Raw genomic sequence first — 114,627 nt, forward strand, 5'->3', positions numbered from 1 at the left:
CGTCGGTCGCGACCGCGGCTGCCTGCTCGTACTGGAGGACCTGCAGGGCTCCGACCCGGAGACGCTGGCGGTGATCGAGTATCTGCTGGACAACCTCGAAGACCAGCCCATCGCCCTGATCGCGACCGTCCGCTCGGAACGCTGCCCCGCCGCCGAGCTGGCGCAGTTGGCCGACCAGCGCGGTACAGCCGTGGTGATCGAACTCCAGCCGCTCGACCGCGACGACGTACGCCGGCTGGCCGCCGATCGGCTGGCCGTCAGCCCGGATGCCGTTCCCGACCAGCTCGCCGAGCGACTGTGGACCGACAGCGCCGGAATCCCCTTCATCGTCGAGGAACTCCTGCAGGAAGCAAGTAGGTCAGGGCAACTGCTGTCCGGGACGGACGGCAAGGTGCAGGTCGCCGACGAGCTGCGGATGACCGTCCCGGCCGCGATCGTGCGCAGTATCAGCAGTCGCACCGAACAGCTGGGACCCGAGTCGAGGGAACTACTCGTCCTGGCGGCCGTTATCGGTCATCGCTTCCCGCTGAGCGTGGTCCGGCAGGCCAGCAATATCGACGAGCGCCAGCTCCTCGCGACCCTGCGCGCCGGATTGGCGGCTCAACTGGTCGGGCCGGACGAGCCGGTGCCCGATTGGTACGCGTTCCGGCATCCGCTGACCGCCGAGGCACTCCTGGCAGGGCTCAACCCGACCGAGCGGGCAGCACTCGCCCGGCGATGCGCGGATGCTGTCGAGGTCCTGCACCCCGGTCTGCCCGGCGAGTGGTCCCCGATGGTCGCAGAGTTGGCGGAGACAGGTGGCGACCCGATCCGCGCCGGTCGGCTCTTCGCCGAGACCGGGCGCCGGTCGTTCGACGAGGGCTCGATGAGAAGTGCCGCGAATCTGCTGGATCGGGCGTACACCCTGCTGGTCGACGATCCCGACGTCGGTTACCGGGCGGACGTGCTCGGCTCGCTGATTCTCGCGCTCGGCGAGACCGGCCAGTTCGAGCATCCGGTGGCGCGTTCGGAGGTCATCGATCTGCTGGCCGACCGCGGTCTGGACAGCCGTCGAGTGGCGGCTCTGCACGTCCGGCTCGCCGAGCTCGAGCACTCGGCCGGCCGCTGGTCCTCGGCGATGACTCATGTGGCGACGGCCCGGTCCCTCCTCGGCCCGGAAGCCGGCGACGCCGACCTTGCTCCGCTGGACGCGATCGCGGCCGCGCTGGAGATGACCCGGACCAGCCCCGGCCGGCTCAAGTCGGCGGCGGAGCTGGGCACCCGAGCGGCCGAGGCCGCGAAGCGCGCGAACCTGCCGACGGTCGAGGCCGACGCCTGGCAGCTCCTCGGCATCCTCGCCCGCGAACACGATCTGGAACAGTCGATCAACTACTTCCAGCGAGCCCGGCAGGTCGCGACCGACAACAGCCTGGGCCTGCAGCGCGTGATCGCACACATCTTCCAAGCGGGCTCGATCTGCCTGGCCGACGGCAGTGTGGCCGAGCTCGAGACGGCCAGGCAGCAAGCCCTGCGGATCGGTGCCATTCCGAGCGCCTACGAGGTCGAGGGCGTGCTTGCCCAGCAGGCGGTACTACGGGCGGAGTACGAGCTGGCCGCCGTGATGATCGAGGAGTGCCTGGAGGTGACCCGGCGGCTCAAGCTCAGCCGGGGAGCGCCGTACGTGCTGGTGACGAAGGCGATGCTGGCTGGGCATCAGGCCAGGCGGGCGGAGATGGAGGAGACGCTCGGCGAGCTCGCGGTGTACGGGGAGCGGGCTTCGCACGAGTTGCCCTTGTCGTACGGGCTGGCGCGGACGTTCTGCGCGTTGCTGGAGGAGAAACGGGACCTAGCCGAGTCCGAGATGGCGCAGGCGCTGGCGTACGACGCGCAGAACCCGACCAAGTTCCACATGGCCGGGAAGTACGGGCTCGGTCTGCTGCTCGGGGTGCTCGCCGGGCGGAACGGGTGGGCGCACTTCGAGGCTGTAACCGAGCGGGCGGCCAGTGGGATGCGGTGGAACAGGCAGTTTGTGCAATGGGCGCAGGCAGTCTTGCTCGGCCGTGATGGGCGAGGTGCGGAGGCAAGCGCGATGGTGGAGTTGGCGTTGGAGAGTTCGGAGCTCTATCCGATGGCGCGGCATCTGGGGTTGCGGCTGGTGGCGGAGCCGGCCGCCGCGGACGGATGGGGCGAGCCGATAACGTGGTTGCGGCAGGCCGAGGACCACTTTCACACCGCGGATGTGCCGGCGGTCTCGAGTGCCTGCCGGAGTCTGTTGCGGCAGCTCGGGGCGACGGTGTCGCAGCGGCGAATGGGGTCGGACCAAGTGCCCGCGCATCTGCGGCAACTGGGGATCACCTCCCGGGAGTACGAGGTCTGCCTGCTGCTGGTGGATCGAATCGGGAACAAGTCGATCGCGTCGCGGTTGCACATCTCGCCGCGCACGGTGGAGAAACATGTCGCGAGCCTGATGACCAAGACGCGGCAGCCGGACCGGGAGGCGCTGAGTAGCTTTGCTCGGACGGTGTTGCAGGACTGAGCCCTCCGACCGCGCGTGTACAGGGCGCGGGGATGGCCGGACAGTGATAGTTGTCGATTCACGGACTTCCGGGACGACCGCCCGTCCCGGTGAGGCGAACCCGTGAGGCTGGTTAACTTATGAACACTCGCTTTCTATATAGGATGGGCGAGTGGCAGGCAAGGGGTCGGACATGAGCAAGGGAACGGTCGGCGGCGGCGGTACGACGATGCTGCGGCGGATCAACGTCGCTGCGGTGCTGGACGCTGTCCGGCGATCAGCCCCGGCACCGCTGCGGGTAGCCGAACTGGTCGAGCGGACCGGTCTCGCCCGGCCGACCGTCGCGCAGGCCGTCGACGAGCTGCTCGACGCGGGCTGGCTGCAGCAGCACGGGCCGGATTCGGCCGACCGCTCGCTCGGACGGCCGGCCATCCGGGTCTCGCTGCGGGGTCGCGCCGCGCCCGTGCTCGGCCTGGATGTCGGCCCGCACCGAGTCACCGTCGGTGTCTCCGACCTGGCCGGCCGCAAGCTCGCGCTGGTACGCCGGTCGGGGCCGGGGTGGACCGCCCAGGAACTCCTCGGGGTGATCAGCGAGGTGATCACCGAGGCCCTCGCGGAAGCGGACGTGCCGGCCGAGGACGTCGCCGCCGCGGTCGCCGCCAGCCCGGGCATCGTGGACGAGCACACCGGCCGGGTCCAGCTGGTCCCGAGCGTGCCGGGCTGGTCCTCGATCGACCTGGTCAAGCACGTTCGCAGCCTGCTCGACTGCCCGGTCATGCTCGACAACGACGCCAACCTGGCCGCCCTCGCGATCGCCGCGGCCCGGGGTGGGACGGGCACGTTGCTGGCCGTGCAGTGGGGTGAGCGACTCGGCGCCGGCATCGTGATCGACGGCCGGCTACACCGCGGGACGGGTGCCGCCGGCGAGATCGGCTTCATCGCGACCGCCCCGGACGACGTGATCAACCCCGAGGACAGCCGGGGACCGCTGGAGCGCGCGGTCGGTTCCGAGGCGATCGCCGCCCTTGGTCGCCAGGCAGTGCTCGACCACCCCGATTCCCGGCTCGCCGAGCTCGGGCGGGACCAGCTCGACACCGCCGACGTGTTCGCCGCGGCGGCCGAGCGGGATCCGGTCGCCCAGGCGGTCGTTCAGCAGGTTGCGCGTGACTTCGCCCGCGCACTGGCCCCCGCAGTACTGGTCCTCGACCCGACGGCCGTGGTGATCGGCGGCGGTGTCGCCCGGGCCGGCGCGGTCCTGCTCGACGCGATCTCCGACCAGCTCCGCCTGCTCACCCTGAACCACCCCAAGCTCGAACTCTCCGCCCTCGCCGAAGACGCCGTCGTTACCGGCGCCATGCGAATGGCCCTGGACGAAGTCTGGCAACGCAAACTCCCCACCCCCGCCATGACCACCACCGCCTGACGCTCACCGCGGCCAGCGCCCTGGTCCGGTGCGTGCGACTCACATCGGAGGGCCGTAGTAGTCCCGGTAGTAGTTGCCGAGGCGGTCCCGGTAGTCGCGGTCGTCCGTTTGGTCCGGGTCGAACTCGGGGGCGTTCTTGATCTCCTCCTTGGTGCGGTCGACGTAGACCTTCTCCTCATCCATGTCGATGCGTTGCACCACGCCGGCGGGGAGCAGCACCTTGCGGCCGAGGATCCACGGGCCGGTGTCGACGACGATCGACGTAGGGTCGAAGTCATCGGCCTTGTCGACCTTGCCGATGTCGCCGTCCGTCGCGACGATCTTGAACCCGACGATGTCCATGCCACTGGTGTAGCCGGCGTCCTGGCGGTAGTTCCACGGGTCGAACATGCTCGTCATCGTTCCTGCCTTCCTGTCCTCCGGGCCCGGACCCGACCTCGTTGTCGAGTTCGTCGACACCCAGGCTGATGAGGTACCCGGCAGTGAAACTCCTTGCTCTGCGTGCTCCGACGACTGCTGTCCGCTCTGCGTCTGCGCTGTCGCCGGCCGCGGCTACCGGCAGGACACCAACTGCTCGGCGCGGACGACCGCCGAGGCGATCGCGTCGGGGCGATCGAGGTGGACGAGGTGGGCCGAGTCGGGGAGGAGCTGGACGTCGGCGGAGAGTCGTTCGGCCAAGCGGCGCTGGGCCCGCGACCATCTGCCGGCGGTGAATCGTGAGGATCCCCCGGTGGCGACCAGCACGACGGTCGGCGGCGCCTCGATCGGGCGGGTGAGCAGCTCCCCTACCTCACGGGCGAGAGCCCAGCTTGTGGTCAGCTCCTGCCAGAACAGCAACCACGAGTACGTCGTACCGTAGCGGGCCCGCACGGTTGCCTTGGGCAAGCGGTCGCGTCCTGCGGTGCTTCCGATCGGGATCAGGAGACGGCGTGCGGCCGGTCCCAGGAGGGCAGGTAGGCCCAGTCTGCCGAGGAGGGTGAGGAACGCGCGGACGGCTCGATCGCCGCGAGTGCCGGGGTAGAACCAGCGCAGGCCGGTCTCCGAGGTGAGGCTGGTGTCGACCAGGACGAGGGCCACGACCTGGTCGGGGTGTTGAAGTGTCCACCGAAGCGCCGCGAGACCGCCGATCGAGTGGCCGACGAGGCCGACCGGAGTATTGGCGGTCAACTCGGCGGGCGGTGTGGTGACCGGGGTGCGCCAGGGGTCGACGATCCGGATGTCGGAGTCCGCCGGGAGCAGGTCGACGACTGGGCCGAACTCCTCGGGAGTCTCGGCCAGGCCGGGCAGCACGATCCAGCTCAACCGGGCGGCGGTCATGCCGGAAGGGTCGCACAAAGGCCCAAACCTGAGCACGGGAATAAGTGGGCGGGGGCGGCGGGTGGGTTCGGGTGGGAGTGGGATGATCACCGGGTGTCGTCGGAGAAGGTCATCCCGAAGTGGCAGCAGCAGGCTGCTGGGTGGGTGGGGCTCGCTGTGGTGTTCGCGGCGGTCTGGTCGTTCGTCGCGGTGCCGGTGCACCTGTTCGCGCCGAACTTGGTCAAACGGGTCGAGGGCGCGATCGACTTCTTCGGCATCCCGGCCGGGCACACCTTCCTGTCCGCGGTCTATCTCGCCGTCGTCGGCAGTGCGCTGCTGCGCGGCAAGCGGGCGGCGCTGCTGTGGGTCATGTTCGTCTTCGAGGGTTTCTGGCTGCTCACCCAGATCGCGAGTCTCGGCTTCATCAGCGTCCAGCTCGCGAACCCGAACGACCCCGACCTGATCGCCGAGTTCGGCCGCGCGTCGTACGAGGATCTCGAGCTCGGCATCGTCCGGGTGATCGTGCCGATCCTGATGATCGCGCTGCTGTGGAAGATCCGCGACAGCTTCCCGGCCCGGCTGGCTCCCGGAACGCGCCGCCTCGCGATCGTCTCGCTGGTCACCGGTCTGCTGATCTCGGCCGCGGTGAGCATCTCGCTGACCCAGGTGTTCCCGCACACCCTGCAAGGCCAACGGGAGAAGATCGGCTGGGCCGTCGTGGCCGCACTCGGCCAGACCCGAAGGCGGATGGGCTCGGGCCACGAAGGACACGGCTGGGTCGGCCTGACCGTCGGCTTCATCTCTGCCACCTCGCTGGTGATCGCGTTCTGGATCTTCCTCCGCTCGGTCCGCCGGGTTCGGTACCTGAGCCAGATCGAGGAACTCCAGCTCCGCCGCCTGCTCCTCCAGTACGGCGAACGCGACAGCCTCGGGTACTTCGCCACCAGGCGCGACAAGGCCGTCGTCTTCTCCCCCGACAACAACGCCGCGATCGCGTATCGCGTGGTCAACGGGGTCAGCCTGGCCAGCGGCGACCCACTCGGCGATCCCGCGGCCTGGCCCGGCGCGATCAAACGCTGGCTTGCGGAATCACGGACCTATGGATGGTCGCCCGCCGTGCTGTCCGCCAGCGAGGAGGCCGCCCACGCGTACGTCGACGCCGGGTTGCGCGCGCTCTCGATGGGCGACGAGGCGATCATCGACGTCGCGGACTTCACCCTCGAGGGCCGGACGATGCGCCCGGTTCGCCAGGCGGTCACGCGGGTCCAGCGAGCCGGGTACAGCGCCGAGGTCGTGCGGCACGGGGATCTCGCGCCGGCCACCCTCGCGCAGTACGTGGAGCTCGCGGAGACGTGGCGTGCCGGGCAGACCGAGCGCGGATTCTCGATGGCGCTCGGGCGGCTCGGCGATCCGTCCGACGCCCGCTGCGTGATGGTGATCGCGCGGGACGAGGACGGCGTCGTACGGGGGCTGTTGTCCTTTGTGCCGTGGGGCGTCCGGGGTGTGTCGCTCGACCTGATGCGGCGTGATCCGGAGTCGGTGAACGGGCTGATGGAGTTCATGGTCACCGCGCTGGTCGACGCGTGCGGCGATCTCGGCCTGCACCGGATCTCGCTGAACTTCGCGATGTTCCGGGAGATCTTCAGCGATGCCGAACGCGTCGGCGCCGGCCCGGTACTCCGGCTCACGAACGCGCTGCTGACGGCGGCATCCCGCTTCTGGCAACTGGAGAGCCTCTACCAGTCGAACGAGAAGTACCTGCCGCGATGGTCGCCCCGGCTGATCTGCTACTCGCGCGGCGCCTCTTTGGCCCAGGTACTGCTCGCGGCCGGTACGGCGGAAGGGTTCCTGCCAGCACCGCGACCGTGGACCCGGGTCGACAGCGGCGCGTCCGCCGATCGGCACGCGATCATGGTCGGCGACGGCGCCCAGTTCGCGGCCGCGGTGCATGAGCAGGAGGACGAACTCCTCCGCCCCGCGCTGCCGGATCGCAAGTTCACCGAACAGGAACGCATTCGTCGCGCCAAGCTCGACGGGTTGGTTGCCGCAGGCATCGACCCGTACCCGGTCGGCGTACCCCGGACCGAAACCCTGGAACGCATCCGCGCCCTGCACCAGAACCTCCCACCCGACCACCACACCGGGCAGGAGGTCTCCGCCACCGGACGGGTCATGCGGCTGCGCAGCCACGGCGGGCTCACCTTCGCCTTGTTGCAGGACGGTCTCACCCAGCTCCAGGTCATGCTCACCGCGGACGCAGTCGGCGAGGAAGACCTGGGCAACTGGCACCGGTACGTCGATATCGGCGACCACGTCAGCGTCACGGGGGAGGTGGTCACGAGCCGACGAGGTGAGCTGTCGATCGCGGCGACCGGCTGGACGATGGCCGCGAAGTGCCTGCATCCCTTGCCGGACAAGCGGAAGGGGTTCACCGATCCGGAGTCGCGGGTTCGCCGCCGGCACTTGGATCTGGTGATGAACCCGGAGTCGTTGCGGATGATGCGGCACCGGAGTACCGCAGTACGGGCCCTGCGCAACGGTTTCGAGAGCCGCGGCTTCATCGAGGTGGAGACGCCGATGCTGCAGGCCGTGCACGGCGGGGCGAACGCGCGGCCGTTCGCCACCCACATCAACGCGTACGATACCGAGCTGTTCCTGCGGATCGCGCCGGAGTTGTTCCTCAAGCGGTTGAGCGTCGGCGGGCTCGGCAAGGTGTTCGAGCTGAACCGGAACTTCCGCAACGAGGGGGCCGACGCGACGCACAACCCGGAGTTCACCTCGGTCGAGGCGTACCAGCCGTACGCCGACTACAACGTGATGCGCGAGCTGACCCGCGAACTGCTGATCGAGACGGCGACCGCGGTGTTCGGCAAACCGGTGGTGCAGCGGGCGGACGGAGAGCTCGACATCTCCGGCGAATGGCCAGTGGTCACCGTGCACGACGCGGTCAGCCGGGCGACCGGCGTACAGGTCGACTCTGGTACGCCGGCTTCGCGGTTGCAGGAGATCTGTTCGGAGCACGGGGTGCATGTGGGGTTCGAGGTGTCCGCGGGCGAGTTGGTGCTGGAGCTGTACGACGAGTTGGTCGAACCGCGGACCACGACGCCGACGTTCTACATCGACTTTCCGTTGGAGACGTCACCGCTTACGCGGGCCCATCGGACCGACCCGCGATTGGCCGAGCGATGGGATCTCGTTGCCTTCGGCGCGGAAATCGGTACGGCGTACTCGGAGCTGGTGGATCCGGTCGAGCAACGCCGCCGGCTGACCGAGCAGTCGCTCAAGGCGGCCGCGGGTGATCCCGAGGCGATGTCTCTGGACGAGGACTTCCTCGGTGCGCTCGAGTACGCGATGCCGCCGACCGGTGGACTCGGGCTCGGGGTCGACCGGGTGATGATGATGCTCACCGGTCAGAACATCAGGGCCACATTGGCTTTCCCCTTCGTCCGGCGGCGGTGATTCGCGCTGCTGCCGGCTGAAGGACGTACCGATCGACAGGAGGTGGTCGCCTGTCAGGCTGCCTTGCTCGCGTCACGCAGGCGTAACCACCGTCCCGCGGCCCGGACACTACCTGTCGATCGGTACGCGTTCCTCCTCAAGCCGGGCCGCGATGTCCGTCCGCAGCGCCGACTTGTCGATCTTGCCGACCTTGGTGGTCGGCAGCTCGGCACAGATCACCAGTCGTTCGGGCAACTTGTACGCGGCCACGCCCTTGTTCTCCATCGACTGGCGGACGTCGGCCAGTGTGACGTCGGCGCCGGGCCGCGGTACGACATACAGGCAGACGCGTTCGCCCAGGCCCGGATCCGGCATCGCGATCGCGGCGACCTGCTGGACGCCGTCGAGCATGTAGGTGAGGTTCTCGACCTCCTCGGCGGAGATCTTCTCGCCGCCGCGGTTGATCATGTCCTTGTCCCGGCCCTCGACGATCAGGTTGCCACCAGCAACCAATCGGCAGATGTCACCGCTGCGGTACCAGCCGTCCGCGGTGAACGCCCGGGCGTTCTGCTGCTCGGCTTTGTAGTAGCCGCGCGGGGTGTACGGCCCGCGGGTGAGCAGTGATCCGGGTTCGCCGGGCGGCACCGGGCGACCGAGCGGGTCGACCACCACGACCTCGTCGTCCGGGCACATCGGGCGGCCCTGGGTGGTGACGATGATCTCGTCCGGGTCGTCCAGCCGGGTGTAGTTGAGCAGCCCCTCGGCCATCCCGAACACCTGTTGCAACGTGCAACCGAGTACCGGCTTGATCTTCCGCGCGACCTCGTCCGCGAGCCTGGCACCGCCGACCTGCAGCACTCGCAGCGACGACAGGTCCCATCGGCCTTCGTCGTATGAGTCGAGCCAGCGTTGTGCGACGGCGGGGACGACTGCGGTGTGCGTGACGCCTTCCTCGGCGATCGTCCGGAACGCCCGCTCGGGTTCGGGACTGGGCAGCATCACGACGCGGCCGCCCACGAGGAGTGCGCCGAGCAGCCCGGGACATGCGAGCGGGAAGTTGTGCCCGGCAGGCAGCGTCACCAGGTAGACGGTGTCCTCGTCCATACCGGACGCCTCGCCGCTGCGCTTGGCGTTGTACGTGTAGTCGTCATGCGTCCGCGCGATCAGCTTCGGCAACCCCGTCGTCCCACCGGACAACAAGAACACCGCCACACTCCGACTGTCCGGCTCAACCGCATCCCACCGCCCCCGGTCACTCCCACCCGAACCACCCGAGCAAAGTGCCCGTAGGTCGACGCTTGCTTTTTGCAAGTTTGGTCCGGAAACAAGAGCGTGCTGCAGCGTGGGGACCTCGCCGACCAGCCGGTGGGCGAGTTCCTGATGGTCGAAGCCGCGCAGTTCGTCCGGTACGGCGATGGCGGCCGCCTCGGCGTGTTCGGTCAGGTAGGAGAGCTCGTGATGCCGATGCCCCGGCAGCGCCATCACCGGCACGATCCCGGCGCGGAGACACGCCAGCGTGAGGACGACGAACTCCCACCCGTTCGGCAGTTGCACGACGATCCGGTCGTCCGCCCGCAGGCCGAGCTCGACCAGCCGGGTCGCGGCCGTGTCCGCGCGCGCCACGAGTTCGGCGTAGGTGAGCCGGAGGTCGCCATCGACCAGCGCGACCTTGTCGGGGGTCCGGTCGGCCTGCTGCCAGATGTGGTGCGGCAGACTCCGGCCCTCCCAGTAGCCGGCCGCGACGTAGCGCTCGGCGTACTCGGCGGGCCAGGGCACGACGCCATCGGCGATCGGGGTGACCATCACATCTCCTCCCGACCGGAGGCCCGGTCGTGGGCATCGTTGGCGGTGATCACGGCGTCCAGGGCGACGAGTCCGTCGCGGGTCAGCCGCAGGGGGTTGATCTCGATCTCGTCAACGTTCGGGGTATCGATCAGCACCTGACCGAGCGCACGTACCATGCGGGCAAGCTCGGAGCGGTCGAGCACGGGACCGTTGCGCCAGCCGTCGAGCAGCGCCCGCCCGAGCAGTTCGTCCGGCATCGACTCCGCTTCGGCCATCGACAGTGGTACGGCGCGAACCGCGACGTCGGCCAGCGCCTCGGCCGCCGCACCACCCAGTCCGACGAGCACCACCGGCCCGAAGACCGGATCGCGCCGCGCGCCGACGATGAGGTCGACGCCGGGTGCCGCCATCGCCTCCATCAGGAACCGTTGGGCGCCCGCTCGCTCGAGCTGCTCCAACGCGTCGGCCAGTTCGTCCCGGCTCTGGATCCCCAGGTGAACTCCACCGATCTCCGTCTTGTGCAGCACGCTTGCATCCAGCAACTTCACTGCAACCGGACCACCAAACTCCACCAACGCGTCGAACGCCGCATCAATGGACTCGCACCGCACCCGAGCAGGAGTACGAATCCCGAGCCCGTCGAGCACACCCTTCGCCTCATCCTCATCCCACGGCCCACCCACCAGACCCCGCGCGGGGTCCTGCGGCACCGCCGGCTGCGGGTCGTTGGGGGCTTGGGGAAGGCGGTGCGCGGTGCGGGCGTCTTCCAACCCCGCCCGGGCCTCCGCCCCCGCCGCCTCCGGCTCGCCGGGCACATAGGTACGCCGGTGAGCGGTGCGGGCGTCTTCCGCCAGGGCGTGGACGTCGCCTTGGGTACGGCGGTGCGCGGTGCGGGCGTCATCCGCCAGGGCGTGGACGTCGCCTTGGGTACCGCGGTGCGCGGTGCGGGCGTCGTCTACGAGGGCGCGGACGGCGTTGGCTACCGCGGCCGGGCTGGTGCCGACCGCGTAGCCGCGGTCGCGAAGTCCGGCCCGGACCACGGCGACGTCCTCGCTGGAACCGCCCACGCCGACCACAGTAGGACCCGTGTCGCCGACTCGGGAGAGTTCGCTCACCAGATCGAGGTTGTCGGGCTCGGTCAACGCATAGACGGCAACCAACTCCACCGACTCGTCCGCAGCCACCGCCCCGACCACGTCGCCGAACTCGGGCCCCGGACGCCCCGTGTCGACCGGATTCTCCTGGTACGTCATCGGCGGAAGCAGTTCACCCAAGCGCTCCCGCGTCGACCCGGCCAGCATGGGAATCCGGATCTCGCCATCGCGCAACCGATCCAGAAGCAGCAGACCAGGTCCTGCCTGAGCGGTCACGATCCCCACGCCAGGATCCGCGGACGGAGGCAGCCGTACGGTCGACAGCGCCCCGACGGCGTCGACCAGTTGACGCTCGTCATCGACCAGTACGGCACCCGCCTGCCGCAGCACCCCACGGGTCGTTCGCCAGGAGGTCGCGAGCGAACCGGTGTGGGAGCGGGCGAAGTCGCCCACATCGTTGCGGCCGACAACCAGTGCGACCACCGGGATTCGTACGGACAACCGCGCTACCGAATCAGCCAGCCGCGAACCATCGGCGACCGACTCGACGTGCAGCGCGACCGCCGTCGTGTCCGCGTGATCCAGCAGGTGATCCAAGATCTCCGCGGTACCGAGGTCGACGCTGTTGCCGAGGCCGACCGCGATACTCACGCCGTACCCGGCTTCGGCGAGCAGGAACGACACCGCATGGTTGACGCCCCCACTGGCCGCGACGACCGCGACCCCACCGGCAGGCACCTGGGCAGCACTCGGTACGAAACTTGCAGTCAGCTTGCTTTTTGGAACCAGGAAGCCAGACGTGTTCGGTCCGAGCAGCCGGATGCCGTACCGCTCGACCACATCGGCCAATGCCTGTTGGTGATCCTCATGACCGGACTCGGCGAATCCACCCGCGCAAACCAACGCTGCAGTCGCCCCGGCCTTGGCTGCCTCGGCGACCGCATCCGCACAGGCCGGCGCCGGCACGCACACCACGGCAAGGTCGATCGGCGCACCAAGTACGTCGACCGCCTCCGCCACGGACCCATGCATCCCGGGATCGCGCGAGTTCACCAGCGCGAGCGGCCCGCCGTACGACGAGAGCGAGCGGGCCATCACCGACCCGAGCTTCACCGGATTCCGCGACGCCCCGATCACCGCAATCCCCCGCGGCGCAAACAACCCACCGAGACCCGTCATCCGCTCCACCCCACCAAATCCGCGCTGCGCCTCGAGACCCGTCATCCGCTCCGCCCATCCAGGTCGGCGCCACCGGACAGACCGCCGGTCCGCCCCACCAGATCGGCGCGGCCGGACAGGACCAGGGTTTCGGCCTGGTCGAGGTCGAGATCGTCGTCGATCACCAGCGCCGACGTACCGGTCGCGAGCCGCGCCTCCTCCGCCAGCAACGTGCGCGTCAGCCGCGACCCACCATGGACGCCAACCAGAGCGGGACCAGCCGTCACACCCGCGTTCAGCGACGCCAACGCACCAGGCAACTCCGCTTCGGTCTGAGGTGCCTCCAACCACAGACCCCACGACCGCGCGCCCATCCCCTCCCGCGGCTCGGCAACCAGCGGAACCCCGCCAACTACCGCACCGTCGTCAGTCAGCGACACCTGCACCAGCCGCCCCGGCACCGCAACCCCACCGAACCGGAACGGCGTGCGCAACGGCCCACTCCCCTCCGCGGCAACCCACGCGGCACGAGTCCGCTCGACAAACCCGGGATCGCGCCGCGCCAGCTTCCCGCCGCTGATACTCCGGGTCAGGAAGTGAAACGCGAACTGCCAAGGCTCCAACGTGTCGTGGTACCGACCGAAGTGCTCCCACCAGGACAGACTCGGCCGCGCCGACCCCTGGATCTTCTCCACCGAAGGCCGCGCCGATTCCTCGTACGCCGTGAGCGCGGCACCGAGATCGTCCGGATGAGCAACCAATGCGGCGGCCAACGCGACCGCATCCTCCATCGCCATCTTCGTCCCCGAGCCGACCGAGAAGTGCGCGGTGTGGGCGGCATCCCCGAGCAGGACGACGTTGCCGGCGGACCAACTCCCGGTCCGTCTGGTCCGGAAGTTTCCCCAGCGCGAGTTGTTCACCAGCAGGGGATGCCCGTCGATCTGCTCGGCGAACAGCTTCTCCAGGTACTCCTTCGACTTCAGGTCGCTCGGCCCCGGCGGCTGGGCCACATCGAATTCGTCCAGCCGGGCCGCCCGCCATGAGTTCTGGTCCGTCTCCACGATGAACGTGCTCACGTCAGGGCTGATCGGATACCCGTGCACCGCGAACACCCCGTCCGGCCCGCGCTCGTGGACGAAGGTGAGCCCGTCGAACGCGTACGTCGTACCGAACCAGATGAACTTCGCCGTGGCGGTCTCCGCACTCGGTCCGAGCGCGCCCGCCAGCCGCTCCCGGATCCGCGAGTTCGCGCCGTCTGCGGCGACCACCAGGTCGTAGTCCCGCAGATCGTCGAGCTCGACCTCGCTTTCGAATCGCAAGTCCACTCCGACTTGTGAAGCGCGCTCCTGCAACACCCCAAGCAACGTCTTGCGGGCTATCGCCGCCATCCCGTTGCCGCCGCAGCGATACCGCTCACCCTTGAGCCGGACCTCGATCGCGTCCCAGTGCATGCCGTGCTCGCTCAGCGCGTCCCGGACCACGGGGTCCGCCGCGTGGATGGCGGCCAGCGTGGCGTCCGAGAAGACCACGCCGAAGCCGAAAGTGTCGTCCGCACGATTCCGTTCGAACACGGTCACCTCGGCCGACGGGTTCCCCGCCTTCACCAGAGTGGCGAGGAACAGGCCGCCGGGTCCGCCACCTACACAGGCGATCCTCATCGTCATGTCGATCCTTCGTCAGGCTTGGGTGATCTGGAGGCTCAGGCTTGGGTCGTCTGGGGAGTGGTACCCAGAACGGGCTCGGGGCGTGGTTCACGGTTGGTCCGGGGCACCGCTGCGATCACCAGGGCACCGAGGACGGCGGGGACTGCGAAGCCGTAGAAGTTCCAGTCGAGACTGAGTTCGGAGTCGAGCACCCAGCCACCGAACAGCGGACCGACGATCGCGCCGAGCCGGCCGACCCCCAGCGACCAGCCGAGGGCGGTGGCACGACTGCTCGCCGGGTAGTGCGTCGCGACATATCCGTTGACCAGGATCTGCGTTCCGACTGTACCGAGACCGGCGACCGCGATCAGCAGATACAGAGCGAACGCAGCCGGGCTGGCGCTGAGCAGGTAGATCGACACCGCGGCCAACGCGAAGGCCGTGGTGGTGACGACCTTGGAGCCGATCCGGTCGGCCACCGTCGACGCCACCAGGGCACCGACGATCGCGCCGACGTTCAGCACCAGGAGGAACCTCAGCGACGACCCCAACGGATAGCCGGCCTGACGCATGATCTGCGGCAGCCAGGTGTTCAGGCCATAGACGAGCAACAGGCCGAAGAAGCTCGCCACCCCGAACAGAATCGTCGCGGCCAGGTGGTTCTTGCCGAAAAGCAGGGCCAACGCACTCCATTTGCTGCTCTTCTCCAGCGCGACCGGTTCAGGCCGTACGCCGTACTTCGCGGCCAGTGTCGCGGCTTCGTCATGCCGGCCACGAGCCTGCAGGAAGCTCACCGACTCGGGCAGGAACTTCAGGGCGAGCGGCAGTACGAGGACGAGCGGCGCCATCCCGATCCAGAACATGATCCGGAAGCCGTTGGTCGGGACCAGGTTGATCGCCAGCACCGCGGCCAGCACGCCGCCGAGCGAGAACCCGGAGAACATCAGCGCGTTGTTGAAGTTCCGGCGGTGTGGCGGCGCGTACTCGACGGTGAGGGCGATCGCCGTCGGGACCACACCGCCGAGGCCGAGACCGGTGACGAACCGGAGGATGCCGAACACCTCGGCACTCGGCGCCATCGCGGTCGCTCCCATCGCGAGTGAGAACCAGATGATGCTGGCAACCATGATCTTGCGCCGCCCGACGATGTCGGTGAGCGCGCCGACGCACAACGTCCCGATCACCATCCCGGTCAGCGCATAACTGCCGATCGCACCGGCCTGACCGGGAGTGAGGTCCCATTCAGGGTACTGCAGCAACGACGGCACCACTGCGCCGTACACGATCAGGTCGTAACCGTCGAAGACGATCGTGACAAAACAGATGGCCACCACCCACAGGCCGGTACGGGCGCCGGTGGTGGCATTGGACGGACTGGACATCTGGGCCCTCGATTCCTGCCGGGCGAAACGTGGATGTCACAGAAGCTAGGACTAAACCGCGACGACCGTCAAGAGTTTGACACATGTAAGCTGTTATCAGAGGCCGGGAAAACCCCTACCGTGGAGGAGGCCGACGTTGTCAGCCAGGGACCAGCGTCACCCACATGACGTCCGCGAGGCCGGTGTGATGCGAAAATGAGCACGCCGACCCGCTGGGACCGAATCCGAGGAGACGCCATGAAGCCACGGTCGATCGTCTTCGACCTCTTCGGCGACTACATCCGCTACCGCGGCGGCGAGGTGCGGTTGCGCACCCTCACCGCACTGCTGGACTGCTTCGACATCGGCGAGAGCACCGTCCGCGTGGTGATGGCCCGGTTGCGCCGGGAGGGCTGGTTCGACACCCGACGGGACGGGCGGGAGACGGTCTACGCGCTGAACGATCGCAGCTGGCGACTCCTCGACGAAGGCCGGACCAGGATCTTCGAACGCTCCCGCGACCCGTGGAACCGGCAGTGGTCGATGGTGATCTACTCCGTTCCGGAGAGCGAACGCGCGCTTCGCGAGGAACTCCGCAAGGAGCTCGCCTGGCTGGGTTTCGGCCCGCTGGCATCGTCGACCTGGGTGAGCCCGCACGACCGGCTGACCGAGGTGCAGGAGCATTTCGCGGACCAGCCCGCAATCCAGCTGGACCTGTTGCAGTGTTCGTCATCCGGCCTGTCCCGCGACCGCGAGATGGCCGCGCGCTGCTGGGATCTCGGCTCGCTCGACGCCGACTACGCCGAGCTGCTCCGCTCGTACCGGCCGCGGATGAAGGCCTATCGGGCCGGGAGTGTGCCGGCCCAGCAGGCGCTCGTCGAGCGGATGCAACTCGTGCACGACTACCGGATGTTCCCGTTCCGCGATCCCGATCTGCCTGAGGAACTGCTGCCGGCGGGCTGGCACGGCCGCGAGGCGCACGAGCTGTTCCTGCAGGCCCACGAGGCATTGAAGGAACCCGCCGACCGGTTCTTCAGCGAGGTCACCGCGAGCGCCGAGCGGGTTGCCTGACCACTCAGCCAAACCGACTCGCCGCGCTTTAATGTGTCAGATTCTTGACGAGCGGCGTACAAATGGCGTTCAATCCAGAGGCTCGTAACGCTCGTGCGCTCGCCGGCCCCGGTCGCACGTGCGGCTGACTCGACCACGTGCTCTCTGGAGGCACAGCCGATGAGACCTGTCCATTCGACCCTTGCCCTGCTGGCGGCCGGCGGCCTACTCGCCTGGCTCGCCCAACCCGCCTCAGGCGGTATTGGATTCCTTCCCCACCCCACCGCCCCGGTCGATCCCGCCGTCGCGGCCGTCCCGGTTGCCGCCGGACCCGCCGTACTGAACGCACCGGCGCCGGACGCACCCCAGTTGCAGAACACCGGCATCTGGCAGGCGAAACCCACGATGATCTGCCACACCAGCGCCTACCGCGCCGGCGAGTACGTGCACCAGGGATGTGTGTACGACGACCAGGGCGCGCAACTGATCAAGACCAACTGGCCGGAACACTCGCTGACGTTCGCGTACACGTATCCGACCAACCCGGTGTACCGCGCGAACGCGGCGGACCTGGTCGAAGTACGGGTCAAGCCGCTCGCCGACGCGACGGCGTTCCGGATCACCTACAACACGATGATCGACCCGGAACTGGTCGGCACGACCATTGCCCTGGGCAACTCCCTGCTGCCACGCGAGGCGCCACACGGCGCGAACACCAAGCTGCGCGGCGAGAAGTTCGTCACCGTGCACGGAAGCACCGCCGACGTGATCGACGGGGCGACCGGCGCGACCCTCCCCGCGACCCCCGCGGTGACGGTCGACGTCGAACGCCGTCAGGTCGAGGTCCGCGTCCCGCACAGCGCCTTCGACCCCGGCACCCGAAGCGTCCGGGTGGCAGCGGCGACGGGGCTCTGGAACCGCGCGACCAACAAGTTCCTGTTGCCCCAGGCAATCGCAGATGCCGATACCCCGGGCGGCGCCCTGACCGCGGGACTACGGCCGTCGGCGTACTTCGATGTCGCCTTCCGGCACGAGGAACCGTTCAACTCGCCGTGGCGGAACGACCTGCAGAAGACCACGCTGGCGAGCGGCGACATCAGCCGGTTCGCGGCGACCGTCGACTTCGCCAAGCTCCAGCAGAAGACCAACGACGAGCTGACCGGCAACCCCGAGGGCGTGCCCACCTCCGGTTACATGAACCGGCTCTACGCGTCGCACAGCGAAGTGCGGCAAGGCCGTCGGCTGCCGACCGACCCGGGCCAGCCGCCGCTCGGATCCTTCACCCAGCAGAACGGCGCCACGACCATCGGCGAGGGCACACCGAGCGTCCAGTTCGGCTGGATCTGCCGGGACGACTGTGTTTCGGACCTGCCCGGCCGGCTGCAGCGGTACGTCGCCTACGTCCCGGCCCTGCCCAAACCGGCGAACGGTTACGCCAGCATGATCTGGACGCCCGGTTACGCGCAGAGCGCCAACGACCAGGTCGGCGACCCCGGCACACTCGAGCTGCTCCCTGCTGGTGACAGGGACCTCTTCCACCAGGTCGCGAACCGCACGTCGGCTCCGACCGTGGTGATCTCCGTCGACGGTCGCGGCAACGACAACTGGTACTACGGCCGTTCCGGCACATCGGTGTTCGAGGTGATCGCCGATGCGCGGCGTTCCATCGGACTGGATTCGGCGCGCACCGTGATGAGTGGTTTCTCCAGTGGCGCGTACGGCGCGAACAAGTTGTCGCTGCAGTTCCCGGACGTGTTCAGCAAGGCGTTCATCTGCGACGGGCTGAACATGGCGCCGTCGTTCCCAGGCATCAACGGCATCGCCGACACGTTGCCGGTGGACACAGCGACCCAGCACGAACCGGGATCCCGGCTGACCCCGTTGCTCCCGTCCCGGCGGAACCAGCCGGTGCTGGAGTGGGCCGGTCTGCCCGACAACTACATCCCCTACAACATCCCGCGCGAACGGGCCACGGCGTACATCGCGGGTGGGCAGTACGACTTCAAGTTCGACAGCTGGCTCGGCGCTTCGTCGGATCACGTGGTGATGTGTGCCAACGCGACCTGGAAGGTGCTGACCGACTGGCTTGGCGACATGCGTGGGGTGCGCGATCTGTTCCACGTGACCTACGTACGGAACCCCGCGATGGACGATCCTGAGTCCGGGCTGGTCGGGGATCACGCGTACTGGCTCAGCGACATCCAGAACCGGACGGGTGAGCTCGGCACCATCGACGTGAAGTCGCACGGGTTCGGGCTGAAGGACGCGGCAGCCGCACCGGTCGTCACCGGGGTCGGGACAGCGACCGGGTCGACGGTTCCGATCAACCTCTTCACGACCGAACACCGGACCAAGCCCGCGCCCGTCAGCGCACCGGTGCAGAACCGGCTCGACATCACCGCGCAGAACATCCGCACGGTGACGATCGCCCCGCAGCAGGCCAAGGTCGACTGCGACGCCGAGCTGAATGTCACCACCGACGGACCCGTGACCGTCAAGGTGATCGGCTGCCCGGCCCGCACCTTCGGCTGAGAAGCCGTCCTTCGGCTGAGAAACCGCTGCTGAGGCTGAGGAAGCGTTGCGCTTTCGACGCTGACGACAGGCGGAGGATGAGTCGCTGAGGATCCCCTTGCCGCATAGGCTTGCGGCAAGGGGATTCTCATGACCTGGGGGGTTACTTTGCGCAAGATCCTGTCTTTCACCGTCAGCCTGGCCGTGATCGGTCTTGCGACCGGTTGCGGCGGTTCGGGCGACGACGCCGCACCATCGACCACGCAGTCGTCGACCACGCCGACTCAGACCACGCCGACTGCGTCAACCACCACCACGTCGGCTTCACCTCCGCCCACGACGACCGGCCCGCTGACCGGAGCGCAGTACCAGGCTGTCCTGAGCGATCTGGATCGCAAGATCGCCGCCGACGTCGCGCTGCTGACCTCGGCGAAGAGCGGCGAGAACCTGAACCAGGCGGTGGGAGCCCTCACCAGCACCCTGAGCGAGGAGTCGTTCGCGGTCGGCCAGCTCCGGCTGCAGGCCAATGTGATCCCGGCAAACAAGACTCTGCAAGCCCGCTTGCGGGCTGCGTCGGCCGCGCTGTCCGCCACCGACGGCATCGAAGGCGACGCGAAGTGCGGTGGGGTCGTCTACACGTCCCAGGCTGTGCAGCGGAAGCTCAAAGCCGACCTGGCCGCCGCGATCACGGCACTGCGCAGGTTCGGCCTGCGATTCGGTACGACGCTGCCGGACGTCGGCCCCGAACCGGCCGACCAGCGCCCGTCGAACGGCGACATCCTGGTCCGTTCCGGCTCCCGCGGCCTCGGTCGCCTGCAGGTGAAGAACGGCACCGACAAGGACGTCGCAGTCTCGATCGTCACCGACGGCAAGCCGCCCAGGACACCGCACGTGATGATGTACGTGCAGGCGAAGAAGACCGCCACCGTGAACCGGATCGGCGGCAAGTACCACATCTACTTCAAGGGCGGCACCGACTGGAACCCGAAGCGCCGCCAGTTCTCCTCCGACTGCTCCTTCCAGAAGTTCGACCAGGGCTTCAACCGCAACGAAGGCTGGCAGATCGACCTCCAGCCCACCTTCCTGGGCAACGCCTCGACCAGCGAGGTAGACGCCTACTGACGGGAAGTCACGGCTTGGCTTGCGGGAGCGGACCTTCAAGCCGCCGCGCCGCTCCACGCGTTGTCCCGATGCGGATCATCAATCGGTCCGGGTGCGGAGGCTCCGCGCCAGGGTGGGGATCATCACCGTCGCAGCGACGAGGTGTAGCCCGAGGAGGGCGGTGGTGGTGGCGGTGTTTGCCCCGGAGAGGAGGGGCGGGACCAACGAGATCGCGGTCAGCGACACTGCCGTCCACACGAATCGCTTGGCGGGGCGAGCGCTCCAACGACGAAGAGCGACGGCAATGACGATGCCCACGACCGAGAAGAAGCCGGTCACCACGGCGAACCCGGACAACGGGATCGTCTCGCCACCATCGGGGACCTCGAAGTCGACGCCAACGGCCTGGGCAAGCGCAGCGGCGAGGGTGGTGGCCACCATCGCTGCGAGCGTGGCAACGAGGCCGGTGCCGGCGAGCCCCCGGAGTCGGTGGGTGTGGCTGGTCTGGCCCGATGCCGGGCCCGCGACGACCCCGGTGTCATTCATGCTGCTCATGTGCCGTCCGCCGGCAGGCGCTCCGGCAGCCCGAATCGCGGGAACTGGTCGGCGTGGAACGTGATGATCTCGGTGATCGCCCCGCCGGTGACGCGCAGGACGTCGATCGTCAGCGGCAGGTACGCGCCCTCCCGCTGCTGCCAGAGGTAGAAGGCGACGGCCGGCTGCCGGTTGGCGGAGGTGAGGACGCCGCGCAGGCCCGTCATGCCCTCGAACCCGTCCTCGACCCAGCTGTTCACCACCGCGTCGCGCCCGACGTACAGACCTGGCGTGGGCGGCATCGAGCAGCGGACGTCGTCCCGCAGCATGGCGGCGAGCCTGCCGATGTCCGTGGCCACACTGGCGTCGGTGAAGCGGCGCACCAGGTCGCGCGTCGCGGCGTCATCCTCGCCGCCGGTCCAGTCCTGCCGCTCGGCCGGCAGGTGCTCCCGCATGCCAGCGCGGGCCCGCTGCAGCGCGCTGTTCACGGAGTTGACGGAGTCCCCGAGGAGCTCGGCGACGTCCTTCGCCGGCCAGCCGAGCACGTCCCGCAGGATCAGCACGGCTCGCGGGCGCGGCGCGAGATGCTGGACGGCGACCACGTACGCGAGCTCGATCGTCTCCCGCGCGACGGCGACGGTCTCCGGCTCGTCCGCGTCGCCCGCGGGCAGCTCGTCGAGCAGCCGGTCCGGGTAGGGCTGCAGCCACAGCACCTCGCCGCCGGTCGCGGGCTCCGGGCGGCACTTGGCGAGCAGGTCCAGGCAGGCGTTGGTGGCGATCCGGTACAGCCAGGCCCGGAACGTCGACCGCCCCTCGAAGGTCTCCCGCCGCCGCCAGGCACGGAGGAAGGTCTCCTGCACGGTGTCCTCGGCGTCCTCGAACGACCCGAGCATCCGGTAGCAGTGCACGTGCAACTCCCGCCGGTGCCGCTCCGCCAGCCCCGAGAACGCCGGCTCGTCGACCTCGCCCAGACCGCTCACGCCCAGCTCCTCCAGCCACGTGTCCGCACTCATCACGTCATCCTTCCGCCTCGTCGTGTCCCGTCGTAGGTATGACGGGTGCGGGCGCGACAACTCATCACCAGGGTCGGTGGTCATCGCCTGGTGCAGGCGGGTGAGGGTGTCGCCGTTGCGCAGGTGGGCCAGGGCGAGCAGGGCCTGCCGGCCTGGGGTCGAGTTGGCCCCTGACTCGGCTACTGACCTTCACCACGCCACTGACCTGCACCATCAGGTTGGAAATGGCTCAATGGTGATACATGTGCGAGCTACGGGGTCAGGCCGCCCAGTAGTGCGCGGAGGACGTCGCCGAGGGTTGGGTCCTGGTGATCGGGGTCGCCCGTTGGCTGGGTGGGGGTGGGTGATGGCGTCCACGGGGTGGTGGGCGGCTGGGTGGTGGTCGTGGTCGTCGGCCTGGTGGGCTGCGTTGTGCTCGGCGGGGTTCTGGTCGGCTGAGCAGTCGGCGGAACGGTTCGCTCGTCGGCCGGCACAGGGGTCGAACTGACGACCGTACGGCGGTCGTCGGCTCGCGTCGGGCGATCGGCGGAGCCGACCGTGACCGGGCCCGACGGGTCGCCGGTCGGTTGGCCGGTCGGCTCGTCGGTCGGCGTGGAGGTCGGGAGCGTCGTCGACGGGAGCGGGGTCTCGGCCGGGATGGGCGGGTAGACCCGGTCGGTGGAGCGGGACGGCGGCGGTCCGGCGACCGGGCTGATCACCTCGGCGCCACCCCGATCGGGCAGCGGGATCAGCGGCAGCGTCGGTCCGCCGAGCAAGCCGACAACGGCCAGCACGGCATAGGCACCCAACGGCACGGCGATGAACACCGCGATCCGGCGGCCCTTCTCGCTCCTCAGCCAGGGCCGGCGGTGTTCTGCCTGTTTTTCCTCGGAGAACAGCCTCACAAGTCGTGGACAGTAGCGCGAACCGAGCTGTTTCAAACAGTCCTTGGAACGATATTCACCAATTCGCCCCACAGGCCGTCAGCAGGGTGCGACGCCGCCGATGCGATGAGTGATGAGCGGCTCGCCAGCCGAGCGAGCGACCGGGGTCGGGCTGTGCCAATCTGCTGCGATGACGACCTTGTTGCTGCATGGCCTCGGAGCGACCAACCGGGTGTGGGACGGCTGGCAGCGCGAGGACGTGATCGCCCCCGACCTCCCCGGCCACGGCACCGCCGAACCACTCCCCGCCTACTCCTTCGAGTCGATCGCCGCCGCCCTGGCCAAAACCCTGGCCGGAACCCTGCCCGACCGGCTCACGATCGTCGGCCACTCACTCGGCGGGGTCATCGCACTCGAACTCGCCGGCGGCCGGTACGGCGTACAGGTGGATCGGGTGATCGCGTTGGGCGTGAAGGTGACCTGGTCCGACGACGACCTGGCGAAGGCCGCCGCGTTGGCCGCCAAACCGGTCACGTACTTCGACACCCGCGACGACGCGGCCGCGCGGTACCTGCGCATCTCCGGGCTGCAGGACCTCATCGACCCGCAAAGCGATACCGTCGACCACGGACTCAAACAAGAGGACGGTCGCTGGCGGCTGGCCCTCGACCCAAGAGCGTTCGGAGTTGGCGCGCCGAACATGTCCCGCCTGATCCGCGACGCCAAGGCGGACGTAGTACTCGCGCGAGGCGAACTCGACCCGATGAACACCGACGCCGAGCTCGCCGAACTGCACGATCGGGTGATCACGCTGCCCGGGCTCGGGCACAACGCGCACGTCGAGGATCCGTCAGCACTCGATCACGTTGACGGCCAGGCCACCGCGTGACGTCTCCTTGTACTTGACCTTCATGTCCGCGCCGGTCTCGCGCATCGTCTTGATCACCTTGTCCAGCGTGACCACGTGGACGCCGTCGCCGTGCATCGCCATCCGGGCCGCGTTGATCGCCTTCACCGACGCCATCGCGTTCCGCTCGATACACGGGATCTGGACCAGCCCGCGGACCGGGTCGCAGGTCAGCCCGAGGTTGTGCTCCATCGCGATCTCGGCCGCGTTCTCCACCTGTTCCGGGGTCCCGCCGAGCACCTCGCACAGCCCGGCCGCCGCCATCGAGCAGGCCGACCCGACCTCGCCCTGGCAACCGACCTCGGCGCCGGAGATGGACGCGTTCTCCTTGTAGAGAACGCCGATCGCGCCGGCCGCCAGCAGGAACCGGACAGAGCCGTCATCCGTTGCCCCGGGCACGAATCGCCGGTAGTAGTGCAGCACCGCAGGAATGATGCCGGCGGCACCGTTCGTCGGCGCGGTGACGATCCGGCCGCCGGACGCGTTCTGCTCGTTCACCGCGAGCGCGAACAGGTTGACCCAGTCCATCACCTTGAGCGGATCCGTCGACCACGGATCGCGGATGAGCTTCTGGTGCAACGAGTACGCCCGGCGCGGCACCTTCAACCCACCCGGCAGCACGCCCTCGGTTTCGCACCCCTCCTGCACGCAGTCCTGCATCACCTGCCAGATGTGCAGCAGACCTTCGTGGATCTCGGACTCGGTCCGCCAGGCCAGCTCGTTCGCCAGCATCACCTCGCTGATCGGCAACTGCGCCTCACGGCATCGGTCGAGCAGCTCGGCACCGGACAGGAACGGGTACTTCAACGGAGTCCGGTCCGGCACGATCCGGTCCCCGGCCGCGGCCTTCTCGTCGACCACGAACCCACCGCCGACCGAGTAGTACGTCCGCTCGCGCAGCACCTCGCCGGCCGCATCCAGGGCCCGGAAGGTCATCCCGTTCGGGTGGTACGGCAACGTCTTGCGCCGATGCATCACCAGCTGGGTGTTCTCGTCGAACGCGATCTCGTGCTCGCCGGCGAGCTGGAGCCGGCCGGCGGACCGAATCCCTTCCACCCGGGCGTCGACCGCGCGGGTGTCGACGGTCTCCGGGTCCTCGCCTTCGAGACCGAGCAGGACCGCCTTGTTGCTGCCGTGACCGTGCCCGGTCGCGCCGAGTGAACCGAACAACTGGGACTCGACGGCCGTAGTACTGGTGATCAGACCGTCGCCGGCGAGGCCGAGGGCGAAGGTGCGGGCGGCTCGCATCGGGCCCACGGTGTGGGAGCTCGACGGGCCGATCCCGATGCTGAACAGATCGAAAACGCTGATCGCCATGTGGAGGGAACCCTTCCGGTCGTCGTTGACCGATTGGTGCCTCCCCGCTCTGTCAGGCGTGCGGCCTTCCAGAGGTGCCTCGCCCGTACGGTGAAGGTGCCTGAGAGATTCTTGGGGAGAGTTGCTCCTACGGCGCCCGGGTCAGGCCCGGGTCTCTCCCGCACGGGTTCATGCGGCTGCTGTGCTGTTGTGTCGGACGCCGCGACCGTACGGCGGACCGGGCGCGCGCGTCAATCCGGCGATGGAGGCCGTTCCCTCCCGCGAGTGATCCGCCGGACCTGCCTTGCGGACAAGGCTGTCCACATGACAACGATCGTGCGGACGGCGAACGTCGGACAGGTTGCCCCACGGTGGATGGAGTGGGCGCCCCGTCTCGCCGTCGGCTGGGCCGCGGCGTACGGCGGGGTGCGTCTGTGGTTCGCCGCGGGGCATGCGCCGGACTGGAAGCTTCCAGGTCGTGACCTGCTGATTCCCGATTGGATCTCGGTGGCCGGTTGCGTCTTGAGCGTGGCCGGAGTCGTCGCGCTGGCGCGGTGGCCGCGTTCGCGGGTGCTGATCGGATTGTTGTGGGCGTTGGCCGCGGGCTGGGTCGCCGTGTCGGGGTTCGCGTTGCTGGACGTGGTCGGTGGGGTGCTGCCCGGTCTGGGGATCCCCTTCGATCTGTTCGGCATGCTCAGCCGCTTCGGTGCGCTCGCCGGTGCCGCGTTGCTGGCCGGGACCGCATTGGCTCGACAACGCCGACTCGATCCGAGCTGCCTGCGCTGCACCGGACGGGCTCGCGTCAACTCAACGCCAGGTTGGGCAATGGCGGGCGCTTTGCTGGCTGTCGCGGGATGCCTCGCCCGACTTGCCGCGCAGGCCGTGGTCGGCTTCGACGCCATGCCGTACGACGCTGGGTTGGCCGTGGTCCTGTTCGAGGTCGGCTTCCTGCTCGCTGGTATCGCGCTGCCGCTTCTCCTGGTCCTCCGTCTCGGCAACGTCTTCCCGCGCTGGATGCTGCTGCTCCCAGGGGCCGGACTAGGCGCCGGGATCACGGCGTACTTCGGGGTCGGCCTGATCCAGATGATCGTGGCGGCCGTGCAGGGCAAGGCGGTCTACGGCGACATGGGACTGCCCGACAGCTTCTTCTGGGTGGCGGTCCCGTCGTACTTCGTCTGGGGTCTCGGGCTCGCGGCCGCGGCGTACGGGTACTACCTGCGGACCCGCAAGCCCTGCAAGGGATGCGGCCGTTAGCCGAGCCGGTTGGTGCGGTTCGCCCAGAGCTCGAAGAACCAGGTGAACAGGGGCGGGATGCTCGCGGCCAGGGCCAGCAACGTGGTCGGCCAGGTCCAGCGCAGCGGCTTGCGGACCACGGCCACGGTGAGCACGTAGGCGATGAAGATGCCGCCGTGGATCGGGCCGAAGATCTGCACCCCGATCTCGTTGTCGGACAGCACGTACTTGAACAGCATGCCGATCAGCAGGCCGGTCCAGGACACGGCTTCGGCGATGGCGACGATGCGGAACCAGGTCGCATGCCTGGATCCGGCCGGGGCTTCGACTACTGCGGCGGTCTCGGTCATCAGAAATGGTCGCGGGGGAACCCCGTCCTTGAGAGGAGGACCGCGACTGTCTCCCTTCGGGGATCGGGGACTGTCGGTCCCGGCTGATTGGATTCGTGGCATGTCCCGATACCGGCTGTACCCGACTCCCACGCAGCAGGCCGCGTTGCTGGAACAGTGCAGGCAGGCCCGGTACGTGTACAACCTGGCTCTCGAGCAATGGTCCATGTGGACCCCCGACAAGGGCGCGACACCCGGGTACGTGGAGCAGGCCCGGCAACTGACCGAGGCCAGGGCCGCGTCCGACTGGCTGCGGGCCGGATCGCAGACCGTGCAACAACAGGCGCTGCGCGACTTCCACCAGGCCGTCACGAACTTCTACGCAGGCACCCACCAGCGGCCGACCTGGCGCAAGGCCGGGCGGCACGAGGGATTCCGGATCGTCGGCCAGCAGGCGTCCCGGATCGTCAGGCGGAACCGGAAGTGGGCCGTGGTGAACGTGCCGAAGGTCGGCCGAGTCCGGTTCCGGCTCTCCCGACCCGTTCCCGACGCGAAGTCGTACCGCGTCACCCGCGACCGAATCGGTCGCTGGCACATCGCCTTCGCCGCCATCCCGGAGCCGATCCCCGCACCCGGCACTGGGGAGGTCGTCGGGGTGGACCGCGGCGTCACCGTCTCGGCGGCCCTGTCCACCGGGGAACTCCTGACCTGCCCCGGGCTGACGGACCGCGAGCAGGCACGGCTCAAGCAGCTGCAACGTCGCCTGGCCCGCTGCCGGCGCGGCTCCAAGCGTCGTCGGCGGGTGAAGGCCGCGATCGCCAAGCTCCACGCCCGGGCCGCCGACCGGCGCAAGGACTGGGTGGAGAAGACCAGCACCGACCTCGCCCGACGGTTCGACGTGATCCGCGTCGAGGACCTGCGGATCCCCCAGATGACCCGGCGACCCAAGCCCAAACCCGACCCCGGACGACCAGGGAGGTACCTGCCGAACCGTCGCCGGGCCAAAGCCGGACTCAACCGCGGCATCCTCGCCAACGGGTGGGGACTGCTCGTCCAGCGCCTGGAGCACAAGGCCGCCGGACGGGTCAAGAGAGTGAAACCTGCGTACACGTCGCAGACCTGTAGCGTTTGTGGGCACTGCGCACCGGAGAATCGCGAGAGCCAAGCGGTGTTCCGGTGCGCAGCCTGCGGACACCGGGCGAATGCGGATCTGAACGCGGCAGTGAACATCGCGGCCGGACGGGCCGTCAGCGCACGCCGAGAGACACCACCACGGGTCTCGCCGAAGCGTGAACCTCAACCCGCTACCTCCGCGTAGTGGCTGGAATCCCCGTCCTTCAAGGGCGGGGAGGACGTCAACAGGACTGTGACCCTAACAAGTCCCCCAAAGCGATCGGGGGTTCGGGCCCGGGTCACACCTGATGCCCGTCGGACAGCGGTTGCCGAAGGATCGGGGGCATTGCCTCTCAGACAGGAGATCCTTCGCGTGAGCACCCGAGTACGACGCCTGCGGACCACCACGTGGGGAGTGGTCCTGGGCGTCACCCTGGCCGGCGTCGCAGTACCGGCGACCGCCGCCCCGGGCCCGACCACCACCGCCACCACCTGGAGCGCACCGGCCGTGGCGTGGTCCCCCTGTGTTGCCGTGGGCAAGGAGAAGCCGGAGATCGTCGCGGGCTCGGAGTGCGCGACGCTGCAGGTGCCCGTCGACTGGAAGAACCCGGCCGGTCCCACCTTCGGTCTCGCCATCGCGCGCCGCCAGGCCAAGATGCCGGGCGAACGCATCGGGGTCCTCGTCTTCGGCCCCGGCGGACCGGGCGACTCCGGTGTCTCCCGGATCAAGACCGGGATGAGCCGGTTCAGCGCGAACCTGCAGGACAAGTTCGACATCGTCAGCCTCGACCCGCGCGGTATCGGTGCCAGCAATCCGGTGAAGTGCTCGGCCGCCCTGCTCGCGAAACAGCCGTCGCCGTTGGTCACCAGCCAGGCCGAGTTCGACCGGACCCTGCGCTACAACCGCGAACTGTCCGACGACTGCCGCGCCAACACCGGACCCGTGTACGACCACATCGACACCGGGCAGACCGTGCACGACGTCGATGCGATCCGGCAGGCGCTCGGCGAACAGCAGCTCACCTTCCACGGCAGCTCGTACGGCACGCTGCTGGGCGAGCAGTACGCCGAGGTGTTCCCGCGCAAGGTCCGCGCGATCGTGTTGGAGAGCGTCGTCGACCACAGCCTCGGTCCGAGGACCTTCATCGACACCCAGGCCGAGTCGGCCCAGGACTCGTTCGACGAGTTCGTGAAGTGGTGCGACGGCAGCACCGAGTGCGTCCTGCACGGCCGGGACATCCGCGGACTCTGGGCCGACCTGCTCGACCGGGCGGGCCGCGGCGAACTCCCCGATCCACAGAACCCGCAGGCGGCGCTGACACCGTTCACCCTGACCTACTCGGCGTTCCGCGGCTTCTACAACCCCGACTGGCGCATGCTGGCCACGAACCTGCAAAAGCTCGAGCAGAGCGAGCCGCCGATCGTCACCAAGCCGCCGACGCCGACCGGGCTGCGGTCCAACCCGTTCGCGGTCTTCTGCCAGGACTGGAAGCTCCCGATCCGCAACTATCAGCAGTACGCCGCCGAGCTGGACCGGCTGGCCTGGAAGTACCCGGAGATGAAGTACCCCGGTGCGTTGCTGGCCGTCAGCACCTGCCTTGGTTCGCCGACGAAAGTGGACAACCCGCAGGACCGACTGAAGGTCCGCGGCCTCGACCGGCCGCTCCTGCTGGTCAACAGCGTCCACGACCCCGCGGCGGGCTACAACTGGGCCACCAACGTGGCCCGGCAGCTCGGCCGGTCCGGCGTACTGGTCACCTATCAGGGCTGGGGCCACGGCAACTACACGACCAGCCCGTGCATGCAGGCCGCGGTCGACGCCTACCTGGTGTCGCTGACCGTCCCCCGGCGAGGCACCTCCTGTCCCGCGATCGCGCCGGTCGGCTGAAACGAATGATCACCCTCGGTCGAGTGCTCGCCGACCGAGGGTGATCGCCTGCGTCTCGAATGCTTTCCCTTGACGGGAGCGGTCGCACCCAACCATCACCCTCCGTTCACTTGTGGTCATCGTCCGTAGCGCGAACGCTTCTCCCACCGTGGCCTTTGAGGCAGGCCACCAGAAGAGACCGGATGTGACTGTGTCCTATCTACGCCCACCCCACCGCCCCGGACAGGGGTCTTACCGCCCCAGTAGATCCATCGCAGGTGCCGCTCTCGTACTCGGACTCGGCGCCGCCGCCCTGGCGCCGATGCCGACCGCGACCGGCGCTCCCGTCCCCACCCCCGGGGTGTACGACGTCCTCGGCAAGAGCTGGGGTGTCTCCCCGGCCGAGGCCAAGGTCCGCCTGGACGCCGAACACAGCAAGGCGGACGCACTCGAGACCGCCAAGGCCGGCACCGCCAACCTGGACGGCGCGTTCTTCGACGCGTCCCGCCGGCTGGTCGTCAACGTGCACTCCGCCAAGGCCGCCGAGGTCGCCCGCGAACACGGCCTGACCCCGCGGACCGTGGCCCGCGGCGAGAAGGCGCTCGCGAAACTGCAGGCCCAGGTGCAGGCGCTGGCCGACAGGTCCGGTTCGGCCCAGGTCCAGAGCATCGGCGCGGACCTGCCGACCGACCGTCTGCAGGTCGTCCTGCAGCCCGGCAAACAGTCCGCCAAGACCGTTGCCCTGGTCAACCAACTGAAGGCGATCCCCGGGGTCGGCGTGTCCACCAACTCGGCCACCCTGGCGATGACCGCGGACGTCATCGGCGGCCAGATCATGGACGTCGTGCCCGGCACCTGGTGCTCGCTCGGCTACCCGGGCACCACCAGCGACGGCAACAATGTGCTGCTCACCGCCGGCCACTGCGTCGAGGGCCTCCCGGACGTCCTGAATGCGGCCGGAACCCATATCGGCAAGGGCATCGCGACCCGGTTCCAGACCGGCCGGCGCAGTGTCGACATGGGCCTGATGGACATCGACGCCGAGGACGTCGGCCGCGGCTACATCGACAACCGCAACGGCAGCACCACGACGATCACCGGTTCCTCCAAGGCGCCGGTCGGCTCGACCATCTGCAAGGCGGGGAACACCACCGGCTGGACCTGCGGCACGATCACGCAGTACAACCTGACCGTCAACTACGGCGGCGCCGGCGGCAGCATCACCCGGACCAGCGGGCTGGCCCGGTCGACCGTCTGCACCGAGGGCGGCGACTCCGGCGGCGCCTACATCTCCGGCACGATCGCCCAGGGCATGACGTCCGGCGGCCCGAACGACGGGCACGACTGCGGCTTCAACCAGGGCGGTAACGCCACCGGCTCGTACTCCTTCTACCAGCCGGTCGTCGACGCCGCGAACTACTACGGCGTCACCCTGACCCGCGGCTGACCGACACGTAGTACCGAGGAGGGCCCCATCGCCTGATGGCGGTGGGGCCCCACCTTCGCCCACCCCGCGCCGGACCGCGCGGGAGTGCTCGCCCGGTCAGACGGACTCGAGCACCCTGGGCAGATAGTCCCCTCGGTAGACCTTGCTGGACAGGACCAGCAGTTCGCCACAGGCGACTTCGAGCGCCCTGGCCTGGGATTCGCAACCGTCGACGTACCAGAACGGGTCGTCCGGCTGCGGATCGTCCACGTCGTCGATATCGGCGTACCAGTGCCGACCGCCGGCGCACCCGCAATGCACGATTCGCACCTTCAGATTCATGGAACTTCCCCCGTGCAACTCAAACCACTGGGTTTCCCCAGACCCAAGTGACCCACTCGGCCGGCGCGTGGTACGCGGCCCCCCACTACCACGCGCCGGCCCGAGTTGGACCCTCCCCGCTCGATACATCGTGTGACGACCGGCGAGTGTTACTGCTTGTGACCAGGTTTTTTTAAGTGATTGATTCACTACCCAGCGTGCCGGTGCGACTGCACCCACTGCTCGAGTCCGTCCGGCGTGATCGGCAGCGATTCGGTCAGGATCTCCAGCCGGTCGGCGTGCACGACGACGTTGTCCTCGATCCGGATCCCGACCCCGCGCAACTCCGGCGGCACGGTCTCGTCGTGCGGGTGGAAGTACAGCCCCGGCTCGACGGCCAGCGCCATCCCGACCTCCAGATCCGCGGCGAAGTACGTCTCCGGCCGGGCCGCGTCGCAGTCGTGCACGTCCAGCCCGATGAAGTGGCCGAGCCCGCACACGACGTACCGGCGGTGCTGCTGGCCGTCCGGCCCGAGCGCCTCGTCCAGGGACACGTCGAGCACACCCCAGTCGCGGAGTCCCTCGACCAGCACGCGCATCGCCTCGTACTGGAAGGCCCGGTACGGCGAGCCGGGGCGGACCACTTCGAGCGCGGCCAGGTGAGCCTTGTGGACCAGGTCGTACACCTGTCGCTGGGCCACTGTGAACTCGCCGGTCGCCGGGAACGTGCGGGTGACGTCGGCCGTGTAGAGCGTCCGGGTCTCGACACCCGCGTCCAGCAGGATCACGTCGCCTTCGCGGACGGCGCCGTCGTTCCGGACCCAGTGCAGCACCGGCGCATGGGGGCCCGCGGCAACGATCGAGGCGTACCCGACGCCGTTCCCCGCCGTACGGGCGCGTCGGTCGAAGGTGCCCTCCAGCCAGCGTTCGCCGCCGCCCCGGATCGCCTCCGGCAACTCGCGCGCCACATCCGCGAAGCCCTGCACACTCGCGTCGACCGCCTCGCGCAACTGGTCGAGCTCCCAGTCGTCCTTGATCCGGCGCAACTCGGCGAGGGTCTGCCGCAGGACTCCGCCGTCCGCGGCCGACGTCCGGACCAGCGCGTCGAGCATCGGCTCGACATCCGGCGTCGTCAGCATGAACGGCACGGCACCCCGTACCGCGGACGGCAGCTCCTCGATCGGGCGGCAGGCGATCTGCAACGCCTCGGACCAGTCCTTCAGCCCCGGCACCGGACCGACCCACAACTCACCGTCACGGGCGTTCGCGAAGTAGTCGGCCTCGTCCGGCCCGGCCGTCTCGCGCAGGTAGAGCGTGGTGTCGCCGTCGGCGGAGAGCACCAGCACGGCACCCTCGGCCTGGCACCCGGTCAGCCAGACGAAATCGCTGTCCGCCCGGAACCGGAAGTCGGTGTCGTTCGACCGGACCGGAGCCCGCCCGGCAGCGAGCGCGATCCGCCGGCCCGGCAACGCCGTACTCAACTTCCGCCGGTGTTCGGCGGCCGCCTCGGCCAGACCTTCGGGCAGCACCACCGTCCGATCCACCGGTCCCCAGTTCCGGCCAATCTCGGCCCGGAAGCCCTCTGCGTCGATGGGCCGGTAGGACTTGCGCTGCTCTTCGGTCCGGTCTTCATCCGCCATGCTTGCTCCCCTGAAGCTGGTGAGATTTCGTGTCGGGCAATGACATCAACTCAGCTCAAGGCTCCCCACCGCAAGCCCAATTAACCGCTCCGCGAGACCACCGCCGTACCAACCCGGTCAGCGGGCTTTGAAGGCCTCGAGCAGCCCTCGCTCAGAGTCCAGCAGGTACTGGTGCAGGTCGTCAGCGGCCTGCTGGTAGTTTCGCGCCTCGAGCAACTCGAACAGGCGGCGGTTGCGGGCGATGTAAGGCTCGTGGAGCTCTCGTGGCGTCGCGATGACGTGGAAGAGCAGCCGCAGCTCGGCGACCAGCCGGCCGGTGATCTCGTCCAGCCGGGCGCTGTCGGCGAGGCCGATGAGATGACGGTGGAACCGCAGGTCCGCCGTACCGACCGCGGGCCAGCGGCCTGCCAGCGCCGCGGCCTCGGCCGCCTCGATGTCGTCCTGCAGCGGTTCGAGCCGGCTCGCGGGGAGCTCGGGAACCCGATCGGCCAGACCACGGACCACGTCGACCTCGAGGACGCGCCGCAGCCGGTAGATGTCGACCACGTCCCGCTCGTCCAACTCAGGGACGAACACGCCCCGATGCAGTTTGTAGACCAGCAGTCCTTCGTGGGTGAGCAGCCGGAAGGCCTCACGCAGAGTGTTCCGGCTGACCTCGAGGACCTCGGTGAGCTCGATTTCGGACAGCTGGGCACCGGGCGGCAGCGCACCGTCGGTGATGCTGCGGCGCAACACATCGGCGGCCCGCTCGGCGGAGCTACTGCGATCCAGCCGCGCGACATCGGCGGCGACACCCCGCAGCCACGCCTGCCGGCCGTCGTCTTCGGCGGGCTGACTGATGACCATCTCTGCATCATCGCTCACCCGCGGCCACGGACGAAGGATTTGATGGAGCAAGAGCCTTGCAGGATTGTTGAACAAATCTCTAGTCTCGAAGACCACACGACGCGATGGCCCGTCTACAGACGGCCGCGGAGGAAGGCGGGAAGACGTGGCGCGAAAGTGGGAGTTCTGGATCGACCGCGGCGGCACCTTCACCGATGTCGTCGCGCGGCGTCCCGACGGGACGCTGCTTGCCCACAAGTTGCTGTCCGAGAACCCCGGTCGCTACCAGGACGCGGCCGTCGAGGGCATCCGCCGGCTGCTCGAGGTACCGACCGGCGAACGCGTCCCGGCCGAGTGGATCGAAGTGGTGAAGATGGGCACCACGGTGGCCACCAACGCGCTGCTCGAGCGCACTGGCGAACCCACCCTGCTCGTCATCACCAAGGGGTTCCGGGACGCGTTGCGGATCGCCTACCAGAACCGCCCGAGGATCTTCGCCCGCCAGATCGTGTTGCCGGAACTCGTCTATTCGCAGGTGATCGAGGTGGACGAGCGGGTCGCCGCGGACGGCAAGGTCGTCGTCCCGCTGGACGAACGGGCCGTGACCGAGGACCTGCGGCGGGCGTACGACGACGGCCTGCGATCGGTGGCCGTGGTGTGTATCCACGGCTACCGCTACTCGCAGCACGAGGCGACGATCGGCGACATCGCGCGCCGGATCGGCTTTACCCAGGTCTCGACATCGCACGAATGCAGCCCGTTGATGAAACTGGTGTCGAGGGGCGACACCACCGTGGTCGACGCCTACCTCTCGCCGATCCTGCGCCGGTACGTCGACCAGGTGGCGACCGAGCTGGACGGGGTCCGGCTGATGTTCATGCAGTCCAACGGCGGGCTCACAGAGGCGCACGCGTTCCGGGGAAAGGACGCGATCCTGTCGGGGCCCGCTGGGGGCGTCGTCGGGATGGCTCGAACCAGCACGGCAGCCGGGTTCGACCGGGTCATCGGCTTCGACATGGGTGGCACCTCCACCGATGTGTCGCACTACGCCGGCGAGTTCGAGCGGGAGCTGGAGACGCTGGTGGCCGGCGTCCGGATGCGAGCACCGATGATGAGCATCCACACAGTGGCGGCCGGCGGCGGTTCGATCCTGAGCTTCGACGGGAGCCGGTACCGGGTCGGTCCAGGCTCGGCCGGCGCGGATCCGGGCCCGGCGTCGTACCGCAAGGGTGGCCCGCTCACGGTCACTGATGCCAACGTGATGCTCGGCCGGATCCAGCCGGACTTCTTCCCTGCCGTCTTCGGGGAGAACGGCGACCAGCGGCTCGACGGAGAAGTCGTCCGGCGGATGTTCGCGGACCTGGCAGAGGTGATCGCGGATGGTCGTACCCCGGAACAGGTTGCGGCCGGCTTCGCCGACATCGCCGTCGCGAACATGGCCAACGCGATCAAGAAGATCTCGGTGCAACGCGGGTACGACGTCACCCGGTACGTGCTGGCCACGTTCGGCGGAGCGGGTGGCCAGCACGCCTGCGCGGTAGCCGATGCGCTGGGCATGACCCAGGTGCTGATCCACCCGCTCGCCGGGGTGCTCTCGGCGTACGGGATGGGGGTGGCCGACGTCGCCGCGCTGCGCGAGCGGGCGGTCGAGGCGACGCTGAGCGACGACGTACTCCCCCAGCTCGCGCAGATCCTCGACGAACTCACCGACGACGCCGGGCGCGAACTGGAGCGCGAAGGCATACCGGCCGACCGGATCACCGCGGTCCGCCGCGCGCTGCTGCGGTACGACGGCACCGACACCGCGGTCGCCGTGTCCGTCGGCACTCCTGCCTCGATGGTGGCCGAGTTCGAGGCCACCTACCGTCGGCGGTTCTCCTTCCTGATGCCAAGCAAGCAGATCGTCGTCGAGGCGGTGTCGCTCGAACTGCTGGGCGCGGCCGGCTCCGGCGAACAGACCTGGATCCGTCCCGACCGACAGCGTGGCCGGCTGGCACCGGTAGCCCGGGTGCCGGTGTTCTCGGCCGGCTCCTGGACCGATGTCGACGTCTACCAGCGCGACGACATCGGCCCCGGCGACCAGGTGAACGGTCCGGCGATCATCGCCGAGACCAACGCGACGACCGTCGTCGAACCCGGCTGGCGGGCCGGGGTCGACGACCTCGGCCACCTGCTGCTCAGCCGGGTGGCGGCGCGAGGCGACCACGAGCGGATCGGGACCGCGGTCGACCCGGTGATGCTGGAGATCTTCAACAACCTGTTCATGTCGATCGCCGAGCAGATGGGCGTGCGGCTGCAAAGCACCTCGCAGTCGGTGAACATCAAGGAGCGACTGGACTTCTCCTGCGCGCTGTTCGATGCCAAGGGCAACCTGATCGCCAACGCACCGCACATCCCGGTACACCTCGGCTCGATGGGCGAGAGCATCAAGATGGTGATCGCCGGGAACGCCGGCCGGATGGCGCCCGGCGACACGTACATGCTCAACAATCCCTATCGCGGCGGCACCCACCTGCCCGACATCACCGTGGTGACCCCGGTCTTCGACCGTGCCGGGAAGGACATCCTCTTCTATGTCGCGTCCCGTGGTCACCACGCGGAGATCGGCGGGATCACGCCCGGCTCGATGCCGGCGAACAGCACCCGGATCGAGGAGGAAGGGGTCCTGATCGATAACTGGCTGCTGGTCACCGGCGGTGAGCTGCGGGAGCGCGAGACGGTCGACCTGCTCCGCTCCGCGATGCACCCGTCCCGCAACCCCGCCACGAACATCGCCGATCTGCGCGCCCAGGTGGCCGCCAACGAGAAGGGCGTCGAGGAACTACTGGCGATGGTCGACCACTTCGGCCTGGATGTCGTCTCGGCGTACATGGAACATGTCCGCCGCAACGCCGCCGAGGCCGTCCAGCGGGTCATCCCCACGCTCCGCGACGGCAGCTACAGCTATGAGCTCGACTCCGGCGCTCGGATCGAGGTGGCCGTGCGGGTGGACACCGGTACGCGGACGGCAAAGATCGACTTCACCGGCACTTCCGCACAACAACTCGGGAACGGCAACGCGCCGTCCTCGGTGGTGATGGCGGCCGTGCTCTACGTCTTCCGCACTCTGGTGGACGACGAGATCCCGCTGAACTCGGGCTGCCTCGAGCCGCTGCGGGTGATCATCCCGCCGGGCTCGATGCTGTCGCCGGAGTACCCCGCGGCGGTTGCCGCCGGCAACGTCGAGATCTCGCAGGCGGTCACTGGCGCGTTGTACGCCGCGCTCGGCGTCCAGGCAGAAGGCTCCGGGACGATGAACAACGTGACGTTCGGCAACGATCGGCACCAGTACTACGAGACCGTCGGCAGCGGTGCCGGCGCAGGCGAAGGCTTCGCCGGCGCCGACGTGGTGCAGACCCACATGACGAACTCCCGGCTCACCGATCCGGAAGTTCTTGAATGGCGCTACCCGGTGCGGCTGGAGAGCTACGAGATCCGCACCGGCAGCGGCGGTGCCGGTCAGTGGCACGGCGGCGACGGTGGTCGTCGCCGGATACGGTTCCTGGAACCGATGACCGTTACTACGTTGGCCAGTCACCGCCGGGTGCCGGCGTACGGCATGGCGGGCGGCCTGCCCGGGGGACTTGGCCGCCAGTGGATCGAGCACGCGGACGGCACTGTGACGGAGATGGCCGGCTCCGACTCCGTTCGGGTCGCCGCCGGAGACGTGTTCGTCATCGAGACCCCCGGCGGCGGCGGGTACGGCCGTCCCTAGAGCACGAAGCCGGTGGGGAAGGGGTCGGTGGGGTCGAGGAGGTAGTTGGCCATGCCGGTGATCCAGGCTCGGCCGGTGACGGTGGGGATGACGGCCGGCCGGTCGCCGACCGAGGTCTCGGAGAGCAGGCGGCCCGTGAAGCTGGTACCGATGAAGGACTCGTTGACGAAGTCGTGGTTCAACGCAAGCTCCCCACGGGCGTGCAACTGCGCCATCCGCGCACACGTCCCAGTCCCGCACGGCGACCGGTCGAACCAGCCCGGGTGGATCGCCATCGCGTTGCGCGAGTCGCTCCCATCCCGCCCAGGCGCGGTGAACTGCACGTGCTTGCAACTGTGGATCCCCGGATCCAGCGGATGCACCGGCCGGTCGGTCGCGTTGATCGCGTCCATGATGTCGAGCCCGGCCTGCAGGATCCGATCCTTCTCCGACCGATCGAACGGAATCCCGAGCTGCTCCAACGGCAGGATCGCGTAGAAGTTCCCGCCGTACGCGAGGTCGTAGGTGACCGTCCCCAGCCCTTTCACCTCGACCGTCGCATCCAGCGCATGCGAGTACGCCGGGACGTTCTGCAGCGTCACGTGTTCGGCCCGTCCGTTGCTCACGGCAACGTCCACCACGACGAGGCCGGCCGGGGTGTCCAGCCGCACCTTCGTCACCGGTTCGGTCACCGGCACCATCCCGGACTCCACCAGCACCGTCGCGACCCCGATCGTCCCGTGCCCGCACATCGGCAGGCATCCGGACACCTCGATGTAGAGGACGCCCCAGTCCGCATCCGGGCGGGTCGGCGGTTGCAGGATCGCACCGCTCATCGCCGAATGGCCGCGCGGCTCGTTCATCAGGAACAACCTGAGGTCGTCGTCGTGCGCCATGAAGTACTCGCGCCGCTCGGCCATCGTCGTACCGGGGATGACGCCGACACCGCCGGTGATCACCCGGGTCGACATCCCCTCGGTGTGCGAGTCGATCGCGGTCAGGGTGCGGACGGACCTCATACCAGTGACTCCACAGCCTTCTTCATGTCCTGCTCCAGTTGCGCCAGGTGCTCCGGAACCAGTGGACCACGCGGCGGCCGGCACGGACCGCCGTACCGGCCGACGTAGTCCATCCCGTACTTGATCGCCTGGACGAACTCGACCCGCGAATCCCACCGGAACGCGGCGACCAGCGGTTCGTAAAGCTTCCTTGCTTCTTGCAAGTTCCCTTGCATGGCGAGATCGAAGAGCTGGACGGATTCCTTCGGGAACACGTTCGGGAAGCCCGCGAACCACCCGGTCGCACCCATCAGCAACGCCTCGAGCGTGAGGTCGTCGGCGCCGGCAATGACGGCGAGCGTCGGCGCCAGTTCGCGGATCTCCAGGATCCGGCGGACGTCACCGGAGAACTCCTTCACGGCGACGACGTTCTCGATCTGCGCGATCTCGGCGATCAGGTCCGGGGTCAGGTCGACCTTGGTGTCGATCGGGTTGTTGTAGACCATCACCGGCAGCCCGACCGCCGCGACCTCGGTGAAGTGGTGGATCACCTCGCCCCGGTTCGCGCGGTACATGGTCGGCGGCAGGCACAGTACGCCGTGTGCTCCGTCCTCGGCCGCCTTCTCGGCCCAGCTCCGCGCCTGGTGCGCGCCGACGCCGTGCACGCCGACCACCACGATCCCGTCGTCGCCGACCGCCTCGATCGCGGTCTTCGCGACCTGCCGTCGCTCGTCATCGGTGAGCGACGAGTACTCCCCCAGCGACCCGTTCGGGCCGACGCCGCGACAGCCGTTGTCGACCAACCAGCGGCAGTGCTCGGCATACCGATCGAGGTCGGGCCGCAACCCGGCGGGCGCGGCCGCGTCCTCGGCGTACGGCAAGGCGGTGGCGACGATCACGCCATCCAGCTTCTCGGTCACAGGTCCTCCTGGATTTCCGCTAGATCTCCGAGCCGTACGGGGACGGCGATCGGACGATTGTGTTCAGCTTTCAAAGCAGGTTGAGCTTGTACTGCGGGTCGCTGGGCGGCGGCGAGATCGGCAACGGTGCGGGCGCAGACTCGACCTTGGCAGAGCCCGAGTCCGGCCCGACTGGTCAACTTCACACTCCGCGAGACCGTGACATCCCGATCGGCCAGGGCCGTCGTCAGATCGCCCTTGGTGACTTCCTCACACCGGCAGACCAACGTCTCCTGGTCACTCCAGCCGACCCACCCGGATCTCACCGGATACGCCTTCGACAACGCAGCCGCAAACCGCTTGCCCATAGCAACTTTCTGTTGAGCAGCCGTCGCCGAGCCGCCAGACCGTCGTACCGGCCCGGCTGTCGATCGGCCGTCTGCGCGGACGAGCAGGGCCGCGGTATCGCCGGCCACTTCGCCTTCCGCAGCAGCCAGGGCTGCGCCGCCGATACCGGTGAGCTCACCTGCGGCGAGTACGCCGGGAGTGGTGGTCTGCTGGTACTCGTCGACGATGACAACCGGTCCACCGTCGGGCCCGGTACCGAGCTCACATCGAGCAGAGACGGCCAACTCGAGCTGCAGAGTGAACCCGAATCCCAGGCACACCGCATCGACCTCGATCTGCTCCTCGGTCCCGGGAATCGGCTGCCAGTCGTCCGTGAGCTTGGCGACGGTGACGGCTTCCACGCGCTGCTCGCCATGCGCGGCGATCACCGTCCTGCTGTGCCGCAAGGGAATCCGATGCCGCGCCAGCAATCCGGCGTACCCGATCGCCTCACCAAACTTGCTCCTGGCAACCAACGGATCGCCGGCCCAGCCGCGGACGATGGTCGGCAAGCTGTTCGCCTCCAGCAACCCCGCGATCTCAGCGCCGACCCCGATCAGCGACTCGGCCACCGGCAGCAAGAACGGCCCGGTCCCCGCCAGCATCACCCGCTGGCCGACCGCAACCCGTTGCCCCTTGGCCAACGCCTGCGCCGCACCCGCGCTGTAAACCCCCGGCAGATCCCATCCCTTGAACGGCAGTACCCGGTCGTAAGCCCCCGACGCCAGCACCAGCGCCTTCGCCTCCACTGCCCGAACCCGTCGACCCCTGGCATCCGCCGCGCCCGTCTGCAACCACAACCGCTGCCCGCCCGCGATCGACTCGATCGCCCAGACCGACGTCTCCGCCAGATGCCTGATTCGCTCGTGCCTCGCGACCCGATCCCGCAGCCGGACAAAGCTCTTCCACCCGTGCTGCAACTTCCCGGGCCGCCGAGCATTGAACTCCTCCGGCAACTGCCGATGGAACTGCCCACCCACAGCCCGCCCCGCATCAACCAGCAACACCCCCACCCCACCCTCAGCCGCAGCCAACGCCGCACTCATCCCCGCCGGCCCCGCCCCCACAACCACCACATCCCACCGCCGCCCCAACTCCTCATCCAGCACCTCGCCAGGCGGAGTGCTGTTGGTGGGCAGTGCGGCGCCGGGTTGGGCGGTGATTGCGTCGCCTGGGTGGATCGTGCGTTGGCAGGCTCGGACGTCGGGCGTGCCGTTGACGATGACGAGGCAGTCGAAGCACGCGCCGATACCGCAGAAGACACCTCGGGGACTACCTGCAGTCCGGGTCGTTCGCCACGAGTCCCGCCCGGCAGCCATCAGCGCAGCGGCAACGGTTTGGCCGGGCAACGCATTGAGCGGTTGACCATCGACAGTGATCTGGACGGGAGCCTGCGGACGCGGCTCGGCGGGATCCCCTGCGACCGGGCGGAGGTACGGGCTCACGACGCCACCACAGTACTGATGACAGCAGGACGATCAACCCGGAACGGCTCCGGAGCAACGTGTGGTTCGAGGCCGACGAACAGCTCGGTGATGAGGCGACCGGTCGACGCGGCGAGCCCGATACCAGCGCCTTCATGCCCGGTCGCGTGCCACAGTCCGGGCACGCGCGGATCCGGACCGATAACCGGCAAGTGGTCCGGCGCGTAGGGACGGAAGCCGCCGTACGCCCGCATCACCGGTACGTCCGCGAGGAACGGGAACAGGCCGGCCGCCTTACGAGCGAGCTCGCGGAGTACACGGACCCGGATGGTGTCGTCGAACCCGATCCGTTCCCGGCTGGATCCGATCAGGACCGTCCCGCCCCGCGTCGACTCCACCACGGTCGACGTCTGCAGATCGGCATCACCACTCCCGACCGCGCCGACGTAGTCCGCGTCGTACACCTTGTGCCGCACGCATTCGGGCAGCGGCGCGGTCACCAGGATCATGCCGCGCCTCGGTAGTACCTCGATCGGTCCACCTGCGGCAGCGCCGAACGACCCGGCCCACGGTCCGCACGCGTTCAACACCGCACCGCACGGAATCTGGCCCGCATCCGTCTCCAGCCCGATCACGCGCCCACCGGCGGAGCGTCGTACGGACAGGGCCGTGACACCGGCGCGCACCTCACCCCCACGAGACCGTACGGCGGCGAGCAGCGCGGTGGTGGCGAGAACCGGTTGGAGCTGAGCGTCCTCGGGGTAGTAGGCGCCAGTGGTCACCCTGCGAGTGAGCAGCGGCTCCAACTCAAAGGCATCAGCGGGCGTGATCGGCTGAGCATCCACACCTGCCTCGCGCTGCGCGGCCGCGAACTTCCCCAGCGGCTCGGGATCAGTGGTCGCAACCACCAACCCGCCCTTCGCCTCCCACTCCACGTCGGCGACGTTGGCGGGCAGCCGATCCAATACGACAGGCCACTCGCTGCGGGACGCGATCGCGAGGTCGAGCTCGGGCCCTGGTTCCTTGTCGGACACCAGTACGTTGCCCTCGCCGGCCGCGGTCGTCCCAGCCGCCGGCGAACCGCGGTCGATCACCAGCACGTCGACACCGGCCGCCGCCAGCGCCTCGGCGCAGGCAGCACCCACCATCCCCGCGCCGACCACGACCACGTCCGGCATCCATCACTCCGATCGTTCACTTTAATGAACGCTTCGAGCGTACGACCCGCACCCGGCCGAGGTCAACGTCTCTACCCGACCCCGGCTCCCCGGCCCGGATCCGCACTGCCAGCTCCCCGGAGCGGATCCGCACCGCCGGCTCACCAGCCCGGATCCCTGATCCCGGATCCCGGATGCCCGCCCCGCCGGATCCCCGGCCTCGGATCCGCAGGCCCCGGATCTCCAGCCCATCACAATGCCTCGTCGGCCGACCGCCTGAGCGGGGACCCACCCGACCGGCCGCGATTGTGATGGCCTGGCGGTCCGGTCCCCCGGCCCGCCGGCGGGACGGGCGTCGCGTCAGGTCAGGTGGAGGGAGTCGAGGGTGGCGGGGTGGACGTCCGGTGGGTACTCGAGCAGCAGGACCGACTTCACCTCGTTGGTGAGGGCCTCGTACTCGTGCGGGACGTTGGCGCGGAAGGCCAGGTAGTCGCCGGCGGCCAGTTCCTGGGTTTGATCGCGGGCGGTGATCCGGAGGCGGCCGGACAAGACGACGTGGTGTTCGGTGCCGGGGTGGCCGCTCGACTGCTGGACCTTGCCTTGGCGGATCCGCTGGTCGTAGATCTCGAACAGGCTGCCGGGGCTCTCCAGCCGCCGGAGCATCCGGAGTTCGACCGCGTCACCGGTCAGGACGTCGACGTCGGCCGAGCGGACCACGACCAGGTCGGACGTCGGGGGTTCGCTCAGCAGCGCCGACACCGGCACTCCGAGAGCGTTCGACAGACTGAACACCGTCTCGATGGTCGGATTCCCCGCACCCGACTCCAACTGCGACAGCGTGCCCTTCGCGATCCCGGACCGCCGCGCCAGCTCCGACAACGAGATGCCCTGCTCGTCCCGGCGAGTGCGCAGGTTCATCCCCAGCACCCGCCCCGCTCCCTGACCAGCCACAGCCCGGAGCATGCCACAACCCCCGGCCGATCCATCGTGACGCTCGGCCCGGGCGGTGCCGTGGGGCGTACCTGCAGCACTCAGTAACCTCTGCGGATCCGTGTTCCTGGACCTGCTTCAGGCGTGGGGTTCTGGCGCTCCGGTTCGTTGGTGAGTGCTGGGAGTACGGCCTACCGTTGAGAACGAGCGGGAGGAGGTCCTCATGCGCCGCCTCGACAACCGGAAGGCCTACATCTGGCTGATGTCGACCTGCCTGGCCCTCATCGGTCTCGCCTGGTTCGTGGTCCGGTTCTTCTCCATCCCGGCCGCCATCGGCATGAGTGCGGTCGCCGCCGTCATCCCCCCGATCGCCGTAATCGTCGCCAACAACCACCGCGACTGATGCGCGCCCAGCGCCTAGACCTTGGCGGGGAGGCTGAGGCGGGCCAGGGCGTCGACCAGGGGTGCGAGCTCGGGCAGTTCGGCGGCCTTCTCCAGGGCGGCCGTCAGGACTGCGTCGTGCGTCGGTTGGGCCTGCTCGAGGAGTTCCCGGCCGGCCAGCGTGACCTCGGTGTAGATGCCGCGCCGGTCGTCCGGGCACAGGTACCGCTCCAGCAGCTTGCGGTCCTCCAGCCGGTTCACCAGTCGCGTGGTCGCCGACTGGCTGAGCACGACCGCGTTCGACAACTGGTTCATCCGCAGGTGGTAGTCGTCCTGCCGGGCCAGCACATCGAGCACGCTGTACTCGCTCACCGACAGGTTGTGCTGCTTCTGCAGAGAACGCTCCAGCTCGTCCTCGATCCGGGCATGCAGAGCGGCCAGCGTCCGCCAGCCCTGGGCCCGCGCCTCCGCGGCGTCGTCAGGCAGCCCCATAGCTCCTCCTCGTGGTGAGCAATAGTCCGCGTAGACAACTATCGCGCACGCGGGTTACCTGCTCAAGGATACGTCAGCAGCTCCGATAGAACCCGGACACCGCATGGAAGCTCTTCTTGGGTTCCCACCGGTACGGCGATGCCGGGTCCCAGGTGTTCTTGCGGATCACCTTGCACAGGCCGTACCCCGCGATGTCTTCGTCGTGCAAGGGATCGTCGGCACGGTGCGGCGCATCGGGTGAGATGAACGTGTACGGCGACGCGCCCAGGAACCCATCGGCGGTGAAGACCTCGAGCATCGTCCGCACGTGGTCCGCCTGTTCTTGTTCAGGCGGCGTACGTCGCTGCCGTAGATGCTGACCCAGCTCACATGCAGCCGGTCGCGGATCGCATGCAACTCCCCGCGCATCAGGTCGCGCCGCCACAACACCCGGCTCTGGTCGCCGACGAACCCGGTTCCGGTGTCATAGGCAACACCCTTGAAGTCCAGCCCTTTCGGACCGGCGTACGGCGAACCGGAGGACAGCGGGTCGGGGGACGGCTGCTGACCGGCGTACGGCGTGGCGGCGGCCGGCGATTCGGTTGCCCTGAGCGTCGATCCGGCGGCGGCTGCGAACAGTCCGAGCGCGGCGGCGTGGTGCAGAAAACTTGGCCCTGCTGAGTTGTCTGGTCATGCTGTCGAGTCTTCGGCGCGGAGCCCTCGGATACGTCCGCCGGAGGTTTTCCCTTGCCCGACTTAGGTCGCCTCGCCAGGTCGCGTGACACTGCGATGACCAGACACCGATGTGCCTGAGTGTTTGCTTGCGCTACCGAGGGTGTCCAGGCAACTCTCCTCCGTCAGAGGCTGCTACGCCCCAGCAGCCCGCTGATCCCTGGAGTGTGAGGCATGACAGGAAAGCTCAAGTACGCCCGTGCGGCACTGGTCGCCGCGGTCGTCGCCGTCGCATCGGCAGGCGCCGTCGGTTCGGCCGAGGCCCGGACCCCACCGCCGACCACGAACATCGTCGGCGGCAGCCTGGCCAGCACCGCGCAGGCGCCCTGGGCGATCGCGCTGAACAACAGCCGATCCCCTGCCGCGGGCGGCCAGTACTGCGGCGCGACGCTGGTGAAGGCGAACAAGATCGTCACCGCGGCGCACTGTGTCACCCAGCCGATCAGCACCTACACGGCGATCCAGGGCCGGGACAACCTGAACACTACGACCGGCGAGACCTCGAAGATCTCCAAGATCTGGAAGGACCCGCAGTACGGCCGGGTGGCGGGTCACGACGTCGCGGTGCTCACCCTGAGCACGCCGTTCACCGGGATCGCCACGCTGCCGTTGGAGACCAGCCGCTCCGCGGATGCGGTCGGTGCGCGGCCTACCGTGTACGGCTGGGGCGAGACCGAGGGCACCGGCCCCTACGACCGGTTCCAGAAGGTGATCGTCCCGGTGCTCGGCGACTCGTACTGCGGTGACGTGTACGCCGACTACGACTACGTGGCGAACGGGGAGATCTGCGCCGGCTACAAGGCAGGCGGCCAGGACTCCTGCCAGGGCGACTCCGGCGGTCCGCTGGTCCTCAACGGGCGCCTCTTCGGTGTCGTCTCGTGGGGCATCGGCTGCGCGGACGCCGGCAACCCCGGTGTGTACGCCGAGGTCGCCAGCTACGCGTCGGCGTTGACCACCCAGATCAACAACTAGCCGCGGGGCGCTAAGTGTTGGCCGGTCCCATGGGGGCCGGCCAACTTCTCTTTTGCAAGCCAGCTTCTTCTTACAGACAAGCCAGCTTCTTCTTACAGATCAGCGAAGACTGAAGCAGGTCGTTCGAAAGCGTCGGCGACGAAGCGGAGGAAGCCGGCCGCGGTCCCGCCGTCGCAGACCCGGTGGTCGAAGACGAGGGAGAGCTGGGTCAGCTTGCGGATCGCGAGTTCGCCGTCGACCACCCAGGGCCGGTCGATGATCCGGCCGACGCCGAGAATCGCCACCTGCGGGTGGTTGATGATCGCCGCGCTGCCGTCGACACCGAAACTGCCGTAGTTGTTCAGCGTGAACGTCCCACAGGACAACTCCCGCTGCGTCAGCCGCCCGTCCCGCGCCGACTCGGTCAACCGCCGGATCTCCGCGTCCAGTTGCCGCGTGGTCAACGTATGCGCCGAAGCGACAGCCGGTACGACGAGCCCCCGATCGGTCTGCGCCGCCAGCCCGAGGTTCACCCCGTCGTACTGGACCAGGTCCTCGCCATCGACGAAACCGTTCAGCTCCGGGTACTTCCGCAGTCCCGCGATCACGAAGCGCGCCATCAACGCGAGCAGGCCCGGACCGGGATCAGTTGCCGTGCGCAAGGATTCCCGCAGTTCGACAAGTGCGGTCGCGTCCACGTCGACCCAGGTGGTCGCCTCGGGGATCTCGGCCCGGCTCCGGCTCAACGTCGCCGCAACCGCCTTCCGGAACCCACTCATCCCCGTACGCCGCAACTCCGGCAACCCCGTCCGCGCATCGGCCCCGCCGGCGCTCTCAGCTCGTGGGTCGACCGCGCCGGCGCTCTCCACTCGTGGGTCGAACCCGTCGGCCGTGCTCGCATGCGGGCCGACTACGGCCAACTTCTCCGCCTCAGCGCCCACCCGCTGCGCAATCGCCAACTCCACATCACGCCGGACGATCAACCCACCAGCACCGGAACCGCTCAGCTTCCGCAAATCCACCTGGGCATCTCGTGCCAACCGCCGAACCAGCGGCGAGATCACCAACGGCACCCGCGACTTCGACGCCACGACCGCGCCGTCCTGCCCGGCACCAGCAGGGCTCACCCCGGCGGTGCTGCCAATCCGCGCCCCGACCATGCGCGGCTTCCGTCGCCGGGCCGACCCAGCACCTTCAGCCGTGCCGTATCCGATCAGCACGTTGCCGGATCCGGCCTTCTCTTCCTCGCGATACACCTCCGCCGCGACCGGAACCCCGATCGTGATCAGCGGCGTGCCCACGTCGATCGTGCTGCCCTCGTCGCCGTGCAACTGCTCGACCACCCCGGCGTACGGCGTCGGCACCTCGACGAGCGACTTCGCCGTCTCCACCTCCGCGATCGGCATGTCCACGGTCACCACATCACCGACCGACACCAGCCAGCGCACCACCTCCGCCTCGGTCAGCCCTTCACCGAGATCCGGCAGCAGGAAGGTCTGCGTGGTCGTCACGAGTCCTCCCACTGCAGGTCGTCCACCGCATCGAGGATCCGGTCGACGCTCGGCAGGTGGTACCGCTCCAGCATCGGCGGCGGGTACGGGATGTCGAACCCGGTCACCCGCCGGATCGGCGCCGCGAGCGAGTGGAAGCACCGCTCGGTCACCCGCGCGACGATCTCCGACGACACACTCGCGAACCCGCTCGCCTCCGCGACCACCACCGCCCGCCCCGTACTGCGAACCGCCGCGCACACCGCCTCGTCATCGAACGGCACCAGCGACCGCAGATCGACCACCTGCAACTGACGCCCCTCGGCTGCGGCCACGTGCGCCGCCTCCATCGCGACCGGCACCGTCGGGCCGTACGCGATCAGCGTCGCGTCCGCGCCCTCCCGCCGGACCACGGCCTGCCCGATCCCCGGCTGGTCCTCGGTCAGGTCGACCTCCTCCTTGGCCCAGTACAGCTTCTTCGGCTCCAGGAAGATCACCGGGTCAGGGAACTCGATTGCCCTGCGCAACAACGTGTACGCGTCGGCCACCGTCGCGGGGGCGACCACGGTCAACCCCGGGGTGTGCGCGTAGTAGCTCTCGGACGAGTCGCAGTGATGCTCGACGCCACCGATCCCACCGGCGTACGGAGTCCGGATCACGATCGGCAGCCGCACCTTGCCGCGGGTCCGGTTCCGCATCTTCGCGACATGGCTCACCACCTGCTCGAACGCCGGGTACCCGAACGCGTCGAACTGCATCTCCACGACCGGCCGCATCCCGTTCATCGCCAGCCCGACCGCCATCCCGACGATGCCGGACTCGGCCAGCGGCGTGTCGAAACACCGGTCCTCGCCGAACTCCGCGGTCAGCCCGTCGGTGATCCGGAACACCCCGCCGAGCGCGCCGACATCCTCGCCGAACATCAGCACGGTCTCGTCGGCCCGCATCGCGTCGCGCAGGGCCTGGTTCAGCGCTTGCGCCATCGTCAACTTCACGTGCGTCATCTCAGGCCTCCTCTCGCGCCAATTCGTCCTGCAGGAACGCGGCCTGCTCCTTGATCTGCGAGGTCTGGGTGGTGTGGAGATACCGGAACAGGTCGGCCGGATCCGGCGACACGTCCTCCATCAGTCCCACCCGCAATTCGTCCGCGGCCTGTTCGGCAGCCGACTCGGCCGCCTGCTTGGCGTTGTCGTCCAGCAGGCCTTGCTCGCTGAGATAGGCGTCGAGCCGCTTGATCGGATCCCGTTCGAGCCACGGAGTCACCTCCGCCTCGTTGCGATACCGGGTCGCGTCGTCGGCGTTGGTGTGCGCCTGCACGCGATACGTGTGCGCCTCGACGAGTTGCGGTCCCTCGCCGGCCCGTGCCTTCGCGACCGCCTGACCGAGTACGGCGAGGAGGCCGGCCAGATCGTTGCCGTCGGCCCGTTCCCCCGGTACGCCGTACCCGATGCCCTTGTGTGCGAGGGACGGCGCCACAGTCTGACGGGCGAGCGGGACGGAGATCGCGTACTCGTTGTTCTGGATGAAGAAGACGACGGGCGCCTTGAAGACGGCGGCGAAGTTGAGCGCCTCGTGGAAGTCGCCCTCGCTGGTCCCCCCGTCGCCGCAGAGCGCCATCACGACGGTGTCCTCACCCTTGAGTCGCGCGGCATGTGCGACCCCGACGGCGTGAACGAGCTGAGTGGCCAGCGGCGTGGCCTGCGGGGCGACCTTGTGCTCGTACGGGTCGTAGCCGGAGTGCCAGTCGCCTCGGAGCAGGGTGAGGGTCTCGATCGGGTCGACGCCGCGGCTGATGATCGACACGGTGTCGCGGTACGTCGGGAACAGCCAGTCGTCCTCCCGGAGCACCATCGTGGCCGCGACCTGGCAGGCCTCCTGACCGTGCGACGACGGGTAGACCGCGAGCCGCCCCTGCCGGACGAGTGCGCCGGCCTGGTCGTTGATCCGGCGACCCTTGACCAACTGTGCGTAGCCGTCGACGAGCACTTCGTCGGCCGGCAGCCGGTACTGCGGATGCTCGTGGCGGACGCCGTTCTGATCGATCAGCTGGACTGGTTCAGCGGAGGGGAGCAGGCGCTCCTCGACGGTGGTCATGAACCCTCCTGCGCAGGGAGACGGACGGTGGCCTCATCGTCATACTTCTGGCCATTCGGATCCATAGGCTGCAGAATTGCGAGACGATCGGACCGCGGTCGCCGCTTGGAGAGGAGCAGAATGTCCGAGGAACTCTTGGTCGGGGAGCCGTCACGTGGACAGATGGTCGAGGCACCGGCCCTGGACGAGATCGACCGGCAGATCGTCGAGGCCCTGACCCGCGACGGCCGGCTGTCGATCCGGGCTCTCGCGGACCAGGTGCACATCTCCCGCGCGAACGCCTACGCGCGGGTCGAACGCCTCACCACGACGGGCGTGATCACCGGTTTCACCGCGACCGTGGACCCGCTCAAACTCGGCCTGGCCACCTCGGCGTACGTCACCCTCAGTCTCCGGCAGAGCTCCTGGCGGACCCTGCGCGAACAACTCCAGGCGATCCCCGAGGTGAAGCACATCGCCCTGGTCGGCGGCGACTTCGACGCCATCCTGCTGGTCCGCGCCGCCGACAACGCCGGCCTCCGCCGAGTGGTCCTGGAAAAGCTCCAAGCCATCCCCGAAGTCCTCGCCACCCGCACCGCCCTCATCTTCGAAGACCTCGGCACGCTCTGATCCCCGCCGACCGACGGCTCGGCGTGCTGTGATCTGTGCCGATCGACATGAGGTAGTCGCCTCGGCCCGGACCGGTCACGCTCAGCCGAGCGACGGCGCGCCAGTCTGCGGGCACTACCTCATGTCGAAATGCACGGATCGTGGTCGCGGTCAGGCGGCGGTGCGGCGGGCGGTGTAGGCGCGGAGGGCGCGGAGGAAGTCGATCTCGCGGAAGGCGGGCCAGTAGGCGTCACAGAAGTAGAGCTCGGAGTGGGCGCTCTGCCAGAGCAGGAAGTTCGACATCCGCTGCTCGCCACTGGTGCGGATGATCAGATCGGGGTCGGGCTGCCCAGTCGTGTAGAGGTGGTTGCTGAGGTCGGCCGCGGTGAGCTTGGCGGCCAGGCCGTCGAGATCGTTGCCGGCCGCGGCCTCCGACTCGAGGAGTGAACGGACAGCCTCCACGACCTCCTGACGGCCGCCGTATCCGATCGCGAGCGTGATGTGATTGCCGGTCACCACATCCTCGGTCGCCTCGACCGCTTCCTTCAGCGCGCGGGCCGTGCTGTCGGGAAGGAGGTCGAGCATGCCGGCGACGTGCACCTGCCACCGCCCACCGGGTCGGCCGAGCTGCTGAGCGACGATGTCCTCGGTCACCTGCATCAAGTACGCGACCTCGGCTTCAGGCCGCTTCACCAGATTCTCGGTCGAGCAGACGAACACCGTGACGTGCTGAACCCCGACGGACTCGCACCACCCGAGCGCCTTCTCGACATGCAGCGCGCCGTACCGGTGTCCGATGCTCGGGTTCGCATGCCCCTGACCACGCGCCCAACGGCGGTTGCCGTCCATCACCATCCCGACGTGCTGGGGCATCGGCTTGCCGTCGAGTTGCTTGCGCAGACGCCGCTTGTACGCCGCATACGCCAGATCTTGGAGACCCATGCCGGGCAACCTACCCGGCCTTCGCCTCGGCAAGTCCCGTGTCAGCCAGAATCCGGTCAACGGTCGCCTCGAGCGAACTGGTGTGGTCGATGATCGTCTCGCGCGGCCGATCGAGCAGATCCCGCTCGCGGTACCACGCGCTCATCTCCTCGGCCGAGAACGCGGTCGCCTTGTCCCGCATCGCATGTCTGCGCACGGTCTCCTCGAGCGGAATGTCGAGGTAGTAGAAGTACGAAGAACCCGGGTGGTCCCGAGCCAGTCGCGCCAGCATCTCGCCGTACACGACGGTGTGGAAGATGCCGTCCAGCACGGCGTGGAAGCCCTGCTGCAACGCGGTCCGGGCGATCACCTCGATCATCTCGATGTTGTTCGCCTCCGGCGGCTCCAACTCGTTCAGGACGATCCGCCGCACGTAGTCCTGCTCGACCCACGCGACTTCCTGCCCGCACGCCCGCCTGATCCCCTGAGCCGTCGAGCTTTTCCCCGCCCCGGAGTTCCCCCGCAGAACGATCAACCGCGCATCCTCAGCCACCCCGGCAGCCTAGGCACGAGCCCGGTCAACGACGGGCTCGCGCTTGGGCCGTTCACCAGCTCTGCGGCTGCCCGGGGATGTGGGTGCCGAAGGTCCACTCGTAGCCCTCGGGGTCGGCGACGCGGCAGCGGTAGTTGCCCCACTCGGTGCTGTCGGGCGTCCAGATCGACTCGGCTCCGGCGCTCACCGCGGACGCGTGGATCGCCCGCACCTCGTCCTCGGTCCCCAGCGCGATGTACGCCCCATGCCCAACCGTGTCGCCCTTCCGCACCGGGCCGGTCGTACCCCTCCTCGTCCGTGAACAAGGTGAACGCCACGTCCCCGAACCGCATCTCGGCGTGCATGATCCCGCCCTTGTCGTCGGGAGCCTCCATCGTCGTCTCGAACCCGAACGCCTTCTCCAGCCACCGCAACGCCCCCACGGCGTTCCGGTACCCGAAGTACGCGTGCAAACTGGCGGCCCGGCTGCTGCTCTTGTTCTCGGTCATGTCTCCAGCATGAACCGAGTAGCGGCCAAGTTCTGACCGCTACTCGATCGGTTTGCTCCGAAGTTCAGCGGCGGAAGGAACCAGGGCCGTTGACCTGCCAGCCGGGGGTGGTGGGGTCGGTGATTGAGGACAGCGGCACGGTGAAGGTGCGGACCTGGCGGGCGGGGCGGCTGATGGCCCAGAAGGTGGGGGTCGTCGGGGAAGAGCGATCCCAGGCGATGCCCTGGCCTTGGACGTCGGCGAGGTGGACGGTGGCGATCCATCGCAGTTCCGAGCCGGCGACGGGGAGCTTCATCACGTAGGCCTCACCGAGGTCGTGGCCGGTCAGGTAGAGGCGGCCGTCGGGTCCCCACGAACCACCTGAGTTGCTCATCGGCTTGAACCTGTCCAGGATCGGCTTCGGGATCGTCCACGACGCGGTCTCCTCGAACCGGTCGTTCAGCTTCACGATCTGGGTGTTGTAGGTCTGCCCGTACGGCTCGGTCATGCCGTCCTGGATCACGTCGTAGTTCGCGAACCCGGCCCACCACGCCCCGTCGTACCAGTCCAGCCAGGTGATCGAACCGCGGTGGATCCCGAAGCTGTGCGAACCGAGGTGCCGCATCGTCCGGGTGTCGAAGACCTCGATCGAGCTCTCCATCGGCCATTCCGGGTAGTTCGAGTGGACGGCGTAAAGTTTGCTGCCGACAACCACTCCGCTGTCCAGGTGCTTGACCGTGCGTGCCTGGGCGCCGCCCACGTCAAGGAATCTCCGACACAGGACACTAGGGTTGCCGTGCGTTCTGGTCCCGCCGGAACCAGAAGAACAGCGCGATACATGGGATCAACAGCCCACCCAGCCCGAGGGCGACGAAATCCCCGAGCCCGTCGACGTGATCGACCAGCCAGCCGAAGTTCTGCCCGAAGAAGCCCGTCACGAACGTCAGCGGCAGGAACACCGTCGACAGCACCGTGAGCCGCTGGATCGTCGCGTTCTGCCGGACACTGACCTTGGTCTGCTCGACCGAGATCACGGCCATGTTCGCCTCCAGCACGGTGGCCAGCAGATCGCGCTGCGCGGCGACCTCCTCGTTCACCAGGACGAGGTGGTCGTGCACATCCCGGAAATACGGCAGCAAGTCGGTACTGCGAGCACCCCGCTCGACCGTCGCCAGTACGGCCAGGAGCGGGTGCACCGCGCGGTAGAAGTCGGTCACCTCGCGGCGGAGGAAGTAGATCCGCTCGGTCGGCGCCATCTCGCCGGCGAACACGGTGTGCTCGACCTGCTCGATGTCGCGCTCGAGTTCGGCGACGACCGGGCCGTAGTCGTCGACCACCTGGTCCAGGATCGCCCAGAGGACCGCGTTCGTCCCGTTCTCCAGCAGCTCGGGCCGCTGCTCCAACCGGGTCCGCGCCCCGTGCAGATCGCTCGCGACCCCTTGCCGGACCGTGATCACGAACGCGGGCCCGACGAACACGCTCACCTCGCCGAACTCGACTTCCTCCCGCTGGTCGTCGTACCGGGCGGTGCGCAGGATGACGAGGCGGATGTCGCCCTCGTACGGCTCGACCTTGGGGCGGAGGTGGAACGTCTGGGCGTCCTCGACGGCCAGTTCGTGCAGGCCGAAGTTCTCGCTGGCATCGCGAAGTTCGTCCGCGGTCGGCTCGAACAGGCCAAGCCAGACGAACCCGCCCTTGCGGACCTGTTCGGCTGCGTCCGCGACCGACATCGCGCCGACGTGCTGGCGATGTCCGTCCCGGTAGTAGGCGCAGTCCACGATCATGGTGACTCCTCCCCGGCCGTCCGGTCACGGCCCCACTCGGTCCGGCACTTCTCGTCCGGGTACCGGTTCCGCTCACCCTGATCCTGACCCCGCGGACGGCTGGCACATAGCCTTGACCGGACAAAGTGCCGATGAACTTCAGGGAGAAGCGCATGAGCCGCCCGCTCGTTTTGATGCCCGGTCCGATGAATCGTTCGGTGCAGGAAGGGTTGGCCGAGGGGTTCGAGGTGATCCGGCTCTGGGAGGCGGAGAACCCGGACGCCTTGCTGGCTGAGCGGGCGCGCGACATCGTCGGGGCCGCCGTGGGCGGTACGACGGTCGACGCGGCGTTCCTCGATCAGTTCCCGAAGCTGCAGATCGTGTCCAGCTTCGGCGTCGGGTACGACAAGATCGACGCGACCGCGGCCGCCGAACGTGGCGTCGTGGTGACGAACACGCCCGGCGTCCTGGATGACGAGGTCGCCGACACCGCGCTCGGGTTGCTGCTGATGACCGCGCGCGAACTCCCCCAGGCCGAGCGTTACCTGCGGGCCGGCAAGTGGCACGAGCGGCCGTATCCGTTGACGCCGGCAACGTTGAAGGGCCGGAGGATGGGGATCCTCGGCCTCGGCCGGATCGGTGAGGCGATCGCGCACCGGGCCGCGGCGTTCGGGATCTCTGTTGCCTACCACAACCGTCGGCGCAAGGACGTGGACTTCCCGTACTACGAGTCGCTGGTCGAGCTGGCCCGCGACGTGGACATCCTGACGATCGTGATCCCAGGCGGCGACGGGACCCGTCAGCTGGTGAACGCGGAAGTCCTGGCAGCCCTTGGCCCGGACGGGATCCTCATCAACGTGGCCCGTGGAACCGTGGTCGACGAGGCCGCCCTGGTCGACGCGTTGCGGTCTCGGACGATCCTGGCTGCGGGGCTGGACGTGTTCGAGCACGAGCCCGATGTTCATCCGGGATTGCTGGAGCTCGACAACGCCGTACTGCTGCCCCACGTCGGTTCGGCGTCGGTGCCGACTCGGGACGCGATGGGGCGGCTCGTGGTGGAGAACCTGGTGAGCTGGTTCGGTACCGGCGTACCGGTGACGCCTGTGCAGGAGTCGGCGGATCTGGTACGACGGTTGGGTGGCTGATCAGGAGGACGTCCGGCAGATCGCGCTGTCCTTGCCGTCGGTGGTCGAAGGCGAGGACGGATTCGCGTTCTCCGTTGAGAAGAAGGCGATCGCCTGGGTCTGGATGGAACGGCCGGTACCGAAGAAGGCTCGGATCCCGAACGCCGACGTACTGGCCGTCCGGGTCGGCGGGGAGGCCGCGAAACAGGAACTGCTTGCCGCGGACCCGGTGAAGTTCTTCACCGAGGCGCACTACAACGGCTACCCCGCGATCCTCGTCCGCCTACCCGAGATCGAGCCGGACGAACTACGCGAACTCCTCACCGAGGCCTGGCGCCTCCAGGCCCCGAAAGCCCTGGTCAAGCAACACACAGACCTCTGAGCCCGCCAGCACCCCGCAGTACTGGTTTATCGCCCGAGCGAAAGCGCCAAGGAGCGCAGGCCAGTGGCAGTGGAGCGCACTGAGGTGAGACGCGTGAAGTGAGTCAGCCGTGCGGCTGCGGGACGTGAATCAGACCTGCGTGATGTTCACCATCCAGGAGATCCCGAACTTGTCCACCACCATGCCGAACTCGTCGCCCCACATCTGCTTCTCCAGCGGCATCGCCACGATGCCGCCGTCGGTCAGCTTCTCCCAGTACCCCTTCAGCTCGTCGCCGTCGTCACCGCTGAGGCTGACCGCGATGTTGGTGCCCGGGTTGTACTCCATCCCCGGTGGGGTGTCGGACGCCATCAGGGTGAACCCGTTGTCGGACTCGAGTTGGCTGTGCATGATCCCGTCCGGAGCGTCCGGCTGCCCGAACTCCGCGAACGTGTTCATGTCCAGCGTGCCGCCGAACACGGTCTGGTAGAACTCCATCGCCTGCTTCGCGTCACCGTTGAAGCTGATGTACGGATTGAGTCGAGACGCCATCACACACTCCCCTTGCCGAGACGACCGCCAGTTGTTTCGAACCCTAGACCGGCCCGCCGACAATTCGCGACGCCTCAACCCCACAGTTCCCCCACAACCTCATCACGTCACCACCCCCACCCCCTCGGTAACCACCCCTTCGGCCAAAAACTCACCAAGCTCTGGGGGAGCTGTGGCTTATGGTGACCCGATGATCCTGCGCCACGTGACGTTCGATGCCGGAAATCCCTACGACCTCGCGGTTTTCTGGAGTCAGGCAACCGGTTGGCCGGTGGCCGATGGCGACGTGCCCGGCGACAACGAGGTACTGGTCGAGGCCCCGTCCCCAGTCCCCGGGATGCTGTTCATCGGCGTACCGGAGGGCAAGGCCGTCAAGAACCGCATCCACATCGACTGGCAACCCGACGAGCGCTCCCGCGACGAAGAGGTCGAGCGCCTCCTCACCCTCGGCGCCACCATCTTCGAAGACCACCGCACCCCCGAGGGCACCGGCTGGGTCACCATGCAAGACCCCGAAGGCAACGAATTCTGCATAGAACGAAGCACCGCCGAACGCACCCAATAACCACCCACCCCCTCGAACACCGTCGGCCTCGGGTCGGCACACCAGCCATCCGCGTCCGCGGTACGGGAGGGTCTAGAGGGCCTGCTGCTCGGGTGGGTCGTCCCAGTCGGTGAGGCGGTGCCATTCGTGCTGGTCAGCGAACGAACGCTCACCCCGCACCCACTGCTCGAACAGTTCGGCGACGTCGTCCAACCCCACATCCCACGCCTGGAAGTGCCGCTGCGGCGACCCGTCGCGGTACTCCATCACCAGTACGCCGGCCCCGTAGTTCCGCGCCTGCACATACGAGTGGTCCGCCTCGGAGTCGACCACCACAAACCCCTCGGCCACCCCCAACTCCCGAGCGAGAAACGGCAACCACCGCTCCGGCTCCCCCACCGACCCCGCCGCCGTCGTCACCACGAATCTCCCCATCCCCCCATCCTGACCACCAATCAGCCCATCCCGCCGCCCACCTTCCACCCATCGGACTCCGGGAACTGCCAGCGGCCGGATTCACGCGTACTGCCGACCCTCCGCCAGCGACGATCGGTCGCCCTCTTCCGTACCGATCGACATGAGGTAGTCCCCCCACCGGCGGGTCACCACGCCTGATCCCGACCGATCCAACACCCCAGCAACCGACTACGTCATGTCCATCCGTACGCCAGCAGCAGCCGGAACCCGAAAGACCAGATACTGGTCGGTCCCGCGGTCTAGGATCGGGGCCGTGCCGGATCGGGGCGTTGTACGGAAGGTGCGGTTCGCGGTCGAGCCATGGGGGAGCTTCGGTCCGTTCGGCTTCCGTCGCTCCCAGTACGAACACGCAGTACGAGAGGCGGTACAGGACGCGACCGCCGGATGAGTGTGTCGACGGGGCACAAACGGCGTATGTGCTGAGTAATCTGGTCGGGTGGCGGTCAACCGTAGTCGGAAGGCCAGAGCCGCTCGCCGGCGCAAACGTCGCGTGGATCTCGCCGACAACGACCTGACCGAGGAGCAGTGGACCGCGCTCCAGGCCGCCTGGAACGGGTGCGCGTACTGCGGCGCGGCCGACCAGGCCCTGCAGCGTGACTGCGTACTCCCCATCTCGCGCGGCGGGCGATACACCCTCGACAACGTCGTACCGGCCTGCCGCTCCTGCAACACCAGCAAGTGCAACGACGAGGTCACCGCCTGGCTCCGCCGGAAGCGCCTCGACGAACAGGCCTTCCTGCTCCGCCACTTCGTAGTCCGCAAGGCCCTCAGTCCGCAACCTCTCGCAGAACCGACCGCCGCACCGGAGCCGACCCTATCGTTGGGGCCGGAGTATGGCGGTCAGCCGTAGAGGTGGTTGCGTACCAGCGGATCGTGTTCCAGGACGTGGTCGACCAAGTGCCAGAAGTCGGGTAGCCGGGGGTTGGTCAACGCGGCTTCGCGGGTGAGCTTTCGACCGTAGATGGGCTCGTCGGGGGCGACCTCGCCGCCGTTCACGAGGGTGGCCGCCGGGTCCGGCGAGTTGGAGACGGGGCCGACTCGGCAGCCGAAGGTCAAGTGGTCGGTGAAGTCGTCCTGGCCCCAGGTGCCGAGGATGGCGTCGATCCAGGTCTCGTGGACGCCGTCGTGGTGATAACAGCTCGCGAAGTAGACGCCGTACGGGGTGCCGGCGGTGTTGACGAACGCCCAGGAGCGCTCCGCCTTGGTGTCACAGCACTCGCAGACGAACTGCGTGACCTGCCGAGTGCTCTCGTCGATGCTGAGTTCCACGCCGCTCCTGCCGTCGTACCGGGCCTGAACACCGTACCCCGCTGAGAGGTTGGCAACTGATCAGCCGCAGATGGCCTTGTCCACGAACGCGTCAACGGCCTTGTCGGCGTCACCGCGGAGGAGGTCGGGCGTGACCGCGACCGTGACCTGGCGGCGTCCGTCCTCCGTGGCGAACGACCAGGCCTGGTACGCCAGGGCATCGCCGTCGTTTCCGTAGATACGGATCCCACACGGGGTATCCCGCCAGGCCAACCCGAGCCCGTACTTCTTCCCGCCCTCGATCCCCTGCGTCTTCATCTCGTCTAGCAGGTGCCGCGGTGATGGAGGCTGAGGGCCGTGGTGGGCGCTTCAACTTCACTGTCGACGACCCGGACGCCTTGTGGAACGAGGTCAAAGACCTGGCCGTCATCGTCGAGCCGCTGTTCGACACGCCCTACGGAACCCGGAAGTTCACGATCGCAGATCCCGACGGCAACGAGCGCGGCTTCGTCCGCAACGGCTGACACCGACGAGACGGCTTCGGACGACGGGAGTCCGGCCCCCAGAAGCACGGAACCCCAGGTCAAGTGGTGCGTGACCTGGGGATTTGGTGGAGCCGCCTGTCGGAATCGAACCGACGACCTTCTCATTACGAGTGAGACGCTCTGCCGACTGAGCTAAGGCGGCGGGTGCCGAGGCAAGAGTGTAGCGGGAAGGGCGGGTGGTTTCCGAATTGGATGTTCGGGACCGGCTCCTGGGGAGGTTCGGTACGAGGCCCGGGCCGGCGCGAGAGAGCGGTGCGGGGGTGGCGTGGATCACGTGGGGTGGGTGGCGCGGGGTAGGGGTGCGGGGGTGAATGGCGTGGGAGTGCGGCATGGGTGGCATGGGGGTGGTCAGGGAGGTGGACGTGGGATTGGAGGTGGGTGAGGACAATCGCCGGAACCGGATGGCCGGCGTGCCCGTCGGACCGGGCGGAGAGACCACCGGAAATACCACCGGGAATAAAAGATGCGGGAAATGCATTGACTTCGGTTGTGGCGGTAGGTGAAACTATTGCCCGGAACGACTCGACAGAGCATCCGATCAGATCAGCTAGGGGAGACACCGTGTTCGGCAAATCGCAGAACGAGCAGCGGGCGTGGCGCTTGATGCGCGCCGACGCCTCAGCCGCGTGCCTGCGATCCGTGCCCGGATACAACCACGCCTATGAGCTTATCGGCAGACTGAGCCCGAGCCATGGCGGCCCGCCTGCGTGATCCCCAGGATCACCAGCAGCCGCCCGTCGGGATCGACCGACCAGGGCGGCTTTTTCTTTGCGTTCATCCCACGTCGGTGCGCAATGGTTGCGAACCGGATTCCAAACCCGCGTTCCGAGGGTTCGATTCCTTCCACCGATGCTATTTCCCTGCCCACGGACAGGGAATCGAAGAATTGACAACTGGATATGCCATTTGCAATTTCCCGGGCCTACGCAGGTCCGGGAGGTACGAGCTGTGGGCCAGCGGCAAGGCCACCTCATTTGGGATGAGGGAATCGGGGGTTCGAGTCCCTCCAGCTCGACCAGGCGCCCGCAGGATGCTAGCTACCGGCCGAGCGGGCGCCGGCAACGTGCCCTGCGCCGGAAATCCGCAGCACATCCGGTGCAGGGCGCCGAACGCCCGTGGCTCAACCGGAGAGAGCACCTGTTTACGAAGCAGGGGGTTGCAGGTTCAAGTCCTGCCGGGCGTGCTGTGTCCGAAGCAGAAGTGGGCGATGCACCGGGACGTGGCCCCGGCGGAAGCGGGTTCGAGTCCCGCCGGACACCCCAGTACAGGCGGCTCTGGCCCAATTGGAAGAGGCAGCCGGTTCAGGACCGGAAGGTTCGGGGTTCGAGTCCCTGGAGCCGCACGAACAGACAGCAGCAACCACGCGCACCGGCGTACGGGCGCACCGGAAAGGACGACCCGGCAAACAGGTGTCGGGCACACTTGAGGAGAGGAGGAACCACCATGAGCGGTGTGATCGTGCTCAACGCCTCGTACGAGCAACTGCATGTCGTGTCGGTCCAGCACGCCATCCGGATGCTCGTCCGCGAGGTCGCCGTCGTCGAGGAAGCGCACGACGGCGCCAGCATCGGACCGTTCCCCTTTCCACGCGTGCTGCGCCTGGTCCGGTATGTGGTGACCAAGTGGCGCTACAAGACCGGCCGGATCCAGTACACCCGGGTCGGCGTGCTGAAGCGGGACAAGTACACCTGCGCGTACTGCGGCAAGTCCGGCGCGAACACGATGGACCACGTCGTACCCCGGTCCCGTGGTGGCCGTGGTGAGTGGCTGAACGCCGTCGCCGCGCACGCGTCCTGCAACGAGAAGAAGGGCTCCCGCACGCCCGAGGAAGCCGGTATGCCGCTGCTGTGGCAGCCGTGGATTCCCTCACGTGCGGAGATAGCACTCTGACGCGGCGCTCACCGGTGCCGCGTTGGAGCGCGGTGCCAGGTGGGCGACGGTGACCCACCCTCGGTTCTGACCCGAGGCCCCGCAGGTTCGACCCCTGCCCTGGCAGCCCAGCACCGCATGACCGTGGGCTCAACCGTGATCGCGGCCGACCGTGCGGTGCTCCGGCAGAGTAAGCCGAGTTTCGGCCTATCGGCAGCCGTCCCGAAAACGGCCTGCCCCTCAGCGGGGCGTCAGGGTTCGAGACCCTGCTCTGCCGCATGTACGACAACCAGAGGGGTGAGGAGATGGACGTGGAGTTCCCGGTGGCGCTCAGTGGGGCGAAGAGTTCCACGTTGATGTGGGCCCCGGAGCATGAGGTGGGCGCGCAGGCGCTGCAGCAGTTGCGGAACATCGCCGCACTGCCGTGGGTGCACGGTGTTCGGGTGATGCCGGACGTGCACCTCGGTAAGGGCGCGACGGTCGGGTCCGTGATCGCGATGAAGCAGGCGGTCTCGCCGGCGGCCGTCGGTGTCGACATCGGTTGCGGGATGGAAGGTGTGCTCACGTCGCTCACCGCCACGGATCTGCCGGATGACCTGTCGGTGATCCGGTCGCGTATCGAGGCCGCCGTACCGGTGGGCTTCCGGGCGCACGAGGATCCGGTGAGTGTGCGGAAGCTCGGGCTGGACCGTGGTTGGGAACGGTTCTGGGGTTCGTTCTCCAGCCTGCACGACGGGGTGCAGGACCGGGAGAAGAAGGCGCACCAGCAGATGGGGTCGCTCGGCGGCGGCAACCACTTTATCGAGGTGTGCCTGGACGACGAGGACCGGGTCTGGCTGATGCTGCACTCGGGCAGCCGCAACATCGGCAAGGAACTCGCTGAGCGTCACATGCGGATCGCCCGGCAGTTGCCGCACAACGCGGATCTGCCGGACCGCGATCTGGCTGTGTTCCTGGCCGGCACGGCGGAGATGGACGCGTACCGGCGTGATCTGACCTGGGCGCAGGAGTACGCGGCTCGGAACCGTGCGGTGATGCTCGCCCTGGTGATGCAGGCGGTGCGGGAGTCGTTCGCGCAGCCGGTCGGCTTCGAGCAGCCGATCTCGTGCCACCACAACTACGTGGCGGAGGAGACGATCGACGGACTCGACCTGCTGGTCACCCGGAAGGGCGCGATCCGGGCGGGACTCGGCGATCTCGGGCTGATCCCGGGTTCGATGGGCACCGGCTCGTACGTCGTCCGTGGGCTCGGCTCGGAGCGCTCGTTCTACTCGGCCTCACACGGGGCGGGCCGGCGGATGAGTCGCAACGAAGCCAAGCGCCGGTACACGGTCGACGACCTGATCGCGCAGACAGCCGGGGTCGAGTCGCGCAAGGACGCCGGGGTGCTGGACGAGATTCCGGCGGCGTACAAGGACATCGAGTCCGTGATCGCAGCGCAGGCGGATCTGGTCGAGGTGGTCGCCCACCTCAAGCAGATCATCTGCGTCAAGGGCTAGCTCACACCGGCAGCTCCCGTACTACGGGGGTGCCGGGCGGGCGCCGCCGTCCGCAGGGGAGGCGGCGGCGCCCGGGATGAACTGCCGTTCGGAGGGCGATCTCCGGGCGGTGTTGGTGAGGTCCGCCTGTCGGCAGAGGCAGCGGTTTGCTAAACCGTCGGCCGGGTTCGCCCGGTCCGCGAGTTCGACTCTCGCTCTCACCGCTGGGACGGCCGGGGCAAACCGGCCGGCCCTGCCAAATCTCGCAGGAGCGCCACCGTCGGAGAGGTGGGGCGGGCTGTAAACCCGTTGCTTCGCGCTGAGCAGGTTCGACTCCTGTCTCCTGCACCCCGAATTGGGACATCAACACGAAAGAGAGGAGGACCGGCCATGGCCGACCTCAAGAACGCACGAAAGAAGATCCCTGGCGGCAGGACCGGTGCTCCGGTCAAACAGGGTCACGCGCTGCGCCGGGTGATGCTCGCCTGCGGGCACGTCCAGCGCGACCGGATCGCCCACCCGGGCGATCACGTCTGGTGCGAGTCCGACTGTTCCGACTGGGTCCGCGTCGTCTCCGTCGAGGAGTAGACCCGTACCCCCACCACTCACCAAACCCGCGCCGCCGCAACGGCCGCGGGTGAACCGAGCGTGCAACGGCGGCCGGCCTCCGTGTCGGCCGCCGCTTGCTGAGTGGTGCAGGTACACAACTCTCTGGTGACGGATGCACGCCTGGCCCTCCGAAGGCCGGGTCCCTGGTTCGACTCCAGGCAGAGAGACAACGTCCGAAGAACCGAGGGCTATAGGCCAAGGTTCTTCGGACGCAAGCGCTTTAGAGGAAGACCTTGTCCGGGTTGAGGAGGCCGGCGGGGTCGAAGACTGACTTGATCTCGCGTTGTAGCCGCAACCCCACGGGACCCAGCTCGGCCTCGAGCCATTGGCGTTTGAGTTTGCCGATGCCGTGTTCGCCGGTGATCGTGCCGCCCAGTGCCAGGCCGAGGTTCATCACCGCACCGAAGGCCTCCAACGCGCGCGCCTCGGCCGCCGGGTCGTCGCGGTCGAACACGACCGTCGGATGCATGTTCCCGTCACCTACATGCCCAGGGCAACAAATCAGTACGTCGTACTTCGCGCCGATCTCCGCGATCCCGTGCAACAGCGCGACCAAACGGCTTCGCGGCACGGCGACGTCGTCGATCAACGTCGTCCCGAGCGGCTCCAGCGCCGCGTGCACCAGACGACGAGCCTCCAGCAGCATCGCCGACTCCTCGGCATCCGACGCCTCGGCGACCTCGACGGCCCCGTGCGCAGTACAGATCGCCGCGATCGCCGCCACGTCCTCGGCCGCGCGCGGACCACGATCCGACTGCGCGAGCAGCAGCGATCCGACGTCGGCCGGCAGCCCCATGTCCCGGTAGTTCTGGATCGCCCGAGCCGTCGGCCCGTCCAGGAACTCCAGTAGCGAGGGCCGCAACCCCGACGCCATCACAGCCGCCGCGGCCGCGATCCCGTCCTCGATCGACAGGAAAGTCGCCGCCGCGGTCAAGGCAGCCTCGGGCGCGGGAAGCAACGCCAGCGTCGCCTCCGTGACGACACCGAGCGTCCCCTCCGAGCCCACGATCAACCGCGTGAGGTCATACCCCGCGACACCCTTCACCGTCCGCCGGCCGGTCCGCACGACCTCGCCGGATGCCAGCACCACCTCCAGACCGCGAACGAAGTCACCCGTCACGCCGTACTTCACACAACACAGCCCGCCCGCGTTGGTCGCGATGTTCCCACCGACCGTGGACATTTCCCACGACGACGGATCCGGCGGGTAGAAGAGCCCGGCCTCCCCCACCGCATGGGAGAGGTCAGCGTTCACCACCCCCGGCTGCACCACGGCGACCTGGTCCTCGGCCGAGATCTCCAGCACCTTGTTCATCCGCGCGGTCGACAGCAGGATGCACCCGTCGATCGCGTTCGCCGCCCCCGACAACCCGGTCCGCGCGCCCTGCGTCACCACCGGTACGCCGTACTCCCCGGCTGCCCGCAGCACTTCGGCAACCTCGGCCGTCGAGCCGGGACGTACCAGAACGGCAGGCACCCCGGCGGCGCAGAACGTCGCCTCGTCATTGCGATGGCTGTCCAGTACGTCGGGATCGGTGACGACCGCCTTCTCCCCGAGCGCAGACCGAAGTCGCGCGATCAACCGCTCCGAGCCGATCCGCTGCTCGGGGCCAGTCGGCGAATCCGAAGAGATCACTCTTCGTCCTGCTCGGCCAGCAGCCGCAGGATCAGCGAAGCCCGCCGGACCCGTTCCCGCCCGAGCGCCTCGGCGGTCGCGGCCAGGTGCATCCCGACCGGGTAGATGTTCGGCGCGTTCCGCAACCCCATCTTCAGGTACACCGGCGCCGCCACCCGCACCACCTCGGGTACGTCGTAGAAGCGCACATGCCCACCCTGGTCGTCCGGCACCTCGATGTACATGTCGATCGGTACCGATGTCACAGACCGGATCTCGGCCAGCACCGGCAGCGGCAGATCCGTCGACACGTTCAGACTCGTCGCGCCCAACCGCTCGTAGAGCGCCGCAGTAGGTGCGTTGGGCAACGGCATCAATACCGACGTCTTCAGCACCAGATCCGCCGGCAGCACGCCTTCCTTCTTCAACGTGCCGAGCAGTTCCAGTACGCCGAGGTCGCCGACCAGCAGACTCCGTACCCCGAGCTCCACCGCCCGGAACGCGTCGGACAGCGAGGCGGCCACCATCTCGTTGCCCCGGGCAACACCACCGACGGCGGCCGACACCTTCGCCTGCCCACCGATGTCCCACGCGCCCCGCGGCCCGAGGAACAGACACACCTCGATGTGGTTCTCGACCCCGAGCTCGAGCATCTCCTCGATCTCGCCGTCGGTCAGCATCATCACGCCGCTGCCCTGCGAAATCCGGTGCACGGTGATCCCGCGCGACCCGGCCTCGTCGAGCACGGCCCGCATCACACCAGGGCCCTCGCAGCTCGGGATCTCGATCTTGTACTGCGACCCGTCGCCGAACTGCCCGTTGGATTCCCCGCCCGGACCGAATCCCCGATCGGCCAGCAACGCCCGCGCTTCCCGCAGATTCATGCCTCTCCCCAGCTCCCGAGCGACCCTGTCGCGTCCGTCAGATCCCTCGCCGTCCCGGTGATCTCCAGGTCGAACCGATCCCCCGCTTCCACCAGCAGCGCGGGCGAGACCATCAACTCATGCGGCGACAGCGTGTCCCGGATCCGCGCCAGCCGCAACGCCGACCAGTCCCGCCGCCCACTCATCGCACACGCCGCCGTCACGGCCGCCGCGTCGTCCTCCATCACCATCGGCAGCCGCGAACGCCGCGCTCCCCCGGCACCCGAGGTCAACGCGTTCACGTAACTCGCGCGCAGGTCGATCTGCTCCAGGATCCGGGCCGGGATCACGTCGGCGAGCCCCAGACCGGACGCGTTCCCGTGCGACGCCTTCGAGATCCGGTGCACCGTGATCGCCGCGATCGACGGCGACTCGAACTCCGGAATCCCGTGCACCCAGCATCGCCCGATCACGTTCGTGTCCATCCCGGCACCGGACTTGTCCTTGCCCAATTCGTCGATCACCAGGACGTCGAGCTCGTCGAACGGCAGCCGCCCCATCAGACTCCCGGCCCGCTGGAGCAACGCGGTCTCGGCCACGCCGGCGATCCCGTCCACCGTGACCAGCTCGACCGAAGCCGTTTGCTCCAAGGCGTTCTCAAGAATCGCGAGACCGCCCAAGATCTTGCCTTGGGCAATAACAAGCCGGGCGGCCGCCTCGATCGCGGCCCCGAGCGACGGGATCCCTCCGGCGTGCAGTGAAGCCGCGCCCTCGTGGTTGCCCAGCCCGATCGCGAGGATCTTGGCCAGCCCGCTCTCCACCGGACCACGGAAGTCCGTGTGCGGCTTGACCCGATTGACCAGCAGTACGCCGTCCGCCTTGGCCGCGATCGCGTCGTGGTGCACGACCGTCCCGTCGGGCAGGGTCCCGATGACCACGGTCTCCATCGTCGCCTCGATCGGACAGCCGACCGAGTCCGGCGTGACGCCCAGCCCGGCCAGCATCTCGACCTGCCCTTCGGCCGTCGCAGCACCGTGTGACCCCATTGCGGGGACGACGAACGGCTCGGCGCCAACCGTACGAAGCCAGTCGACCGCCGCCCGGACAACCACTACCAGATCGTGGATCCCACGACTCCCGGCCGTCACCGCGACCCGATCGCCCGGCCGGACCACAGCCGCCAACGGAGCCAGGGCAGCCTGCGCAGCGGCGTACGGATCCTCCTCCACCGGCAGGTCAGGCAGCAGCCGCCGAATCGGGGTCACCTGCGGCAGTACACCGTCCGGCCGCAGGCCTCGAATCGCCTCAAAGGGTCCCCAGGACATCAGTGGCTCTGTCTGCCGACGGCCGACCCGGTCCGCCCGACGAGGAAGTCGAGATCGCAACCCTGGTTGGCCTGGGTGACGTGATCGACGTACAGCCGGGCCCAGCCACGATCGCTCGGCGCCGTGGGGGGCTGCCAGTCGGCTCGCCGCTTGGCCAGTTCCTCCTCCGACACGTCGAGGTGCAGGCGACGTGCCGGTACGTCGAGCTCGATCCAGTCACCAGTCCGGACCAGAGCGAGCGGACCGCCGACCGCGGCCTCGGGCGAGACGTGCAGCACCACCGTCCCGTACGCCGTACCGCTCATCCGCGCGTCGGAGATGCGGACCATGTCGTCGACGCCTTTCTCGGCCAGCTTGCGCGGGATCGTCATGTTGCCGACCTCGGGCATCCCGGGGTAGCCGCGCGGACCCGCGTTCTGCAGGACCAGCACGGTGTCCTCGTCGACATCCAGCTCCGGGTCGTCGACGGCCTTGTCGTAGTCCTCGATGCTGGTGAACACGAGCGCCTTGCCGCGGTGCTGCGACAGCCGCTCGGACGCCGCCGACTGCTTGATGACAGCACCGTCCGGCGCCAGATTCCCCTTCAGCACGGCGGTTCCCGCCCCACTGCCGAGCGGGTCACCCACAGACCGGATCACTGCGTAGGATCCGCCCCGGTCGGTGCCCTCGATCCGCTCGGCCCGGGCCACGTTCTCACCCATGGTCTTACCGGTCACCGTGATCACGTCGGTCTTGAGCAGCGGCAGGATCTCCTTCATCACGGCGGGCAGGCCGCCGGCGTAGTAGAAGTCCTCCATCAGGTACTTGCCCGACGGCTGCAGATCCACCAGCCACGGCACTCCGCGGGCCCACTCGTCGATGTCGTCCAGGGTCAGATCGACCCCGACCCGGCCCGCGATCGCGAGCAGGTGGATGACGAAGTTCGTCGAGCCGCCGATGGCCGCGTTCGCCCGGACGGCGTTCGCGAACGCGTCCCGGGTCAGGATGTCGCTCGGCTTGAGGTCCTCGCGCACCATCTCGACAATCCGCTGCCCGGACTGCTGGGCGATCGAGTACCGCCGGGAGTCGACCGCGGGGATGGCCGCCGACCCGGTCAGTTGCAGGCCGAGCGCCTCCGCCATGCACGCCATCGTCGATGCCGTGCCCATGGTCATGCAGTGCCCGTTGCTGCGGGACATACCGGATTCCGCCGCGGCGAAGTCCTCCTCGCTCATCCGGCCGGCGTTGCGATCCTGGGTGAACTTCCAGACCGCCGTACCGGAGCCGATGTCGCAGCCGCGGAACTTGCCGTTCAGCATCGGGCCGCCGGTCACCACCAGGGTCGGCAGGTCGACGCTGGCGGCGCCCATGATCGAGCCGGGCGTGGTCTTGTCGCAGCCGGTGAGCAGCACGGCGCCGTCGATCGGGTTGCCGCGCAGCGACTCCTCGACGTCCATACTGAGCAGGTTCCGGAACAGCATCGCGGTCGGCCGCAGCATCGTCTCGCCGAGCGACATCACCGGGAACTCCAGCGGGAAGCCGCCGGCCTGCCAGACGCCGCGCTTGACCGACTCGGCCAGCCGGCGCAGGTGCGCGTTGCACGGGGTCAGCTCGGACCAGGTGTTGCAGATGCCGATCACCGGGCGGCCGTCGAACACCTCGTCGGAGAAGCCCTGCGCCCGCATCCAGGACCGGTGGATGAACCCGTTCCGGCCCTCCTCGCCGAACCAGTGGTCGAAGCTCCGCCGCCCGGTCCCGGGTCCGCCGGTCGCGGCACTCGGCGGTTCCCCAGCCGGCCGCCCGGTCTTCTCCGGCGTCGGCTCACCGGGGACATCAGTGGTTGGAGGAAGATCGCTCATCGAGACACCTCACTGGTTGTCACAGTGCCGTTCACCCGGCGGCTGATCCCGGCCGGGTTCGAGTCCTTCAGTACGGCGGGCAGCACCGCGTCGGGCGTGTCCTGATACGCCACGGGCCGCTGGAACCGGCGGGCGGCGGTGACGCCCACGCTGGTGAAGATCGACCCGACCGTCGACGGGGACGGGCCGCCGTGGTGTTGCGCCCAGGAGACCGCGACCCCGGTCGGCCAGCCGTTCCAGAGCACCCGGCCGGCCCTTGCCGTGAGCAACGGAAGCAACCGGCCCGCGAGCTCCGCGTCAACCGCCTCCTCGGCGTGCACGGTCGCCGTCAGGTTCCCCTCGAACGCCTCGACCGCGGCGGCGAGCTCATCGACCGACGAGTACTCGACCACGACCGACACCGGCCCGAAGCACTCCTCGAGGATCTCCTCCCGGCGCGCGAGCAACTCGGCCACTGTCGTCTGCAGTAACGTCGCACCACCCTCGCTCCAGACCCGGATCCCGTCGACCTTCCGCAGCCGGTCCAGCCCCGAGGAGAAGCCCTCCGCGATCCGGTCGTTCAGCATCTGAGCCGCGGGAACCCCACCGGCCGCCTCGACCAACTTGTCCTGCAACCCATGCCCGGCCGGCAGGAAGAGCAGCCCCGGCTTGGTACAGAACTGACCGACGCCCAGTGTGAACGAGCCGACGTATCCGGTCGCAATGTCATTGCCCCGGGCATCGACGGCGGCCTGGGTGACGAACACCGGGTTGAGGCTGCCGAGCTCGCCGTAGAACGGGATCGGCTCCGGCCGCGTCACCGCGATCTCGTGCAACGCCTTCCCCGCCGGCACCGATCCGGTGAACCCGGCCGCCGTGATCCGCGGATCCTTCAGCGCGATCACGCCGACGTCGAACCCCTGGATCAACCCGATCGTCCCGGCCGGCGCCCCCGCGACCCGGAGCGCCTCGATCATCACCTCGGCCGTCTTCACCGACAACTCGGGATGTCCCGGATGTGCCTTGACGATCACCGGGCATCCGGCCGCGAGCGCCGACGCGGTGTCCCCACCGCAGACGCTGAAGGCGAACGGGAAGTTGCTGGCGGCAAACACCAACACCGGTCCGAGCGGCACCAGCACGCGGCGGAGGTCCGGTCGGGGTACGGGTTTGGCCTGCGGATCGGCCGTGTCGATGGTGACCTCGAGCAGCGCCCCCTCCTCCAGCGCGTCCGCGAACATCCGCAGCTGCCCAGTACTGCGGGCGACCTCACCGCGCAGGCGGGCCTCCGGCAACGACGTCTCCCGCATCGCGATCGGCACCAACTCATCAGCCGCGGCATCCAGCGCATCCGCCGCGGCACGTATCCACCCAGCCCGTACTGCGGGCGCCGAAGCGGCAAGCGGTCCCGCAGCCGAAGTGGCGACGGCGAGAGCCTGCTCGAGCTCGGCAGGGGTGGTGTCCGGAATCATCGGGTCTCCTCAAGGGTCTCGGCGGCCAGGTAGGCGAAGGGATCCCGGCCGACAGCCACGGTATTCGTCAAAGTGCCGACCTCGCCGATCGCGATGTCGACCACGTCGCCGGCCTGCAACGCGAAGTCGAGTTCCGGCACGATGCCGGTGCCGGTCGCCAGGATCACGCCGTCCGGGAAGTCGTTCGGCGCGAACAGCACGTCGATCAGGTCCTGCAGTTCGCGGACCAGCTTCGCCGTCGACGTCGTGCCGGTGAACACCTCGTCGTCGCCGCGCCGGATCACCAGGTCGATGGTCAGATCCTTCGGGTTCGCCACCTCCCAGGCGGGGCGGATCCCGGTCGCCAGCGCGCAGCCCCCGGCGAACACCTTCGCCTGCGGGATGTAGAGCGGGTTCTCGCCCTCGATCGAGCGCGAGCTGACGTCGTTGCAGATGGTGAAGCCGGCGATCTCGCCGTGGGCGTTGGCGACCACGGCCAGTTCGGGTTCGGGGACGTCGTGGCCGGAGTCGGCCCGGATCCCGATCGCCTCGCCGTCGGTGACCAGCCGCCAGGCCGGTGACTTGAGGAACAGCTCCGGCCGCGGCGCGGAGTACACCCGGTCGTACACGTCCTGCTGGCTGCTCTCCTCCATCCGGGCGCCGCGGGACCGCTCGTACGTGACGCCGGCACACCACACCTCGCCGCGACCGTCCAGCGGCGGCAGCAACCGGACGTCCTGGACCGGTACCGCGTCACCGAGCTTGCCGACCGCCCCACGCAGCTCGTCGACTGTCAGCCGCAGCAGCTCGGCCAGCCCGGTGACGCCGAGAACCGGCGCGACCGTGTCGCCGGTTCTGACCCCGGCCTGCGGTTGGCCGCCGGGGAGTCGGTATCGGACCAGATGCATGTGCCCACCTTTCGCTGATGTCATTCGCCAACGTCAATCACATGGAAGTTCCGAGCAGGCCGCGGGTGATCTGGAAACCGACGTTGCCGGATGCAACCGCCTTCGGGACCTGCAGCCGGCTCGCGACCGCGGCGATCACGTCCAGCCCGGTCCGGGCCTGGTCGGCCGCGTCGCCGGCCGCCGCCGTGTCCAGGTCGTCGCCGTACTTCGCGACCGTCTCCGGGTCGTGGCTGAACTCGACCACCGGCACGAACCGCTGTGCCGGCAAGGTTCCGCCCGCGACGTGCGCGAGGATCTGCTGAACCCCACCCGCACCGAACCCGGTCGCGGTCTCCATCCAGTCCGTCCCCGGCATCCGCATCACGTGCCAGCCCGGTACGGCGAACCGCTGGCCGTGCGCGATCGTCGGGCCAACCACGTCGGCTGATCCGAAAGCCGTCGTACGGAACGTGTCGTGGGCGAGGAGGACGCCGCGGGAGGAGAGCACGACCGATCCACCTGAGCCGACGATCTCGCGGCCGATCAACGCCATCGCTTCGGCGGTCTCATCGGTCAGCGGCCCGCGGGCTTCGAGGGCGACGGTGAGTTCGCCGACCGTGCCTTCGACCTCCTGCGGTGCGGCCAGGTCGAAGGTGCTGAACCACTCGCGGACCCGGCCTGTGACAGCCTCGATCCCGCCGTCGGCCTGGATGCTCGCCCAACCGAAGCGAGACGGGTCGGCACCTGCCTCGACCAACCGAGAGCGGAAGTAGTCGTTGTGGGTCTTCTCGCAGCCGTGTTCGAGCAGCAGGGCCATCCGGGTATTGGGGTGCAGGAGATAGCCGAGCATGGTCCGGGCGAAGGTCTCCTCGGAGGCGCCGCTGCTGCTGCCGCAGCCCTCTGTGTGCGGCAGAGCGACCATCCGGGTGACGGCGTCACCGGCCCACCTCTCCAGCTCGGCCTGGGCCGCGATCCGCAGCGCGATCTGCCCGGAACACAGGCTGGTCGGCAGGATCAGGCCGACCTGCTCCGGGGTCCGCCGCCCATCCGCTTCGAGCAACCAAACCGGCTGTGAGGTTGCCGGCGGTGTACTGACCTGCAGAGGAGCTCCGTCCAGCGGGGCGTCGCGGTCCTCGGCGGGGAGTTCGAGGAGATCGCGCTTGGTGCGGCCGTCGGTGCTGACCGAGATGCCCTCGCGCGGTCCACTCTGTCGCCAGTTGCGCCAGATCGACACCTGACTGTGGCCCGCCCGTTCACCCGCACTCGGCTGGCCCGACGCGACCCGGACCGCGAGGTCGAACGTCGACGCGGTCAGCTCGTCCATCGGCGTACCGGTCAGGTACGGGCCGGCGTTGACGTCCATCTCCGCCTGCAGCAGCTCGTACCGCGCGGTGGTGGTGACGAACTTGAGCGTCGGGACGAACGGGAAGTTGGTGATCGACCCGTTCCCGGTGGTGAAGAAGATCAGGTTGCAGCCGCTGGCGACCTGGCCGGCGACCGATTCCAGGTCGTTGCCAGGGCTGTCCATGAAGATGTAGCCGTTGCAGCGCCCTGCCTTCGGCCCCGCCCCATCCCACCCAGGCAGCGGTTCGCCGTACTTGATCACGTGGTCCAGCCGGACCTCGCGCGGCAGCTTGCGGGCGGCGCCGATCGACTTGAGCACGACGTTGTAGAGGCCGCGGTAGATGTTGCCGCCCGACGGGTTGCCCTCAGCGGTGTGCCCGTGCCAGCCGACCCGGTCCTTGAACGATCGCACGATCTCCAGGAAGCGTTCGGCGGTGGCGAGGTCGCGGACGTTCTGCAGCACGTACCGCTCGGCGCCGATCAGCTCGTCGGTCTCCGCGAGGACGGCGGCCCCGCCGTGCCGGATCACCTCGCGGCCGACGGCGCCGGCCAGCGGGTTGGCCGAGATCCCGGAGAACGCGTCGGACCCGCCACACTGCAAGGCGATCCGGAGGTCGGCCAACGGGACCTCTTCGCGCCGCTGGGCAGCCACGATCGGCAGCCAGGGCTCGATCAACGCGCCCGCCTCGGTGAGGTCCCGCTCGAACCCGCCGCGCCGGGTGAAGTACGCGTGCGGAACCCGGATCGGCGGATAACCCTGCTCGGCCATGAAGTCCTGGATCGCCTGACCCGAGACGAGATCGGCCTCGCTGTCGACGATGAGGACGGCGCCGACGTTCGGGTTCAACGCGAACCCGGCCAAGGTGGCGAGCAGGAAACCCAGGTTGTTCGGCGTCCCCTCCTCACCGCCTTCGGTGTGCGCCACCGGTACGACGCCGTCGCCGGCCGCGGCCCCGTCGAACCGGCGCGCCAACTCGGTCACGAACCCGCTGCTCAGCGAACTCGTGGCCAGCAGTACGACGTGATTCCGCGTCCCGGCCGGCCCTTGGTCGCGGGGGTAGCCGAGGAAGGTCCCGGGCTGCTCGACGCTCGTCACCTGGGCACCGAAGTTCAGGGCGTTCTCGTCCAGCACGAACGGGTCGAGTGGTTCGTTTTCGGCGGACGGCTCGACGGGGAGTCCATCCACCCCACGGGCAGTCAGCGCGGCCAGGCTGGTCGGCGTACAGATGTAGTCACCCGGCTCCAGATCACGCAGCGCCCGGGCGAACGGGGTCTGCCAGGACGTGATCGCCTCGCCTGCTCTGACCGGGTGGACCACGATCCGGTGCCCTTCGAGGACGGTGTGCGGCAGGGTCACCGCAGTACCGCCGACGTCGATCACCGTGCCGGCCTCGAGGCGACGCGAGCAGATGGCGGCGTTGTCCCCGGGTTCGGGCACCACAGCGACCTCTTCGAACCTCAGCATCCGTCCGCGCCCTCTCCCGGGCCGTCAGCCCCGCACTCACCAGGCGCGGGCTGGCTGGTCGGCCACAAATCGTGCATGATGCATGATTACCAGTGCCACCCTGCCGAATGACCCGCCTGGGGTCAAGCCCGCGACCACTCGTTGGAGATGCCGATGACGGAGACCGTGGAGCCGGCGGACCGGCGGTTGCTCCGGCGCCAGATGCTGGCCGACGACGTCTACGAGGCGATCAAGACGATGCTGATGGACCACGCGATCCGGCCCGGCGCGCGGATCTCCATCGACGGGCTCGCGCGCGAGTTCCAGGTTTCGTCGACGCCGGTCCGAGAGGCGCTCGCGCGGCTGGAGTCCGAGGGGCTGGCGCACAAGGAGCCACTGAAGGGCTATCGGGCGACACCGCTGCTCACGCTGGCGGAGTTCGACGACCTGTACCGCTTCCGCCGGCTGCTGGAACCCTGGGCCGCCCGCCGCGCCGCCGAACTCATCGACGACCCCGGCCGCGAACGCCTCATCGCCGAGCTCGCCACCGCGTTCGAACCCACCTCGGTCGACTACGCCGGTTACAAGTCACTGACCGCGCACGACAACCGCTTCCACTCCCTGATCGCGACCCTGTCCGGTAGCGAGCAGGTGCGCCTCGCCTTCGAGCGCACCCACTGCCACCTGCACATCTTCCGGCTGCACTACGAGCGCGACATCGGCCCCGAGGTCCTCACCGAACACCGCCAGATCGTCCAAGCCATCGCGCTCGGCGACCCCACAGCCGCCGAGCAGGCGATGAACCACCACATCGACAACTCCATGTCCCTACGCCTCCGCAAGGTCTACGACCTCCCGTAACGCGGCGCCCCGTTCAGTCGGCTCAGTCGATCGGCCGGCCGGTCGGTCGGTCGGCCGGCCCAAATCTCAGAGGCTAACCTCCCGGCTGCACGGTTACCCCGCGAGAATCCGAGGGGGCAACCATGCACCTCGAAGGCTAGCCTCCGAGATGCCGTCAGGCCGGGGCGTCGCCGTGGTCGGGGATTTCGAGTTGTACGCCGCCTTGCAGGGCGGACTGGTGTGCGTAGATCCCGGGCAGCGTGTACCGCGCGGCCACCCAGGCGTTGATCGGCGGGATCGCCTTGTCGGCCACCGCGCGGACGAAGTCGTCGGCCAGGAAGTGGTGCGACCCCTCGTGCCCGTTGTGCAACCCGGCGAACTCGGCCGGCAGCCGACTGCGGTCGTGCACCGGGGAGAGCCCGGACAGGAACGCGTCCCGCAGCGCCGGATCCACATTCGCCAGGTCGTCGTCCTCCAGGGAACCGCTCGGCTTGGTCTCCATCAGGTGACTGAGGTCCTCGACACCTTCCTTGGTCTGCCAGAGGGTCGTCGTGGCGAGCTGCTCGAAGCTGCCCTCGGTGCCGAACACCCGCAGCCGCGACTCGCGGATGTGCGACGGATACCCGACCCGGCGCATCTCGTTGGTCCGCATCACACCGCCGTCGGCCAGCTTGAACAGCGCGGTCGCGTTGCTGAAGTCGTTGCCGAACTGGCTGATCTCCTTGTCGAAGACGCCGTCGCCGCGATCGTCCTGCACGCCGATGCAGGACACATGCGTGGCGTGCTGCCCGGTCACCGACAGAACGTTGCCGACGGCATGCGTCGGGTACAGCATCGGCGGGAACGAGGCGGTCTTCTTCCACTCCTCGCCACCGGAGTACTGGTACGCAGCGTAGAAGCCGAGATCCATGTCGTGGACGTAGTCGCCCTCGCAGTAGAAGACCCGGCCGAACTCACCCTTGGCCAGCTTGTCCCGGCAGTACACCGACGACGGGTAGTAGAAGCTGGTCTCGCCCATCATGTAGGTCAGGCCGGTCTCCTTGACCAGCTCGATGATCCGGGCGATCTGGTCCGCCTCGATCGCCATCGGCACGGTCGAGTACACGTGCTTGCCGGCCTGCAGCGCCTGGATCGCCATCTCACCGTGCAACCAGCGCTGGGTGAAGATCGCGACCGCGTCCACATCCGACGCGAGCATGTCCTCGAAAGACTGGTAGGTGAGCGTGATCCCCTGCTTGGCCGCCATCTCGGCGGTCCGTTCCGGTACGACGTCGGTCAACCGCACGTCGGACACGTCCGGGTGTGCTGACCACAACCGCAGGAACGAGGGGGCGAACTGGCCGGCTCCGACCACACCGATGCTGATGCTCATGGATCTAGGCAATCACACATTTTTCTTCCACGAAAGAACAAATCCGGACGTTGGATTCTGTGATCCAGACCACTAGTGTCCCGCGTCGGAGATTGCTTGACAGTGGGCGGTGTCCAGGTGCGTGCATCGCAAGGCGGAGAAGCGGCCTCGATGCGGTGTTCATCGTGGCCGTTTCTCCAACGCCGCGAGGTGCGTGCCTGGGCGCCGCCCACGTCAAGCAATCTCCGACACGGGACACTAGGTCCGTGCTGCGGGGTTGGAGGCGGTCAGTGACGATCACCGCTGGATTCCGGCTGGTTCGCGGCCGGTGAGGTAGGCGGCGACGGCCTCGGCGGCGATCGAGGCGGCGCGGTGGGCTGTTTGCCGGGTGGCTCCGGCAAGATGGGGTGTCATGACGACATTCGGTGCCGTCAGCAGCCGTGAATCCTTCGGCACCGGCTCGGATTCGAAGACGTCGAAGGCCGCGGCCCCGAGCCGGCCGGACTCCAACGCGTCGATGGTTGCCTCGTAATCCAGCAGACCGCCGCGCGCTGTGTTCACCAGTACTGCGCCTTGCCGCATCCGCGCAAGCTGGTCCGCACCGATCATGCCGCGAGTGTCTTCGGTCAAGCGGGCATGCAGGCTGACCACATCCGATCGGCGGAGTAGGTCGTCGAGCTCGACCACTTCAGCGCCGACCGGGAGCGACCTGGGATCGATCGCTGGATCGACCACGAGCACCCGCGCCCCGAAGGCGAGCATCACGCGGGCGACCCGGCTACCGATAGCGCCGTACCCGATCAGCCCGACCGTTGCCCCGTCCAGCTCCGACCCGCATTCGTCGTACGCGTAGAGGTCGCTCCGCCATTCACCCTGTTCGAGCGTGCGTTGCAGCTGTGGGAGTTTGCGCAGGGCACCCATCATCAGCGCGACCGCGTGTTCAGCCGCGGCAATCGCGTTCCGGCCGGGCGTTGAAGCGACGGTGATCCCGCGTTTGGTTGCCGCAGGCACATTCACGTTCACCGGACCGCCGCGGCAGCAGACCAGGAAGCGCAGGTCCGGTGCGGCCTCCAGCACCCGCTCGGTGAAAGGCCCCATCTGCGTCACCGCGATCTCGACCCCGGGCAACGCCTCGATCAACTGGTCCTCCGCGTCACTCGCCTCGTCCACCTCCGCGACCCGCCCGTACGGCGTGAGCGGCCACGGCAACGTCACCGCGCGGAAGTCGAACGCCACGTCCGGCAGCCCGGACAACGCGGTCGCGAGCGCCTCGTTCCGGACAAAGTGGTCGCCGGCCAGCAGAGCCTTGACGGTTCTCATCGGACTCCTACGGTGCTCATCGAACTCCTGGGGGCGGGAGGCGGGTGCGGCCGATCTCATCGCGCTCCCGAGGGCGTTGAGTGGACGGGAGGCGGGTCGGCCCATCTCATCGAGCTCCTGAGGACGTCGAAGCGTGGACGGGAGCGGGATCGGCCCAGCGTGGGCGGGCGGCCTCGATCCGGCGGAGGTAGTGCGCGTAGCCCTCGGCGTAGAACTCGGCCCGCTGGGGATCCGGATCGACCTCGCGGGTCTCGGCGATCCACTCGTCGCCGACCGGACCGACCGCCCGGCGCGCCGCGACTACGGCACCACGAGCGGCGACCTGTGAGGCCTCGGTCGTGTGCAACGGACTGTTCAGCACATCGGCCAAGATCTGCGTCCACTCACCGCTGCGAGCACCACCACCGCAGACGGTCACCCGTCCGGTCCACCCGGCCGCATCCAGGCAGTGCCGTGCCGCGTAAGCGATCCCCTCGCACGTCGCCCGGACCAGATCGGCCTGCGTGGTCGACAACGAGATCCCGTCGAACGTGCCACGCGCTCGGGTATCCACGAAAGGCGCGCGCTCGCCTGCTTCCGAAAAGTAAGGAAGTAAGGTGACGCCGTTCGAGCCGACCGGGCTGTCCGCCAGCAGACCGGCGAGCTGATCAGTCCCGAGGCCGACCAGTGTCAGTACCCGATCGAGGGCTGCGGTTCCGACCATGGCCGGCATCGCACGCAACCACACACCGGGTGTCCAGGTGCCGAGGAACAGGCCGGCCGGTTCGCCGTCGACAGGCAACTCTTGGGTGACCACTTGGCACGCGAGCGTCGTACCGACGGTCAGCAACGCGTCGCCGGCATCCGTGACTCCCGCGCCAATCGCGGCCGCGGGTAGGTCGTACGGTCCGGCTGAAACCCTTGTCCCCAAGGGCAATCCGGTCGTCGCGTCCGTCAACTCGCCGACCGGTCCACTCGGCGCAACCGGGGCGAGGAGGTGTTGCCACTCCGACATACCGGTCGCGGCCAGCGCCTCCGCGTCGTACTGGTTCGTGCGTGGATCGAGGAACGGCGCCGACGCATCGGACACGTCCGTCTCACGGACTCCGGTGAGCCGCTGCATGACGACGTCCTTGCAGTACGCCGCTGTGGTTGCGCGGTCGAGTACGGCGGGTTCCTCCGCAAGTACTGCGGCCAGGAGCGGACCTGATGCGCCGGGGAACATCCGGTTGCCGGATCGACGGAAGACGAGCTCGGCAACCCCGTCGGCCGTCCACTTCTCCAGGATCGAACTGCTGCGCGCATCCAGCCAGGAGATCGCGGGCCGAACCGCGACCCCCTCCGCATCGACCAGCCAAAGCCCATCCCCTTGGCCGGTGATCGCCACCAAGCCAGGTTCCCCAGAACCCCCAGACCGGGGTGGTGGGGTGGGGAAGGAATCAAACACTGCCGCACCGCCGAGGCCGCCCGAACGTGCCCCTGCTGCCAGCTCGGCGATCACATCGTTGACTGAGGCAACGATCTCGCCTGTGTCATGCTCGAACCGGCCTAGGCCCGGCCGGACCAAACGGGTCGGCCGGGACGCCTCCGCCAACTGACGGCCATGCTCGTCAAAGGCAACGGCCTTGGTGACAGTGGTCCCCACATCCACTCCGACGTCCACCGGCGACTCCCTCCTAGAGTTTGGCTACCTCCACGGTGGCGCCGTGGTCGCGGGCGGCCTGGATCAGTTCGGCCGGGGTCTTCTCGTCCACCACGACCACGTCGAAGTCGGTCAGCGGGGCCAACCGGTGCAGAGCGGTCCGCTGCAACTTGACGTGATCGACCAGCAGGACCTTGGTCCGAGCGGCCCGAAGCATGGCCTGCTTGACCAGCACGATCTCCTGCTCCTGGTGGAACGCGTGCGTCGCCGACACCGCCGAGACACTGCAGAACAGCAGGTCCGTGTTCAGCGCCTCGACCGCCTCGGCACACGGCATCCCGCCGAACGAGTCGTGCGTCGCGGAGTAGATCCCGCCGAGTGCGAGCAGCGTGACGTCGCGGTACCCGGTCAGCTTGGCGATCGCCGGCAGGAAGTTCGTTGCCACTGTCAACGGAGTGATGTCCTCGAGCAGGTCGACCAGGGCCAGCGCGCTGGTCGAGTCGTCGAGCATCACCGACATGCCCGGCTCGATCATCGTCCGGGCGTGCCGTGCGATCGCCATCTTCTCCGCCTGCGCGGTGGTCAGCCGGTACGCGACGTTGCTCTCGAACACGCTGGTCGGCTGCGCGGTCACCCCACCGCGGTACTTGCGGACGACACCGCGCCGCTCCAGTTCGTCCAGGTCGCGGTGCACCGTCATCACGCTCACCCCGAACGCCTCGACCAGGTCGTTCGCGGAGACCGAGCCGTGCTTCACGACGTACGCCGCGATCTCGGCCTGGCGGCGGGCCGGGCGGCTCAGTTCTGTGGTGTCACCGTCGAGCTCGGTCATGCGGGGATCTCCGTTCGGACAGCCGGTGTGTTGTAGGCCTCGAGACCCACTGTGCCGTCCTGCCACCGCAACCGCACCAACGCCGCGGGCCCGAGTACCGGGAGCAGTCTGCGGTACTCCCGCAACTCCAGGCCGAGCACCCGGCAGACGAGCAGCCGGATCAGCGTGTTGTGCGCGATCACCAGCACCTTCCCGCCCTGATGCGCCCGGCCGATCTCGTCGAACGCCTCCACCACCCGATCGGCCGCCTTGGCCGGATTCTCACCGCCCGGGAAGTGGCTGCCGACCGGGTCCAGCTCGAACGCCGTCGCCACGGCCGGCGGGAGTTCGCCCAGCATCTTGCCCTCGGCGGACCCGAAGTCCACCTCACGGAGGCGGCCGTCGATCGTCGGGGTCAGCCCGAGCGCGTCGGCCGCCGGTTGCGCCGTCTGCCGAGCGCGGAGCATCGGCGACGACCAGAGCGCGTCGGGGCGGAACCCCTCGGCCCAGTCCTTCAAGTACTCCGCTTGCCTGCGGCCGACCTCGTCGATCGGCAGATCCGTGACGCCGGTGTACCGGTTGCCGTGGTGCCACTCGGTCCGCCCGTGCCGCGCGAACACGACGATCGTCCTCATCCGCGATACCCCCGGCGATCCAGCTCGGCCACGAACTCGTAGTACAGGTCAGTGAGCTTCGGTTGCGGCCGCGGTTCGATCACGCGCGCGGTGCGGACCATCCGGCTTGCCGTGTCCGCCACCGACCCACCGGCCGACGCCGCGAGCACCGCCATCCCGTACGCCGGATCGGGGGCCGCGGGCAACTCGACCGGTACGCCGAGGACGTCGGCGCGGAGCTGGTTCCAGTGCTCGCTGCGAACCGCGCCGCCGGTGAGCGAGACGGAACGCGGTGATTCGGCGCCGAGGTCGGCCAGGTGCTCGAAGGCGAGGCGCTCGATGAAGGCGACGCCCTGCTGGACCGCGACGTACCGGTGCAGTTCGTCGGGGACGTCGCCGAGCTCGAAGCCCTGGGCGTCGGGGGCGACGAACGGGAATCGCTCGCCCGGTTTGGTCAGCGGGTAGATGGTCGCGTCGATCGGGCCTCGGCCGGCGGTGAGGTCGATCGCGGCGCGGTCGAGTGCGTCGAGGTCGGCACCGGGGAGCATCGTGGTGAGGGCGCCGGCGCCGGTGTTGGACGCGCCGCCGGGAAGCCAGCCGCCATCGGGGTGCCGATGGCTGTAGACGGCGCCGGTCGGGTCGACGATCAGATCCTTGGTGACGCCTTTGAGGACGAGGGTGGTGCCGAGGACGGAGTTCCATGCGCCGGGGGTGAGTGCGCCGGCGGCGAGCTGGGCCGCGCATCCGTCGGTCATCCCGGCCATGATCGGTGTGCCCTCGGGGACCCCCGTGACCTGGGCTTTCGCCGCTGAGACGTGGCCGATCACGGTGCCGGGGAGGACTACCTCCGGGAGCAGTTCGGCGGGCAGTCCGAGCTTGTCGAAGGCCTGCTGCGGCCAGGCGTCGACGGTCAGGTCGTAGCCCGTCTTGAGGGCGTGGCTGGTGTCGGTGGCGACAGGGTGACCGGCGAGATCCGCGGCGACGACGTCCGCGCTGTGGGCGATGCGCCGGCCTCGGGGATTCAACTCTGCGGTGTTCGGCTCTTGGGGGTTCAGCCAGAGGATCTTCGGGAGGGCCCAGGTGGGCTGCATCGAAGTGGCCCAACGATCCGGGTCCGCCGCTCTGACCCTCGGGAGCAGGTCGGCGGCGCGGGCGTCGTCGTACATGAGAGCCGGGGTGACCGGGCGGCCGGTCTGATCGGTGAGGAGAACGGTGCCAGAGGTGGAGCAGATCGCGAGGCCTTCGACCTCTTTGGACGAGACCTCGGCCAGGACCTGGTCGACCGCGGTTAGCCAGTCGCTCGGGTCCTGCTCATGCCTGTTGTCGCTGCGGCGGCTGGTCAGCGGTCGGGCGGCGCGGGCGAGGACGGTGCCGTCGGCGTCCACCAGCACGGCCCGGACGCTCTGGGTGCCGAGGTCCACGCCGATCCACGCCACGACCGCCTCCCCTCACCGATGTTAGCTGCGTTGGTAACATAACATCAGATCGCGATAAGAAATCCAGTCTTTGACCGTAAGCGGACACTAAGAAACCCCGCGTCCAGACAGCATGGCAGCGGGGTTCTCGGCGACGAGCAGCTATCAGGTATGCATCAGGAGCAGCATCCTGTCGGCGGTCGCGACCTCGAGACGGCCGGCGCCAACGGCACCCCATGCTCCGATCGGGCCGTGCGACTTCCGGCCGTGGCGGTCGACCCAGAATCTCCAGCCGGCCGGCGGCTCCGGCCAGGCAGGATCCGGCTTCCAGTCGAGCGGCGGGCGCCAGCCGGCACTCGGCGGCTGAGGCCAACTTGGCGGCGGATTGAATCGATGCACGGGCGGCCCTTCCGGATTCCCCAGGAGACCCGACGGTCAACAAGTCTCTGACTCATCAACGACCAGGCCATCCGATCGTCACGCCTAAATCTTCGTAAAGTTTATTGGCCCCTCAGCGTTTCGCCTAGGACACGTCCAGTGAATGGTCACCACTCTCCGTCGTCCGTTGCTCACAGCCCTCTTCCGGCCGTGACCGTTGCCGTCAGCACACATGTCGTCACTCACAGACAGTGCTTGACATCAGGGCTGGGTGGGCGGAGGTTGGGGTGAGGCGATCGGCATCGTGGGGGGACCATGGATACTGATCAGGGCACGGTGGTGCTGCGCCGGTTCACCGACTGCTTGCACGGAGCCACTCTTCTGACCCTGCATTGTGATTCGGCACGTCCAGGTGTGCCGTTCGGGACCGATGTGGTCAAACGGCTGGCAGCCGAGGGCCTGCTCGGGCATGTCTTGTGGAGCACCTCTTGTACGCCGCGAGACGTGGCGGCCGGTCCGTTCACGGCGCTCCGCGACAACGGGTTGTTCCTGGCCCGCATCGACCTCTCCGGGGTGGCCGGTGATCCGGTCAAGCTGCGCGACGTGGTGCTCGCAGTACAGATGTTGCGGCGGCTTGGGATCCTGGTGGAGTACGAGCTGGACCTGTTCGCCGGGTCGCCGAGGTTCGCGGGAGTGCGGGAGAAGGTCGCGGTACTGCGTGAGGTCGTGGCGGACGGGACGATTCCCGCGGTGTTCACGGCGGAGCCGATCGACGGCGACTGCTCGCCCTGGCTGGACGGCTATCGGGCGAGGCTCGCGGTGGCGGTCGAACCGTGGTTCGGGGCCGGCGGATTGACCGGCCGGCTGGCGGAGGCGTGGGCCGAGATCGTCGTCGGTGAGCGGCTCCGGCTCGGTCTGCGGGGCGTCGCCGCGCATCGGATCGCCTTGCAGCGTTTGACTTTGCGGAGCAACACCGAGCTGATCAACCTGGTGACGACCAGCGCCCGCGAGTACGAGCTGGATGGGCAGACGCATCTGCTGGACCAGGAGCTGATAAAACCCAGCACCGACCTGCTGACCGAGACAATGGTTGCCCTGCGCAATGGATTTCTGTCCGCCAACGGTGCCGCTCTACTAGCCGGCGGACCGCTCTACTGACAGCGGGCCGTGCTCACCGCGATCAGGCGGCTGAGGTGGCGCTGACCCGGCGTGGGGTCGCGCCGGCGGCGATGGACTGGTCGAGGGCGGCGAGCTCGGTGCACGCGGCGGTGAGCGCGTCCGCATGCGTGCGGCAGCCGTCGACGTACCAATACGGGTCGTCCGGCTGCCGATCGTCGGCGTCGTCGATATCGGCGTACCAGCACTCCATGCCGTGGCAGCTGTAGTGCACCACTCGCACCTTGAGCTTCATGCGCCGTACGACGCCCTGCCGGGTCCGCGGGTTCCGGCGCCCCACCACGACCTTTCGATCTGGGTGGGAACTGTTTACTCCGCCGTTCCAACGTTGTAGGAACGAGGTCACGGGTTTCCGACGTCCGCCCCACGGAAGAGGTCCGACCATGACGTTCGTCCGTCCGCTCCTGACCGTCGTACTGACCGCCCTGCTGCTCACCGGAACCGCCTCGGCAGCCGAACCCCGGGAACCGGAGGTCGTGATGGCGCAGAGTTTCCGCAACCCGGTGAATGCCGGGGCCGACCCCTCGCTGATGTTCTACAACGGCAAGTACTACGTGGCGACGACCACCGGTGACCACATCGGCATCTGGTCCTCGCCGAGTCTCGCCACCCTGCTGGTCGCGCCGGAGACGGTGGTGTACCGGGAGACCGATCCGAGCCGGAACACGCAGATGTGGGCCCCGGCGTTCCGGCACGTCGGGAACCGTTGGTACGTGTACTACACGGCCTCCGACGGCGTGGACGCGAACCACAGGATGTACGTGCTCGAGTCGGCCGGGGACGACCCGCTCGGTCCGTACACGTTCAAGGCGAAGATCGCGGACTTCGGCGAGTACGCGATCGACGGCGAGCCGATCACCCACAACGGACAGCAGTACTTCGTCTGGGCCGGCCCGGGTCGAGGGATGGGCGGACCGGCGCAGCTCTACATCGTCCGGATGAGCAACCCCTGGACGGCGACGGGTGCACGGGTCGCGATCCCGGCCAGCGGCGGATGTACCGAAGTACGGGAAGGGCCGACACCGTTGTACCGGAACGGGCGGACGTTCCTCACCTACTCCACCTGCGACACGGGCAAGCCCGACTACCAGTTGTGGATGAAGAGCATCGCGAACGGCGCCGACCCGATGGTCGCGTCGAACTGGGTGCAGCACGCCGGCCCGATCTTCTCCCGCAATGACCCGACCGGCGTCTGGGGACCCGGGCACCACTCGTTCTTCACCTCGCCGGACGGCACCGAGGACTGGATCGCGTACCACGGCAAGAACACCAGCACCTACACGTACGCCTTCCGCACCAGCCGGGTCCAGAAGATCAGCTGGAACGCCGACGGCACCCCGAACCTCGGCCGCCCCCTCGCCGCCGGAGCGACCCAGACGCTCCCGTCCGGCGACCCCGGCGCACCGACCTCGGTGATCAACGACACCGACACCGGCACCGGCCTGAACCAGATCGAGTACGCCGGTACGTGGAACTCCGGATCCGGCTGTGGAACCCAGTGTTTCTGGGGCAACGACCACTGGACCGGTATCGCGAACGCCTCCGCGGCGATCCGCTTCAACGGGACGAAGGTCGCCCTGCTCAGCGTGCTCGACGTCGGCAACGGCATCGCCGCCATCTCCATCGACGGCGGCCCCGAACAACGCGTCGACTACTACAGCTCCATCCGCGTAGGCGAACAACTCATCTACGTCAGCCCCACCCTCGCCCCCGGCCCTCACACCCTCAAGATCCGAGTAACCGGCGACAAGAACCCCGCCTCCACCAGCACCCAAGTCAGCCTCGACCGAATCGAGATCTACTAACTACTGCCCCAGGTTGGTCAGGGGTGGCCGGCGGCGGGGGTGGGGGCTGGGGCGGTTAGGAGTTGGCCGGTTCGGGGGCCGGTGGTCAGGCGATTGAGGTTGTCCTCGAAGCCTTCGTTCATGCGCCAGTCGGCGGTGAGCATGAACAGGGTGCGGCCGTCGTCGCCGCCCAGGGCGCAGGCGAAGCAGGCGTGGTCGACGTGGATTCGATCCAGGATCTCGCCGCCCTCGGCGACGCGCTGGCAGACGGGTTGCCAGTCTTCCGTCCAGCCGGGTGCCCAGATCGCGCCGTCCGCGTCGAGGCTGATCCCGTCGCCCGTCACCGGGGCCCAGACCCGCCGGTTCGACAGGGTGCCGTCGTCGGCGATGTCGTACGCCGTCATTTGCGACGCGAACGACTCGACGATGACGAGGGTCCGGTTGTCGGGCGTCACCACCATCCCGTTGGGGAACGAGAGTTCGTCGGCGACCCGGCGTACCGAACCGTCGGGGGTGACGAGCAGGATGAGTCCGGGCGCCTGCCCCTCGTCCGGGGTGAAGGTGCAGCCGCCGTTGAGGTAGATGTTGCCGCGGCCGTCGACGACGATCTCGTTCAGACCGGCGGCGCCCAGTCCGCGCAGGTCGGCGTGGTCGACCAGGCTGCCGTCCGGTTCCTGGCGCAGCAACCGGCCCTCCGGACCCGAGACCACCAGCAGCCGTCCGTCCGGCAGCCAGTCGATGGAGAACGGGATGGTGGTCGGGACCTTGGCCATCACCTCGCTCTTGCCGTTCTCGTCGACGGCCAGAATCTCCTGCGCTCCCCAGTTCGACAGCCACAACCGGCCCTCGTGCCAGCGCGCCGACTCCCCGATCACCAATCCGGTCAGCAGAACCTCGGACATGGGACAACTCCTCTGCTCGATGCCGTTCTGTCACCCCCTACACGAACGGCCTGGCGTCAGATCGACACTAACTCCAGAGAAGCCTGACGGGACCGAACAGCCCCGACACCCGTTGCCCCTCGAACACGAAGTGGGTCGGGCTGACCGCATCCAGGTACGGCGCGACCGTGCCGAACACCTCGATATCGAGCGTGTGCTCACCACCCACCAACTCGGTCAGCTCGAACACGTACGGCGCGCAGAACCGCACCCCCGCACTCCGCCCGTCCACGAACACCTCGGCGGTACCCCGCACCCGGCCGAGATCCAGCCGGACCTGATCGGCGTCGGCGACCGTGATCCGCCGCCGGTACCGCACCCCACCGCTGTACCCCGCAAGCCCCTGCTCCTGCCAATCCCCCAACCCGATCCGACCAGCTCCAACCACCGCCCGAATCGGCCCCGCCAACGCAGCCCCACCCTCAAACCCGGGCCGAGTCCGCACCTCCACCACCCCAACCCGCGAGCCCGCAGGCACCTCGGCGGCCAGCCGACCAGACCCCGCGGCCACCTTGGTCCCGTCGATGCTGACCGTTGCCTCACCGACCACGTCGAGCTCGAGCCGCACAGCCCCGGGCGGCAGCTCGAACCGGAACTGCTCGACCCGCGACGGCTCCTCCCGCGGAACAGCGAACGTGATCGCCTCGACCACCGAGGTATCGGTGCCGTCCAACCACGCAGCAGCCGGCAACGGATGCGGTCGCCGGTGGAGATACAGATCCGCCAGCGACCGATGCACTTCCCGCCGCCGTACGACGTCCGCCCGCGCGCCCCCCACCTCGGCAACCCAGTCGTGATCGGACACCACCAACCCGTCAACCATGATCGGCGAAGGCTGCGTCACCTCGACCGACACAACGTTCAATGCCTCCCCCGACCGAAGCGCGGCCGCCAGGTCGTACCGCCGGACCCGGGGAGTCGGTCGCTCATACGGCAGGAACCCACCCTGCCGCCCCACCTCAACCCCGTTGACGAGCAGCCGTGCCGACCCGCTCGCCGTCAACGTGACCTCGGTCGTGTCCCCCGGTACAACGGTCGTGCTGTACCGGATCGCCGTACCGCCGGAAGGTGGTTCGGCCAGCGCAATCCACTCAGGACGCCGGTACGCCGCCACGTCCCGTACGAACGCAAGGTTGGCCCGCAACGGCAGCTCCACCTCAGGCGTCAACCGCAACTCCACCAGATGATCACCCGCGGCGAGCCCCAAGACCGCAGTACCGAACTGCCCGCCCGCGTCATCGACAGCAACCGGCACCGAATCGATCAAAACCTCCTTCGCCGCAGCCGCACCCACCACGATCGTCGCGTCGAGCGGCTCGTCAAGCATGAACGCGGCCCGAAAGCCGACCGTCTCCCCAGCCCTCACGACACCGAAATCGAGGAACTCCTCCGGCACATGTCCCTTCGGCCCGAGCGCGTGCCGATGGATGTGATCCTTCCGGATCCCCAGCCGCTCGGAGTACTCCACCGGCACCCCGTCGATCAACCCATGCGGCCCGTGCATCGCGTGCGCCGGCCTCCACTCAGCCTCACCCTCGACCCGATGCAGCAACCCCCACCGCTCCACGACCACCTCATCGCCAGCCTGCCCAGCCGGCCACGCGAAGTCGCCCCACGTGTTGTCCAACGTCGGGATCAACGTCGCGTCCCACTCCCCGGCCAACTCCTCAGAGACCCAATCACGCGCATCAGCCGACCCACCAGCCTCATTGCCCGAAGCAAACACCACCAACGCCGCAGGCCCCTGATCAAGCGGCACAGTCACTTCCGTAATGTCCCCAACAACCTTGCAAACAAGCGGTTTCGTCCGGCCATCGAACGGCGAGCACAACACCGGCAGCCCTGGAGCATCCCGGACCCGCAACGTCACCTCGGTCAGATACCGACCAGGATCGAAGTCATAACCAACAGTCGCCCAGTCATGACTGATCCCCCGCCCAACCGATCGTCCATCACCAACCCGGGTAGCACTCCACTCGGTCGCGGTGACGAAGACCACCAACGCGTCATCCACCTCACGAGCCAACGTCGGAACCTCAGCCTCGACCCGACGCGGCACCCCAGCCAACGCCTCCGGCACCTCCTCAGCCGTCGCCGCCAGCCGAGCCCCACCGAACAGCTCACCACCCGACGGAAGCGTCCCCACAGCAACCACCAGCCCACCGGCAGCCGCAAACTCCTCCAGCCGCCCGGCCACCCCCTCCTCCAAAACCGTTGCCGCTGGCAACACCACAGCCGCGTACCGCTCGCCAGCAACCGACAACCGCGGCACGACCCCGTCCTCCACCTTCGCCGAAGCCAGCGAATCGTCGTCGATCACATCGGCATCCCACCGCGCGCGATCCAGTACGCCGAGCCGCGGCGCGAACCAGGTCGCGTCCCCCACCAACTCCCGATATACCCGCTGAGCCCGTACTGCGTCCACTCCGGGACCGTCCATCGTCAAATCGGCCTGAGCAGTCGCATTGGGGAACAACACCGCGACCTCGCAGACATGCCGCCCCAACGACAACGTGGCACACAACCGCGCGACGGTATCCGCGAACTGCTTGTGATGTCTCCAGTACGGCTGCCGCCAATCCGTCGAAGGCGGCGCCCACTCCCACCAACCGGCCCGGGTCGTGTAGTAGACGGCGTGCGGGTTGTAGAGCGTCGCACCGGTACGCAACCACGGCAGCAACCAGTCGAACGTCTCCTCCAACGTCCCGCCCCAACCAGTGGAGTGGAACGCCTCGATCCACGTCCGAGGCCGCTGGTAGAGATGCGCGAGCGACGAGTGGATCCGCGCGTCCCCGTGATGGTCGGAACCAGGGGCACTGAACCAACGATGGGTTCGCGCGTAGTCGGCGTACAACTCCACACCCTCAACGGGTTGACCGGCCCGCGCCGGATCCTGCTGGTCGCACCCGACCACCAGTCCGTACCGCTCGTGCCACTCATAGAGCGGCTTGAAGAACGCCTCCTCGGCGAGGGCGGCCCGCAGTGCGTGGTAGTCGCGCCGCACCCGGTGCGCGTCCGGCTTCGGCGAATCCCACAAGGCGTCGAGACGATCGCGGAGGTCGTACCCATACCGACGCAGGAACTCGTCAGCAAAGCCCTCCGACCACGTCGGCATCGAGGGCAGCTCGTCCTGGAACGACCCGACGACGACCGTGCCCAACTTGTCCCCGAGCCGCCGGGCGAACTCCCCGTGCACCTGATCCAGCAACGCAGTACAGGCCTCGCGGCTCAGGTAATCGAAGCCGTGATCGGTCTCGTAGAACAACGACAACCGCGACTCCACCTCAGCCTCACACTCGACCAGACCGCCGCCCACAACAACCGGTTGCCCAGAGCCCCCATCCGATGCCTGCAAGACAGCTGAGATTGCACGACCACCCGCAGGACAGTCGACCACCAGTCGCCCAACCCCGACAGCACAGACCCGTTGCAGCCGGCGCCCGGCGTACGACGGATGCCGGGCGACCAGACGCGCCTGCAGATCGGCACCGGAGAACCCGAGCTGGTCGTAGAACCACAGCGAAACGCCTAGGTCCTCGGCGTCCGCACAGACGCCCAGGAAGATCTCCCACCACGCCTCGGACAGGAACGGCGGATCGTCGGCATCGCAACCATGGTCCGATCCGGCCGGCGCCAGATTGAGCACCACCAGTTGATAGACGCCGCCCGCCACGAACCTCTCCAACTGCCAGCGCAACCGCACCCGGTCGAGTGGTTCTCCACTCCACCACCAGATCGGCACCGGCGAGAAGGACCTGGGCGGGTCGGTCAGTACCTCCGCCAGGCGATCGGGCAGAGACATCGGGTCAACCCTTCAAGCCGCTGGAGAAACCGCGAATGACGTACCGCTGCAGGAGCAGGAAGACGATCAGGATGGGCAGCGCCGCGAGCACCAGACCGGCCGCGACGAGTCCGTAGTTGGAGGTGTACTCGTTGACAAAGGCAAACACCCGGACCGGCACGGTCTCGCGGCCGGAGCCGCCGAGATACAGCAGCGGGGTGAAGAAGTCGTTCCAGATCTGGACGGCGTTCAGGATCAGCACGGTCCCGGTGATCGGCCGCAGCAGCGGGAAGATCACGTAACCGAACGCCTGCAGGTGCGAGGCTCCGTCGATCAACGCGGCGTTGGTGTAGTCGGCCGGCAGCGACCGGATGAATCCGGTGTAGAGGAACACCGTGAACGGCAGCTGGATCCCGGTGTAGAACAGGATCATGCCTTGGTACGTCCCGAGCAGACCCAGGTCGTTGACCAGCTGGTACAGCGGAATCATCCCGAGCTGGAACGGCAGGATGATGCCGACCAGGAACAGGATGTACAGGCTGTAGCTCAGCCGGGACGCAGTACGGGCCAGGAAGTACGCCGCCAGCGACCCGAGCACGATCAGGATGAGCACACTCGACACGGTGATCAGCGTGCTGTTGAGCAGCGCTGATCCGAGGGACGCCGACTCCCAGGCCTCGGAGAAGTTGCTGACCGATGGTGGGTCGGGCAGCGACAGCGGCTTGTTCGCGATCTGTTCCGGATCCTTGAAGGCCAGCGTCACCAGGGCGTAGACCGGGAACAGGAAGGCGACCGCGGCTGCGATCATCACCAACTCGCGGACCAGAGTGCGGGGACGGTATCCGGTCCTCATGCCGTCGTCTCCCTCGATCGCAGGTACCCGATCTGGATGAACGACACCGCTGCGACGAAGAGCGCGAGGACGAGGGCGACCGCCGTACTGTAGCCGAACTTCCCGTAAACAAAGGCCTGTTTGTACAGGACCGTGGACAATGTGTCCGTCGCGTAGCCAGGCCCACCGTTGGTCATCGCGATGATCTGGGTGAACAAGGTCAGGCCGCCGACGGTCGACAGCATCACGTTGATCGTCACCGCCGGCGCGAGCAGCGGCCAGGTGATGTGCCGGAACCGCGCGATAGTCCCGGCACCGTCCACCATCGCGGACTCATGCAATTCAGCCGGCACGCCTTCCAGCCCGGCCAGGAAGATCACCATCGAGTACCCGGCGCACTGCCAGATCACCGTGAAGGCGACCGACCAGATCGCCAGCGACGGATTGCCGAGCCAATCCTGCCGAAGCGCTCCCAGGCCGATCGCGTTCAGCGCCGCGTTGAGGCCCGCGTCCGGCGCCGGGTTGTAGACGTACTTCCAGAGGAACGACACCATCACCGGGCTCACCACGACCGGGGCGAAGAAGATCACCCGCAGGATCATCCGGCTCTTGATCGTGGTGTGCACGCCCAACGCCAGCAACAACCCGATGCCGTTCTGCACAACCACGATCGCCAGCGTCAGCAGCAGCGTGTTGCGCAAGGCACCGAGCGCCTGATCGTCGTGCACCAACTCTCTGAAGTTGGCCAAGCCGGTGAATGACCGCTGCTCGCCGACCCCCGACCAATCGGTGAACGCCGAACCCGCGCCGGCGATGCTCGGATAGAGCATCACCAGCGCGTAGACGAGCAGCGCCGGCGCGGCGAACAGCCACGGCGGGGTGATCCCGCCGCTCCCCTTGCGCCGTCGACCGGGTTTGCCGGGCGGCGCCACTGGTGCCGCCGGTGGTGCGGTCACTGCCGTCATGCGGTCTTCCGGTAGGCCTCGTCCATCTTCTTCAGGGCGTCCTGGACCGTGGTCTTGCCGCCGAGGAGTTCCTGTACGACGGCGAAGTGGGTGGGCTGTACTTCGGCGTTCGGCCAGCGCTGGTCCATGAACGGGACGGCCTTGTTGTCCTTCAGGTACGGCAGGAACGGCTGGAGCACCGGGTCCACCTTCGGGTCGCCCTCGGAGTACAGCGGGACGCACGCGACCGCCTCGGCCCACGCGTTCACGGTCTCCGGCTGGCCGCAGTACTCGATGAACTTCTTCGCCTGCTCGGTCTTCTTTCCCTTCGCGCTGACCGCGATGCCGACGACGACACCGCCTGGAATCCAGTTGTCGGCGGCAACATCCGTGGCCGGGAACGGGAACATGCCGAGGTCGTCCGGCGACGACGAGGCCTCCCGGAAGGCCGGCAGCACGGCGGACACCTGGACGGCCATCGCGGCCTTGCCGGTGCCGACCATCGAGGTGGCCTGCTCGTACGTCGTACCGTTCGGGTTGTCGTTGAAGAAGCCCTTCTTCTGCAGTTCGAGGTACTTGTCCATCGCGTCGGCCCAGCCGGAGTCGGCGAACGTGGCGCTGCCGGCGATCATCTTGTCGTCGAAGTCCGGCGTCTTCGCGTAGACCGTGCCTGGGACCAGCGCGTAGTCGATCAGCTGGGTGACCCACGGTGTCTGTGCGCCGAGCGCGATCGGGACGATGCCCTTCTTCTTCAGCTTGTCGCAGACCGACAGCAACTCCGACCAGGTCGCCGGCGGCTCGACGCCAGCGGAGGCGAACGCCTTCTTGTTGTAGATCGCCCCGAGCATGCTGCTGCCGGGCGAGAAGATGTAGGTCTTGCCATCGTTCTTGAAGGCACCCGCGAAACCGGCCGGGATCTTCTGGGTCCAGGACTGGTCACTGAGGTCGGCGAGCAGATTCGCCTTGGCCAGCTGGGCCATCGACATCGCGCTGCCGTTGCCCGGGTAGACGACGTGGAGGTCGGGTGCGTTGCCGCCCGCGAGCTGGGTCCGGAGCGCGGTCTGCACCTGGTCGGCGGGCGCGAACGAGAGGTTGAAGTCGAAGTCGGAGTGCGCCGACTTGTAGTCGTCGAGCGCCTTCCGCAGACCGGCCTCCTGGTCGCCGACGCCGATCACCTTCAGCGTGTCGCCGGCTGACGACGAGCCGCCGTCGCCACCGCAGGCCGCCAGAGTGCCGGCCGCGGCCGCGCCACCCAGCAGCTGCAGGAGCCGGCGCCGGCTGAGCGACGGCGGGGTGTATGAGCTGATCAACTCGGGTGCCACGGGTCCTCCTGAGCCTCGGTCCACTCCTCCGAACTATCGTCGAGTTCTGAGAACTAAACGCGAAGAAGTGTTATGTTCCACACGCTGGCACCGTAGCGAAGGACTTCGGCCAACTGTCAAGACCTCGTTGAAAGGATTCACCGATCTGTCCGGAACCGGCCGCGGCCGCTCATTCCGGGGCTGTGGTGTGGGCGGCGGGGCAACGGGCGGGCGCGGAGCCGACGGATGACAGAATGGCGGCGTGCCTGAGACGTCCGCCCAACCGCTGAGCGTGGTGCGCCTGTGAAGACAGCGGTGCTGGTCAGCGGCGTCGTGCTGCTCGGACTCGTCGGCGGCGCAGCCGGATACGAGGCGGGCCGGTTGACCGAGGCTGCCCCGACCGGGTCGGGGAGCAACGATCCCACCCTGCCGCCGGACACGCCGACGGTCGGGCACAAGCTGAAGACGCCGAAGCCGAACACCGTGCCGGGGTTGAAGGCCAAGGGGATGCAGTTCCAGGGCCACACCTTCACCGTCCGGCAGCGGCCGCGGCCGTCGGTGCGCATCTCCATCGACACGCCCGAGGGCTGGGACATGACCACCTCGAAGAGCACGCCGGGTGAGGTGAAGTTCCTGGATCCGCTGCGGGAGCGCGGCGTACGGGTGGAGTCCGGGTTCCCGCCGGACCTGACCCCGGAGGAGTTCCGGGACAAACTGGTCGGCGGGCTCGGCGACAGCCAGCCACCGGAGAACGACCTGCGCATCCTGGAGGAGTCCAGCGCCGAGATCGAGGACGAGAACGGCTACCCGCGGTCGGTGGCGACGCTGATCTACACCTACATCCCGAACGAGACCCGGCGCTACGTGATCGTCCGCTGGATCGCGACCGAGGGCGACAAGGCGACCGTGGAGATGAGCATCACCGGCCTCCCCCAGGACGCCGACGGCCTCGGCGCCGTCCTCTTCGAAGCCACCAAAACGGTCCAGCTGAAGAACTGACCGCCCGTACGCCGCGCTGACGGCCGTGCCCGGCCCGATCGGGCAGATCGTGGTCGGCGGTGCGGCCGATTCGGGCCGGGTGAACCGGATCGGCGGTTTACTGGCCGGCTGGGGCCAACCTTTCCGGGCGCTGAGCCGTCTTAGACATACGGCGTCTTGGACGTACGGACTGGGGCCGGACGCGGGGAGGAGGCGGGCCATGGGTGGGCGCTGGGTCGGCGCACTGCTGCTCGTCTGCGGCCTGCTCGGGATCGCCGCGGTCGGTACCGCCGGTGGGTATGGCGTCGGCTTGCTGACGTCGTCGGTCGAGGCCGGGCAGCGCGGTGGCGCACGCGGACTGGCGGGCCCACTGACCCCGATCGACACCCCGAGCAGCACGCCAACGAGCACACCCCCGATGACAGCCAAGCCGGACAACACGCGTGCGTTGAAGAAGAGCGAGCTGGAATACCGGACCCGGTCGTTCGTCGCCCGGGCGGCGGTCCAGTCGCACGTGACGGTCCGGGTGCCGTCGAACTGGACGATGACGTTCGGGGATCCGCCGACCTGGTTCCGGTTCACCGATCCGCTGGCCAAGCGATGGGTCCGGATCGAGGCGGGCTTCACGATCAAACGGCGGCCGATGGAGTCCCTCGAGGAGCGGATCTCCAACCTGATGATCTCGCCCGGCGCGGTGCGGATCCTTTCCAAACAAGGCGATCCGGTCTCGACCAGCGCGACCCTGACCTACACCCACATCAAGGACGAGGCCCTCCGGCACGTGATCGTCCGCTGGGTCTCCCTCGACGACAGCGGCCTCTGTGCCGCGGAGGTCGCCGTCACCGGCCTGCCGCAGGACCGCAAGGCCCTGGAGGACATCATGGAGCACGCCGCCGACTCCATCACCCGCTCGGACGAACCCCTCAGCTGAAGGCCCTGCTCAGTTAAGGCTCACTTGGGCCAGATGGTCCGGAACACGGCTGAGCGCAGCCGGTAGAACCTGCGACGGCTCGACTGGACGAACGCGGGCGACGGCCGGAGCCGCTCGACAACTGCCCTCACGGTTCTCCCTCTGCACCAGGACTGCTACACCACGACTGAGACCTGCGGCAGCGTAGTAGGCCCTTTGCAGCCAGCCGAAATCTGGCTGACAGGCACATGATCCAACGTTTGAGCAGTGGTTCGATCCACGCGACCACAGCCGTTCAGATCGGTGAGCGCACGGTCCTCGAGGTACCGCTGAGCCGCGAACCCCGCACCGCCACCGATCAGGAAGGCCAGCACGGCGGCAACCACCCAGCGGCCCTTGCGCCGCTTCTTCGCCGTCGGGACCGCAGCGGTTTCCTTCTCAGCGACATCCTTTGGCATGTCTTTGGGGACGTCCATGGGGAGATCGCTCGCGACGGGCGCCTGCGGGCTTAAACCGGCGAAACCGACGATGACGGTCTCGGCCGCGGCAGCAGGCGTCTTGACGATGGTCGGCGCATTCGAATCACTCAACGCTGTTTCGTCAGGATCGACCTTCGGCTTCTCATCCGCCGGGTGCTCGGCCTTCGCCTCGATCCCGGCAACCGCGGTCTCGGCTTCGCTCAGCGGCGGTTTCGCGGTCTTGCCCGGGACAACCACGAAGCTGTGGGTGGTCTCGTCCAGGGCACCGACGAGTTCGCGGGTGAAGGCGGCGACGTCCGGCCAGCGCTGCTCCCGATCCGGGTCCAGCGCGCGGACGATCGCAGCGTCGACCTTGTCCGGTACGGCGAATCCGAGCGAACTGGGCGGTTGCGGAGCACGGACCCGACCGGCCGCGCCGAGCCCGTCGACCTGGTGCGGCGAGCGTCCCGTCAGGGCGGCGTACGCGACTGCTCCCAGGGCGTACTGGTCCGCGCGGGGATCCAGCCGCTCGCCCATCGCCTGCTCGGGCGCGACGTACGACGGGGTGCCGCCGGGCATCGTGATCCTCGACACCTCGTCCAGGGATTTCCCGAGGCCCAGGTCCGACAGGACGGCCCGCTCGCCCTCGTCCGTACTGCGGAACAGGACGTTCGCGGGTTTGACGTCGCGGTGCAGCAGACCGCGTCGGTGCAGGGCCTGGAGTCCGCGGCCCACCTGAACGATCACGTCGACCGCGTTCGGGAGGTCCAGGGGCTCCTTCTTCAGGCGATCCGCGAGCGTGCCGCGGTCGGCGTATGTGAGCACCAGGAACGGCCGGCCGTCGTCGAGTTCACCGACGTCGTGCACCTGGACGACGTGCTCGGACTCGACCCGGCGCAGGAACCGGCCCTCCTCGAGGAACCGGTGACGGACCGATTCGTCGTGGGCCCAGTTCTCGGCCAGCACCTTGACCGCGACTTCCGCGTCCAGTTGCTCGTCGTAACCGAGCCATACCGTAGCGAAGCCGCCGGAGCCCAGGCGTCGCCGCACGACATACCGGCCTAGTCTGGTTGGTACCCCCATACAAGGCATTATGGGTCATTACGAGTTCCTCGCCCGGGGACCGATGACAGCGAAGGCGCAGATGACCGAGAGCAGCACTCCGACCGACGACCTCGGGGTCCTGGCCGAGCGGGCCCAGGCCGGTGACAAGAACGCCATGGACGACCTGCTCCGGCTGGTCTACCCGCGGGTGCTCCGGATCTGCCGCAGCGTGCTGCCGTACTCCGCCGACGCCGAGGACGCGGCCCAGGAGGCGCTGCTCAACATCGCCACCAAGATCAACTCGTACTCCGGCCGCAGCAGCTTCTCCACCTGGACCCACTCGGTCGCGGCGAACTCGGCCCGCTCGACGTACCGCAAGCTCAAGCGCAGCGCCCAGGCCGCGCACAACCCGGAGACCATGGACAAGCCGGACCCGCGCACCACCAGCGTCATCGCCGGCACCCGGCTGGACCTGCTGGAAGCCCTCGAGACGCTCGAACGCGATCGCCCGCAGATGGTCACCCCGCTCGTTCTCCGCGACGTCTACGGACTCTCGTACGAGGAGATCGCCGCCCTAGTGGGCGCCCCCCTCGGCACCGTCAAGTCCCGCATCCACGACGCCCGCGAAGTAGTCCGCCCCCTCCTCCGCCCGAAAGACTGACCCACCCGCCGTCGCCGCGGAGTCCTCGCCGTCGGGGGCTGCCGCATCGGGCTGCCGTGTGCTCAGATGGGGCTATGAAAAAGCTCATCAACGACCCGGCCGATGTTGTGAGTGAAGCGTTGCGTGGGCTCGAGGCCGCGCATCCCGATCACGTCCGGGTGGATCACGAGAACCGGATCGTGTACCGCAAGGACGCGCCGCGCCCCGGGAAGGTCGGACTGATCTCCGGTGGCGGGTCGGGACATGAGCCGATGCACGGCGGATTCGTCGGGCTGGGGATGCTCGATGCCGCGTGTGCCGGTGAGGTGTTCACCTCGCCGGTGCCCGACCAGATGATGGCGGCGACCAAGGAAGTCGATGCCGGCGCCGGCGTACTGCACATCGTGAAGAACTACACCGGCGACGTGATGAACTTCGAGATGGCCGCCGAACTGGCCGCGGCCGAGGCCGGTACCGAGGTGTTGTCGGTGGTCACCGACGACGACGTGGCGGTCCAGGACAGCCTGTACACGGCCGGTCGGCGCGGGGTCGGCGTGACCGTGCTGCTGGAGAAGATCGTCGGCGCGGCCGCCGAGGAGGGCCGCCCGCTGCAGGAAGTGGCCGAGCTGGCGAGGAAGGTCAACGGCAACGGCCGCAGCATGGGCATGGCCCTCACGTCCTGCACCGTCCCGGCCGCGGGCAAGCCGACATTCGAGCTGGCCGAGAAGGAGATGGAAGTCGGCATCGGCATCCACGGCGAGCCCGGCCGGCAGCGGCTGCCGCTCGCACCGGCCAAGGACATCGCCGCGCTGCTGGTGGACCCGGTGCTCGGCGACCTGCCGTACCAGCAGGGCGACTCGGTGATCGCCTTCGTCAACGGCATGGGCGGTACGCCGCTGATCGAGCTCTACCTGATGTACAACGAGGTCCGGCAACTGCTCGACGCCGCCGGCATCACCGTGGCTCGCTCGCTGGTCGGCAACTACATCACGTCGCTCGAGATGGCCGGCTGCTCGGTCACCCTGCTCAAGGTGGACGACGAGCTGGTACGGCTCTGGGACGCCCCCGTGAACGCCCCCGGCCTACGCTGGGGCGCGTGAGCATGGGAGTCGATGCCTTCGCGAACTGGCTGCGAGACGCCGCGAACACGCTGCACGAGAACGCGGCGTACCTGACCGAGCTCGACTCGGCGATCGGCGACGCGGACCACGGCAGCAACATGGACCGTGGCTTCACGGCCGTGGTCGCGCTGCTCGACGAGACCACGTTCGAGACGCCCGACGAGCTGATGAAGAAGGCCGGGATGACCCTGGTCAGCAAGGTCGGCGGGGCGAGCGGACCGTTGTACGGGACGTTCTTCCTCCGCTTGGGGACCGCGCTGGCGGGCGTTGAGATCACCCCGGCCACGGTCGGCGAGGCACTGAAGGCGGGAGTCGGCGGAATCCTCGCGCGCGGCAAGGCCGAGCTCAACGACAAGACCATGTACGACGCGTGGGCGCCGGCGCTGGACGCGTACGACGAAGCGGTGGCGGGTGGTTCGGACCTGGGTGGAGCACTGGTCGCTGCCGCCGAGGCCGCCGCGAAGGGCCGGGACGCAACCATCCCATTGGTGGCTCGCAAAGGCCGTGCGAGTTACCTTGGCGAACGCAGCGCGGGCCACCAGGACCCCGGCGCGACCAGCACCACGCTCCTGCTGGAGTCGGCCGCCCGCACCCTCGGATGAGTTCGGTCGCCGCGTGATCGGGATCGTGGTGGTGTCGCACAGCCGGGCGCTGGCGGACGCGGCGCTGGGGCTGGCGGCGGAGATGGTTGCCGAGGACAACCGGCCGGTGATCGCCGTGGCGGCCGGGCTGGACGAGACGACCTTCGGAACCGACGCGGCGGCCGTGGCAGAGGCGATCGCTGCGGCCGACAGCCCGGACGGCGTACTCGTACTGCTCGACCTAGGCAGCGCGGTCCTGAGCGCGGAGCTGGCGCTGGAGTTCGTCGACCCGGAGATCGCCGAGCGGGTCGTGCTGTCGAGTGCTCCGCTGGTCGAGGGATTGGTCGCGGCCGTGGTCACCGCCTCGACCGGTGCGTCCTTGCAGGCCGTCGCCGACGAGGCCAAGCGCGGTCTACTCGGAAAACAAGACCATCTGGGCGATGTTCCGACGCCTTCGGCAACTGTTGCTACAGACAACGAGCAGAGTGTTGAAGTGTTGGTGAGCAACGAACATGGCCTGCATGCTCGACCTGCGGCGCGGTTGGTTGCCCTGGTCAACTCCTTCGATGCTTCGGTCACGCTGACGGATCTGGATACCGGCCGCGGTCCCATCGATGCAGGCAGCCTGAGCATGGTCGCCACCCTCAACGCCCAGCAGGGGCACCGCCTGCGAGTCGGCGCCAGCGGCCCTCAGGCCGACGAGGCTCTCGATGCGGTTCGTGTCCTTGCCGAGCAGGCCTTCGGCGATCTACCAGCCGGAGCCTTGCCGCAGCCTGTCCTGCGTGGCGGTTCGGGTCTTGACGTGGCGATAGGGCCGGCGATCGTGTGGGATACGGCGATCGATCTGAGCACCTACCAACGCGCCGACGCCGCCACGGAGGCCTCGAACTCGGAGACCGCCCGCACCGCCGCGATCGCCGAACTTGCCCAAGTGCAACGCGAGACGACAGCACGAGTCGGAGCGGCCGAGGCCGGGATCTTCGAGGCCCAGGCCGCGCTGCTCGCCGATCCGGCGCAACTCCGGGAGATCACCGCAGCCATCGACCGCGGAGCCAGTGCCCCAGAGGCCTGGAGTCAGACCCTCGACGACCTGGCCAAGACCGTCGAATCCCTCGACGACCCCTACCAGCGCGAGCGCGCCCAAGACGTCCGCAGCGTCCGTGACCGGGTACTACGCCTCCTCACCGGCACCGAATCCGCCGAACCACCCGCGGACGGCGTCCTCGTAGTACGCGAACTCGACGCCGCGACAGCAGCAATCCTCGACGCCGAACGCATCGCCGGAATCGCCATCCGCGCAACGGGAACCACCGGCCACGGCGTCATCGTGGCCCGCTCCCGCGGCATCCCCCTGATCACCGGCATCGGCGATGTCCAGGTGCCGCTGGGTTCCGTCGTCGCCTTCGATGCGCGCGCCAACTCCTTCATGGTGGACCCCGACGAAGAAGCCTTCCGTACGACGATCCGCGAGCGCACGGCGGAACGCGAGCAGGCCCTGGCGACCGCGGACCACCCGGCCGTCACCACCGACGGCCGAGTGGTCCCCGTCATGGCGAACGTCGGATCGGTCCAGGACGCCCGAGACGCGCGCGGAGCCGACGGATCCGGCCTGGTACGGACGGAGGTGCTCTTCGGCGACCGGCGTACGGCTCCCACCACGGCCGAGCAGGCGGAGGTGTTCCGCAAGATCGCGGCCGCGTTCGAGGGGAAGCCGATCACGATCCGGACCTGGGACATCGGCGGGGACAAGCCGCTGCCGTTCCTCCCGCAGGCCGCCGAGGCGAACCCGTTCCTGGGTGAACGCGGACTCCGCGTCTTCCGCCATCGGCCCGAACTCCTCCGCGACCAGCTCCAAGCCGTCCGTGAAGTGGCACTGGAGACGCCGGTCCAGGTGATGTTCCCGATGGTGACCACTGCCGAAGAGGTTGCCTGGGGCATCGAAATTCTGGACGCACTCGGCCCGCAGCCGGCCGGGTTGAAGGTGGGCATCATGGTCGAGGTCCCGGCCGCGGCGTTGCGGATCGACAGTCTGGCGCTGGGACTCGACTTCGTCAGCATCGGGACCAACGACCTGACCCAGTACACGACGGCCGCCGACCGCACGAACACGGCGGTCGCCGCCCTCGCCGACGGGCTCGACCCCGCGGTTCTGCTACTGATCGATCATGTGGTCAGGCACGTCCCGACCGGTGTCCACGTAGCCGTCTGCGGCGACCTGGCCAGCGATCCGTCGGCGGCGGCGTTGCTGGTCGGTCTGGGGGTGCACGAGCTCAGCGCGGTCGGTCCACAGATCCCATTGGTGAAGGCCCGCATACGCCGGATCTCGTTCGAGTACGCCCGGCACACCGCCGCCGAAGCGCTGACTCAATCGAGCGCCGCGGACGTCCGGTACCTACTCGGCGCGGTTTCGTAGATCCGCGTACAGCAGCTCGACGAGGTTGTAGCCGGACGTGCGAGTCGCTTTGGCCGGAAGCGTGTACGACTCACCGGGCTCGAGATAGGTGATGCCTTCGAGCGGCTCAGTGGCGAGATCAAGGTCGACGACCAGCGCCGGATAGGCACCGGTGCGCCACGTGTACGTCTCGTCGGCGTCGGGCGTGACATGCGTGACCCGTACGTCGTCCTCGGCCAGCACCACCTTGGCCGGGATCTCGCCGACCTCGTCGAAACCACTGTCCGCCACGACGCCCTCGGGCGCGGCGTACGGCTCGCCCGACGCCTCCTCGCCGAGGTCGAGAACCTCGATCAGGCGGTTCCGGTATGCCGCGTCGCCGTCGTTCGTGAGCATGTGAACCGGCGACACCGGGCGATAGACCGAACCGCCGATGGTCTCGCTGAGCTGCCGCGCCGGACTCCCGTCGAGCCAGTCCATGTGACAGGGCGACGTGGACAGGCAGAGCACGACGTACGGGTTGTGGTGCAGATGCCAGCCCTGCGCCTCACCCGGGTCGAGCGCGACCTCCCAGACCCGGACGCGGGTGTTCTCGAACACCACCCGGGTGCCGATCTCGCCGAGCACGACCTCGGTGCCGTCGGGGGCGAGCACGGTGGTCCCTGCGGTCATGGTTGGTCTCCGATCATGGCTGGGTGTCCGATCACGGTTGGTGTCCGATCACGATTGGTCTCCGGTCAGTCGACGCTGCGTTCCATCGCGACCCCGCCCAGGACGACGCCGTCGGGCATGGTCAGCTCGGCCTGGTCCACTTCCTTGAAACCGAAGGCCTGGTAGAGCGGGACGCCGGGCAGCGTCGCCATCAACGCGAGCGAGGTGAACCCTTCGGCCTTGGCAGCCGCGGCGCAGGTGTCGAGGATGGCCCGGCCGAGACCGCGCCGGGTCCAGTCGCCGCGGACGAACATCGCCCGGATCCGGGCCGGCTCCGTCGCCGGGTCGAGCAACCGGTCGTCGGCACCCGCGGTCGTACTGTTTGAAGAGCTTGTTCCGCCGGCTCCACCCGCCGCAGGCCACGATCTCCCCGTCGGCCTCATACACGTAGTACGTGCCGTCCTCGATCAGGGCGAGATCCAGTACGGCGATGTGCTCGGCAGCGCTCGCGGTCTGCTTCGCGTCGTAGTACGCCGGGAACAGCGCGAGCACCGAGTCCCGCATCAGTCCGGCGATCGCCGGCGCGTCCGACGCCACCGCAAGTCGTTGCTCAGCAGTCACATCTGCAGGTTAGTTCAGGCCCTTGGCGCGTACATGATCAGGCCTACACCGATGAGACAGACGACCGCGCCGGCCAGATCCCAGCGGTCCGGCCGGAACCCGTCCAGCACGACTCCCCAAAGCAACGACCCGGCCACGAACACCCCGCCGTACGCCGCCAGAATGCGGCCGAAATGCGGATCGGGCTGCAACGTGGCGACGAACCCATAGGCGCCGAGGGCAAGAATCCCGCCGAGCACCCACAACACCCCGCGATGCTCGCGAACCCCCTGCCAAACCAACCAGGCCCCACCAATCTCCGCCACCGCCGCAACCCCGAACAACCCCACAGACCGCAACACCGTCATACGCCGCACGCTAGCCGCCCCGCCCCCAACACCCCCTCCGGACCCTACCTCGGCCTCCCAGGCGGGGGTGTGAACAAGAACCGGGGACCCCGGACAGGAACAGGACGTGTCCGAGGTCCCCGGATCATGTCCGGGGTCCGAGTGCCGACGGTCTGGAGCTCGGCGGATGGGGGTTACTGGCGGCGGCGGAGTTCGCGCTTTGGGCGGGAGGCCCAGCGGTAGGTGAAGAAGACCCACGCGAGCGCCGGCAGCCCGAAGATCGCGGCGGCTACCTCACGCCCGAAGATCAGCAACACCAGCCCGGTCAACGCGAACGGCAACGCCATCCACACCGCCCCGACGAACGCGGCCCACCGCCACCGCCCCGCCTTACGCGGCTCCTGCGCATACAACGGCGGCAACGGCAACCCCGCGAACGCAGGCTGGAGATCTGCATGGGTGACCGCCTCGTTGACCAGATCGACCCGGCGGTGCAGCTCTGCTTCATCGAGCCGCCCAACCGCAAACTGCTCAGCCAGCTCATCGATGCTCACCCGGCGCTCCTCATCGGTCAACCGCACCGACAACATCCGCCGCCGAGCCGCCTGCACCCGAGCCTCTTGCCCAGCCGCAGCCGCCATCCCAGCCAACTTCGCCAGCTCACCCTCAGCCCGCGGCCTACGACCCCGATCCCTGTCACCCATCCGCCGCTCCCCACTAGCCTCCCTCCGAGTGTGCCAGACCGCCGGAATCACCCCGGAAACGAAGAACCGCCCGTACGCCGGGGCGCGGCGTACAGGCGGTTCTCAAAGTCCTGATCAGCCCAAGGCGGCCGGAAGGGTCGAGGTCCACGCCGTCCGGAGTTCGGAGAGGGGGAGGTCGAACTGGTCCTGGACGTCGAGGGTGTCGCCAGTGATGACGCCGATCTTGGTGTGCGGGAAGCGGCGGGCTGTGCACATGTCGGTGAAGCGGACCTCCTCGGTGCGCGGTACGGCGACGACCGCGCGGCCGGCCGATTCGGCGAAGAGGAAGAGGAACGGGTCGAGGCCGTCCGGCGCCCAGACGCGGGCACCGACTCCGCCACGCAGGGCGGACTCGACCAGGGTCTGGGCGACGCCGCCGTCGCTGACGTCGTGGGCCGCGTCGATCAGGCCGTCGCGGGACGCGTTGATCAGGATGTCGGCCAGCTGCGCCTCGGCCGCCAGGTCGACCGCCGGCGGGCGGCCGCCGAGGTGTCCGTGGATCACGTGCGCCCACTCGGACCCGGACAGCTCCTCCTCGGTCTCGCCGAGCAGGTAGAGCTGGTGGCCTTCCATCTCGGCGGTGAAACCGATCGGGGTCCGCCGGGTCACGTCGTCGATGACACCCAGTACGCCGACCACCGGGGTCGGCAGGATCGGGGTCTCGCCGGTCTGGTTGTAGAACGACACGTTGCCGCCGGTGACCGGGATGCCGAGTTCCTTGCAGCCGTCCACCAGACCGCGGATCGCCTCGGCGAACTGCCACATCACGGCCGGGTCCTCGGGCGAGCCGAAGTTCAGGCAGTCCGTCACCGCGGCAGGCCGGGCGCCCGTGGTCGCGACGTTGCGGTACGACTCGGCCAGCGCGAGCTTCGCCCCCGTGTACGGGTCGAGCTTGGCGAACCGGCCGTTGCAGTCGGTCGACACCGCGACCCCGAGGCCGCTGGTCTCGTCGACCCGGATCATCCCGCTGTCCTCGGGCTGGGCGAGCACCGAGTTGCCGAGCACGTACCGGTCGTACTGGTCCGTCACCCAGGACTTGTCGCACAGGTTCGGCGACGCGACCAACCGCAGCAACGTGTCCCGCAGCTGCTCACCAGTGCTTGCCCGCGGCAACTTCTCGGCGCCGTCCGCCTGCAGCTCGTCCTGCCACTCCGGCCGGGCGAGCGGGCGCTCGTAGACCGGACCCTCATGCGCGACCGTCCGCGGCGGTACGTCGACCACCCGCTCGCCGTGCCAGTCGATTTCCAGCCGGCCCGTGTCGGTCACCTCGCCGATCACGTCGGCCTGGACGTCCCACTTGGCGCAGATCTTCAGGAAGGCCTCGACGTTCGCCGGCGTGACGACCGCCATCATCCGCTCCTGCGACTCGCTCATCAGGATCTCTTCGGGCGCCAGCGACGCATCCCGCAGCGGCACCTTGTCGAGCGACACGTACATGCCGCCGTCGCCCGCGCTGGCCAGCTCCGAGGTCGCGCAGGACAACCCGGCCCCACCGAGGTCCTGGATCCCCTCGACCAGCCGCGCCGCGAACAACTCGAGTGTGCACTCGATCAGCAGCTTCTCCATGAACGGGTCGCCGACCTGGACAGCGGGCCGCTTGGTCGGACCCCCTTCGGCGAACGTCTCGCTCGCCAGCACGGAGACTCCACCGATCCCGTCGCCGCCCGTCTTCGCGCCGTACAGGATGATCTGGTTGCCGACTCCGGTCGCGTTCGCCAGGTGCAGGTCCTCGTGCCGCATGACGCCGACGCAGAGCGCGTTGACCAGCGGATTGCCCAGGTACGTCGGGTCGAAGACGACCTCGCCGCCCACATTCGGCAGGCCGAGGCTGTTGCCGTAGCCGCCGACGCCGGACACGATCCCGGGCAGCACGCGCTTGGTGTCCGGCGCGTCCAGCGGGCCGAACCGCAGCGGGTCCATCACCGCGACCGGGCGGGCGCCCATCGCGAGGATGTCGCGGACGATCCCGCCGACCCCGGTCGCCGCACCCTGATAAGGCTCCACGTACGACGGGTGGTTGTGCGACTCGACCTTGAAGGTGACCGCGTACCCCTCGCCGATGTCGATCACGCCGGCGTTCTCACCGATCCCGGCCAGCATCTTCCCGGCCGGTGTCTCCTGCGGGATCTCCCCGAAGCGCTTCAGGTGCACCTTGGACGACTTGTACGAGCAGTGCTCGCTCCACATCACCGAATACATCGCGAGCTCGCAGCTGGTCGGCCGGCGGTCCAGGATGTCCCGGATCCGCTGGTACTCGTCCGGCTTCAATCCCAGGTCGGCCCACGGCTGCTCGACGTCCGGCGTACTGGTCGCGTTACTGACGGTGTCAGCTGTTGTTCGGGGGCTCACCTGGGATCCGGCTCCTGTGCTCGTTCGAACTGAATCGGTCTGACCTGGGCCTATTGTCTCAGCGCTCACGCTGGTCCCCCCGACCGCCCTGCTGCCGGTTGAGATGCTGCGGCCGCTTCCCCTGTCCCGAGCTCTGCCCCGATCCCTGCCCGGCCCCCTGTCCTTGGCCCTGTGACTTGCCCTGGCCCTGACCCGGCTGCTGTTGTCCGCCCGTCCCGGCCTGCTGGTTCGCCGGGCCGGTGGAAGCCGGCTTGGGGGACGCCGGTAGCGCCTGGATCATGCCTGCCGCTCGGGCCGTGCGGTAGGCCTGTGCATCAATCGGCTCCATCCCGCCAAGCCGCTGGGAGAGCGAATCCAACCTGGCCGGCTGGTTGGCATCCGACACCGAGTACTGCCGAATAGACTGCACAGCCGACCGATTGGCCGCGACCTGCTGAGCCGCCGCCGTCGCCCTCGCGTTGCCCTGCTCGTCGAAATGCGTCGCCAGCGATTCCGCCGGCACGAACCGGCCACCCATTGCCGCCTGCCCCTGAGCTCCCGGCTCGGCGGCCATCAGCGCATCCACGCGATACCGCTCCTGCGTCCGCTCCAACGCATCAGCCGGCGAAACCTCCACCGACGCGATGTGAACGTCATACCCCTTCTTCTCCAGCGACTTGACCAGATCGTCCAACCGCTTTGGATCGCTGTAGGTCCCCTCGATCATCAAGTTGTCCCCCCGCGCGACCGCGTCCTTCTGAGCGGCATTGCTTAGCTTGGCCGACTCGACGAAGAGCTGGCTGCTCAACTCCCTCGGAGAAGGTTGCAGGTGCGCGGCCTCCGGTTGCACGACCTTCGACAGGCTGCCGTCCCGATTCATCGAGTCCAGGAGCCGGTCACGAAACGCGTCCGGATCGAGGTGACGCCACTGCTCCGGGCGCGTCCGGGTGTCGGCCATGATGTCCGCGCGGACGCCCGACTTCCCAGCACCGGGTGGGCCGACGATGACCACCGCCTGCTTGTTCCTCGGCACATCGGGCGACTCCGCCAGGTACTCCTCGACGATGCGCTGGTGCAGCAGAGCCCGTTGAGGAGTCGGGCGGCCGTCGTCGCCGAACCATGCGCGATTCTGGACAGACGCCTGCGGGCTCCGCGACGACAGCGGCCCGTCCTTGCCGGACAAGGCCTCCAGCTGCTGGCGACGATTGTCCAGCTGGTCGCTCATGAACCGGCTGTCGGCGGCGGCCAGCTCTCCCGTTCGCGCAACGCGTCGAGGACCAGCTGATAGATCTCCGCGTCGATCAGCTCGTGCCGCAGCGCGCGTTCCATGTCGTCCCAGGAGCCCTCGATGTACATGGCGATGTCGACGCTCATGTCGTCGGGGATCCGGTCCTGGGGCAGGTAGTCGTAGTCGATCAGTTGCTGGATCACCTCGTCGCGGGTCAGCTCACCTCGGTGGTACTGCTCCGCGATCGTGAATGGCGTGATCTCACGTTCCTCGTCGAGGGCACGCAAGACGTCCGGGTCGATACTGCTGCTCTCGTCAGCCATCGCTCACCTCCACAGACAAGGTACGGGTTTGTGGGGTTGCAGGGGTCCGGTTATCCACAAGGTGCGCGACGAGGAGTGGCAGGGCGAGGCCGGTCATGATCGCGGGGAGGGCGACGCCGGCGTCGTTGAGGAGCATGCCGATCAGGCCGCAGGCGGACAGGGCCAGCAGGGTCGGGCGAATCATCGGCAGGCTGGTGTAGAAGCGGCGGTACGACTCGGACGGCACCTTGTCGGGCCGGATCGTGGCCAGCATCGCGAGCAGCACACCGACCAGCATCGCCCAGCCGGCGGGGCTGTCGTAGAAGCCGAGCGACATCTGCAGCTTGCGGATCAGCACGTCGCTCACGTCACCGTCGAGCAGGCGGGCCACGAAGGTGCCGAAGTGGCTGCGCTCATCCTCGGGCCGCAGGTAGTCGAGGAAAGCCACGCCCGACACCGCGACCGCACCGGCCGCGCAGATGCCGAGCAACGCCTTCCAGGAGATGCCGCCGCGCCAGGTCAGCCACGCCAGCAGCAGTACCGCGGGGGTCAGCGCGACGATGCCGCCGAAGTCGGTCCCCCAACCGGGCTTGCCGTCCACGATGATCGCCGCGCCGCCGATCGCGAGCACCGCAAGGGCCGCCTGGACCCGGCTGCGGTCGATCAGCTTCTGCGCGGCCCAGCCCGCGAGGACGAGGGCGGCGACCGCCAGGGTCGCGAAGGTCGAGTTCCCGAAGCCGTAGAACCTGCCGCCGATCACCGGCCCGTCGGTGAACATGCTGCCGAACTGCAGCGGCGTCCCGAGCACCCCGTCGACCAGGAGCAGCCCGTACGCCGCCCCAAGGATCCCCAGGTACGCGTGCTCCCGGAGTACGGCACGGGAGACCCCGGCGAACAACGCGCTGATCGCCAACACCACGCAGTACAAGGAGAAACCCGGTTCCGGCCAGCGCCACCAACTCGTTGCCGTGGACAAGAAAACCGCGATGAAGAAGCCGCCCTGCGACAACAGGGTGAAGACGAACGTACTGCGGGACCGCTGGCTGCGCGTGATCACGAACCAGGCGAGGGCGGCGAGTTGCGCCACCAGCAACGTCATCGCGACCGCGACCAACATCGGCCGCGGCTGCTCGAACCGCTGATTGGTGTCCAGCCGGTCCTCGATCACCGTGGCCGCATCGGTGTGCAGATCGCCGGTGAAGTGGATCTCGTTGCCGTCGAGCGGACCGGCCTGCTCGGATCCGGCCGGGTCGATCGGCTTGGCCTCGCCACGGAGGATCGTCGCGGTCACGTCGGTCAGCTGGATCAGACCGGGCCGGCGGGTGGAGTCACTGGTCAGCCAGCGCGGGCCGTTGTCCGGCGGGAGCTGCATCGCGACGAGCGGTTCCTGGTGCGCGTTTGCCTCCACCTGGCTGATCCCGACGAGCAGGACCCAGCCGTCGGCCGCGCGGACTTGCGCGACCAGGTCCGCGACTCGTTTGCGGGCTTCGTCGCGGCCCTCACGGAGCGGGAGCGCGCCGGCATCGACGATCGCATCGCCACAGGCCGTGCTCGCGAGCTTGACCTGGTCGAACTCGGGCTGCCAGTTCCCGACCGTGCCGTCGGTGCGGGCCAGCGCGATCGCCGCACCCGGACCGAATCCACAGATCGGCGCGCCTCGTTCGCGGCTCTCGGCGAGCCGGCCGAGTGGTGCGCCGGTGTGGTGTTCGGCCTGGCGATCGACGTAGGTCTGCCAGTCCTGCACCTTGCCGTCGACCAGCCCGGGCAGGTCACCACAGGACTGATCAGGAACGTTGCCCCAGGCACGGGTCCCGGCGCTGATGGTGAGCCAGCCGTCGACCGGACACGTGTGCGGCCCGGCCGTCTTCACGGTGATCGAACCGACATGCGACTGGTTGACGAGCGCGGTCAGCTCGGGCGACGCCTTCACGTCGTTCCAGCTCAGCCCGGGCACGCCGATGACGACCACCTTCGCCAGCAGTTTCTGTTCCTGCCCGTACGCCGTACCGCCGGCTGCCGCGAACACGCACAACCCCGCGATCAGCACCGCCAGCGCCCGGAGAACCGCTGCCGACGGGCGCACCGGGTGGTTCATCAGGAGGCGACGACGGCCTTCAGCACCGAGGTGAAGAAGCCCAGTCCGTCCGTACTCGGACCCGTCAGGGTCTCGACGCAGTGCTCGGGGTGCGGCATCAGGCCGACCACGTTCCCGCGCGCGTTGGTGATCCCGGCGATGTCCCGGTAGGAGCCGTTCGGGTTCTCGTCCAGGTAACGGGCGACGACCAGACCCTCGCCCTCGAGCCGGTCCAGGGTGGCCTCGTCCGCCACGTACGAACCGTCCTGGTTCTTCAGCACGATGGTGATCTCGTGGTTCGCGTCGTAGTCGCTGGTCCAGGCGGTCCGGTTGTTCTCGATCCGGAGCGGCTGGTCCTTGCAGATGAACTTGCGGTGGTGGTTCTTGATCAGCGCGCCGGGCAGCAGGTGCGACTCGCAGAGCACCTGGAAGCCGTTGCAGATGCCGAGCACCGGGAGGCCCTCGCCGGCCTTCTTGATGATGGTCTCCATCACCGGGGCGAACCGGGAGATCGCGCCGGCCCGCAGGTAGTCGCCGTACGAGAATCCGCCCGGCAGGACCACCGCGTCGACGCCGTGCAGGTCCGCGTCGCCGTGCCAGAGCGCGACCGCCTCGGCACCCGCGACCGTGGCCGCGCGCCGGGCGTCGACGTCGTCGAGCGAGCCCGGGAAGGTGACGACGCCGATCTTCACTGGTCCGCCTCGACGTGCAGGGTGTAGTCCTCGATCACCGGGTTGGCCAGCAGCGTGTCCGCCGCCTTGCGGATCTCCGCGACCTTCTCCTCGGTCGCCTCACCGTCCAGGGTGATCTCGAACCGCTTGCCCTGACGCACATCGGCCACGCCGTCGAAGCCGAGCCGGCCGAACGCGCCGTGCACCGCCTTGCCCTGCGGGTCGAGGATCTCGGGCTTGAGCATGACATCGACGACAACGCGAGCCACTGACAACTCCAGGTTTCGATCCGGCTGACGCCCTGAATCCTACCGACCCCGCGCCCGGACGCCGCATCACGGACTATTCACTCAGTACATACACCGCGTGTATAGTCACTCCATGGCAACAGCTGAACTCGTTCTGGGACTGCTCCACAACGGGCCGGCCCACGGGTACGACGTGAAGCGCGGCCACGACGCGTGGTTCCCGGACAGCCGGCCACTCGCGTTCGGGCAGGTCTACACGACCCTGTCCCGGCTGGAGCGGGACGGATTGGTCGAGGTGGTCGACCGTGGTTCCGAAGGGGGTCCCGAGCGGACCGTCTACGCGCTCACCCCGCAGGGCCGCGAGCACCTGGCCCACTGGCTGGCCGAGCCGATCCAGCCCGCCCTCGGCGCCGTCGACGAGATGGTCCGCAAGGTGGTCGCCACGATCCGCACCGGCGAGGACGCGAGCGCGTTCCTGGCCCGGCAGCGCTCGAGCCACCTGCGCCGGATCCGTGAGCTGAAGGCGGTGGAATCAGACAGCGACTCGTCGTCCTGGCTGGTGCGGGACTACATGGCCCTGCACCTGGACGCCGACCTGCGCTGGCTGGACAACGCGCTGGACCGGATCACCGAACAGAAGGAGACCAGTAGATGACCGAGCTCGCCTTGGAGCTGATCCGGGTGGAGTACGCCTACCGCCGTGACGTCGCTCTGCGCGGAGTCTCCCTGCAGGTGCGGCCCGGGGAGGTGGTGGCCGTCACCGGTCCCAGTGGCTGCGGCAAGTCGACCTTGCTGCACTGTGCCGCGGGAATCCTCCGCGCCCAGGCCGGCACGGTCCACCTGGTCGGGCAGAACCTGGCCGAGCTCCCCGAGGCCGACCGGACGCGGCTACGCCGGACGCAGGCCGGCGTAGTACTGCAGTTCGGGCAACTGGTTCCGGACCTGTCGCTGACGGACAACGTCGCGCTGCCGCTGCTGCTGGAGGGGCACGAACGGGAGGCTGCTCGTCGGGCCGCCCTCGGCTGGCTGGAGCGAGTCGGGGTGGCAGACGACGCCGCGGCCACCCCGAGCGAGTTGTCCGGCGGCCAGAACCAGCGCGCCGCTGTTGCCCGCGCCCTGGTCACCGGACCGGCGATCGTGTTCGCCGACGAACCGACCGGCAGCCTCGACACCCACGCGGGCGAACAGATCATGGAGCTCCTGCTCAGTTCGGCCCGCGTCGGCGGCTCGGCCCTGGTCATCGTCACGCACGACAATCTGGTCGCCGCGTACGCCGATCGCGAGGTTCGCCTCCGCGACGGCGTCATCCAGCACGAGGTGTCCCTCTCATGAACCTCCGGACCCTGATCGAGCTGGCCCGCCCCCGCTCGTCCACCGACCGCCGCCGGATGGCCCTGCTGGTCTCAGCCGTCGCACTGGCCGGTGCGTTCCTGCTCGCCGGTCAGCGCGTGGCCCGCCACAGCGCGACCTACCTCGACGGCTGGGAGCAAAGCAGCTACCTGGCCGAGCCGGGTCTTCGTCAGGGCGTCGTGGTCGCTGCTGTCCTGATGGCTGGCACCGCTTGTGCACTTGCCTTTCAGGCCCTGCGTCTCGGCACCGCTGCCCGCGACCGCCGCTTGACCACTCTCCGGCTGGCCGGGGCGACACCCAACCAGGTCCGGCTCGTCGGAGCGGTCGACGCCGGGCTCGGTGGTCTCGCCGGCGGCATCCTTGCGGGCCCCTTGTACTTCGTCCTGGCGGCCGCGGTGCAGGCGCTCCCCGGGGAGGCTCGGGTGCTCCCGGCGCCGAACTACCTGGATCTGCTGGCCTGGCCGGTCGCCATCGTCCTGCTCACGGTGCTCGCCGCGATCGCCGGGCGGAGTCTGCGCCGGGGACTGGTCACCGAGCCGACGGTCGACCCGGCAGCGACGGGCTGGCGGACGAAGTACCTGGTGATCGGCTTGGTCGGTCTGGCGCTGATAGTGCTGAGCAGCATGGTGTTCAACCTGGTCACCATCTTCGCCCAGACGGCCGGAGTGGTCCTGGCGGCATCCGGCTTCGCGCCGCTCGCTGTGGCGCGGCACGGGCGGCGGCTGGGACGCTCGGGTGATCCGCTGAAGATGCTGGCCGGTGCGCGGCTCCTCCACACCGCGCGCCCGGTCGGCCGGATGCTGGCACTGCTCGTGTTCTGTGGGGGCGTGGCCGGGGTGGTGATGGCTATGGCCGTCGATCTCCAGGCCACCAGCGGCGGCGTGATCCAGGACGACCCGTTCTATCTGACCGGTTTCGCTTTCGTCGGTCTGCTCGCGCTGTTCGCGGCGCTGGCGGCCGGCGTCGCGCTGCTGGCGGGAACTGCTGACGACCTGCTGGACCAGCGGCGGCAGCTGGCCGCACTGAGTGTCTTCGGCGTGGGCGAGTCGCAGCTGCTGCGATCGGTACGCCGCCGACTCACCTCGACCGTCGCCCCGGCGATCACGATCGGCCTGCTGATCGGAGGCGGTCTTTACAGCTCGATCCTGCTGCGGGCGGAATACTCCTCCAGCGGCAGGGCCTTCGTCGTCGTCCTGGTCGGCGCGGTCACCGGTGGACTGGTCGCCTGGCTGGTGGCCGCCGCGGCTGCCTTCCTGCTCCGCGGGCAGGTCCGCGAGGCGGTCGATCCACAGAACCTCAGGTCTGCCTAGTGCTCCGACACGGGACACCAGGGTTGCGGCCGGTTGTCAAGGGAGCTGAAGCCCGGGGTTGAGGGGCCCCGGGTTTCTTCCTGGGGTGGGACTTTGTTCACTGCCCCGGGCCGATGCGCCCCGTAGCCTTCGGACATGTGGGTCTGGCAGCTGGTACTGGCGGTGGGGTTCGGGGTGGGCTCCGCCATCGTGCCAGTGATGAACGCCGAGGCTTACGTCCTGGGTGTTGGGGTCTCGGGCGCCCTGGATCCACTGACAGCTGCGATCGGGGTATCGGTCGGGCAGACGCTGGGCAAGGTCGCGATGTTCTACGCGATCCGGTACCGGCCGGGGTACCGGGCGAAGAAGACCAAGGAACCGAAGCCGGTCAACCTGGAGACCCGGTGGGGGCGGTTCGTCCAGTGGAACCGCCAAGTCAGCATGCGACTGCTGGATGCCCTGAGCGACCGCCGCTGGGGGATCCCGGTCACGCTGCTCAGCTCGTCCGTCGGCATCCCACCCCTGTACGGCGTCGCCCTGATCGCGGGCGCCAGCCGAATGGGCATCATCACCTTCAGCGCGTCCGTCCTGATCGGCCGATTGGCCCGCTTCATCATCCTCGCCCTGGGCGTCAGCCTGTTCTGACCCCGCCGAAATCTCAGAGGCTAACCTCCGGGGTTGATGGTTTCCCACCGAGATCGTCAAGGGGCAACCATCGATCTCGGAGGTCAGCCTCCGAGATTCGGCGATGGGGGTGGGCGGATCAGGGGGTGAACTTGCGGGCGGTCAGGCGTTCGTAGGCGTCGATGTATGCCGAGCGGGTGCGCTCGATCACCTCGTCGGACATCGGCGGCGGGGCTTCGCCGGAATGACGGTCCCAGCCGGATTCGAACTGCAGCCAGTCCCGCACGATCTGCTTGTCGAACGACGGCTGTTGCTTGCCCGGCTCCCATCGGTCGGCGGGCCAGAAACGGCTCGAGTCAGGCGTCAGCACCTCGTCGGCGAGCACGATCGTGCCGTCGGGCCGGGCGCCGAACTCGAACTTCGTGTCGGCCACGATGATCCCGGTCGGCTCGGCGATCCCGTGCGCCCGCGTGTAGATGTCCAGGGTCAGGTCGCGCAGCTTCGCCGCGATCTCCGCGCCGACGGCCGCCACCACCGCGTCGTACGAGACGTTCTCGTCGTGTTCGCCGAGGTCGGCCTTGGTCGCCGGCGTGAAGATCGGCTCGTCCAGCCGGGAGCCCTCGACCAGGCCGGGGCGCAGCGGGATGCCGCAGACCTCGCCGGTCGCGTTGTAGTCGAGCAGTCCGGAGCCGCTCAGGTAACCGCGGGCGACGCACTCGACCGGGAACATCGCCAGTTTCTCGCACACCACCGCGCGGCCCGCGACCTCGGCCGGGACGTCCGTCGACACGATGTGGTTCGGCACGTCCAGCTGCTCGAACCACCACAGGCTGAGCGCGGTGAGCACCTTGCCCTTGTCCGGGATCGGCGTCTCCAGGATCCAGTCGAACGCGCTCATCCGGTCGCTCGCGACCATCAGCAGGTCGCCGGACTCCAGCTCGTACAGGTCCCGGACCTTGCCGGAGTGGAGGTGCTTCGCACCGGGGATCTCGGCCGCCTGCGGAGGTGTCGTCACACCGGGGATTGTTCCATCCGCTTCCGCCGTGCGAGCAACCCGGCCACCTTGCCGCCGACCCCGAGCATCCCGTCCCGCAACCCACACATCATGGGATTGTCGAGCTGGCCGACGCGCCCGACCATGCGCGATTGCTTGACGAGCTTGGCCGTCACGGGTCGGCGTTCGGCGTCGTACTGGCTGAGCGCGGTCGCCAGGTCGGAGGTGCTCTCGAGGTGCCTGGCGAGGGCGCCGGCGTCTTCGATGGCCGAGCAGGCGCCGCGACCGAGGTTCGGGGTCATCGCATGCGCCGCGTCACCGAGCATGGCGATTCGTCCGGTGACGAACGGGACCAGCGGAAGCGACAGGTCGTACAGGTCGTTCTGCAGCACGGACTCCGGCGGCGTACCGGCGAGCAGACGCGGGATCGGGTCGTGCCAATCGCCGAACGCCTTCACCACATCCTCGTGCCCGCCGCCCAGACCGGCGTCCTGGTTGGCCGTGGCGTACCAGTAGATCCGCCCGTCGATCAGCTTCGCGAACCCGAACCGCCGACCCCGTCCCCACGTCTCCCCACCCCCGTCGCGGATGTCGACGTCGGCGATACCCCGGTACGCCGTGTAGCCGGCGTACCGGGGTCCTGGGTGCAACGGGTGGAGGGTCCGCCGGACCACACTCCGGATTCCGTCCGCCGCGACGACCAGGTCGGCCCGGAACAACTCTTCGCCCGCC

103 protein-coding genes, 9 tRNA genes and 1 riboswitch (2 of these 113 running past the window's edge) are annotated in these 114,627 nt (G+C 68.4%); of the genes, 46 read left to right on the top strand and 66 right to left on the bottom strand.

The window, feature by feature from the left end:
• Both EV643_RS00530 and EV643_RS00535 read left to right on the top strand, forming a co-directional pair.
• On the top strand, positions 1-2,515 hold the 3' portion of the coding sequence (locus EV643_RS00530; RefSeq protein ID WP_133797933.1) for a helix-turn-helix transcriptional regulator. It extends 407 nt beyond the left edge of the window; the window shows 2,515 of its 2,922 coding nt (coding positions 408-2,922); the start codon falls outside the window, past its left edge; its stop codon occupies positions 2,513-2,515.
• 172 nt (positions 2,516-2,687) lie between these two features.
• Positions 2,688-3,917, top strand: a complete 1,230-nt coding sequence (locus EV643_RS00535) for an ROK family transcriptional regulator (RefSeq protein WP_238165258.1) — start codon at positions 2,688-2,690, stop codon at positions 3,915-3,917.
• 39 nt (positions 3,918-3,956) lie between these two features.
• On the opposite strand, the gene EV643_RS00540 is transcribed toward EV643_RS00535, so the two are convergent.
• Both EV643_RS00540 and EV643_RS00545 read right to left on the bottom strand, forming a co-directional pair.
• Positions 3,957-4,316 (bottom strand): PRC-barrel domain-containing protein, encoded by a 360-nt coding sequence (locus tag EV643_RS00540; protein ID WP_133797935.1) that lies wholly within the window; start codon positions 4,314-4,316, stop codon positions 3,957-3,959.
• 153 nt (positions 4,317-4,469) lie between these two features.
• On the bottom strand, positions 4,470-5,234 hold the full coding sequence (locus EV643_RS00545) for an alpha/beta fold hydrolase (RefSeq protein ID WP_133797936.1): 765 nt from the start codon (positions 5,232-5,234) through the stop codon (positions 4,470-4,472).
• Between the two features lie 93 nt (positions 5,235-5,327).
• Between EV643_RS00545 and lysX the strand changes: the two genes are divergently transcribed.
• Positions 5,328-8,672 (top strand): bifunctional lysylphosphatidylglycerol synthetase/lysine--tRNA ligase LysX, encoded by a 3,345-nt coding sequence (gene lysX, locus EV643_RS00550; protein ID WP_133797937.1) that lies wholly within the window; start codon positions 5,328-5,330, stop codon positions 8,670-8,672.
• A 108-nt stretch (positions 8,673-8,780) separates the two neighbouring features.
• Here the strand turns inward: lysX and EV643_RS00555 are convergent, their stop codons facing one another.
• The 4 genes from EV643_RS00555 to EV643_RS00575 are packed head-to-tail and all read right to left on the bottom strand — an operon-like array spanning position 8,781 to position 15,713.
• Positions 8,781-10,454 (bottom strand): (2,3-dihydroxybenzoyl)adenylate synthase, encoded by a 1,674-nt coding sequence (locus tag EV643_RS00555; RefSeq protein ID WP_133797938.1) that lies wholly within the window; start codon positions 10,452-10,454, stop codon positions 8,781-8,783.
• Entirely contained in the window at positions 10,454-12,754 is a 2,301-nt protein-coding gene (locus tag EV643_RS44620; RefSeq protein WP_202869335.1) for an acetate--CoA ligase family protein, read from the bottom strand. The genes EV643_RS00555 and EV643_RS44620 overlap by 1 nt, the downstream gene beginning before the upstream one ends.
• Positions 12,751-14,352 carry an FAD-dependent monooxygenase gene (locus tag EV643_RS00570; RefSeq protein ID WP_202869336.1) on the bottom strand — a complete coding sequence of 534 codons (1,602 nt, stop codon included), beginning with the start codon at positions 14,350-14,352 and terminating at the stop codon, positions 12,751-12,753. Before EV643_RS00570 ends, EV643_RS44620 begins: the two co-directional genes overlap by 4 nt.
• A 35-nt stretch (positions 14,353-14,387) precedes the next feature.
• Positions 14,388-15,713 (bottom strand): MFS transporter, encoded by a 1,326-nt coding sequence (locus tag EV643_RS00575; protein WP_202869337.1) that lies wholly within the window; start codon positions 15,711-15,713, stop codon positions 14,388-14,390.
• Between the two features lie 237 nt (positions 15,714-15,950).
• Between EV643_RS00575 and EV643_RS00580 the strand changes: the two genes are divergently transcribed.
• The 3 genes from EV643_RS00580 to EV643_RS00590 all read left to right on the top strand — a co-directional run bounded on the left by EV643_RS00580 (position 15,951) and on the right by EV643_RS00590 (position 20,375).
• Positions 15,951-16,763: a PaaX family transcriptional regulator gene (locus EV643_RS00580; RefSeq protein WP_133797939.1), complete on the top strand. Its 813-nt coding sequence runs from the start codon at positions 15,951-15,953 to the stop codon at positions 16,761-16,763.
• Positions 16,764-16,922: 159 nt separating this feature from the next.
• A complete protein-coding gene (locus EV643_RS00585; protein WP_133797940.1) occupies positions 16,923-19,274 on the top strand; it encodes a DOMON domain-containing protein in 2,352 nt (783 codons plus the stop codon).
• A gap of 129 nt (positions 19,275-19,403) precedes the next feature.
• On the top strand, positions 19,404-20,375 hold the full coding sequence (locus EV643_RS00590; RefSeq protein WP_238165259.1) for a hypothetical protein: 972 nt from the start codon (positions 19,404-19,406) through the stop codon (positions 20,373-20,375).
• Positions 20,376-20,453: 78 nt separating this feature from the next.
• Here EV643_RS00590 and EV643_RS00595 read toward each other — a convergent pair whose 3' ends face one another.
• From EV643_RS00595 to EV643_RS00605, 3 genes are all read right to left on the bottom strand, one after another.
• Positions 20,454-20,909 carry a DUF6069 family protein gene (locus EV643_RS00595; RefSeq protein WP_133797941.1) on the bottom strand — a complete coding sequence of 152 codons (456 nt, stop codon included), beginning with the start codon at positions 20,907-20,909 and terminating at the stop codon, positions 20,454-20,456.
• Positions 20,906-21,901 (bottom strand): RNA polymerase subunit sigma-70, encoded by a 996-nt coding sequence (locus EV643_RS00600; RefSeq protein ID WP_133797942.1) that lies wholly within the window; start codon positions 21,899-21,901, stop codon positions 20,906-20,908. Before EV643_RS00600 ends, EV643_RS00595 begins: the two co-directional genes overlap by 4 nt.
• A gap of 251 nt (positions 21,902-22,152) precedes the next feature.
• The gene (locus EV643_RS00605) at positions 22,153-22,785 is read right to left on the bottom strand and encodes a hypothetical protein (protein WP_133797943.1); all 633 of its coding nucleotides are present in this window, start codon (positions 22,783-22,785) and stop codon (positions 22,153-22,155) included.
• 169 nt (positions 22,786-22,954) lie between these two features.
• On the opposite strand from EV643_RS00605, the gene EV643_RS00610 reads away from it, so the two are divergent.
• Positions 22,955-23,653: an alpha/beta fold hydrolase gene (locus EV643_RS00610; protein WP_133797944.1), complete on the top strand. Its 699-nt coding sequence runs from the start codon at positions 22,955-22,957 to the stop codon at positions 23,651-23,653.
• Here EV643_RS00610 and EV643_RS00615 read toward each other — a convergent pair.
• Positions 23,615-24,988, bottom strand: coding sequence for an L-serine ammonia-lyase (locus tag EV643_RS00615; protein WP_133797945.1), 1,374 nt, complete (start codon positions 24,986-24,988; stop codon positions 23,615-23,617). The two genes, EV643_RS00610 and EV643_RS00615, sit on opposite strands and share 39 nt — an antisense overlap.
• Before the next feature lie 78 nt (positions 24,989-25,066).
• Positions 25,067-25,159: riboswitch (glycine riboswitch) on the bottom strand.
• Positions 25,160-25,291: 132 nt separating this feature from the next.
• Here EV643_RS00615 and EV643_RS00620 point away from each other — a divergent pair.
• A complete protein-coding gene (locus EV643_RS00620; RefSeq protein WP_133797946.1) occupies positions 25,292-26,221 on the top strand; it encodes a hypothetical protein in 930 nt (309 codons plus the stop codon).
• On the opposite strand, the gene EV643_RS00625 is transcribed toward EV643_RS00620, so the two are convergent.
• Positions 26,218-26,550, bottom strand: a complete 333-nt coding sequence (locus EV643_RS00625; RefSeq protein WP_133797947.1) for a DUF3817 domain-containing protein — start codon at positions 26,548-26,550, stop codon at positions 26,218-26,220. The two genes, EV643_RS00620 and EV643_RS00625, sit on opposite strands and share 4 nt — an antisense overlap.
• Before the next feature lie 100 nt (positions 26,551-26,650).
• Here EV643_RS00625 and EV643_RS00630 point away from each other — a divergent pair, with 100 nt between their 5' ends.
• From EV643_RS00630 to EV643_RS00640, 3 genes are all read left to right on the top strand, one after another.
• Complete coding sequence (locus tag EV643_RS00630) at positions 26,651-27,847, top strand: RNA-guided endonuclease InsQ/TnpB family protein (protein ID WP_133797948.1); 1,197 nt, start codon at positions 26,651-26,653, stop codon at positions 27,845-27,847.
• A gap of 168 nt (positions 27,848-28,015) precedes the next feature.
• A complete protein-coding gene (locus EV643_RS00635) occupies positions 28,016-29,530 on the top strand; it encodes an alpha/beta hydrolase (protein WP_238165260.1) in 1,515 nt (504 codons plus the stop codon).
• 184 nt (positions 29,531-29,714) lie between these two features.
• On the top strand, positions 29,715-30,956 hold the full coding sequence (locus EV643_RS00640) for a S1 family peptidase (protein WP_238165261.1): 1,242 nt from the start codon (positions 29,715-29,717) through the stop codon (positions 30,954-30,956).
• Positions 30,957-31,052: 96 nt separating this feature from the next.
• Here the strand turns inward: EV643_RS00640 and EV643_RS00645 are convergent, their stop codons facing one another.
• The 3 genes from EV643_RS00645 to EV643_RS00655 form a co-directional block, all read right to left on the bottom strand.
• Entirely contained in the window at positions 31,053-31,277 is a 225-nt protein-coding gene (locus tag EV643_RS00645; protein WP_133797949.1) for a hypothetical protein, read from the bottom strand.
• 188 nt (positions 31,278-31,465) lie between these two features.
• Positions 31,466-32,896: an aminopeptidase P family protein gene (locus EV643_RS00650; RefSeq protein ID WP_133797950.1), complete on the bottom strand. Its 1,431-nt coding sequence runs from the start codon at positions 32,894-32,896 to the stop codon at positions 31,466-31,468.
• A 117-nt stretch (positions 32,897-33,013) separates the two neighbouring features.
• Positions 33,014-33,742 (bottom strand): GntR family transcriptional regulator, encoded by a 729-nt coding sequence (locus EV643_RS00655; protein WP_133797951.1) that lies wholly within the window; start codon positions 33,740-33,742, stop codon positions 33,014-33,016.
• 145 nt (positions 33,743-33,887) lie between these two features.
• Here EV643_RS00655 and EV643_RS00660 point away from each other — a divergent pair, with 145 nt between their 5' ends.
• Positions 33,888-37,475: a hydantoinase B/oxoprolinase family protein gene (locus tag EV643_RS00660; RefSeq protein WP_133797952.1), complete on the top strand. Its 3,588-nt coding sequence runs from the start codon at positions 33,888-33,890 to the stop codon at positions 37,473-37,475.
• Here the strand turns inward: EV643_RS00660 and EV643_RS00665 are convergent.
• The 5 genes from EV643_RS00665 to EV643_RS00685 all read right to left on the bottom strand — a co-directional run bounded on the left by EV643_RS00665 (position 37,472) and on the right by EV643_RS00685 (position 43,270).
• Positions 37,472-38,473, bottom strand: a complete 1,002-nt coding sequence (locus tag EV643_RS00665) for a proline racemase family protein (protein ID WP_133797953.1) — start codon at positions 38,471-38,473, stop codon at positions 37,472-37,474. The genes EV643_RS00660 and EV643_RS00665 overlap by 4 nt on opposite strands.
• Positions 38,470-39,372: a dihydrodipicolinate synthase family protein gene (locus tag EV643_RS00670; protein WP_133797954.1), complete on the bottom strand. Its 903-nt coding sequence runs from the start codon at positions 39,370-39,372 to the stop codon at positions 38,470-38,472. Before EV643_RS00670 ends, EV643_RS00665 begins: the two co-directional genes overlap by 4 nt.
• Complete coding sequence (locus EV643_RS00675) at positions 39,369-41,183, bottom strand: 2Fe-2S iron-sulfur cluster-binding protein (protein WP_133797955.1); 1,815 nt, start codon at positions 41,181-41,183, stop codon at positions 39,369-39,371. Before EV643_RS00675 ends, EV643_RS00670 begins: the two co-directional genes overlap by 4 nt.
• Positions 41,180-42,340: an NAD(P)/FAD-dependent oxidoreductase gene (locus EV643_RS00680; protein WP_133797956.1), complete on the bottom strand. Its 1,161-nt coding sequence runs from the start codon at positions 42,338-42,340 to the stop codon at positions 41,180-41,182. Before EV643_RS00680 ends, EV643_RS00675 begins: the two co-directional genes overlap by 4 nt.
• A 339-nt stretch (positions 42,341-42,679) precedes the next feature.
• Positions 42,680-43,270, bottom strand: coding sequence for a helix-turn-helix domain-containing protein (locus EV643_RS00685; protein WP_238165262.1), 591 nt, complete (start codon positions 43,268-43,270; stop codon positions 42,680-42,682).
• A 202-nt stretch (positions 43,271-43,472) separates the two neighbouring features.
• Between EV643_RS00685 and EV643_RS00690 the strand changes: the two genes are divergently transcribed.
• Positions 43,473-43,652 (top strand): DUF3099 domain-containing protein, encoded by a 180-nt coding sequence (locus EV643_RS00690; RefSeq protein WP_133797958.1) that lies wholly within the window; start codon positions 43,473-43,475, stop codon positions 43,650-43,652.
• A gap of 14 nt (positions 43,653-43,666) precedes the next feature.
• Here the strand turns inward: EV643_RS00690 and EV643_RS00695 are convergent, their stop codons facing one another.
• Positions 43,667-44,122, bottom strand: a complete 456-nt coding sequence (locus EV643_RS00695) for a MarR family winged helix-turn-helix transcriptional regulator (protein WP_133797959.1) — start codon at positions 44,120-44,122, stop codon at positions 43,667-43,669.
• A 73-nt stretch (positions 44,123-44,195) separates the two neighbouring features.
• Positions 44,196-44,429: a hypothetical protein gene (locus EV643_RS00700; protein WP_133797960.1), complete on the bottom strand. Its 234-nt coding sequence runs from the start codon at positions 44,427-44,429 to the stop codon at positions 44,196-44,198.
• 578 nt (positions 44,430-45,007) lie between these two features.
• On the opposite strand from EV643_RS00700, the gene EV643_RS00705 reads away from it, so the two are divergent.
• Positions 45,008-45,805, top strand: a complete 798-nt coding sequence (locus EV643_RS00705) for a S1 family peptidase (protein ID WP_133797961.1) — start codon at positions 45,008-45,010, stop codon at positions 45,803-45,805.
• A gap of 92 nt (positions 45,806-45,897) precedes the next feature.
• Here the strand turns inward: EV643_RS00705 and EV643_RS00710 are convergent, their stop codons facing one another.
• The 3 genes from EV643_RS00710 to EV643_RS00720 are packed head-to-tail and all read right to left on the bottom strand — an operon-like array spanning position 45,898 to position 49,368.
• A complete protein-coding gene (locus EV643_RS00710) occupies positions 45,898-47,295 on the bottom strand; it encodes a dihydrolipoamide acetyltransferase family protein (protein ID WP_133797962.1) in 1,398 nt (465 codons plus the stop codon).
• On the bottom strand, positions 47,292-48,278 hold the full coding sequence (locus tag EV643_RS00715) for an alpha-ketoacid dehydrogenase subunit beta (RefSeq protein ID WP_133797963.1): 987 nt from the start codon (positions 48,276-48,278) through the stop codon (positions 47,292-47,294). Before EV643_RS00715 ends, EV643_RS00710 begins: the two co-directional genes overlap by 4 nt.
• A 1-nt stretch (position 48,279) precedes the next feature.
• Positions 48,280-49,368: a thiamine pyrophosphate-dependent enzyme gene (locus tag EV643_RS00720; RefSeq protein WP_133797964.1), complete on the bottom strand. Its 1,089-nt coding sequence runs from the start codon at positions 49,366-49,368 to the stop codon at positions 48,280-48,282.
• Between the two features lie 120 nt (positions 49,369-49,488).
• Here EV643_RS00720 and EV643_RS00725 point away from each other — a divergent pair, with 120 nt between their 5' ends.
• A complete protein-coding gene (locus EV643_RS00725) occupies positions 49,489-49,977 on the top strand; it encodes an Lrp/AsnC family transcriptional regulator (RefSeq protein WP_133797965.1) in 489 nt (162 codons plus the stop codon).
• Between the two features lie 150 nt (positions 49,978-50,127).
• Here EV643_RS00725 and uppS read toward each other — a convergent pair whose 3' ends face one another.
• The 3 genes from uppS to EV643_RS45320 are packed head-to-tail and all read right to left on the bottom strand — an operon-like array spanning position 50,128 to position 51,701.
• Positions 50,128-50,898: a polyprenyl diphosphate synthase gene (gene uppS / locus EV643_RS00730; RefSeq protein WP_133797966.1), complete on the bottom strand. Its 771-nt coding sequence runs from the start codon at positions 50,896-50,898 to the stop codon at positions 50,128-50,130.
• A gap of 10 nt (positions 50,899-50,908) precedes the next feature.
• The gene (locus EV643_RS00735) at positions 50,909-51,430 is read right to left on the bottom strand and encodes an AAA family ATPase (protein ID WP_202869338.1); all 522 of its coding nucleotides are present in this window, start codon (positions 51,428-51,430) and stop codon (positions 50,909-50,911) included.
• Positions 51,431-51,482: 52 nt separating this feature from the next.
• The gene (locus tag EV643_RS45320) at positions 51,483-51,701 is read right to left on the bottom strand and encodes a VOC family protein (protein ID WP_238165263.1); all 219 of its coding nucleotides are present in this window, start codon (positions 51,699-51,701) and stop codon (positions 51,483-51,485) included.
• Between the two features lie 26 nt (positions 51,702-51,727).
• Here EV643_RS45320 and EV643_RS45325 point away from each other — a divergent pair, with 26 nt between their 5' ends.
• Positions 51,728-51,931 carry a hypothetical protein gene (locus EV643_RS45325; RefSeq protein ID WP_238165264.1) on the top strand — a complete coding sequence of 68 codons (204 nt, stop codon included), beginning with the start codon at positions 51,728-51,730 and terminating at the stop codon, positions 51,929-51,931.
• Positions 51,932-51,982: 51 nt separating this feature from the next.
• On the opposite strand, the gene EV643_RS00745 is transcribed toward EV643_RS45325, so the two are convergent.
• Both EV643_RS00745 and EV643_RS00750 read right to left on the bottom strand, forming a co-directional pair.
• Positions 51,983-52,657: a hypothetical protein gene (locus EV643_RS00745; RefSeq protein WP_202869339.1), complete on the bottom strand. Its 675-nt coding sequence runs from the start codon at positions 52,655-52,657 to the stop codon at positions 51,983-51,985.
• 25 nt (positions 52,658-52,682) lie between these two features.
• Positions 52,683-53,681, bottom strand: coding sequence for a magnesium and cobalt transport protein CorA (locus tag EV643_RS00750; RefSeq protein ID WP_133797967.1), 999 nt, complete (start codon positions 53,679-53,681; stop codon positions 52,683-52,685).
• Positions 53,682-53,833: 152 nt separating this feature from the next.
• On the opposite strand from EV643_RS00750, the gene EV643_RS00755 reads away from it, so the two are divergent.
• Positions 53,834-54,805 carry a 2-hydroxyacid dehydrogenase gene (locus EV643_RS00755; RefSeq protein ID WP_133797968.1) on the top strand — a complete coding sequence of 324 codons (972 nt, stop codon included), beginning with the start codon at positions 53,834-53,836 and terminating at the stop codon, positions 54,803-54,805.
• Complete coding sequence (locus EV643_RS00760) at positions 54,798-55,166, top strand: MmcQ/YjbR family DNA-binding protein (protein ID WP_133797969.1); 369 nt, start codon at positions 54,798-54,800, stop codon at positions 55,164-55,166. Before EV643_RS00755 ends, EV643_RS00760 begins: the two co-directional genes overlap by 8 nt.
• Before the next feature lie 129 nt (positions 55,167-55,295).
• Here the strand turns inward: EV643_RS00760 and EV643_RS00765 are convergent, their stop codons facing one another.
• A complete protein-coding gene (locus EV643_RS00765) occupies positions 55,296-55,697 on the bottom strand; it encodes a VOC family protein (protein WP_133797970.1) in 402 nt (133 codons plus the stop codon).
• Between the two features lie 190 nt (positions 55,698-55,887).
• On the opposite strand from EV643_RS00765, the gene EV643_RS00770 reads away from it, so the two are divergent.
• Positions 55,888-56,262, top strand: coding sequence for a VOC family protein (locus EV643_RS00770; RefSeq protein WP_133797971.1), 375 nt, complete (start codon positions 55,888-55,890; stop codon positions 56,260-56,262).
• A gap of 72 nt (positions 56,263-56,334) precedes the next feature.
• Here EV643_RS00770 and EV643_RS00775 read toward each other — a convergent pair whose 3' ends face one another.
• The gene (locus EV643_RS00775; protein ID WP_133797972.1) at positions 56,335-56,676 is read right to left on the bottom strand and encodes a hypothetical protein; all 342 of its coding nucleotides are present in this window, start codon (positions 56,674-56,676) and stop codon (positions 56,335-56,337) included.
• A 295-nt stretch (positions 56,677-56,971) separates the two neighbouring features.
• On the opposite strand from EV643_RS00775, the gene EV643_RS46355 reads away from it, so the two are divergent.
• Both EV643_RS46355 and EV643_RS00780 read left to right on the top strand, forming a co-directional pair.
• Positions 56,972-57,106, top strand: coding sequence for a hypothetical protein (locus tag EV643_RS46355; RefSeq protein ID WP_255512915.1), 135 nt, complete (start codon positions 56,972-56,974; stop codon positions 57,104-57,106).
• Positions 57,107-57,154: 48 nt separating this feature from the next.
• The gene (locus EV643_RS00780) at positions 57,155-57,568 is read left to right on the top strand and encodes an HNH endonuclease (protein WP_133797973.1); all 414 of its coding nucleotides are present in this window, start codon (positions 57,155-57,157) and stop codon (positions 57,566-57,568) included.
• Here EV643_RS00780 and EV643_RS00785 read toward each other — a convergent pair.
• Both EV643_RS00785 and EV643_RS00790 read right to left on the bottom strand, forming a co-directional pair.
• Positions 57,559-57,987: a hypothetical protein gene (locus tag EV643_RS00785; protein WP_133797974.1), complete on the bottom strand. Its 429-nt coding sequence runs from the start codon at positions 57,985-57,987 to the stop codon at positions 57,559-57,561. The two genes, EV643_RS00780 and EV643_RS00785, sit on opposite strands and share 10 nt — an antisense overlap.
• Positions 57,988-58,047: 60 nt before the next feature.
• Positions 58,048-58,284 (bottom strand): hypothetical protein, encoded by a 237-nt coding sequence (locus EV643_RS00790; RefSeq protein ID WP_202869340.1) that lies wholly within the window; start codon positions 58,282-58,284, stop codon positions 58,048-58,050.
• 23 nt (positions 58,285-58,307) lie between these two features.
• On the opposite strand from EV643_RS00790, the gene EV643_RS00795 reads away from it, so the two are divergent.
• The gene (locus EV643_RS00795) at positions 58,308-58,490 is read left to right on the top strand and encodes a VOC family protein (protein ID WP_370452210.1); all 183 of its coding nucleotides are present in this window, start codon (positions 58,308-58,310) and stop codon (positions 58,488-58,490) included.
• Between the two features lie 87 nt (positions 58,491-58,577).
• Here EV643_RS00795 and EV643_RS00800 read toward each other — a convergent pair.
• Positions 58,578-58,653 (bottom strand) — tRNA-Thr (locus EV643_RS00800).
• 641 nt (positions 58,654-59,294) lie between these two features.
• Between EV643_RS00800 and EV643_RS00805 the strand changes: the two genes are divergently transcribed.
• From EV643_RS00805 to EV643_RS00840, 11 genes are all read left to right on the top strand, one after another.
• Positions 59,295-59,363: transfer RNA gene (locus EV643_RS00805), tRNA-Trp, on the top strand.
• A gap of 90 nt (positions 59,364-59,453) precedes the next feature.
• Positions 59,454-59,529: transfer RNA gene (locus EV643_RS00810), tRNA-Pro, on the top strand.
• 91 nt (positions 59,530-59,620) lie between these two features.
• Positions 59,621-59,694, top strand: a tRNA-Arg gene (locus tag EV643_RS00815).
• A 2-nt stretch (positions 59,695-59,696) separates the two neighbouring features.
• Positions 59,697-59,773, top strand: a tRNA-His gene (locus EV643_RS43950).
• A 6-nt stretch (positions 59,774-59,779) separates the two neighbouring features.
• Positions 59,780-59,853, top strand: a tRNA-Leu gene (locus EV643_RS00820).
• Positions 59,854-59,954: 101 nt separating this feature from the next.
• The gene (locus EV643_RS00825; RefSeq protein WP_133797976.1) at positions 59,955-60,401 is read left to right on the top strand and encodes an HNH endonuclease; all 447 of its coding nucleotides are present in this window, start codon (positions 59,955-59,957) and stop codon (positions 60,399-60,401) included.
• A gap of 33 nt (positions 60,402-60,434) precedes the next feature.
• Positions 60,435-60,507, top strand: a tRNA-Gln gene (locus EV643_RS43955).
• A 151-nt stretch (positions 60,508-60,658) separates the two neighbouring features.
• Positions 60,659-61,879 carry an RtcB family protein gene (locus tag EV643_RS00830; RefSeq protein ID WP_238165265.1) on the top strand — a complete coding sequence of 407 codons (1,221 nt, stop codon included), beginning with the start codon at positions 60,659-60,661 and terminating at the stop codon, positions 61,877-61,879.
• 114 nt (positions 61,880-61,993) lie between these two features.
• Positions 61,994-62,082 (top strand) — tRNA-Ser (locus EV643_RS00835).
• Positions 62,083-62,123: 41 nt separating this feature from the next.
• Positions 62,124-62,206: transfer RNA gene (locus EV643_RS43960), tRNA-Tyr, on the top strand.
• A gap of 42 nt (positions 62,207-62,248) precedes the next feature.
• The gene (locus EV643_RS00840) at positions 62,249-62,446 is read left to right on the top strand and encodes a hypothetical protein (protein ID WP_133797977.1); all 198 of its coding nucleotides are present in this window, start codon (positions 62,249-62,251) and stop codon (positions 62,444-62,446) included.
• A 241-nt stretch (positions 62,447-62,687) separates the two neighbouring features.
• Here the strand turns inward: EV643_RS00840 and EV643_RS00845 are convergent, their stop codons facing one another.
• The 7 genes from EV643_RS00845 to EV643_RS00875 are packed head-to-tail and all read right to left on the bottom strand — an operon-like array spanning position 62,688 to position 73,234.
• Entirely contained in the window at positions 62,688-64,103 is a 1,416-nt protein-coding gene (locus EV643_RS00845; RefSeq protein WP_238165266.1) for an FAD-binding oxidoreductase, read from the bottom strand.
• On the bottom strand, positions 64,100-64,966 hold the full coding sequence (locus EV643_RS00850) for a hypothetical protein (RefSeq protein WP_133797978.1): 867 nt from the start codon (positions 64,964-64,966) through the stop codon (positions 64,100-64,102). The genes EV643_RS00845 and EV643_RS00850 overlap by 4 nt, the downstream gene beginning before the upstream one ends.
• Complete coding sequence (locus tag EV643_RS00855) at positions 64,963-66,210, bottom strand: nickel pincer cofactor-dependent isomerase, group 22 (RefSeq protein WP_238165267.1); 1,248 nt, start codon at positions 66,208-66,210, stop codon at positions 64,963-64,965. Before EV643_RS00855 ends, EV643_RS00850 begins: the two co-directional genes overlap by 4 nt.
• Before the next feature lie 59 nt (positions 66,211-66,269).
• Complete coding sequence (locus tag EV643_RS00860) at positions 66,270-68,108, bottom strand: IlvD/Edd family dehydratase (RefSeq protein ID WP_133797980.1); 1,839 nt, start codon at positions 68,106-68,108, stop codon at positions 66,270-66,272.
• Positions 68,105-69,559 (bottom strand): aldehyde dehydrogenase (NADP(+)), encoded by a 1,455-nt coding sequence (locus EV643_RS00865; RefSeq protein WP_133797981.1) that lies wholly within the window; start codon positions 69,557-69,559, stop codon positions 68,105-68,107. Before EV643_RS00865 ends, EV643_RS00860 begins: the two co-directional genes overlap by 4 nt.
• Positions 69,556-70,446 (bottom strand): fumarylacetoacetate hydrolase family protein, encoded by an 891-nt coding sequence (locus EV643_RS00870; protein WP_133797982.1) that lies wholly within the window; start codon positions 70,444-70,446, stop codon positions 69,556-69,558. Before EV643_RS00870 ends, EV643_RS00865 begins: the two co-directional genes overlap by 4 nt.
• Before the next feature lie 37 nt (positions 70,447-70,483).
• A complete protein-coding gene (locus EV643_RS00875) occupies positions 70,484-73,234 on the bottom strand; it encodes a UxaA family hydrolase (protein WP_133797983.1) in 2,751 nt (916 codons plus the stop codon).
• 153 nt (positions 73,235-73,387) lie between these two features.
• On the opposite strand from EV643_RS00875, the gene EV643_RS00880 reads away from it, so the two are divergent.
• Complete coding sequence (locus EV643_RS00880) at positions 73,388-74,074, top strand: GntR family transcriptional regulator (RefSeq protein ID WP_133797984.1); 687 nt, start codon at positions 73,388-73,390, stop codon at positions 74,072-74,074.
• A gap of 154 nt (positions 74,075-74,228) precedes the next feature.
• On the opposite strand, the gene EV643_RS00885 is transcribed toward EV643_RS00880, so the two are convergent.
• The 6 genes from EV643_RS00885 to EV643_RS00910 all read right to left on the bottom strand — a co-directional run bounded on the left by EV643_RS00885 (position 74,229) and on the right by EV643_RS00910 (position 81,206).
• Positions 74,229-75,425, bottom strand: a complete 1,197-nt coding sequence (locus EV643_RS00885) for a Gfo/Idh/MocA family protein (protein WP_133797985.1) — start codon at positions 75,423-75,425, stop codon at positions 74,229-74,231.
• Between the two features lie 276 nt (positions 75,426-75,701).
• Complete coding sequence (locus EV643_RS00890; protein WP_133797986.1) at positions 75,702-76,724, bottom strand: 2-hydroxyacid dehydrogenase; 1,023 nt, start codon at positions 76,722-76,724, stop codon at positions 75,702-75,704.
• Between the two features lie 106 nt (positions 76,725-76,830).
• Positions 76,831-78,366: an FGGY family carbohydrate kinase gene (locus EV643_RS00895; protein ID WP_133797987.1), complete on the bottom strand. Its 1,536-nt coding sequence runs from the start codon at positions 78,364-78,366 to the stop codon at positions 76,831-76,833.
• Positions 78,367-78,379: 13 nt separating this feature from the next.
• Entirely contained in the window at positions 78,380-79,177 is a 798-nt protein-coding gene (locus tag EV643_RS00900; RefSeq protein ID WP_133797988.1) for a DeoR/GlpR family DNA-binding transcription regulator, read from the bottom strand.
• Positions 79,174-79,791: a histidine phosphatase family protein gene (locus EV643_RS00905; protein WP_133797989.1), complete on the bottom strand. Its 618-nt coding sequence runs from the start codon at positions 79,789-79,791 to the stop codon at positions 79,174-79,176. The genes EV643_RS00900 and EV643_RS00905 overlap by 4 nt, the downstream gene beginning before the upstream one ends.
• A complete protein-coding gene (locus EV643_RS00910) occupies positions 79,788-81,206 on the bottom strand; it encodes an FGGY-family carbohydrate kinase (protein WP_133797990.1) in 1,419 nt (472 codons plus the stop codon). The genes EV643_RS00905 and EV643_RS00910 overlap by 4 nt, the downstream gene beginning before the upstream one ends.
• A gap of 672 nt (positions 81,207-81,878) precedes the next feature.
• Here EV643_RS00910 and EV643_RS00920 point away from each other — a divergent pair.
• Entirely contained in the window at positions 81,879-82,721 is an 843-nt protein-coding gene (locus EV643_RS00920; RefSeq protein WP_133797992.1) for a hypothetical protein, read from the top strand.
• 22 nt (positions 82,722-82,743) lie between these two features.
• On the opposite strand, the gene EV643_RS00925 is transcribed toward EV643_RS00920, so the two are convergent.
• The gene (locus EV643_RS00925; protein WP_133797993.1) at positions 82,744-82,974 is read right to left on the bottom strand and encodes a hypothetical protein; all 231 of its coding nucleotides are present in this window, start codon (positions 82,972-82,974) and stop codon (positions 82,744-82,746) included.
• 148 nt (positions 82,975-83,122) lie between these two features.
• On the opposite strand from EV643_RS00925, the gene EV643_RS00930 reads away from it, so the two are divergent.
• Entirely contained in the window at positions 83,123-84,544 is a 1,422-nt protein-coding gene (locus EV643_RS00930; RefSeq protein WP_133797994.1) for a glycoside hydrolase family 43 protein, read from the top strand.
• A gap of 17 nt (positions 84,545-84,561) precedes the next feature.
• Here the strand turns inward: EV643_RS00930 and EV643_RS00935 are convergent, their stop codons facing one another.
• The 5 genes from EV643_RS00935 to EV643_RS00955 form a co-directional block, all read right to left on the bottom strand.
• Positions 84,562-85,425 carry an SMP-30/gluconolactonase/LRE family protein gene (locus EV643_RS00935; RefSeq protein ID WP_133797995.1) on the bottom strand — a complete coding sequence of 288 codons (864 nt, stop codon included), beginning with the start codon at positions 85,423-85,425 and terminating at the stop codon, positions 84,562-84,564.
• A 67-nt stretch (positions 85,426-85,492) separates the two neighbouring features.
• Positions 85,493-89,266: a hypothetical protein gene (locus EV643_RS00940; RefSeq protein ID WP_133797996.1), complete on the bottom strand. Its 3,774-nt coding sequence runs from the start codon at positions 89,264-89,266 to the stop codon at positions 85,493-85,495.
• Positions 89,267-89,270: 4 nt separating this feature from the next.
• The gene (locus tag EV643_RS00945; protein ID WP_133797997.1) at positions 89,271-90,098 is read right to left on the bottom strand and encodes a carbohydrate ABC transporter permease; all 828 of its coding nucleotides are present in this window, start codon (positions 90,096-90,098) and stop codon (positions 89,271-89,273) included.
• Positions 90,095-91,042, bottom strand: coding sequence for a carbohydrate ABC transporter permease (locus EV643_RS00950; protein ID WP_133797998.1), 948 nt, complete (start codon positions 91,040-91,042; stop codon positions 90,095-90,097). Before EV643_RS00950 ends, EV643_RS00945 begins: the two co-directional genes overlap by 4 nt.
• Positions 91,039-92,343, bottom strand: a complete 1,305-nt coding sequence (locus EV643_RS00955) for an ABC transporter substrate-binding protein (protein WP_133797999.1) — start codon at positions 92,341-92,343, stop codon at positions 91,039-91,041. Before EV643_RS00955 ends, EV643_RS00950 begins: the two co-directional genes overlap by 4 nt.
• Before the next feature lie 282 nt (positions 92,344-92,625).
• On the opposite strand from EV643_RS00955, the gene EV643_RS00960 reads away from it, so the two are divergent.
• Positions 92,626-93,321, top strand: a complete 696-nt coding sequence (locus tag EV643_RS00960) for a hypothetical protein (RefSeq protein ID WP_133798000.1) — start codon at positions 92,626-92,628, stop codon at positions 93,319-93,321.
• A 199-nt stretch (positions 93,322-93,520) separates the two neighbouring features.
• Positions 93,521-94,231 carry a hypothetical protein gene (locus EV643_RS00965; protein WP_133798001.1) on the top strand — a complete coding sequence of 237 codons (711 nt, stop codon included), beginning with the start codon at positions 93,521-93,523 and terminating at the stop codon, positions 94,229-94,231.
• Between the two features lie 155 nt (positions 94,232-94,386).
• Here EV643_RS00965 and EV643_RS00970 read toward each other — a convergent pair whose 3' ends face one another.
• Positions 94,387-95,751, bottom strand: coding sequence for a serine/threonine-protein kinase (locus tag EV643_RS00970; protein WP_133798002.1), 1,365 nt, complete (start codon positions 95,749-95,751; stop codon positions 94,387-94,389).
• A gap of 10 nt (positions 95,752-95,761) precedes the next feature.
• Between EV643_RS00970 and EV643_RS00975 the strand changes: the two genes are divergently transcribed.
• The 4 genes from EV643_RS00975 to ptsP all read left to right on the top strand — a co-directional run bounded on the left by EV643_RS00975 (position 95,762) and on the right by ptsP (position 100,467).
• Positions 95,762-96,373, top strand: coding sequence for an RNA polymerase sigma factor (locus EV643_RS00975; RefSeq protein ID WP_238165268.1), 612 nt, complete (start codon positions 95,762-95,764; stop codon positions 96,371-96,373).
• A 74-nt stretch (positions 96,374-96,447) separates the two neighbouring features.
• Complete coding sequence (gene dhaK, locus EV643_RS00980; RefSeq protein ID WP_133798003.1) at positions 96,448-97,452, top strand: dihydroxyacetone kinase subunit DhaK; 1,005 nt, start codon at positions 96,448-96,450, stop codon at positions 97,450-97,452.
• Between the two features lie 2 nt (positions 97,453-97,454).
• Entirely contained in the window at positions 97,455-98,075 is a 621-nt protein-coding gene (dhaL, locus tag EV643_RS00985) for a dihydroxyacetone kinase subunit DhaL (RefSeq protein WP_133798566.1), read from the top strand.
• Between the two features lie 13 nt (positions 98,076-98,088).
• Entirely contained in the window at positions 98,089-100,467 is a 2,379-nt protein-coding gene (gene ptsP / locus EV643_RS00990; protein ID WP_133798004.1) for a phosphoenolpyruvate--protein phosphotransferase, read from the top strand.
• On the opposite strand, the gene EV643_RS00995 is transcribed toward ptsP, so the two are convergent.
• From EV643_RS00995 to purS, 10 genes are all read right to left on the bottom strand, one after another.
• Positions 100,447-101,118 carry a cupin domain-containing protein gene (locus EV643_RS00995; protein WP_133798005.1) on the bottom strand — a complete coding sequence of 224 codons (672 nt, stop codon included), beginning with the start codon at positions 101,116-101,118 and terminating at the stop codon, positions 100,447-100,449. The genes ptsP and EV643_RS00995 overlap by 21 nt on opposite strands.
• 65 nt (positions 101,119-101,183) lie before the next feature.
• A complete protein-coding gene (locus EV643_RS01000) occupies positions 101,184-101,540 on the bottom strand; it encodes a GNAT family N-acetyltransferase (protein WP_202869341.1) in 357 nt (118 codons plus the stop codon).
• 192 nt (positions 101,541-101,732) lie between these two features.
• Positions 101,733-102,065: a YnfA family protein gene (locus EV643_RS01005; RefSeq protein ID WP_133798006.1), complete on the bottom strand. Its 333-nt coding sequence runs from the start codon at positions 102,063-102,065 to the stop codon at positions 101,733-101,735.
• Positions 102,066-102,238: 173 nt separating this feature from the next.
• Positions 102,239-102,748 (bottom strand): DUF1707 SHOCT-like domain-containing protein, encoded by a 510-nt coding sequence (locus tag EV643_RS01010; protein WP_133798007.1) that lies wholly within the window; start codon positions 102,746-102,748, stop codon positions 102,239-102,241.
• A 114-nt stretch (positions 102,749-102,862) separates the two neighbouring features.
• Complete coding sequence (gene purL, locus EV643_RS01015) at positions 102,863-105,136, bottom strand: phosphoribosylformylglycinamidine synthase subunit PurL (RefSeq protein WP_133798008.1); 2,274 nt, start codon at positions 105,134-105,136, stop codon at positions 102,863-102,865.
• A gap of 58 nt (positions 105,137-105,194) precedes the next feature.
• Positions 105,195-106,340, bottom strand: a complete 1,146-nt coding sequence (locus EV643_RS01020; protein ID WP_133798009.1) for a zeta toxin family protein — start codon at positions 106,338-106,340, stop codon at positions 105,195-105,197.
• The gene (locus EV643_RS01025) at positions 106,337-106,666 is read right to left on the bottom strand and encodes a hypothetical protein (protein WP_133798010.1); all 330 of its coding nucleotides are present in this window, start codon (positions 106,664-106,666) and stop codon (positions 106,337-106,339) included. The genes EV643_RS01020 and EV643_RS01025 overlap by 4 nt, the downstream gene beginning before the upstream one ends.
• Complete coding sequence (locus EV643_RS01030; protein ID WP_238165269.1) at positions 106,659-108,740, bottom strand: hypothetical protein; 2,082 nt, start codon at positions 108,738-108,740, stop codon at positions 106,659-106,661. Before EV643_RS01030 ends, EV643_RS01025 begins: the two co-directional genes overlap by 8 nt.
• The gene (purQ, locus tag EV643_RS01035) at positions 108,740-109,411 is read right to left on the bottom strand and encodes a phosphoribosylformylglycinamidine synthase subunit PurQ (protein ID WP_133798011.1); all 672 of its coding nucleotides are present in this window, start codon (positions 109,409-109,411) and stop codon (positions 108,740-108,742) included. Before purQ ends, EV643_RS01030 begins: the two co-directional genes overlap by 1 nt.
• On the bottom strand, positions 109,408-109,659 hold the full coding sequence (gene purS, locus EV643_RS01040) for a phosphoribosylformylglycinamidine synthase subunit PurS (protein ID WP_133798012.1): 252 nt from the start codon (positions 109,657-109,659) through the stop codon (positions 109,408-109,410). The genes purQ and purS overlap by 4 nt, the downstream gene beginning before the upstream one ends.
• A gap of 112 nt (positions 109,660-109,771) precedes the next feature.
• On the opposite strand from purS, the gene EV643_RS01045 reads away from it, so the two are divergent.
• The 4 genes from EV643_RS01045 (at position 109,772) to EV643_RS01060 (ending at position 112,922) form a co-directional block, all read left to right on the top strand.
• A complete protein-coding gene (locus EV643_RS01045) occupies positions 109,772-110,293 on the top strand; it encodes a PadR family transcriptional regulator (protein ID WP_133798013.1) in 522 nt (173 codons plus the stop codon).
• Positions 110,290-110,970, top strand: a complete 681-nt coding sequence (locus EV643_RS01050) for an ABC transporter ATP-binding protein (protein ID WP_133798014.1) — start codon at positions 110,290-110,292, stop codon at positions 110,968-110,970. The genes EV643_RS01045 and EV643_RS01050 overlap by 4 nt, the downstream gene beginning before the upstream one ends.
• Entirely contained in the window at positions 110,967-112,298 is a 1,332-nt protein-coding gene (locus EV643_RS01055; protein ID WP_133798015.1) for an FtsX-like permease family protein, read from the top strand. Before EV643_RS01050 ends, EV643_RS01055 begins: the two co-directional genes overlap by 4 nt.
• Before the next feature lie 135 nt (positions 112,299-112,433).
• Positions 112,434-112,922 (top strand): YqaA family protein, encoded by a 489-nt coding sequence (locus EV643_RS01060; RefSeq protein WP_133798016.1) that lies wholly within the window; start codon positions 112,434-112,436, stop codon positions 112,920-112,922.
• Positions 112,923-113,040: 118 nt separating this feature from the next.
• On the opposite strand, the gene EV643_RS01065 is transcribed toward EV643_RS01060, so the two are convergent.
• Both EV643_RS01065 and EV643_RS01070 read right to left on the bottom strand, forming a co-directional pair.
• Complete coding sequence (locus tag EV643_RS01065; RefSeq protein ID WP_133798017.1) at positions 113,041-113,916, bottom strand: phosphoribosylaminoimidazolesuccinocarboxamide synthase; 876 nt, start codon at positions 113,914-113,916, stop codon at positions 113,041-113,043.
• Positions 113,913-114,627, bottom strand: partial view of an FAD-dependent monooxygenase gene (locus EV643_RS01070; RefSeq protein ID WP_133798018.1) — the 3' portion only. It continues 398 nt past the right edge of the window; 715 of the gene's 1,113 nt are visible here — the last part of the coding sequence; its start codon lies beyond the right edge, outside the window; its stop codon occupies positions 113,913-113,915. The genes EV643_RS01065 and EV643_RS01070 overlap by 4 nt, the downstream gene beginning before the upstream one ends.

Source organism: Kribbella caucasensis, assembly GCF_004361855.1.
Lineage (GTDB): Bacteria > Actinomycetota > Actinomycetes > Propionibacteriales > Kribbellaceae > Kribbella > Kribbella caucasensis.

Bases quoted from the DNA above. Each gene is read 5' to 3' on its own strand.
- EV643_RS00535 (WP_238165258.1), top strand. From the start codon at position 2,688: ATGAGCAAGGGAACGGTCGGCGGCGGCGGTACGACGATGCTGCGGCGG.
- EV643_RS00540 (WP_133797935.1), bottom strand. From the start codon at position 4,316: ATGACGAGCATGTTCGACCCGTGGAACTACCGCCAGGACGCCGGCTAC.
- EV643_RS00545 (WP_133797936.1), bottom strand. From the start codon at position 5,234: ATGACCGCCGCCCGGTTGAGCTGGATCGTGCTGCCCGGCCTGGCCGAG.
- EV643_RS00555 (WP_133797938.1), bottom strand. From the start codon at position 10,454: ATGGTCACCCCGATCGCCGATGGCGTCGTGCCCTGGCCCGCCGAGTAC.
- EV643_RS44620 (WP_202869335.1), bottom strand. From the start codon at position 12,754: ATGACGGGTCTCGAGGCGCAGCGCGGATTTGGTGGGGTGGAGCGGATG.
- EV643_RS00570 (WP_202869336.1), bottom strand. From the start codon at position 14,352: ATGACGATGAGGATCGCCTGTGTAGGTGGCGGACCCGGCGGCCTGTTC.
- EV643_RS00575 (WP_202869337.1), bottom strand. From the start codon at position 15,713: ATGTCCAGTCCGTCCAATGCCACCACCGGCGCCCGTACCGGCCTGTGG.
- EV643_RS00580 (WP_133797939.1), top strand. From the start codon at position 15,951: ATGAAGCCACGGTCGATCGTCTTCGACCTCTTCGGCGACTACATCCGC.
- EV643_RS00585 (WP_133797940.1), top strand. From the start codon at position 16,923: ATGAGACCTGTCCATTCGACCCTTGCCCTGCTGGCGGCCGGCGGCCTA.
- EV643_RS00590 (WP_238165259.1), top strand. From the start codon at position 19,404: ATGACCTGGGGGGTTACTTTGCGCAAGATCCTGTCTTTCACCGTCAGC.
- EV643_RS00595 (WP_133797941.1), bottom strand. From the start codon at position 20,909: ATGAGCAGCATGAATGACACCGGGGTCGTCGCGGGCCCGGCATCGGGC.
- EV643_RS00600 (WP_133797942.1), bottom strand. From the start codon at position 21,901: ATGAGTGCGGACACGTGGCTGGAGGAGCTGGGCGTGAGCGGTCTGGGC.
- EV643_RS00610 (WP_133797944.1), top strand. From the start codon at position 22,955: ATGACGACCTTGTTGCTGCATGGCCTCGGAGCGACCAACCGGGTGTGG.
- EV643_RS00615 (WP_133797945.1), bottom strand. From the start codon at position 24,988: ATGGCGATCAGCGTTTTCGATCTGTTCAGCATCGGGATCGGCCCGTCG.
- EV643_RS00620 (WP_133797946.1), top strand. From the start codon at position 25,292: ATGACAACGATCGTGCGGACGGCGAACGTCGGACAGGTTGCCCCACGG.
- EV643_RS00625 (WP_133797947.1), bottom strand. From the start codon at position 26,550: ATGACCGAGACCGCCGCAGTAGTCGAAGCCCCGGCCGGATCCAGGCAT.
- EV643_RS00630 (WP_133797948.1), top strand. From the start codon at position 26,651: ATGTCCCGATACCGGCTGTACCCGACTCCCACGCAGCAGGCCGCGTTG.
- EV643_RS00645 (WP_133797949.1), bottom strand. From the start codon at position 31,277: ATGAATCTGAAGGTGCGAATCGTGCATTGCGGGTGCGCCGGCGGTCGG.
- EV643_RS00650 (WP_133797950.1), bottom strand. From the start codon at position 32,896: ATGGCGGATGAAGACCGGACCGAAGAGCAGCGCAAGTCCTACCGGCCC.
- EV643_RS00655 (WP_133797951.1), bottom strand. From the start codon at position 33,742: ATGGTCATCAGTCAGCCCGCCGAAGACGACGGCCGGCAGGCGTGGCTG.
- EV643_RS00665 (WP_133797953.1), bottom strand. From the start codon at position 38,473: ATGAGGTCCGTCCGCACCCTGACCGCGATCGACTCGCACACCGAGGGG.
- EV643_RS00680 (WP_133797956.1), bottom strand. From the start codon at position 42,340: ATGCCGGACGTGGTCGTGGTCGGCGCGGGGATGGTGGGTGCTGCCTGC.
- EV643_RS00690 (WP_133797958.1), top strand. From the start codon at position 43,473: ATGCGCCGCCTCGACAACCGGAAGGCCTACATCTGGCTGATGTCGACC.
- EV643_RS00695 (WP_133797959.1), bottom strand. From the start codon at position 44,122: ATGGGGCTGCCTGACGACGCCGCGGAGGCGCGGGCCCAGGGCTGGCGG.
- EV643_RS00705 (WP_133797961.1), top strand. From the start codon at position 45,008: ATGACAGGAAAGCTCAAGTACGCCCGTGCGGCACTGGTCGCCGCGGTC.
- EV643_RS00715 (WP_133797963.1), bottom strand. From the start codon at position 48,278: ATGACGCACGTGAAGTTGACGATGGCGCAAGCGCTGAACCAGGCCCTG.
- EV643_RS00720 (WP_133797964.1), bottom strand. From the start codon at position 49,368: ATGACCACCGTCGAGGAGCGCCTGCTCCCCTCCGCTGAACCAGTCCAG.
- EV643_RS00725 (WP_133797965.1), top strand. From the start codon at position 49,489: ATGTCCGAGGAACTCTTGGTCGGGGAGCCGTCACGTGGACAGATGGTC.
- uppS (WP_133797966.1), bottom strand. From the start codon at position 50,898: ATGGGTCTCCAAGATCTGGCGTATGCGGCGTACAAGCGGCGTCTGCGC.
- EV643_RS00750 (WP_133797967.1), bottom strand. From the start codon at position 53,681: ATGATCGTGGACTGCGCCTACTACCGGGACGGACATCGCCAGCACGTC.
- EV643_RS00755 (WP_133797968.1), top strand. From the start codon at position 53,834: ATGAGCCGCCCGCTCGTTTTGATGCCCGGTCCGATGAATCGTTCGGTG.
- EV643_RS00765 (WP_133797970.1), bottom strand. From the start codon at position 55,697: ATGGCGTCTCGACTCAATCCGTACATCAGCTTCAACGGTGACGCGAAG.
- EV643_RS00770 (WP_133797971.1), top strand. From the start codon at position 55,888: ATGATCCTGCGCCACGTGACGTTCGATGCCGGAAATCCCTACGACCTC.
- EV643_RS00775 (WP_133797972.1), bottom strand. From the start codon at position 56,676: ATGGGGAGATTCGTGGTGACGACGGCGGCGGGGTCGGTGGGGGAGCCG.
- EV643_RS00790 (WP_202869340.1), bottom strand. From the start codon at position 58,284: ATGAAGACGCAGGGGATCGAGGGCGGGAAGAAGTACGGGCTCGGGTTG.
- EV643_RS00795 (WP_370452210.1), top strand. From the start codon at position 58,308: ATGGAGGCTGAGGGCCGTGGTGGGCGCTTCAACTTCACTGTCGACGAC.
- EV643_RS00825 (WP_133797976.1), top strand. From the start codon at position 59,955: ATGAGCGGTGTGATCGTGCTCAACGCCTCGTACGAGCAACTGCATGTC.
- EV643_RS00830 (WP_238165265.1), top strand. From the start codon at position 60,659: ATGTACGACAACCAGAGGGGTGAGGAGATGGACGTGGAGTTCCCGGTG.
- EV643_RS00840 (WP_133797977.1), top strand. From the start codon at position 62,249: ATGGCCGACCTCAAGAACGCACGAAAGAAGATCCCTGGCGGCAGGACC.
- EV643_RS00850 (WP_133797978.1), bottom strand. From the start codon at position 64,966: ATGAATCTGCGGGAAGCGCGGGCGTTGCTGGCCGATCGGGGATTCGGT.
- EV643_RS00860 (WP_133797980.1), bottom strand. From the start codon at position 68,108: ATGAGCGATCTTCCTCCAACCACTGATGTCCCCGGTGAGCCGACGCCG.
- EV643_RS00865 (WP_133797981.1), bottom strand. From the start codon at position 69,559: ATGATTCCGGACACCACCCCTGCCGAGCTCGAGCAGGCTCTCGCCGTC.
- EV643_RS00870 (WP_133797982.1), bottom strand. From the start codon at position 70,446: ATGCATCTGGTCCGATACCGACTCCCCGGCGGCCAACCGCAGGCCGGG.
- EV643_RS00875 (WP_133797983.1), bottom strand. From the start codon at position 73,234: ATGCTGAGGTTCGAAGAGGTCGCTGTGGTGCCCGAACCCGGGGACAAC.
- EV643_RS00880 (WP_133797984.1), top strand. From the start codon at position 73,388: ATGACGGAGACCGTGGAGCCGGCGGACCGGCGGTTGCTCCGGCGCCAG.
- EV643_RS00885 (WP_133797985.1), bottom strand. From the start codon at position 75,425: ATGAGCATCAGCATCGGTGTGGTCGGAGCCGGCCAGTTCGCCCCCTCG.
- EV643_RS00890 (WP_133797986.1), bottom strand. From the start codon at position 76,724: ATGAGAACCGTCAAGGCTCTGCTGGCCGGCGACCACTTTGTCCGGAAC.
- EV643_RS00900 (WP_133797988.1), bottom strand. From the start codon at position 79,177: ATGACCGAGCTCGACGGTGACACCACAGAACTGAGCCGCCCGGCCCGC.
- EV643_RS00905 (WP_133797989.1), bottom strand. From the start codon at position 79,791: ATGAGGACGATCGTCGTGTTCGCGCGGCACGGGCGGACCGAGTGGCAC.
- EV643_RS00920 (WP_133797992.1), top strand. From the start codon at position 81,879: ATGGATACTGATCAGGGCACGGTGGTGCTGCGCCGGTTCACCGACTGC.
- EV643_RS00925 (WP_133797993.1), bottom strand. From the start codon at position 82,974: ATGAAGCTCAAGGTGCGAGTGGTGCACTACAGCTGCCACGGCATGGAG.
- EV643_RS00930 (WP_133797994.1), top strand. From the start codon at position 83,123: ATGACGTTCGTCCGTCCGCTCCTGACCGTCGTACTGACCGCCCTGCTG.
- EV643_RS00935 (WP_133797995.1), bottom strand. From the start codon at position 85,425: ATGTCCGAGGTTCTGCTGACCGGATTGGTGATCGGGGAGTCGGCGCGC.
- EV643_RS00940 (WP_133797996.1), bottom strand. From the start codon at position 89,266: ATGTCTCTGCCCGATCGCCTGGCGGAGGTACTGACCGACCCGCCCAGG.
- EV643_RS00945 (WP_133797997.1), bottom strand. From the start codon at position 90,098: ATGAGGACCGGATACCGTCCCCGCACTCTGGTCCGCGAGTTGGTGATG.
- EV643_RS00950 (WP_133797998.1), bottom strand. From the start codon at position 91,042: ATGACGGCAGTGACCGCACCACCGGCGGCACCAGTGGCGCCGCCCGGC.
- EV643_RS00965 (WP_133798001.1), top strand. From the start codon at position 93,521: ATGGGTGGGCGCTGGGTCGGCGCACTGCTGCTCGTCTGCGGCCTGCTC.
- EV643_RS00970 (WP_133798002.1), bottom strand. From the start codon at position 95,751: ATGGGGGTACCAACCAGACTAGGCCGGTATGTCGTGCGGCGACGCCTG.
- EV643_RS00975 (WP_238165268.1), top strand. From the start codon at position 95,762: ATGGGTCATTACGAGTTCCTCGCCCGGGGACCGATGACAGCGAAGGCG.
- dhaK (WP_133798003.1), top strand. From the start codon at position 96,448: ATGAAAAAGCTCATCAACGACCCGGCCGATGTTGTGAGTGAAGCGTTG.
- dhaL (WP_133798566.1), top strand. From the start codon at position 97,455: ATGGGAGTCGATGCCTTCGCGAACTGGCTGCGAGACGCCGCGAACACG.
- EV643_RS00995 (WP_133798005.1), bottom strand. From the start codon at position 101,118: ATGACCGCAGGGACCACCGTGCTCGCCCCCGACGGCACCGAGGTCGTG.
- EV643_RS01000 (WP_202869341.1), bottom strand. From the start codon at position 101,540: ATGAGGCCGACGGGGAGATCGTGGCCTGCGGCGGGTGGAGCCGGCGGA.
- EV643_RS01005 (WP_133798006.1), bottom strand. From the start codon at position 102,065: ATGACGGTGTTGCGGTCTGTGGGGTTGTTCGGGGTTGCGGCGGTGGCG.
- EV643_RS01010 (WP_133798007.1), bottom strand. From the start codon at position 102,748: ATGGGTGACAGGGATCGGGGTCGTAGGCCGCGGGCTGAGGGTGAGCTG.
- EV643_RS01020 (WP_133798009.1), bottom strand. From the start codon at position 106,340: ATGAGCGACCAGCTGGACAATCGTCGCCAGCAGCTGGAGGCCTTGTCC.
- EV643_RS01025 (WP_133798010.1), bottom strand. From the start codon at position 106,666: ATGGCTGACGAGAGCAGCAGTATCGACCCGGACGTCTTGCGTGCCCTC.
- EV643_RS01030 (WP_238165269.1), bottom strand. From the start codon at position 108,740: ATGAACCACCCGGTGCGCCCGTCGGCAGCGGTTCTCCGGGCGCTGGCG.
- EV643_RS01045 (WP_133798013.1), top strand. From the start codon at position 109,772: ATGGCAACAGCTGAACTCGTTCTGGGACTGCTCCACAACGGGCCGGCC.
- EV643_RS01050 (WP_133798014.1), top strand. From the start codon at position 110,290: ATGACCGAGCTCGCCTTGGAGCTGATCCGGGTGGAGTACGCCTACCGC.
- EV643_RS01055 (WP_133798015.1), top strand. From the start codon at position 110,967: ATGAACCTCCGGACCCTGATCGAGCTGGCCCGCCCCCGCTCGTCCACC.
- EV643_RS01060 (WP_133798016.1), top strand. From the start codon at position 112,434: ATGTGGGTCTGGCAGCTGGTACTGGCGGTGGGGTTCGGGGTGGGCTCC.